95 protein-coding genes and 5 pseudogenes (2 of these 100 cut by a window edge) are annotated in these 113,907 nt (G+C 69.8%); 52 read left to right on the top strand and 48 right to left on the bottom strand.

Annotated features, from left to right (window positions below):
• Together mltG and ACZ7LU_RS19950 are read right to left on the bottom strand one after the other, a co-directional pair.
• A protein-coding gene (gene mltG, locus ACZ7LU_RS19955; protein WP_398306891.1) for an endolytic transglycosylase MltG crosses the window boundary here: on the bottom strand, positions 1-45 show its 5' portion. The gene continues 768 nt to the left of window position 1, outside the view; the window shows 45 of its 813 coding nt (coding positions 1-45); its start codon is at positions 43-45; its stop codon lies beyond the left edge, outside the window.
• Between the two features lie 43 nt (positions 46-88).
• Positions 89-1,897, bottom strand: a complete 1,809-nt coding sequence (locus tag ACZ7LU_RS19950; protein ID WP_471917451.1) for an ABC transporter ATP-binding protein — start codon at positions 1,895-1,897, stop codon at positions 89-91.
• A gap of 94 nt (positions 1,898-1,991) precedes the next feature.
• Here ACZ7LU_RS19950 and ACZ7LU_RS19945 point away from each other — a divergent pair, with 94 nt between their 5' ends.
• From ACZ7LU_RS19945 to ACZ7LU_RS19935, 3 genes are all read left to right on the top strand, one after another.
• Complete coding sequence (locus ACZ7LU_RS19945; protein WP_468558569.1) at positions 1,992-2,435, top strand: MarR family winged helix-turn-helix transcriptional regulator; 444 nt, start codon at positions 1,992-1,994, stop codon at positions 2,433-2,435.
• A gap of 34 nt (positions 2,436-2,469) precedes the next feature.
• Positions 2,470-5,394 carry an FAD-binding and (Fe-S)-binding domain-containing protein gene (locus tag ACZ7LU_RS19940; protein ID WP_471917450.1) on the top strand — a complete coding sequence of 975 codons (2,925 nt, stop codon included), beginning with the start codon at positions 2,470-2,472 and terminating at the stop codon, positions 5,392-5,394.
• A 144-nt stretch (positions 5,395-5,538) separates the two neighbouring features.
• Complete coding sequence (locus ACZ7LU_RS19935; protein WP_471917449.1) at positions 5,539-7,020, top strand: Gfo/Idh/MocA family protein; 1,482 nt, start codon at positions 5,539-5,541, stop codon at positions 7,018-7,020.
• A 69-nt stretch (positions 7,021-7,089) separates the two neighbouring features.
• Here ACZ7LU_RS19935 and ACZ7LU_RS19930 read toward each other — a convergent pair whose 3' ends face one another.
• Positions 7,090-8,703, bottom strand: a complete 1,614-nt coding sequence (locus ACZ7LU_RS19930; protein ID WP_471917448.1) for a peptide-N4-asparagine amidase — start codon at positions 8,701-8,703, stop codon at positions 7,090-7,092.
• Positions 8,704-8,804: 101 nt separating this feature from the next.
• Positions 8,805-9,563: a L,D-transpeptidase family protein gene (locus ACZ7LU_RS19925; protein ID WP_471917447.1), complete on the bottom strand. Its 759-nt coding sequence runs from the start codon at positions 9,561-9,563 to the stop codon at positions 8,805-8,807.
• A gap of 202 nt (positions 9,564-9,765) precedes the next feature.
• Between ACZ7LU_RS19925 and ACZ7LU_RS19920 the strand changes: the two genes are divergently transcribed.
• The 4 genes from ACZ7LU_RS19920 to ACZ7LU_RS19905 all read left to right on the top strand — a co-directional run bounded on the left by ACZ7LU_RS19920 (position 9,766) and on the right by ACZ7LU_RS19905 (position 17,152).
• Positions 9,766-11,631: an ABC transporter transmembrane domain-containing protein gene (locus ACZ7LU_RS19920; RefSeq protein ID WP_471917446.1), complete on the top strand. Its 1,866-nt coding sequence runs from the start codon at positions 9,766-9,768 to the stop codon at positions 11,629-11,631.
• Positions 11,628-13,409: an ABC transporter ATP-binding protein gene (locus tag ACZ7LU_RS19915; protein WP_468314430.1), complete on the top strand. Its 1,782-nt coding sequence runs from the start codon at positions 11,628-11,630 to the stop codon at positions 13,407-13,409. Before ACZ7LU_RS19920 ends, ACZ7LU_RS19915 begins: the two co-directional genes overlap by 4 nt.
• Positions 13,410-13,538: 129 nt before the next feature.
• On the top strand, positions 13,539-15,347 hold the full coding sequence (locus ACZ7LU_RS19910) for an ABC transporter ATP-binding protein (RefSeq protein WP_471917445.1): 1,809 nt from the start codon (positions 13,539-13,541) through the stop codon (positions 15,345-15,347).
• Positions 15,344-17,152, top strand: a complete 1,809-nt coding sequence (locus ACZ7LU_RS19905; RefSeq protein ID WP_471917444.1) for an ABC transporter ATP-binding protein — start codon at positions 15,344-15,346, stop codon at positions 17,150-17,152. Before ACZ7LU_RS19910 ends, ACZ7LU_RS19905 begins: the two co-directional genes overlap by 4 nt.
• Before the next feature lie 65 nt (positions 17,153-17,217).
• On the opposite strand, the gene ACZ7LU_RS19900 is transcribed toward ACZ7LU_RS19905, so the two are convergent.
• Complete coding sequence (locus ACZ7LU_RS19900; protein WP_468089028.1) at positions 17,218-18,012, bottom strand: metal-dependent hydrolase; 795 nt, start codon at positions 18,010-18,012, stop codon at positions 17,218-17,220.
• Positions 18,013-18,073: 61 nt separating this feature from the next.
• Between ACZ7LU_RS19900 and ACZ7LU_RS19895 the strand changes: the two genes are divergently transcribed.
• From ACZ7LU_RS19895 to ACZ7LU_RS19880, 4 genes are all read left to right on the top strand, one after another.
• Entirely contained in the window at positions 18,074-20,647 is a 2,574-nt protein-coding gene (locus ACZ7LU_RS19895) for a DEAD/DEAH box helicase (protein WP_468314421.1), read from the top strand.
• A gap of 46 nt (positions 20,648-20,693) precedes the next feature.
• Positions 20,694-21,596, top strand: a complete 903-nt coding sequence (locus tag ACZ7LU_RS19890) for an acyl-CoA thioesterase (RefSeq protein ID WP_471917443.1) — start codon at positions 20,694-20,696, stop codon at positions 21,594-21,596.
• 28 nt (positions 21,597-21,624) lie between these two features.
• Positions 21,625-22,815, top strand: a complete 1,191-nt coding sequence (locus ACZ7LU_RS19885; RefSeq protein WP_471917442.1) for a winged helix DNA-binding domain-containing protein — start codon at positions 21,625-21,627, stop codon at positions 22,813-22,815.
• 107 nt (positions 22,816-22,922) lie between these two features.
• Complete coding sequence (locus tag ACZ7LU_RS19880) at positions 22,923-23,435, top strand: tetratricopeptide repeat protein (protein ID WP_471114531.1); 513 nt, start codon at positions 22,923-22,925, stop codon at positions 23,433-23,435.
• Positions 23,436-23,483: 48 nt separating this feature from the next.
• On the opposite strand, the gene ACZ7LU_RS19875 is transcribed toward ACZ7LU_RS19880, so the two are convergent.
• Together ACZ7LU_RS19875 and ACZ7LU_RS19870 are read right to left on the bottom strand one after the other, a co-directional pair.
• Complete coding sequence (locus ACZ7LU_RS19875; RefSeq protein ID WP_471917441.1) at positions 23,484-24,419, bottom strand: DUF6397 family protein; 936 nt, start codon at positions 24,417-24,419, stop codon at positions 23,484-23,486.
• A gap of 112 nt (positions 24,420-24,531) precedes the next feature.
• Entirely contained in the window at positions 24,532-24,945 is a 414-nt protein-coding gene (locus ACZ7LU_RS19870) for a roadblock/LC7 domain-containing protein (protein WP_468558591.1), read from the bottom strand.
• 92 nt (positions 24,946-25,037) lie between these two features.
• Here ACZ7LU_RS19870 and ACZ7LU_RS19865 point away from each other — a divergent pair, with 92 nt between their 5' ends.
• Positions 25,038-25,466 (top strand): PPOX class F420-dependent oxidoreductase, encoded by a 429-nt coding sequence (locus tag ACZ7LU_RS19865; protein WP_468558593.1) that lies wholly within the window; start codon positions 25,038-25,040, stop codon positions 25,464-25,466.
• A gap of 70 nt (positions 25,467-25,536) precedes the next feature.
• Here the strand turns inward: ACZ7LU_RS19865 and ACZ7LU_RS19860 are convergent, their stop codons facing one another.
• The 5 genes from ACZ7LU_RS19860 to ACZ7LU_RS19840 are packed head-to-tail and all read right to left on the bottom strand — an operon-like array spanning position 25,537 to position 30,421.
• A complete protein-coding gene (locus tag ACZ7LU_RS19860; RefSeq protein WP_468089041.1) occupies positions 25,537-26,142 on the bottom strand; it encodes a GTP-binding protein in 606 nt (201 codons plus the stop codon).
• Complete coding sequence (locus ACZ7LU_RS19855) at positions 26,123-26,536, bottom strand: DUF742 domain-containing protein (RefSeq protein WP_468558595.1); 414 nt, start codon at positions 26,534-26,536, stop codon at positions 26,123-26,125. The genes ACZ7LU_RS19860 and ACZ7LU_RS19855 overlap by 20 nt, the downstream gene beginning before the upstream one ends.
• 18 nt (positions 26,537-26,554) lie before the next feature.
• Entirely contained in the window at positions 26,555-26,989 is a 435-nt protein-coding gene (locus ACZ7LU_RS19850) for a roadblock/LC7 domain-containing protein (protein WP_468089045.1), read from the bottom strand.
• On the bottom strand, positions 26,986-29,592 hold the full coding sequence (locus ACZ7LU_RS19845; RefSeq protein ID WP_471917440.1) for a sensor histidine kinase: 2,607 nt from the start codon (positions 29,590-29,592) through the stop codon (positions 26,986-26,988). The genes ACZ7LU_RS19850 and ACZ7LU_RS19845 overlap by 4 nt, the downstream gene beginning before the upstream one ends.
• Before the next feature lie 55 nt (positions 29,593-29,647).
• Entirely contained in the window at positions 29,648-30,421 is a 774-nt protein-coding gene (locus ACZ7LU_RS19840; RefSeq protein WP_471917439.1) for an MHYT domain-containing protein, read from the bottom strand.
• A gap of 152 nt (positions 30,422-30,573) precedes the next feature.
• Here ACZ7LU_RS19840 and ACZ7LU_RS19835 point away from each other — a divergent pair, with 152 nt between their 5' ends.
• Entirely contained in the window at positions 30,574-31,173 is a 600-nt protein-coding gene (locus ACZ7LU_RS19835) for a class I SAM-dependent methyltransferase (RefSeq protein ID WP_468558603.1), read from the top strand.
• 28 nt (positions 31,174-31,201) lie between these two features.
• On the opposite strand, the gene ACZ7LU_RS19830 is transcribed toward ACZ7LU_RS19835, so the two are convergent.
• Complete coding sequence (locus tag ACZ7LU_RS19830) at positions 31,202-31,960, bottom strand: alpha/beta fold hydrolase (RefSeq protein ID WP_471146024.1); 759 nt, start codon at positions 31,958-31,960, stop codon at positions 31,202-31,204.
• A 136-nt stretch (positions 31,961-32,096) separates the two neighbouring features.
• Between ACZ7LU_RS19830 and ACZ7LU_RS19825 the strand changes: the two genes are divergently transcribed.
• Positions 32,097-32,630, top strand: coding sequence for a PadR family transcriptional regulator (locus ACZ7LU_RS19825; RefSeq protein WP_468558607.1), 534 nt, complete (start codon positions 32,097-32,099; stop codon positions 32,628-32,630).
• On the opposite strand, the gene ACZ7LU_RS19820 is transcribed toward ACZ7LU_RS19825, so the two are convergent.
• On the bottom strand, positions 32,607-33,512 hold the full coding sequence (locus ACZ7LU_RS19820; protein WP_468558609.1) for an oxygenase MpaB family protein: 906 nt from the start codon (positions 33,510-33,512) through the stop codon (positions 32,607-32,609). The genes ACZ7LU_RS19825 and ACZ7LU_RS19820 overlap by 24 nt on opposite strands.
• Before the next feature lie 100 nt (positions 33,513-33,612).
• Between ACZ7LU_RS19820 and ACZ7LU_RS19815 the strand changes: the two genes are divergently transcribed.
• Both ACZ7LU_RS19815 and ACZ7LU_RS19810 read left to right on the top strand, forming a co-directional pair.
• Positions 33,613-33,918 (top strand): hypothetical protein, encoded by a 306-nt coding sequence (locus ACZ7LU_RS19815; protein ID WP_468558611.1) that lies wholly within the window; start codon positions 33,613-33,615, stop codon positions 33,916-33,918.
• Positions 33,919-34,047: 129 nt separating this feature from the next.
• The gene (locus ACZ7LU_RS19810; RefSeq protein WP_468558613.1) at positions 34,048-34,869 is read left to right on the top strand and encodes a hypothetical protein; all 822 of its coding nucleotides are present in this window, start codon (positions 34,048-34,050) and stop codon (positions 34,867-34,869) included.
• Between the two features lie 39 nt (positions 34,870-34,908).
• Here ACZ7LU_RS19810 and ACZ7LU_RS19805 read toward each other — a convergent pair whose 3' ends face one another.
• Both ACZ7LU_RS19805 and ACZ7LU_RS19800 read right to left on the bottom strand, forming a co-directional pair.
• On the bottom strand, positions 34,909-35,091 hold the full coding sequence (locus tag ACZ7LU_RS19805; protein ID WP_398306949.1) for a hypothetical protein: 183 nt from the start codon (positions 35,089-35,091) through the stop codon (positions 34,909-34,911).
• Positions 35,092-35,269: 178 nt separating this feature from the next.
• Positions 35,270-36,322: a fatty acid desaturase family protein gene (locus ACZ7LU_RS19800; protein WP_471917438.1), complete on the bottom strand. Its 1,053-nt coding sequence runs from the start codon at positions 36,320-36,322 to the stop codon at positions 35,270-35,272.
• 234 nt (positions 36,323-36,556) lie between these two features.
• On the opposite strand from ACZ7LU_RS19800, the gene ACZ7LU_RS19795 reads away from it, so the two are divergent.
• The 3 genes from ACZ7LU_RS19795 (at position 36,557) to ACZ7LU_RS19785 (ending at position 42,242) form a co-directional block, all read left to right on the top strand.
• The gene (locus ACZ7LU_RS19795) at positions 36,557-39,436 is read left to right on the top strand and encodes a DEAD/DEAH box helicase (RefSeq protein ID WP_471917437.1); all 2,880 of its coding nucleotides are present in this window, start codon (positions 36,557-36,559) and stop codon (positions 39,434-39,436) included.
• On the top strand, positions 39,433-40,755 hold the full coding sequence (locus ACZ7LU_RS19790) for an SWIM zinc finger family protein (RefSeq protein WP_471917436.1): 1,323 nt from the start codon (positions 39,433-39,435) through the stop codon (positions 40,753-40,755). Before ACZ7LU_RS19795 ends, ACZ7LU_RS19790 begins: the two co-directional genes overlap by 4 nt.
• A gap of 134 nt (positions 40,756-40,889) precedes the next feature.
• The gene (locus ACZ7LU_RS19785; protein WP_471917435.1) at positions 40,890-42,242 is read left to right on the top strand and encodes an esterase-like activity of phytase family protein; all 1,353 of its coding nucleotides are present in this window, start codon (positions 40,890-40,892) and stop codon (positions 42,240-42,242) included.
• 20 nt (positions 42,243-42,262) lie between these two features.
• On the opposite strand, the gene ACZ7LU_RS19780 is transcribed toward ACZ7LU_RS19785, so the two are convergent.
• Both ACZ7LU_RS19780 and xylA read right to left on the bottom strand, forming a co-directional pair.
• Entirely contained in the window at positions 42,263-42,586 is a 324-nt protein-coding gene (locus ACZ7LU_RS19780) for a hypothetical protein (RefSeq protein WP_471917434.1), read from the bottom strand.
• Positions 42,587-42,844: 258 nt separating this feature from the next.
• The gene (gene xylA / locus ACZ7LU_RS19775) at positions 42,845-44,011 is read right to left on the bottom strand and encodes a xylose isomerase (RefSeq protein ID WP_471917433.1); all 1,167 of its coding nucleotides are present in this window, start codon (positions 44,009-44,011) and stop codon (positions 42,845-42,847) included.
• A 124-nt stretch (positions 44,012-44,135) separates the two neighbouring features.
• Between xylA and xylB the strand changes: the two genes are divergently transcribed.
• The 6 genes from xylB (at position 44,136) to adh (ending at position 52,049) form a co-directional block, all read left to right on the top strand.
• On the top strand, positions 44,136-45,590 hold the full coding sequence (xylB, locus tag ACZ7LU_RS19770) for a xylulokinase (protein ID WP_471917432.1): 1,455 nt from the start codon (positions 44,136-44,138) through the stop codon (positions 45,588-45,590).
• 14 nt (positions 45,591-45,604) lie between these two features.
• Complete coding sequence (locus ACZ7LU_RS19765) at positions 45,605-46,831, top strand: ROK family protein (protein ID WP_471917431.1); 1,227 nt, start codon at positions 45,605-45,607, stop codon at positions 46,829-46,831.
• Positions 46,832-47,135: 304 nt separating this feature from the next.
• Positions 47,136-48,206: an acetamidase/formamidase family protein gene (locus ACZ7LU_RS19760; protein ID WP_471146047.1), complete on the top strand. Its 1,071-nt coding sequence runs from the start codon at positions 47,136-47,138 to the stop codon at positions 48,204-48,206.
• Positions 48,207-48,350: 144 nt separating this feature from the next.
• Positions 48,351-48,950 (top strand): N-acetylmuramoyl-L-alanine amidase, encoded by a 600-nt coding sequence (locus ACZ7LU_RS19755; RefSeq protein WP_471917430.1) that lies wholly within the window; start codon positions 48,351-48,353, stop codon positions 48,948-48,950.
• Positions 48,951-49,024: 74 nt separating this feature from the next.
• Positions 49,025-50,311 (top strand): GAF domain-containing protein, encoded by a 1,287-nt coding sequence (locus ACZ7LU_RS19750; RefSeq protein WP_471917429.1) that lies wholly within the window; start codon positions 49,025-49,027, stop codon positions 50,309-50,311.
• Between the two features lie 214 nt (positions 50,312-50,525).
• On the top strand, positions 50,526-52,049 hold the full coding sequence (gene adh / locus ACZ7LU_RS19745) for an aldehyde dehydrogenase (protein WP_471917428.1): 1,524 nt from the start codon (positions 50,526-50,528) through the stop codon (positions 52,047-52,049).
• 279 nt (positions 52,050-52,328) lie between these two features.
• On the opposite strand, the gene ACZ7LU_RS19740 is transcribed toward adh, so the two are convergent.
• The 3 genes from ACZ7LU_RS19740 to ACZ7LU_RS19730 form a co-directional block, all read right to left on the bottom strand.
• The gene (locus ACZ7LU_RS19740) at positions 52,329-52,457 is read right to left on the bottom strand and encodes a hypothetical protein (RefSeq protein WP_471917427.1); all 129 of its coding nucleotides are present in this window, start codon (positions 52,455-52,457) and stop codon (positions 52,329-52,331) included.
• Between the two features lie 438 nt (positions 52,458-52,895).
• Entirely contained in the window at positions 52,896-53,351 is a 456-nt protein-coding gene (locus tag ACZ7LU_RS19735; protein ID WP_471917426.1) for an ISL3 family transposase, read from the bottom strand.
• Positions 53,352-53,689: 338 nt separating this feature from the next.
• Entirely contained in the window at positions 53,690-54,238 is a 549-nt protein-coding gene (locus ACZ7LU_RS19730; protein WP_471917425.1) for a hypothetical protein, read from the bottom strand.
• A 425-nt stretch (positions 54,239-54,663) separates the two neighbouring features.
• On the opposite strand from ACZ7LU_RS19730, the gene ACZ7LU_RS19725 reads away from it, so the two are divergent.
• The 4 genes and pseudogenes from ACZ7LU_RS19725 to ACZ7LU_RS19710 form a co-directional block, all read left to right on the top strand.
• Positions 54,664-55,017, top strand: a complete 354-nt coding sequence (locus tag ACZ7LU_RS19725; protein ID WP_471917766.1) for a transposase — start codon at positions 54,664-54,666, stop codon at positions 55,015-55,017.
• Positions 55,018-55,281: 264 nt separating this feature from the next.
• The gene (locus ACZ7LU_RS19720; RefSeq protein WP_471917424.1) at positions 55,282-55,422 is read left to right on the top strand and encodes a hypothetical protein; all 141 of its coding nucleotides are present in this window, start codon (positions 55,282-55,284) and stop codon (positions 55,420-55,422) included.
• A gap of 409 nt (positions 55,423-55,831) precedes the next feature.
• Positions 55,832-56,221, top strand: a complete 390-nt coding sequence (locus tag ACZ7LU_RS19715) for a hypothetical protein (RefSeq protein WP_471917423.1) — start codon at positions 55,832-55,834, stop codon at positions 56,219-56,221.
• Between the two features lie 333 nt (positions 56,222-56,554).
• Positions 56,555-56,851, top strand: a pseudogene (locus ACZ7LU_RS19710) (MarR family transcriptional regulator); the annotation flags it as partial.
• A 148-nt stretch (positions 56,852-56,999) separates the two neighbouring features.
• Here the strand turns inward: ACZ7LU_RS19710 and ACZ7LU_RS19705 are convergent.
• From ACZ7LU_RS19705 to ACZ7LU_RS19695, 3 genes are all read right to left on the bottom strand, one after another.
• On the bottom strand, positions 57,000-57,803 hold the full coding sequence (locus ACZ7LU_RS19705) for an NAD-dependent epimerase/dehydratase family protein (RefSeq protein WP_471917422.1): 804 nt from the start codon (positions 57,801-57,803) through the stop codon (positions 57,000-57,002).
• Positions 57,804-57,970: 167 nt separating this feature from the next.
• Complete coding sequence (locus ACZ7LU_RS19700) at positions 57,971-58,258, bottom strand: hypothetical protein (RefSeq protein WP_471917421.1); 288 nt, start codon at positions 58,256-58,258, stop codon at positions 57,971-57,973.
• A 185-nt stretch (positions 58,259-58,443) separates the two neighbouring features.
• Entirely contained in the window at positions 58,444-58,806 is a 363-nt protein-coding gene (locus ACZ7LU_RS19695) for a helix-turn-helix transcriptional regulator (RefSeq protein WP_468318328.1), read from the bottom strand.
• Between the two features lie 108 nt (positions 58,807-58,914).
• Between ACZ7LU_RS19695 and ACZ7LU_RS19690 the strand changes: the two genes are divergently transcribed.
• The 3 genes from ACZ7LU_RS19690 (at position 58,915) to ACZ7LU_RS19680 (ending at position 60,638) form a co-directional block, all read left to right on the top strand.
• Positions 58,915-59,319, top strand: coding sequence for an STAS domain-containing protein (locus tag ACZ7LU_RS19690; protein WP_471917420.1), 405 nt, complete (start codon positions 58,915-58,917; stop codon positions 59,317-59,319).
• A 223-nt stretch (positions 59,320-59,542) separates the two neighbouring features.
• Entirely contained in the window at positions 59,543-60,244 is a 702-nt protein-coding gene (locus ACZ7LU_RS19685) for a hypothetical protein (RefSeq protein WP_471917419.1), read from the top strand.
• A gap of 82 nt (positions 60,245-60,326) precedes the next feature.
• Positions 60,327-60,638 carry a hypothetical protein gene (locus tag ACZ7LU_RS19680; protein ID WP_471917418.1) on the top strand — a complete coding sequence of 104 codons (312 nt, stop codon included), beginning with the start codon at positions 60,327-60,329 and terminating at the stop codon, positions 60,636-60,638.
• On the opposite strand, the gene ACZ7LU_RS19675 is transcribed toward ACZ7LU_RS19680, so the two are convergent.
• Entirely contained in the window at positions 60,600-63,269 is a 2,670-nt protein-coding gene (locus tag ACZ7LU_RS19675; RefSeq protein WP_471917417.1) for an AAA family ATPase, read from the bottom strand. The genes ACZ7LU_RS19680 and ACZ7LU_RS19675 overlap by 39 nt on opposite strands.
• 245 nt (positions 63,270-63,514) lie before the next feature.
• Between ACZ7LU_RS19675 and ACZ7LU_RS19670 the strand changes: the two genes are divergently transcribed.
• Together ACZ7LU_RS19670 and ACZ7LU_RS19665 are read left to right on the top strand one after the other, a co-directional pair.
• Positions 63,515-64,837, top strand: coding sequence for an MFS transporter (locus ACZ7LU_RS19670; RefSeq protein ID WP_471917416.1), 1,323 nt, complete (start codon positions 63,515-63,517; stop codon positions 64,835-64,837).
• 2 nt (positions 64,838-64,839) lie between these two features.
• Positions 64,840-66,237 (top strand): carotenoid oxygenase family protein, encoded by a 1,398-nt coding sequence (locus tag ACZ7LU_RS19665; RefSeq protein ID WP_471917415.1) that lies wholly within the window; start codon positions 64,840-64,842, stop codon positions 66,235-66,237.
• A gap of 108 nt (positions 66,238-66,345) precedes the next feature.
• Here ACZ7LU_RS19665 and ACZ7LU_RS19660 read toward each other — a convergent pair whose 3' ends face one another.
• Both ACZ7LU_RS19660 and ACZ7LU_RS19655 read right to left on the bottom strand, forming a co-directional pair.
• Positions 66,346-66,576, bottom strand: coding sequence for a hypothetical protein (locus ACZ7LU_RS19660; protein ID WP_471917414.1), 231 nt, complete (start codon positions 66,574-66,576; stop codon positions 66,346-66,348).
• A gap of 417 nt (positions 66,577-66,993) precedes the next feature.
• The gene (locus ACZ7LU_RS19655; protein WP_471917413.1) at positions 66,994-67,734 is read right to left on the bottom strand and encodes a MerR family transcriptional regulator; all 741 of its coding nucleotides are present in this window, start codon (positions 67,732-67,734) and stop codon (positions 66,994-66,996) included.
• A gap of 488 nt (positions 67,735-68,222) precedes the next feature.
• Between ACZ7LU_RS19655 and ACZ7LU_RS19650 the strand changes: the two are divergent.
• Positions 68,223-68,375: pseudogene (locus ACZ7LU_RS19650) on the top strand (TetR-like C-terminal domain-containing protein); the annotation flags it as partial.
• 217 nt (positions 68,376-68,592) lie between these two features.
• On the opposite strand, the gene ACZ7LU_RS19645 reads toward ACZ7LU_RS19650, so the two are convergent.
• Entirely contained in the window at positions 68,593-69,180 is a 588-nt protein-coding gene (locus tag ACZ7LU_RS19645; RefSeq protein ID WP_468318352.1) for a TetR/AcrR family transcriptional regulator, read from the bottom strand.
• A 129-nt stretch (positions 69,181-69,309) separates the two neighbouring features.
• Here ACZ7LU_RS19645 and ACZ7LU_RS19640 point away from each other — a divergent pair, with 129 nt between their 5' ends.
• The 6 genes from ACZ7LU_RS19640 (at position 69,310) to ACZ7LU_RS19615 (ending at position 76,855) form a co-directional block, all read left to right on the top strand.
• Entirely contained in the window at positions 69,310-69,957 is a 648-nt protein-coding gene (locus tag ACZ7LU_RS19640; RefSeq protein ID WP_471917412.1) for a hypothetical protein, read from the top strand.
• A 113-nt stretch (positions 69,958-70,070) separates the two neighbouring features.
• Positions 70,071-71,681, top strand: coding sequence for an alpha/beta hydrolase (locus tag ACZ7LU_RS19635; RefSeq protein ID WP_471917411.1), 1,611 nt, complete (start codon positions 70,071-70,073; stop codon positions 71,679-71,681).
• A gap of 766 nt (positions 71,682-72,447) precedes the next feature.
• Positions 72,448-73,098 carry a GOLPH3/VPS74 family protein gene (locus tag ACZ7LU_RS19630; protein WP_471917410.1) on the top strand — a complete coding sequence of 217 codons (651 nt, stop codon included), beginning with the start codon at positions 72,448-72,450 and terminating at the stop codon, positions 73,096-73,098.
• 81 nt (positions 73,099-73,179) lie between these two features.
• Positions 73,180-73,914 (top strand): DUF3159 domain-containing protein, encoded by a 735-nt coding sequence (locus ACZ7LU_RS19625; RefSeq protein WP_471917409.1) that lies wholly within the window; start codon positions 73,180-73,182, stop codon positions 73,912-73,914.
• A 39-nt stretch (positions 73,915-73,953) separates the two neighbouring features.
• Positions 73,954-75,225, top strand: a complete 1,272-nt coding sequence (locus ACZ7LU_RS19620) for a phthiocerol/phthiodiolone dimycocerosyl transferase family protein (protein WP_471917408.1) — start codon at positions 73,954-73,956, stop codon at positions 75,223-75,225.
• Positions 75,226-75,403: 178 nt separating this feature from the next.
• The gene (locus ACZ7LU_RS19615) at positions 75,404-76,855 is read left to right on the top strand and encodes an FAD-binding oxidoreductase (RefSeq protein WP_471917407.1); all 1,452 of its coding nucleotides are present in this window, start codon (positions 75,404-75,406) and stop codon (positions 76,853-76,855) included.
• Positions 76,856-77,796: 941 nt separating this feature from the next.
• Here ACZ7LU_RS19615 and ACZ7LU_RS19610 read toward each other — a convergent pair.
• The gene (locus tag ACZ7LU_RS19610; protein WP_471917406.1) at positions 77,797-78,099 is read right to left on the bottom strand and encodes a hypothetical protein; all 303 of its coding nucleotides are present in this window, start codon (positions 78,097-78,099) and stop codon (positions 77,797-77,799) included.
• Between the two features lie 221 nt (positions 78,100-78,320).
• On the opposite strand from ACZ7LU_RS19610, the gene ACZ7LU_RS19605 reads away from it, so the two are divergent.
• Together ACZ7LU_RS19605 and ACZ7LU_RS19600 are read left to right on the top strand one after the other, a co-directional pair.
• On the top strand, positions 78,321-78,965 hold the full coding sequence (locus ACZ7LU_RS19605) for a hypothetical protein (RefSeq protein ID WP_471917405.1): 645 nt from the start codon (positions 78,321-78,323) through the stop codon (positions 78,963-78,965).
• A complete protein-coding gene (locus ACZ7LU_RS19600; protein WP_471917404.1) occupies positions 78,949-79,122 on the top strand; it encodes a hypothetical protein in 174 nt (57 codons plus the stop codon). Before ACZ7LU_RS19605 ends, ACZ7LU_RS19600 begins: the two co-directional genes overlap by 17 nt.
• 561 nt (positions 79,123-79,683) lie before the next feature.
• On the opposite strand, the gene ACZ7LU_RS19595 is transcribed toward ACZ7LU_RS19600, so the two are convergent.
• Positions 79,684-79,938: a helix-turn-helix domain-containing protein gene (locus ACZ7LU_RS19595; protein WP_471917403.1), complete on the bottom strand. Its 255-nt coding sequence runs from the start codon at positions 79,936-79,938 to the stop codon at positions 79,684-79,686.
• Entirely contained in the window at positions 79,938-81,062 is a 1,125-nt protein-coding gene (locus ACZ7LU_RS19590) for a DUF2975 domain-containing protein (RefSeq protein WP_471917402.1), read from the bottom strand. The genes ACZ7LU_RS19595 and ACZ7LU_RS19590 overlap by 1 nt, the downstream gene beginning before the upstream one ends.
• A gap of 585 nt (positions 81,063-81,647) precedes the next feature.
• Here ACZ7LU_RS19590 and ACZ7LU_RS19585 point away from each other — a divergent pair.
• Complete coding sequence (locus ACZ7LU_RS19585; RefSeq protein ID WP_471917401.1) at positions 81,648-82,382, top strand: hypothetical protein; 735 nt, start codon at positions 81,648-81,650, stop codon at positions 82,380-82,382.
• 39 nt (positions 82,383-82,421) lie between these two features.
• Positions 82,422-83,192 carry a transposase gene (locus ACZ7LU_RS19580; RefSeq protein ID WP_471917400.1) on the top strand — a complete coding sequence of 257 codons (771 nt, stop codon included), beginning with the start codon at positions 82,422-82,424 and terminating at the stop codon, positions 83,190-83,192.
• An 88-nt stretch (positions 83,193-83,280) separates the two neighbouring features.
• Here the strand turns inward: ACZ7LU_RS19580 and ACZ7LU_RS19575 are convergent, their stop codons facing one another.
• From ACZ7LU_RS19575 to ACZ7LU_RS19565, 3 genes and pseudogenes are all read right to left on the bottom strand, one after another.
• Complete coding sequence (locus ACZ7LU_RS19575; protein WP_471917399.1) at positions 83,281-83,763, bottom strand: hypothetical protein; 483 nt, start codon at positions 83,761-83,763, stop codon at positions 83,281-83,283.
• 288 nt (positions 83,764-84,051) lie between these two features.
• Complete coding sequence (locus ACZ7LU_RS19570; RefSeq protein ID WP_398307037.1) at positions 84,052-84,594, bottom strand: hypothetical protein; 543 nt, start codon at positions 84,592-84,594, stop codon at positions 84,052-84,054.
• Between the two features lie 11 nt (positions 84,595-84,605).
• Positions 84,606-84,908: pseudogene (locus tag ACZ7LU_RS19565) on the bottom strand (transposase); the annotation flags it as partial.
• 159 nt (positions 84,909-85,067) lie between these two features.
• Between ACZ7LU_RS19565 and ACZ7LU_RS19560 the strand changes: the two are divergent.
• A pseudogene (locus ACZ7LU_RS19560) lies at positions 85,068-85,319 on the top strand (transposase family protein); the annotation flags it as partial.
• A 60-nt stretch (positions 85,320-85,379) separates the two neighbouring features.
• Here the strand turns inward: ACZ7LU_RS19560 and ACZ7LU_RS19555 are convergent.
• The 7 genes and pseudogenes from ACZ7LU_RS19555 to ACZ7LU_RS19525 form a co-directional block, all read right to left on the bottom strand.
• Positions 85,380-86,045, bottom strand: a complete 666-nt coding sequence (locus tag ACZ7LU_RS19555) for a hypothetical protein (RefSeq protein ID WP_471917398.1) — start codon at positions 86,043-86,045, stop codon at positions 85,380-85,382.
• 447 nt (positions 86,046-86,492) lie between these two features.
• Positions 86,493-87,443 carry an RNA-binding protein gene (locus ACZ7LU_RS19550; protein ID WP_471917397.1) on the bottom strand — a complete coding sequence of 317 codons (951 nt, stop codon included), beginning with the start codon at positions 87,441-87,443 and terminating at the stop codon, positions 86,493-86,495.
• A gap of 92 nt (positions 87,444-87,535) precedes the next feature.
• A pseudogene (locus ACZ7LU_RS19545) lies at positions 87,536-87,766 on the bottom strand (IS701 family transposase); the annotation flags it as partial.
• A 17-nt stretch (positions 87,767-87,783) separates the two neighbouring features.
• Positions 87,784-89,121 (bottom strand): sulfate adenylyltransferase subunit 1, encoded by a 1,338-nt coding sequence (locus ACZ7LU_RS19540; RefSeq protein WP_471917396.1) that lies wholly within the window; start codon positions 89,119-89,121, stop codon positions 87,784-87,786.
• Between the two features lie 2 nt (positions 89,122-89,123).
• Complete coding sequence (gene cysD, locus ACZ7LU_RS19535; RefSeq protein ID WP_471917765.1) at positions 89,124-90,056, bottom strand: sulfate adenylyltransferase subunit CysD; 933 nt, start codon at positions 90,054-90,056, stop codon at positions 89,124-89,126.
• A 2-nt stretch (positions 90,057-90,058) separates the two neighbouring features.
• Positions 90,059-90,604 carry an adenylyl-sulfate kinase gene (gene cysC, locus ACZ7LU_RS19530; protein WP_471917395.1) on the bottom strand — a complete coding sequence of 182 codons (546 nt, stop codon included), beginning with the start codon at positions 90,602-90,604 and terminating at the stop codon, positions 90,059-90,061.
• A 4-nt stretch (positions 90,605-90,608) separates the two neighbouring features.
• A complete protein-coding gene (locus ACZ7LU_RS19525) occupies positions 90,609-93,731 on the bottom strand; it encodes a non-ribosomal peptide synthetase (RefSeq protein WP_471917394.1) in 3,123 nt (1,040 codons plus the stop codon).
• 341 nt (positions 93,732-94,072) lie between these two features.
• On the opposite strand from ACZ7LU_RS19525, the gene ACZ7LU_RS19520 reads away from it, so the two are divergent.
• On the top strand, positions 94,073-95,242 hold the full coding sequence (locus tag ACZ7LU_RS19520; RefSeq protein ID WP_471917393.1) for an argininosuccinate synthase domain-containing protein: 1,170 nt from the start codon (positions 94,073-94,075) through the stop codon (positions 95,240-95,242).
• Between the two features lie 94 nt (positions 95,243-95,336).
• Here the strand turns inward: ACZ7LU_RS19520 and ACZ7LU_RS19515 are convergent, their stop codons facing one another.
• The 7 genes from ACZ7LU_RS19515 to ACZ7LU_RS19485 are packed head-to-tail and all read right to left on the bottom strand — an operon-like array spanning position 95,337 to position 107,867.
• On the bottom strand, positions 95,337-96,320 hold the full coding sequence (locus ACZ7LU_RS19515; protein WP_471917392.1) for an aldo/keto reductase: 984 nt from the start codon (positions 96,318-96,320) through the stop codon (positions 95,337-95,339).
• 47 nt (positions 96,321-96,367) lie between these two features.
• Positions 96,368-97,972, bottom strand: coding sequence for a condensation domain-containing protein (locus tag ACZ7LU_RS19510; protein ID WP_471917391.1), 1,605 nt, complete (start codon positions 97,970-97,972; stop codon positions 96,368-96,370).
• Positions 97,969-101,157 carry an amino acid adenylation domain-containing protein gene (locus ACZ7LU_RS19505; protein WP_471917390.1) on the bottom strand — a complete coding sequence of 1,063 codons (3,189 nt, stop codon included), beginning with the start codon at positions 101,155-101,157 and terminating at the stop codon, positions 97,969-97,971. Before ACZ7LU_RS19505 ends, ACZ7LU_RS19510 begins: the two co-directional genes overlap by 4 nt.
• A complete protein-coding gene (locus ACZ7LU_RS19500) occupies positions 101,154-101,963 on the bottom strand; it encodes a thioesterase II family protein (RefSeq protein ID WP_471917389.1) in 810 nt (269 codons plus the stop codon). Before ACZ7LU_RS19500 ends, ACZ7LU_RS19505 begins: the two co-directional genes overlap by 4 nt.
• Positions 101,960-102,220, bottom strand: coding sequence for an MbtH family protein (locus ACZ7LU_RS19495; protein ID WP_468089163.1), 261 nt, complete (start codon positions 102,218-102,220; stop codon positions 101,960-101,962). The genes ACZ7LU_RS19500 and ACZ7LU_RS19495 overlap by 4 nt, the downstream gene beginning before the upstream one ends.
• 47 nt (positions 102,221-102,267) lie before the next feature.
• Positions 102,268-104,478 (bottom strand): acyl-CoA dehydrogenase family protein, encoded by a 2,211-nt coding sequence (locus ACZ7LU_RS19490; RefSeq protein ID WP_471917388.1) that lies wholly within the window; start codon positions 104,476-104,478, stop codon positions 102,268-102,270.
• Positions 104,479-104,519: 41 nt separating this feature from the next.
• Positions 104,520-107,867 carry a non-ribosomal peptide synthetase gene (locus tag ACZ7LU_RS19485; RefSeq protein ID WP_471917387.1) on the bottom strand — a complete coding sequence of 1,116 codons (3,348 nt, stop codon included), beginning with the start codon at positions 107,865-107,867 and terminating at the stop codon, positions 104,520-104,522.
• A 255-nt stretch (positions 107,868-108,122) separates the two neighbouring features.
• Between ACZ7LU_RS19485 and ACZ7LU_RS19480 the strand changes: the two genes are divergently transcribed.
• The 5 genes from ACZ7LU_RS19480 to ACZ7LU_RS19460 form a co-directional block, all read left to right on the top strand.
• The gene (locus tag ACZ7LU_RS19480) at positions 108,123-108,887 is read left to right on the top strand and encodes a sulfotransferase-like domain-containing protein (protein WP_471917386.1); all 765 of its coding nucleotides are present in this window, start codon (positions 108,123-108,125) and stop codon (positions 108,885-108,887) included.
• Positions 108,888-108,962: 75 nt separating this feature from the next.
• Positions 108,963-109,901, top strand: coding sequence for a thioesterase domain-containing protein (locus ACZ7LU_RS19475; protein WP_471917385.1), 939 nt, complete (start codon positions 108,963-108,965; stop codon positions 109,899-109,901).
• A complete protein-coding gene (locus ACZ7LU_RS19470; RefSeq protein WP_471917384.1) occupies positions 109,898-110,683 on the top strand; it encodes a class I SAM-dependent methyltransferase in 786 nt (261 codons plus the stop codon). Before ACZ7LU_RS19475 ends, ACZ7LU_RS19470 begins: the two co-directional genes overlap by 4 nt.
• A gap of 32 nt (positions 110,684-110,715) precedes the next feature.
• Positions 110,716-112,647: an amino acid adenylation domain-containing protein gene (locus tag ACZ7LU_RS19465; protein WP_471917383.1), complete on the top strand. Its 1,932-nt coding sequence runs from the start codon at positions 110,716-110,718 to the stop codon at positions 112,645-112,647.
• Positions 112,644-113,907, top strand: the 5' portion of a protein-coding gene (locus tag ACZ7LU_RS19460) for an MFS transporter (protein ID WP_471917382.1). It continues 74 nt past the right edge of the window; the window shows 1,264 of its 1,338 coding nt (coding positions 1-1,264); it begins with the start codon at positions 112,644-112,646; the stop codon falls past the right edge of the window. Before ACZ7LU_RS19465 ends, ACZ7LU_RS19460 begins: the two co-directional genes overlap by 4 nt.

Below are 113,907 nucleotides of genomic sequence, written 5' to 3'. Positions count from 1 at the left end.
GCGCGTCAGTTGAGTCGTGCCCCGTCTCGGAGTCTTGGTCTGCATGCGGGCACGGTAACCCGCAAATGCTCATATTCCTGGCATATCTTCACGTCACCGGCTCCAGTTGGGCGTCTCTGCGAACGAGGGCGGCGTAACGTCCGTCGCGCTCCATGAGCTCCTCGTGGGTGCCGCGCTCCGCGGTGCGGCCGGCGTCCAGGACCACGATCTGGTCGGCGCCGCGGACGGTGGAGAGGCGGTGGGCGATGGTGAGGGTGGTCCGGCCCGCGGACAGCGCGTCGATGGCCTCCTGCACGGCTCGCTCCGTGCGGGTGTCCAGGGCGCTGGTCGCTTCGTCGAGGATGAGGACCGGCGGGTCCCGCAGGATGGTGCGGGCGATGGCCAGGCGCTGCTTCTCACCGCCGGAGAAGCGGTGGCCGCGCTCGCCGACGACCGTGTCGTACCCGTCAGGGAGGGATGCGATGTGGTCGTGGATCTGGGCGGCGCGGGCAGCGGTCGCAAGCTCCTCGTCGGTGGCGTCGGGCTTGGCGAAGCGGAGGTTGTCCGCGACCGAGGCGTGGAAGAGATACGTCTCCTGGGAGACCACGCCGACGGCACGCGCGAGGGTGTCGAAGTCGAGGTCGCGCACGTCGATCCCGTCGAGGGTGACGCGGCCGGCCGTGACGTCGTAGAGCCTGGGCACCAGATGGCTCAGGGTCGACTTGCCGGAGCCGGTGGGGCCGACCACGGCGAGGCTGCCGCCCGCGGGTATGACGAGGTCGATGTCCTGGAGGGTGGGGCCCGACTTCTCGTCGTAACGGAACTCGACCTTCTCGAAGCGGACCTCGCCCTTGATCTCGTCGAGGTGCACGGGCTTCTCCGGCTCGGTGATGTCGACGGGCAGGTCCAGGTACTCGAAGATGCGCTGGAAGAGCGCGAGCGAGGTCTGGATCTGCACGCCGGTCGAGAGGAGGCTCACGGTCGGGCGGAACAGGCCCTGCTGCAGCGAGACGAAGGCGACGAGCGTGCCGAGCGAGACGGTCGGGCCGCCGGTCCGGAAGGCGATGCCCGCGGTCCAGTAGATGACGGCGGGCATGGCGGCCATGACGATCGAGATGACGGCCATGCGCCAGCGGCCCGCCATGTTCGACCGGATCTCCAGGTCGACCAGGCGCTCGGACTCCTCGGCGAAGGACTTGGTGAGGGAGTCGGCCCGTCCCATGGTGCGACCGAGGACGATGCCGCTCACGGAGAGCGACTCGGTGACCGTCGCGGCCATCGCGGCCATCTGCTTCTGGCGCTGCGTGGCGATCTTCTTGCGCTCACGGCCGACGCGGCGGCTGATCCACACGAAGACTGGGAGCAGCAGGAGCGAGACCACCGTGAGCCGCCAGTCGAGGGCGAGCATGGCGACGACGGTCGCGATGACACTCGTGAGGTTCGAGACGAGGGACGTGGCGGTGGAGGTGACCGTCGCCTGCATGCCGCCGATGTCGTTGGCGATCCGGGACTGGACCTCGCCCGTGCGGGTGCGGGTGAAGAAGGCGAGGGACATGCTCTGCAGCCGGCCGTAGACCGCGGTGCGCAGGTCGTGCATGACGCGCTGGCCGACGGATGTGCTGATCAGGGTCTGCAGGACGCCGAAGACGCTCGTGACGACCGCGCTGAGGATCATGCCGAGTGCGAGCAGGCTCAGAAGGCCCGTGCGCCCCTGCGGCAGGGCGGTGTCGAGGATCTCCTTGAGCAGGAAGGGGGTCGCCACCGAGACGAGCGACGCGGCGCAGACCAGCAGGCCCACGAGCGCGAGGCGGCCTCGGTAGGGCCGGAAGAGGCGGAGGATGCGGCGCATCTGGCGGGGCTGCGGCTCCTCGCCGGGGGCGGGGGGCTGCGGCGTCCAGGTGGGTTCGTCGTGACGCATGGGCTCCTTCGGGATTTCGGACGACGATGACTCAGGGAGCATAGCTCACTGTTACCTATACTCACAATGCACAAGGTCCTGGTAATGTTCCCGCATGAACACCCCGGACCCCGACGGCCTGCTCGCCGAACAGTTGCTGCGGCTGACCCGCAGGCTGCAGCGGATCCAGAAGCGCCATCTGGTGCCGATCGGCATCACACCCGCGCAGTCCCGCCTGCTGCGCACCCTCGCGCATTACGAGACCCCGCCCCGCATGGCCGACCTCGCCGAGCGCCTCGAAGTCGTGCCGCGCGCCGTGACCACCCTGGTCGACGCACTGGAAGCCGCTGATCTCGTGCGACGCGCACCCGACCCCACCAACCGCCGGGTGATCCGGATCGAGCTCACCGACGCCGGGCTGAAGGCCCTCGGTGAGCTGCGCGGCGCGCGCCGCGCCGCCGCGGAGGACATCCTGGCTCCACTGGACACCGAGCAGCGCGCCCAGCTGGGCATCCTGCTGAACGCACTGTTCGACGTGCCGGACGTCCGCCGCTGCTGACACCGTCCGCCGCCGCAACCGTCGAGGAGAGCTCATGCCACTGCTGGAGCCCGAGCCGGACACCCTGCGCCCCGGCCCCGCGTCGCGCACGGAGGGCCCGTCGCACGACCGCGTGCCGGACCGACGGCGCGGCGGCACCCCTGAGCCGCTGCGCTCCGAACTGACCGCGCTGCTCGGTGCGGACAAGGTCCTGACGAAGATCTCCGACCTCGTGCGGTACGCGTCGGACGCCAGCCCGTACCGCTTCGTGCCGCAGGTCGTGGTCGTCCCCGAGGACATCGACGACGTGTCGGCCGTCCTGTCGTACGCGCACGGCAAGGGCCGCGAAGTCGTCTTCCGCGCGGCGGGCACGTCGCTGAACGGCCAGGCGCAGGGCGAGGACATCCTCGTCGACGTGCGCAAGCACTGGTCGGGCGTCGAGGTGCTCGGCGAAGGCGAGCGCGCCCGCATCGGCCCCGGCACGACGATCGTGCGCGCCAACACCACCCTGTCCCGGTACGGCAGGGTGCTCGGCCCCGACCCGGCGAGCGCGATCGCCTGCACCGTCGGCGGCGTCGTGGCGAACAACGCGTCGGGCATGACCGCGGGCACCACCCGCAATGCGTACCGCACAGTCGCCTCACTGACCTTCGTCCTCCCCTCCGGCACGGTCGTGGACACGGCCGAGCCGGACGCCGACGAGCACCTGGCGCACGCGGAACCGGAGCTGTGCGAAGGCCTGCTGGCCATCAAGCGGGAGATCGAGGCGGACGCCGAGCTGGTGGCCCGCATCCGCGCCAAGTACGAGATCAAGAACACCAATGGGTACCGCCTGGACGCCTTCCTCGACGGCGCGACGCCCGTGGAGATCCTGCGCGGCCTGATGGTCGGCTCCGAGGGCACCTTCGGCTTCATCTCCGAGGTCGTCTTCGACACGCTGCCTTTGGAGCGGCACACGACGACCGCTCTGCTGTTCTTCCCCTCGCTGCCCGCGGCCGCCGCGGCGGTGCCGTTGTTCACTGCCGCGGGCGCGCTCGCCGTCGAGCTGATGGACGGCAACACCTTGCGCGCGTCGGTCAGCGTCCAGGGCGTGCCAGCCGACTGGACCGGCCTCCCGAAGTCCACGGCCGCCCTCCTGGTGGAGTTCCGCGCCCCGGACGAGGCCGCACAGGAGGCGTACGAGGCGGCGGCCGCCCAGGTCCTCGAAGGACTCGAACTGGTCGCACCCGTCCCATCGGTGACGAACACCTTCACCCGTGACGCGAAGACGATCGGCGGCTACTGGAAGGCGCGCAAGGCGTTCGTCACCGCTGTCGGCGGCTCCCGCCCTTCGGGTACGACACTCATCACCGAGGACTTCGCGGTTCCGCCGGGTCGGCTCGCCGAGGCCTGCGAAGCGCTGCTCGACCTCCAGACGCGGCACGGCTTCGACACCGCCGTCGCGGGCCACGCGGCACACGGCAACCTCCACTTCCTGCTCGCCTTCGACGCGGCGATCCCCGCCGACGTGGAGCGCTACGCCGCGTTCATGGACGAGTTCTGCCGCCTGACGGTGGAGCGTTTCGACGGCTCCCTGAAGGCCGAGCACGCCACAGGACGCAACATCGCGCCCTTCCTGGAGCTCGAATGGGGGCCGAAGGCGACCGAGTTGATGTGGCGCACGAAGCAGGTCATCGACCCGGACGGCGTCCTCGCGCCCCGCATCGTCCTCGACCGTGATCCGAAGGCTCATCTGCGCGGCCTGAAGACCATCCCCAAGGTGGAGCCGATCGCCGACCCATGCATCGAGTGCGGCTTCTGTGAACCGGCCTGCCCCAGCGAGGACTTGACCACGACACCGCGCCAGCGCATCGTGCTCCGCCGCGAGATGATGCGCCAGCCCGCGGGCTCCCCCGTCGAGGACGGCCTCGTCGAGGCGTACGGCTACGACGCCGTGGACACCTGCGCGGGCGACTCGACCTGCCGGATCGCCTGCCCCGTCGGTATCGACACGGGGGCCCTGATGAAGGACTTCCGTCATGCGCGGCACTCGCCCCGCGAGGAGAAGGCGGCCGCCCTCGCCGCGAGGAACTTCAAGGCCGTCGAGGCGTCCGCGCGGCTGGCGGTGGCCGCCGCCGACAGGATCGGCGACCGGCTGCTGACCGCGGTGACCCGCACCGCCCGCAAGGCTGTGCGTCCGGACCTGGTCCCCGAGTGGCTGCCGCAGATCCCCGGCGCCGCCGCACGCAGACTGCCGCGCACCCGACGCGTCGGCGCCTCGGCCGTCTACTACCCGGCGTGCGTCAACCGCATCTTCGGCGGGCCGGGCGACCGCTCCTTGGCGGAGGCCGTTGTCGCCGTCTCCACGCGCGCGGGGAAGCCGGTTTGGATTCCGGACGATGTCGCGGGGACGTGCTGCGCGACGATCTGGCACTCCAAGGGGTACGACGCCGGGAACAGGGTCATGGCCAATCGCATCGTCGAGGCGGCCTGGGGCTGGACGGCCGGCGGCCGCCTGCCGCTGATCGTCGACGCCTCGTCCTGCACGCTCGGCATCGCGCACGAGGTCGTGCCGTATCTGACCGCCGACAACCGCGAGCTGCACCGGGAGCTGACGGTCGTCGACTCGATCGTCTGGGCCGCCGACGAGCTCCTCCCCCACCTGACGGTGCACCGCACGGTCGGCTCCGCGGTGCTGCACCCCACCTGTTCCATGCAGCACCTCGGCGACGAGCCACAGCTCCGGGCCGTCGCCGAGGCCTGCGCGGACGAGGTGGTCGTCCCGGACGACGCGGGATGCTGCGCCTTCGCGGGCGACCGCGGCATGCTCCACAAGGAGCTCACGGAATCGGCCACGCGCAAGGAGGCAGCGGAGGTCACGTCCCGCGCCTTCGACGCGCACCTCTCGGCGAACCGCATGTGCGAGGTGGGCATGGACCACGCGACGGGCCGCGGCTACTACTCCGTACTCCTTGAGTTGGAGCGCGCGACACGTCCCTGACCGGTATTCCGCGTACCCCCTGATGCTCCTTCGATAAATCCAACTCTTCGGTCCCTCCAGTCTCTTGCGCCCCGGCCGGGCCGCCACCAGGGTGGCTTCCGCCCCAGTGGTAGAGACCAGCCGACATTCAGCTACGGAGGTCCGATGCACGACGAGAACGCCACCCCGGCCCCTGACGGCACCACCCCCGACGACGGCACCCGGAGCGCGGCGGGAGACGGCCACTCCCGGCGCACGGTGCTCCGCACGGCGGGCCTCGCCGGTGCGGGACTCGGAGTCGGCGCCTTCGCCGGCGGCACGGCACACGCCGACACCCCTGCCGCCGCGGCCGCGGCGGCCCCGGCGTCGGACACAGGGACGGCCGAGGCTCCCGCCCGCAAGGGCGACACCATGATCGGCGTGCCGTTCGAGCGGCGCTCCACGGTGCGGGTCGGGATCATCGGACTCGGCAACCGCGGCGGCAGCATGATCGACCTGTTCCTCGCGATACCGGGCGTGCGCGTGGTCGCACTCTGCGACCCGGTCAAGGACAAGACCGCGGCCGCCGCGAAGAAGGTCACGGCCGCGGGCCAGCCCGCCCCCGCGACGTACACCAAGGGCGAGCACGACTACGAGAACCTGTGCAAGCGCGGCGACATCGACTTCGTGTACGTGGCGACGCCCTGGGAACTCCACTTCGCCATGGCCAAGTCGGCGATGGTCAACGGCAAGCACGTCGGTGTGGAGTGTCCGATCGCGATGCGCCTCGACGAGCTGTGGGAGCTCGTCGACCTGTCCGAGCGCACCCGCAGACACTGCATGCAGCTGGAGAACTGCTGTTACGGCAAGAACGAGATGCGCGTCCTGCGCATGGCGCACGCGGGCAAGTTCGGTGAGCTGCTGCACGGGGCGGGCGCCTACAACCACGACCTGCGCGGTCTGATGTTCGACCCCGACTACTACGAGGGGCCGTGGCGGCGCCTGTGGCACACCCGGCTGCGCGGCGACCTCTACCCCAACCACGGCTTCGGCCCGGTCGCCAACTACATGGACGTCAACCGCGGCGACCGCGTCACGCACATCTCCAGCTTCGGCACGCCTGCCCTCGGCCTGGCCGAGTACCGCAAGGCGCACATGCCCCCGGGTGACCCGAGCTGGAAGGAGACGTACATCGAGAGCGACCGCACGATCAGTCTCGTCCAGACGGCGAAGGGGCGGGTGATCCGCCTGGAGCACGACGTCAGCACCCCGCACCCCTACTCCCGCATCAACAGCCTCGGCGGCACGAAGGGCGTCTTCGAGGACTACCCCGCCCGCATCTACATCGAGCCGGATCACACGGACGATCAGTGGGCCGACTTCTCCAAGTACGCCGACTTCGACCACTGGCTGTGGAAGGAGCACTCCAACCCGCCCGGCGGCCACGGCGGCATGGACTACATCATGATCTTCCGGCTGATGCAGACGATGCAGCTCGGCCTGGTGCCGGACTTCGACGTGTACGACGCCGCGACATGGACGGCACCCGTGCCGCTCAGCCATCTGTCGATCAAGGCGAAGGGCGCACCGCAGGCGATCCCGGACTTCACCCGCGGGCTGTGGAGGAAGGCCCGGCCGGGAATGGACTCGGAGAAGCCGAAGGCGTAAGGGCCCGGGCGGGCTCGGTGGCGGGTTCAAGCCACCGAGCCCGCCCTCGGGCCTCGGCGTCCTCGCCGGTCAGCAGCGCCGGCGGTCCTCCGTCAGGGTTCCCTGGACGGTGGACAGGGTCCGGTCGTAGCAGCCCGTGTCGCCGACCAGGCGGTAGCGCTCGCGCGAGGTGCCCACGGCGTGCCGTTGGTCGCGCGGGACGTTGGCGGTGTACGTCGCGTCGCCGTCGTAACGGTCGTCCAGCACCGACCAGCCGGTGCGCCGGCCGCCGCGTTCCGTGACGCTCTCGGCGCGGTCCCCGAGGGAGATCTCGGTCCGCAGCCGGTCGCCGGCCCCGAGCGTCGTGGTGCCGTCCATGGTGTACGTCCGGTCGGTGCGCGCGGCGCGATGGCCCGTCGTGACCGTCTCGCGGTCGGTCCACGTGGCCTTGAGCGCGTCCGTCGACTCGCCATCGGTCCAGCGGTGGACGGACGTGTTCGCGAGGGTGCGCGTCACGGTCGTCGAGACGCGGCCGTGCGAAGTGTTCACGTACCCCGAGACGCTCAGCCGGTGGCCGCCCTCCGTGTCGAGCCGGTGCGCCTCGTCACCCGAACCGGGCGTGTAAGTCGACTTGTTGGCGAGGTCGCCCTCCTTGTGGCGGGTCAGGCTGCCCGTGACGCGGTCGCTCTTCTCGTCCTGCCAGACCAGTACGTTGACCGGTGTGCTCCAGCCGGTCTGTGCCTCGGGTACGCCGGCGACGGAGACCTCCACCCGGTGCGGACGGCCGTCGTTGAGGGTGCCCGCGAAGGGGGTCAGGTCGTACTCGATCGGCTTGATGTCGAAGGCGCGCGGCCCTGGGATCACGTACCAGAGAAAGGGGTTGGACCAGCCGCCGGTCCACACGGTCGGGAACGGCGCGGCGATGCCCGCCAGCCGGCCGTCGACCTTGACCTGCACCTCGCGGTAGGGGCCCTTGTCGGCCTTGCAGGAGTAGGGCGCGGCGTCGGGCACGGTCAGGTACCAGTACTCCTCGCAGCCTCCGCCTGAGCCCGTGGCGTACACCTCGGCGACGATGCGTTCGCTGTTGCGCGGGGTGGTGAGGGTGGTGCCGGTGGCTCCATCCCCGAGGGGGATGATCCGGTCCGGCGTCTCGCGGGCGGCGGTATTCGCCTTCCGCTGCTGGTAGAAGGTCAGCTTGACCTTGACGTCGATGATGCCGGTGTAGGTGTCGTTGACGACGTTCCCGATGAGCATCTCGACCTGTTGGGCGCGGGCCAGGGTGTCGCTGTACCGCGTGACGTCCTTCTCGACGGACCAGGTGATGCCGTCGACCGACGGCTGCGGAGTCGACGTACGGAAGACTTCGACGCCGCCGATCCGGAGATAGCCGAGACGGTCGTACTGACGCCCCTTGACCTTTCCGTCGAGCCGCAGGACCACCTTGCCCCAGTCGCCCTTGCCGCACTTCTCCGGAGGGGCGTAGTCACCCTTGTACGGCGTGAAGTCCTTGAACTGCGCTTCGGCGATCGTCACTTCACAGGACTTGGTGGACGGTTTCGGCACGGGTGGCGCGGCGGTGATCGGGTCGTGCCAGTCGTTCCCGAACTCCGGTGGGGGCGTGGCGGCCGCGGCCGGGCCGGCGCCGAGGAGGGTGCTCGCCGCGAGGGCCGCTCCGGCGAGCATGGACATGACACGTCTTCTCATGGGGGCTTTCTATGGGGCGGTCGCCGATCACCGCAATGGTGCGGCCTCTCTCCCCGGCCTCCGGGGCGCCCTGCCGGGGCGCCCTGTCTTCCGCGTCGTGCTCAGGCCCGTAGGTTCGCCCTGTCACCCATCACCACGACCGGGTGCTGCTTCGGGTCGAGCGTGCGCAGCAGGTACTTCATGCCCGCCTTGGACAGGCTCACGCAGCCCGACGTACCGCTGCCGTGGTCCATGTGCAGCCAGATGCTGCCGCCCTTCGCCTGTCCCTGCGGCCGTGTCGGGTCGTTCGGCGGGGTGCCCTTGGCGCGGTTGTAGTCGATGGCGATGACGTAGTCGAAGTCGTGCCAGTGCGTCTTGGGCCAGTAGTGCGGGGCCTGCATGGACACCGACTCCGTGTAAGGGAACTTGGCCCCCGGGTCCGCGAGGACGCCGCCCGCGTCGGTGAGCGTGAACACGCCCACCGGGCTGCGCTTGTCGTTCTCACGGTGGTTGGTGGTCCACCCCTTCTTGCCATTGTGCGCGGGCCAGCTGCGGGCCTTCTCCCAGGTGGTGTCCTTGCTGCCCGACTTCGTGTAGAGCACGACGGTCGACTTCGCCGAGTCCTCACCGTCGCCGTAGACAGCCACGACCTGACGGGAGTTCCGAGGAACCTCTGACTGCAGACGGTCGCCGACGTCCGGAATGCGCCGGGGGTCGTCGGCCCCGGCCCGGTCACTCTGGCCGTGTCCCGCATTCTTGCCGTGCTCCCCGCCGGCGTCGCCCTTCCGCGAACCGTCGTCGTTCCCACTCGCGCAGGACGTCAGAAGAACACCGCAGGCCGCTGCCGCGACCACCACTCGCACCCCACCGGCTATTCGCATCCGTCCATGGTCGCACCCGCTCCGCACTCCCCCTGTCCACCGCCACGACGCACGCCGGGACCGGGCCGATTCTTTACCCCAGGGCGGAAAACCGTTTGCTTCCGACCACCGCGCGAGGCGAACCTTTCACGGTTTGTAACCGCCGTCCGCTCCTTCGAACTCCTCGTCGGAGCGACGCCGCCGCACCTAGTCCTGGGACGTCATGCAGATTCGCGACCTTCCGTTTCCCGACCCCGGTGTCCCCGACGTCCGGTCGGGGCCGCGCTTCCTGCTGTGGCTGGGCCGCAACCAGCTCGGCGGGCAGCTCAAGTCTCTCGCCTGGGGCCTGCTGCACTTCAGCTCCATCGCGGGCCTGCCCTACATGGTCGGCGTCGCCGTCGAGGCCGTGCTCGACCGCTCCGGCGGCCGGCTCGCCCTGGCGGGCGCGTTGATCGGCCTGCTCGGCATCGGCATCGCGGTGGGCGACACCATGCTGCATCGCACCGCGGTCACCAACTGGATCACGGCCGCGGCGCGCGTGCAGCAGCTGCTCGCCCGGAAGACCGCCGCGCTCGGCTCCGCGCTGACCCGTCGTGTCGCCGCCGGTGAGGTCGTAGCCGTCTCCACCGGTGACGTCGAGAAGATCGGATGGTTCGTGGAGGCGCTGTCGCGGTTCGCGGCGGCCGCGCTCACCGTCGTCCTGGTCTGCGTCGGTCTCGTCGTCTACCAGCCCGCCCTCGGTGTCGTCGTCGCTGTCGGCATCCCGGTGCTCGCGATGGCCGTGCTGCCGCTGCTGCCCCGCGCCACGCGCCGGGCGGACTTCCAGCGCGAGAAGGCGGGGCGGGCCACGGAACTGGCGTCGGACACCGTCGCCGGGCTGCGGGTGCTGCGCGGCATCGGCGGCGAGGAACTCTTCCTCGACCGCTACCGCCGCGCCTCGCAGGAGGTCCGCTCCGCCGCGGTGCGCAGTGCCCGGATGTGGGCCGTCATCTCGGCGATCCAGATCCTGATGCCGGGGCTGCTGCTGATCGCGGTCGTCTGGCACGGCGTGCACCTCGCCCGCGAGGGCCGCGTCACGGTGGGCGAACTCGTCACCGTCTACAGCGCCATCATGATGCTCAACTACCCGCTGCGGCACTTCGAGGAGATCGCCATGGCGTACTCCTTCTCCCGGCCCTCCGCGAAGCGAGCGGCCCGGGTTCTCGCCCTGCAGCGGACGGCGCCGAAGGGTACGGACTCCACGGATGCGGAGTCTTCGGCGGGAGACCCGCCTGCGCCTTCCGGTGACCTGTACGACCCCGCGACGGGCCTGCTCGCCCCGGCGGGTCGCCTGACCGCCGTGGTGTGCGGCGACCCGGACGAGGCGGGACGGCTCGCCGAACGGCTCGGCGGACACCCCGCCTTCGACGACGCCGCGGGCCTGCCGTCCGTGCGTCTCGGAGACGTACCGCTGGACGACCTGCCGCTGGACACAGCCCGCACCGCCGTCCTCGTCCAGGACAAGGATCCCGTCCTGCTCTCCGGAACTCTTCGCGCCCTCCTCGACGTACCGGCGTCGGGCGCGGTCAGCCCCGAGGAGGCGCTGGCCGCGGCGCAGTGCTCCGACGTCCTGGACGCGCTCGCGCAGGCGTCGGTGGACGACGACCCCATGGCCGCCCACCTCACGGAACGTGGCCGCTCCCTCTCCGGAGGCCAGCGCCAACGCCTCGCTCTGGCCCGTTCACTGGTCACCGACCCCGAGGCACTGGTGCTCGACGAGCCGACGTCCGCCGTGGACTCGCACACCGAAGCCCGGGTCGCCGACGGCATCCGGCAACTGCGCCGGGGGCGCACCACCGTGGTGCTCACCTCGTCACCGCTGCTCCTCGACCGAGCCGAGCGTGTCGTCTTCCTGGCGGACGGCGAGGTCGCGGCTGTGGGCGCCCACCGCGAACTGGTGCACAGCGAACCGCGATACCGCGCGGTCGTGACCCGCGAGACCGACACCGAACGCACCGAACACACCGAACGCACGGACCGCGTCGCCGCGGAGGCCCTGACCGGCTCCTCGGACGCCCTGGCGAATTTCGACATCGAGGAGACGGCATGATCGGCCTGGCGCCCCCGGCATACGATCCGGCGGCCCCCACGACGGCGGAGACCCTGCCCGTCGGCTCGGCCACGACCGTGCGCGACTACGTCCGCGAACTGTTCCGGCGCCATCGCCGGTCCTTCCTCCTGCTCATCCTGGTGAACACGCTCGCCGTCATCGCCTCGATGGTCGGCCCTTACCTCCTCGGCGGCTTGGTCGAGAAGGTCTCGGACGACACACGGGACCTGCACCTCGAACTCACCATCGGGCTGTTCACGGCGGCCCTCCTCGTGCAGGCCTTCTTCGTGCGCGAGGTGCGGCTGCGCGGTGCGATGCTCGGCGAACGGATGCTGGCGGATCTGCGGGAGGACTTCCTCGTGCGCTCCGTCGGGCTGCCGCCCGGCGTCCTGGAGCGGGCCGGTACCGGCGACCTGCTGTCGCGCATCACCACGGACATCGACCGGCTGGCCAATGCCATGCGTGAGGCCGTGCCGCAGCTCGCCATCGGCGTGGTGTGGGTGGTGCTGCTGCTCGGCGGGCTCGTCGTCACCGCACCGCCGCTGGCACCCGCCGTGCTCGTCGCCGTGCCCCTTCTCGTCGTGGGCTGCCGCTGGTACTTCAAGCGGGCTCCCGCCGCCTACCGTTCGGAGGCCGCCGGATACGCCGCCGTGGCCGCCGCCCTCACCGAGACCGTCGACGCGGGACGCACGGTGGAGGCCCACCGCCTCGGCCGTCGCCGCGTCGAACTGTCGGAGCGCCGCATCGCGGAATGGACCGCTTGGGAGCGGTACACCCTCTACCTGCGGTCGGTCCTCTTCCCGGTGATCAACCTCACCCACACGACCGTGCTCTGCTCGACGCTGATGATCGGCGGAGTCTTCGTCCTCCAGGGCTGGATCGGCGTCGGCCAGCTGACCACCGGGGTCCTGATCGCGCAGATGCTGGTCGACCCGCTGGGGATCATCCTGCGCTGGTACGACGAACTCCAGGTCGCCCAGGTGTCGCTGGCCCGGCTCGTCGGCGTGCGCGACATCGAGCCGGACGCGGGCGACTCCTCCGTGACTCCGGAGGGACGACATGTCCTCGCCGACGACGTCCACTTCGGCTACCGCGCGGGCGTCGACGTGCTCCGCGAGGTGTCTCTCGCCGTCGAACCCGGCTCGCGTGTCGCGCTGGTCGGCCCGTCGGGCGCGGGCAAGTCGACCTTGGGCAGGCTTCTCGCCGGGATCTACGGACCGCGCACCGGTCATGTCACCCTGGGCGGCGCCGCGCTGTCTGACATGCCCGCGGAGGCGGTGCGCGCCCATGTGGCGCTGGTCAACCAGGAACACCACGTCTTCGTGGGCTCTCTGCGCGACAACCTCCTCCTCGCCAGAACCGGAGCGCGGGACGCCGAGTTGTGGGCTGCCCTCGGCGCGGTCGACGCGGCCGACTGGGCGCGTGGCCTCGACGAGGGTCTGGACACCGAGGTCGGCTCGGGCGGGTTCGCGCTGACGCCCGCACAGGCGCAGCAGATCGCCCTGGCCCGACTGGTCCTCGCCGACCCGCACACGCTGGTCCTCGACGAGGCCACCTCGCTCCTCGACCCGCGTGCGGCACGGCACTTGGAGCGCTCCCTCGCCCGCGTCCTGGACGGCCGCACGGTCGTGGCGATCGCCCATCGACTGCACACCGCACATGACGCCGACGTCATCGCGGTGGTCGAGAGCGGCCGGATCAGCGAACTCGGCAGCCACGACCAGCTGGTGGCGGCGGACGGTGCGTACGCGGCACTGTGGCGGTCCTGGCACGGGTAGGAAGGGCCGGGTGTGCGGGGAGGCGGGCTCGCTGAGCACGGGTAGGCAGGACCAGGCGTGCGGGGAGGCGGGCTCGCCGAGCACAGGGGGCCCTATTGGCCTTCGGAAGAGGGTAGTTAGGGTTCGTGGATGGCTGCATCGTCCACGGAACCCGACGTCCCCGATCGGCGCGGGCCCGCCCGCTACCTGTGGTGGGTGACCGTCAGCCAGCCTCGCCGGGTGGCCGCCGGAGCCGTGTTGGGCAGCGCGTGGATGGTCTGCCTGACGCTTCCCCCGTACGTCCTGTCGCGCGCCATCGACGAGGGCCTGCGGGCGGGTGACCGGTCCGCCCTGGTGGGCTGGTGCGCGGCCCTGTTCGGCATCGGCGTCCTGAACGCCTGGCTGGCGATCATGCGGCATCGCACGATGACCCGGATCCGGCTCGACGCCTACTTTCGTACCGTGCGAGTCGTGGTCGACCACGCGACCCGGCTCGGCGCCGCGCTGCCCCGCCGCGTCTCGGCCGGTGAGGTCGTCACGATCGGCCACTCCGACGTGGGTGTGATCAGCCAGACCCTGACCGTGACCGGGCCGGGCGTGGGCTCGGTGATCGCCTACTTCGTGGTGGCCGCGCTGTTGCTGTCCGTCTCCACGTTGCTCGCTGTGGTGGTGCTGGTCGGCGTGCCTCTGCTCGCCGTGCTGATCGGGCCGTTCCTCAGCCGGTTGCAAGGGGCGGAGACTGCCTACCGGGAGCGCCAGGGCGCACTCGCCGCGACCCTCGGGGACCTCGCGGGCGGACTCCGTGTCCTCAACGGCCTCGGGGGCAAAGAGGTGTTCGCGGCCCGCTACCGCGCGGGCTCCCGCCAACTGCGGGACGAGGGCTACCGGGTCGGGTCGAGCATGAGCTGGATCCAGGCCTTCGGTCTCGGGCTGCCCACCCTGTTCCTGGCCGCTGTGACATGGCTCGCCGCACGCATGGCCGCTCAGGGCACCATCACCGTTGGCGAGTTGGTGGCCATCTACGGCTACGTCGCCGTGCTCGTGGTGCCGGTGACGTTCTTCATCGAGGGCAGCTACGACATCGGCCGGGGCCTCGTCGCCGCGCGTCGGGTCGTCGACTTCCTGAACTTGGAGCCGCAGGGCTGGGAGAACGAGAACCGGGCGAACTCGGAGGAGGCTGCGGTCCCTGGCCCCGCGACACCATCCGTGCTGCGCGACCCCTCGTCCGGCGTCGAGGTCGCCCCCGGACTCCTCACCGCGCTCGTCAGCGCTCGCGCGTCCGACGGCACGGAGATCGTCGACCGGCTCGGCCGGTTCGCTCCCTCCTCCGTCACATGGGGTCCGGTCCGCCTCGACGCCGTCGCGCTGGACGAGGTGCGGGCCCGGGTCCTGGTGGCGGACAACGAAGCGGACCTCTTCGCCGGTACCTTGCGTGCCGCCGTTTCCGGCCGATGGGATCCGGACGAGGACGCCATCGCCCGCGCGGTCGAGGCGGCCATGGCCGGCGACATCGTCCTCGGCCTCCCGGACGGGCTCGATGCCCTCCTCGACGCACAGGGCCGCAACCTCTCCGGCGGCCAACGTCAGCGCGTCCGCCTGGCGCGGGCCCTCCTCGCCGACCCCGAGGTGCTCCTGGCGGTCGAACCCACGTCGGCGGTCGACGCCCACACCGAGGCGAACATGGCGTCCCGTCTCCGCACCGCCCGCGACGGTCGCACGACCCTCGTCACCAGCACGTCTCCCCTCGTCCTCGACCAAGCCGACGTCGTGTACCACCTGGTGGACGGCCGCGTCGCCGCCGTCGGCCGCCACGCCGACCTGCTGGCAGGCCATCCGGGCTACCGACGCCTGGTGTCGCGCGGGGCTGAAGAGGGCGACGAGGCGGAGGAGCAGCACACGCCACAGGGACAGAAGCGCTCCCGACCTCCCGCCGAGCCGACTCATGAGGCCCTCCGATGACGCCGCCCCGCCGCGAGGACGTGGCCGATCCCGCGCCCGGACACCTGCCCGTGGCCGACCGCCGCCAAGTCCGAGATGCCGCCCTCCGGCTCATCCGGCAGGACACCGGCGCCTTCATCACGATGATCGTCTTCAATGCCCTTGCCGCGGCGGCGGGGCTCGTCGGCCCTTGGCTCCTCGGGCGCATCATCAATACGGTCCGGGCAGGCGGAGGCGTCGACACCGTCGACCGCCTCGCCCTCGGCATCCTTGTCGGCGCCGTCGCCCAGCTCCTTCTGGCGCGCCACGCCCGCTACCTCGCCCATCGCTTCGGCGAACGGACCCTCGGCCGCATTCGTGAGCAGTTCGTCGACCGGGCCCTCGCCCTGCCGGCCTCCGTCGTGGAGCGGGCCGGAGCAGGCGATCTGACGGCCCGCGGCACCACCGACGTCGCGACCGCCGGGCAGATGCTGCGCGACACCGGGCCGGATGTCTTCGTGGCGGCCGTGCAGGCGCTGTTCATCCTCGGCGCGGTCTTTCTGCTGGACCCACTGCTCGGTGTCTGCGGTGTGGTCGGCCTCACCGGCATCTGGTTCGCCACCCGCTGGTACCTGCGCCGTGCGCACTCCGCCTACCTCGAGCAGGGAACCGCCCACTCCGCGCTGGCCGAGGTCCTCGCGGCCACGGCCTCCGGGGCCCGCACCGTCGAGGCCCTGCGTCTGCGCGAGCGTCGTGTCGCGGACAGTGAGGCGGAGATCGGACGGTGTGTCGCCGCCCACGACCGGACACTGTTCCTGCGCAGCGTCCTCTTCCCCTCCATCGACATTTCGTACGCCGTCCCGGTCGTCGCCGTGCTGCTCCTCGGCGGGATCCTGCACGACCAGGGCTCCGTGAGCCTGGGCACGGTGGTCGCTTCGGCCCTCTATCTCCAGCAGCTCTCCCAGCCGCTGGACACGATCCTGCAGCAGGTGGAACAGCTGCAGAGCAGCGGCGCCTCCTTCGCCCGGGTCGAGGGCCTGGCCGCTGCCCCGACGGGCCCGCCCGGCGCCACCCCTCCCCTCCTCCCCCACGGCGGCACCCCTGAGGACGACCGCATCGAGGTCACCGGCGTGCGCTTCGCCTACAGCGGCACCGCCGACGTCCTGCGCGGCGTCGACCTCTCCGTACATCCTGGCGAGCGCCTCGCCATCGTCGGGCCGTCGGGAGCGGGGAAGAGCACTCTGAGCCGACTCCTGGCAGGGATCGACGCACCGGTCGAGGGCACGGTGACCGTCGGCGGCGTACCGATCGCCGACCTGCCGCCCGACCGGCTGCGCCGTCAGGTCGTCCTCGTCACCCAGGAGCACCACGTCTTCCTCGGCACTCTCCGGGACAACCTCGTCATCGCGGCGGAGTCCGCCACGGACGTCGAGCTGAAAGCCGCCCTCACCGCGGTGGGTGCGGACTGGTCCGACGGCCTGCCGGACGGCCTGGACACCGAGCTGGGCCCCGGCGGCCATCGCCTGCACGGAGCGCAGGCCCAGCAGCTGGCCCTGGCCCGCGTCGTGCTCGCCGATCCGCACACACTGATCCTGGACGAAGCCACCGCGCTCCTGGACCCGACGACGGCGCGGCACACGGAACGGGCCCTCGCCGCCGTCCTCCGCGGGCGCACCGTCATCGCCATCGCCCACCGGCTGCAGACGGCCCACGACGCGGACCGCGTGGCGGTCATGGAGGACGGCCGGGTGACCGAGCTCGGCACCCACGACGACCTCGTGACGGCCGACGGCGCCTACGCCGCGCTCTGGCACTCCTGGCACGGGGAGCACCGGCGCACGACCTGAGCCGGGAGCGACGTGGGCATCGGCCTCGGTATCGGCTCGGCCACGCTTCGGATGAGAGGTATTCCTCAGATGAAGTTGAGCGCCGCTGCGCCGCCCACTCCCCCGAGCAGCATGAACACCGGCATCAGCACCTTGAGCTCGATCCAGCTCCCGGCCCGGAACCGCATCGCCTTCGGCGGCCCGATCGGATACCAGCGCTTGCGGCCGATCGGGATGGGCCACAGGATCGGGCACCCGGAGACGGTCAGCGCGTCCCCGATGTCGTGCACCAGCGCGCCGAGCACGATCGGCAGCCCCAGCCACAGGTACTCCTGGCCGGGTGCGGTGAACATCCAGTCGGAGCCGTTGCCCGGCTTGTCCAGGACGCCGGCGAGGATCCAGGCGCTCGTCGCGGCGAGCAGCCACACCAGGACATCGCTGCTCGACCCGCGGGCGGCCCGCCAGAGCAGGCCTTCGATGGCGAGCACCATATGGACGAAGAGGATGCCGAGCACCGCCCAGCGACCGCCGAAGATCGCCAGGGCCGACGCGCCCGCTCCTATCAGCACCGCCCACAGCCAGGTGTGCGTGAGCGTGCGGTGCCCGCCCGAGCGCCGCGGGTCTCCCTGCTTGCGGGTCGCCTTGTAGACGGCGTACGAGAGTTTGTCGACGATCTCGCACAGCCCCCGTGAGAGCGGTCCGAAGGCTCGCGAGATGGTCGCCGACTTGTGGTCGAGGTCGGGCGCGAGCGCCGCTCCGGCGCAGATCAGCGCTCCTACGAGGAGGACCGGCCAGGGCATCGTGTGCCCCGCGGCCGCTGCCGCGGCACCGACCCCGAGCCAGGCCGCCGCCCCCGACAGTGAGTGTGCCGGTCCCATCATTGGTGTTGCCCGCCCCATTTCCATTGTTCTGACGCCCCGTTGGCGACACAGCGTAGCGTTCGTGATCTTCGTGGATACCTCCGGTTCCGTGATCGGGCAGGAAGGAAGGCAAGATGGGGGTGTGACCCTTATCGATCAGCTGCCGCCGGACGCCGACCCAGATGCCCTCTTCGAAGCCTTCTCGTCGTGGGCCGAGGACCAGGGCATCACCCTCTACCCGGCCCAGGAGGAGGCACTGATCGAGGTGGTCTCCGGGGCGAACGTGATCTTGTCCACGCCGACCGGCTCCGGCAAGAGCCTGGTCGCCGCGGGCGCCCACTTCACGGCTCTGGCCCAGGACAAGGTCACCTTCTACACGGCGCCGATCAAGGCTCTGGTGTCGGAGAAGTTCTTCGACCTGTGCAAGCTCTTCGGCACCGAGAACGTCGGCATGCTGACCGGCGACGCGTCGGTCAACGCCGACGCTCCCGTCATCTGCTGCACGGCCGAGGTCCTCGCCTCGATCGCGCTGCGTGACGGCAAGCACGCCGATATCGGCCAGGTCGTGATGGACGAGTTCCACTTCTACGCCGAGCCGGACCGCGGCTGGGCCTGGCAGATCCCGCTGCTCGAACTTCCGCAGGCGCAGTTCATCCTCATGTCGGCGACGCTCGGCGACGTCTCCATGTTCGAGAAGGACCTGACGCGCCGCACGGGCCGGCCCACCTCGGTCGTCCGGTCCGCGACACGACCGGTGCCGCTGTCGTACGAGTACCGTCTGACGCCGATCACCGAGACGCTCACCGAGCTCCTGGAGACCAAGCAGGCGCCGGTCTACATCGTCCACTTCACCCAGGCCCAGGCGGTCGAGCGCGCACAGTCGCTGATGAGCATCAACATGTGCACGCGTGAGGAGAAGGACAAGATCGCCGACCTGATCGGCAACTTCCGCTTCACCACCAAGTTCGGCCGCAACCTCTCGCGTTACGTGCGCCATGGGATCGGCGTGCACCACGCCGGTATGCTGCCCAAGTACCGCCGTCTGGTGGAGAAGCTCGCGCAGGCAGGCCTCCTCAAGGTCATCTGCGGCACCGACACCCTCGGGGTCGGCGTCAATGTGCCGATCCGCACCGTGCTGTTCACCGCCCTCACGAAGTACGACGGCACGCGTGTCCGCACGCTGCGCGCGCGGGAGTTCCATCAGATCGCCGGGCGCGCCGGCCGTGCGGGCTTCGACACGGCGGGGCTCGTGGTCGCCCAGGCGCCCGAGCACGTCATCGAGAACGAGAAGGCGCTCGCCAAGGCCGGCGACGACGCGAAGAAGCGCCGCAAGGTGGTCCGCAAGAAGGCACCCGAGGGCTTCGTCGCCTGGTCCGAGAGCACCTTCGAGAAGCTCATCGCCTCGGAGCCCGAGCCGCTGACCTCCCGGTTCCGGGTCACGCACACCATGCTGCTCTCCGTGATCGCCCGGCCCGGCAACGCCTTCGAGGCGATGCGGCACCTCCTCGAGGACAACCACGAGCCGCGCAAGCAGCAGCTGCGGCACATTCGCCGGACCATCGCGATCTACCGCTCCCTCCTCGCCGGCGGCGTCGTGGAGAAGCTCGACGAGCCGGACGCGACGGGCCGCATCGTGCGTCTGACCGTCGACCTGCAGCAGGACTTCGCGCTCAACCAGCCCCTGTCCACCTTCGCCCTCGCCGCCTTCGAAGTCCTCGACCCCGAGTCCCCTTCGTACGCCCTGGACATGGTGTCCGTCGTCGAGTCCACTCTCGACGATCCGCGGCAGATCCTCGCGGCTCAGCAGAACAAGGCGCGGGGCGAGGCCGTGGCGCTGATGAAGGCGGACGGCGTCGAGTACGAGGAGCGGATGGAGCGGCTCCAGGACATCACGTACCCGAAGCCTCTGGAGGAGCTGCTCTTCCACGCGTACAACACGTACCGCACGAGTCACCCGTGGGTCGGCGATCATCCGCTGTCCCCGAAGTCCGTTGTCCGCGACATGTACGAGCGGGCGCTGTCCTTCACGGAATTCACGTCCTTCTACGAACTCGCTCGCACCGAGGGCATCGTCCTGCGCTACCTCGCGAGCGCGTACAAGGCTCTGGAACACACCATCCCGGACGACTTGAAGTCTGAGGACCTGGAGGACCTGATCGCCTGGCTCGGCGAGATGGTGCGCCAGGTCGACTCCAGCCTCCTCGACGAGTGGGAGCAGCTGGCCAACCCCGAGGTCATGACGGCGGAGGAGGCACAGGAGAAGGCCGACGAGGTCAAGCCGGTCACGGCCAACGCCCGCGCCTTCCGCGTCTTGGTCCGCAACGCGCTGTTCCGCAGGGTCGAGCTGGCCGCCCTCGACCACGTCGAGGAGCTGGGCGAGCTGGACGCCGAGTCCGGGTGGGACGCGGACGCGTGGGGTGAGGCCATGGACAAGTACTGGGACGAGTACGAAGATCTCGGCACCGGCCCGGATGCCCGCGGGCCCAAGCTGTTGCTCATCGAGGAGGATCCTGAGCACGGTCTGTGGCGCGTCCGGCAGACGTTCGCCGACCCGAACGGCGACCATGACTGGGGCATCAGCGCGGAGGTCGATCTCGCGGCTTCCGACGAGGAGGGCCGCGCCGTCGTCAGGGTCACAGACGTCGGCCAGCTCTGAGAGCCCCGAGGATCCGTGTGCCCCGGACAGGAGTCGAGGAACTGTCATGAACAATCCCGCCGACCGGCTGGTCGACCTGCTGGACCTCGAGCAGATCGAGGTCAACATCTTCCGGGGCCGCAGCCCGAACGAGTCCTTGCAGCGGGTCTTTGGCGGGCAGGTCGCCGGACAGGCCCTGGTGGCGGCGGGCCGGACCACCGAGGGCGACCGCCCGGTGCACTCGCTGCACGCGTACTTCCTGCGCCCTGGGCGCCCGGGCGTGCCCATCGTGTACCAGGTCGAACGGGTCAGGGACGGGCGCTCCTTCACCACGCGCCGCGTCACTGCCGTCCAGCAGGGCCGCACCATCTTCAACCTCACCGCCTCCTTCCATCAGCCTGAACAGGGCGCCTTCGAACACCAGCTGCCGCCGCGCCTGGACGCCCCCGAACCGGAGTCGTTGCCGACGGTCGCCGAAGAGATCAGGGAGCACCTCGGCGCACTCCCCGAGCAGTTGGAACGCATGGCCCGGCGCCAGCCCTTCGACATCCGCTATGTCGACCGGCTGCGCTGGACCGCCGAGGAGACCAAGGGCGCCGAGCCGCGCAGCGCGGTGTGGATGCGCGCTGTCGGCCCGCTGGGCGACGACCCGCTCGTACACACCTGCGCGCTCACCTACGCGAGCGACATGACGCTCCTCGACGCCGTCCGCATCCCCGTGGAGCCCCTGTGGGGCCCCCGCGGCTTCGACATGGCGTCGCTGGACCACGCCATGTGGTTCCACCGGCCCTTCCGTGCCGACGAGTGGTTCCTCTACGACCAGGAGTCCCCCATCGCGACGGGGGGCCGCGGTCTCGCCCGGGGCCGTATCTACGACCGGGAGGGCCACCTCCTGGTATCGGTGGTGCAGGAAGGGCTGTTCCGCCCGTACGGGGAGCGCCACATGGACGGTCCGGCAGCCGGCGCGTAATCGGTGAAGGGCCTGGAGGGGAGGCACGGTGCGACGGGTTGACGCGGTGGAGCGGCGGGCGAGGCTGGCGCTGCGCCATCGGCTGACGGTGGACACCAGGACGGACGATCCGGTCGAGGTGGCACGGTCTCTGCTGGCCCTGCACGGCACCGACCCGTCGTCGGTGTACGTCGGCGCCTGGGCCCGCATGCGGGACGGTCAGGTGGCGGACGTGGAGCGCGCGCTGTATGAGGACCGCTCGCTGATCCGCCTGATGGGCATGCGGCGCACGGTTTTCGTGACGTCCCTCGACGTGGCACCCGTACTGCAGGCCGCCTGCTCGCGGGCGGTCGCCGCGCGGGAGCGCCGCCTTCTTCTGGGGATGCTGGCCGAGTCCGGCGTCGTTGACGACGCGGCCGGGGTGGAGGCGTGGCTGGCGCAGACGGAAGAGGTGGCGCTGCGCGCGCTCAAGGAGCGGGGCGAGGCGACCGCCGCCGAGCTCGCGAGCGACGACCCACGGCTGGCCACCGAGCTGGTCATGGCGCGTGGCAAGAGCTACGAGGGGCGGCAGAAGCTGGCCAGCCGACTCCTTCTGCTGCTGGCCGCCAAGGGACATGTGGTGCGTGGCAGACCGCGTGGCACATGGACTTCCCATCAGTACCGCTGGGCGTCGTTGACGGACTGGTTTCCCGGTGGCCTCGCCGACTGGGACACCCGCGAGGCCGAGACGGAGCTCGCCCGGCGCTGGCTCCGGACGTTCGGTCCGGCCACCGCGGATGATCTGCGGTGGTGGGCCGGGTGGACCAAGACCCAGACCAAGCGGGCCTTGACCGAACTGCGCCCCGTCGAGGTCGACTTGGACGGACTGCACGGGTTGTTGCTCCCCGATGACCTGGAGGAGACCTCCAGGCCGGAGCCGTGGGCGGCTCTGCTGCCGGCGCTCGACTCCACTCCGATGGGCTGGCAGCACCGCGGTTGGTTCCTGGGCGAGTACGGCCCGCGTCTCTTCGACAGGAACGGCAACATCGGCCCGTCTGTGTGGTGGGACGGCCGCATCGTCGGTGGATGGGCCCAGGACAGCAGTGGCGAGATCGTGTGCCGGTTCCTCGAGGATGTCGGTGCAGACGCGCAGAGCGCGGTGCGAGCCGAAGCGGAGCGCCTCGCGACGCGCCTGGGCGGTGTGCGCCTCACTGCTCGTACCCGGGGGCGTACGTGGCTGGAGGAGGAACTGGCCGCTTGACGGCCGCAGGGCGGGCAAGGCGGGCACGGGGCGGGGTACGAAAGGCATCTCTGCCTCCGTTCGGGATAGATTCCGGGTTCGGACGCGAGCACGAAGGGGACGGGGCGTTGAGCGGAAATCCGAGTGAGGACAGGGATCGGCTGCTGGCGGAGGCCGTACGGCTCCGCGAGGGGGGCCGGCCCGAGGAGGCCAGGGAGCGACTCGTCGCCCTTGCGGCAGAATTCCCGCACGATGTGGAGGTCGCGTACCAGACGGCTTGGGTCCACGACACGCTCGGTCTCGAGGCGGAAGCGGTGCCGTACTACGAGCGCGCTCTCAAGGGAACGGGTCTGTCGAACGACGATCGCCGCGGAGCTCTTCTGGGGCTGGGCAGTACCTACCGGATTCTGGGGCGCTACGAGGAAGCCGTGGCCACACTCGGCCAAGGGGCGGCCGAGTTCCCGGATGACGGCGGTCTCAAGACGTTCCTCGCCATGGCCCTGTACAACACCGGCCGGACCCACGACGCGATGCAGATGCTTCTGACGCTCCTCGTCGCCACGAGCAAGGACCCTGACATCGCGGGCTATCGCCCTGCCATCGAGGAGTACGCCAAGGACTTGGACGCGACGATGCAGTGACGCCGACGAGCATCCCGGCCCCGAATCCGAGGTCGCGGCTTCGGCGGTCTACGTCCTCCTGCGGCGCAACCACTTCATCAAGCCTCGCGTCTCCTGCACCGAAGGCTCGGCCGAGACGTCCGTCGGCGGCTCCAACTCCGGTGCAGAGGGGTCTGTTTCAGGAGAGGGCTCGGGAGCGGGCCGTGGCGTCGGTCGAGGCGCCGGGCGCTCTGCGCGGGCCTGGACGAGGCCGATCAGCAGGCTGGAGCGCAGCCACCGGATCTCATCGGGGTCGTCCGCGGTCGTGATGGTCTCCACGATTCGCACCGCGGGCGACTCCGGTCCGCCCTGGGTGCGGGGCACGGGCTTGAGCCGACTGAGATACGCGCGTTCATAGGGGTCCCTGACGATCTCCGCGATCTGCACCGGATCGAGCAGCGAGGCCATCGCGGCGGCGCGTTCCCATGCGTCTTCGGCATGGCGCAGCAGGGATTCCGCGTACCGCCCTCGCCAGTTGCGTGCCCGCAGATCCTGCCCGTCTTCGAGGCGCCCTCGAATCGTCTCCGGCATGCGCCCCTTGAGAAGCACGGCATTGATCTCGGACTCGGCGAAATGCCGCAGCTCTTCGGCGAGATAGAGCCAGACAACCGCCCTGTAACGATTCAGGTAAAACTTTACGGGCGTCAGAACGCCCGCGCGTGCCAGACGGGTGAAGCGGGCCGTGGTGATCTGCATGAGCTCCGCGCCCTCGGTGGTGCCCACGGCTCTGACGCTCTCTCGCAGCGCCTCGGGGAAGCCCTCGCACCCGCGCACGCGCTCGATCTCCTCGTGGGTGACGCGGCGCCGGCCGCCCGGTACGTCCGCGACGGTACGGATGCGCCCCAGCATCACGGCCAGGTCGAATTCGCCCCGCTTCAGCCCCAGGTCTTTCGCTGCCCAGCTCGGCGTGACCGTCGGTCGAGTGGCCGTCGTGCTGGTGGATTGCGTGATGGTGTCACCGGTCATGGTGGATCCCCCGTGAGATGTGCTTGCTTGCTCTCGGGAAAAACCGTAGCCCGATCACCACGATCCTCGCTGGGCCTGTGGATAACTCTTGGCGTGGCAGCGTCAGTGCAGGTCAGAGGTCCACGACTGGCGCGCGTTCGGGTTTCCGTGCGTCCACGGCCAGGTGCTCCCCGACGCGGTTCACGAGCAGTGTCATCTCGTAGGCGACCTGTCCGATGTCGGCCTCCGCGGAACTCAGAACGCACAGGCAGCTGCCGTCGCCCGCGGCCGTGACGAAGAGGACCGCGTCGTCGAACTCGATCATCGTCTGGCGCACGTTGCCGGCGTGGAAGTGGCGTCCTGATCCCTTGGCGAGGCTGTGCAGTCCGGATGAGACCGCGGCGAGATGTTCCGCGTCCTCCCGCTTGAGGTCCGTGCTCGCGCCGGTCACCAGGCCGTCGTCGGACAGCACCAGCGCGTGCCGTACGTGTTCCATCCGCTGGGTCAGGTCGTCCAGCAGCCAGCCGAGCCCCATGCTCTGCCCCATGTTCCCGTCTCCCCGTGTCCGCTCCCCCTGGCTGGAGGATCTGACCTGCCAGCCTTCACCACGCCCGGCCCCCCGGCAAGCATGATGGGGACATGGCACAGAAGATGACCGACGACCAGTGGCGGGCCTTCGTCTCGCACGGCACCCGAACCGGCAAGCTCTCGACCGTCAGGGCGGACGGCAGCCCGCACATCGCGCCGATCTGGTTCCTGCTCGACGGCGACGACCTGGTGTTCAACACGGGTAAGGAAACCGTGAAGGGGCGGAACCTCGCGCGGGACGGGCGTGTGGCCCTGTGCGTCGACGACGATCAGCCGCCGTTCGCATTCGTCGTGCTGCAGGGGCGCGCGGAACTCAGCGAAGACATCGATCAACTCCAGCACTGGGCAGCCCGCATCGGCGCGCGCTACATGGGCGAGGACCGCGCCGAGGAGTTCGGCAAGCGCAATGGCGTCCCCGGGGAACTCCTGGTCCGCGTGCGGATCGACAAGGTGCTCGCGCACTCCGGGGTCGCCGACTGACGGCACACGTGGAATCTGCGACCGACGGCACAGGCCGGATCCAAAACGGGCTGGCAGTGGACGCGGCATCTCAGCCCACGGAGTCGAGCAGCCGGGCGCTATGAACCCGCCCGGCATACTCGACCAGCCGTATCAGCACCTCCTTCCCCGAATCGCGATCCCGGGCGTCGCACAGCACCACAGGGGTCCCGCGGTCGAGGTCCAGGGCCCGTGACACTTCGAGCGCCCCGTACGTACGCGCGTCCGTGAAGCAGTTGACTGCCACGACGAACGGGATGCGTCGGTGCTCGAAGTAGTCCACGGCGGGGAAGCAGTCCTCGAGCCGCCGGGTGTCCGCGAGGACCACGGCGCCGAGGGCACCTTGTGACAACTCGTCCCACAGGAACCAGAAGCGGTCCTGGCCCGGGGTGCCGAACAAGTACAGCGAAAGGCCCGATCGGATGGTGATGCGCCCGAAGTCCATGGCCACGGTCGTCGTGGTCTTCCGGTCGACCCCCTCGGTGTCGTCCACCGACTGACCCGCCTCACTCAACAGCTCTTCGGTGCGCAGCGGACGGATCTCGCTGACAGCGCCCACCAAGGTGGTCTTGCCCACCCCGAAGCCGCCCGCGACCAGAATCTTCAACGCCATGGCAGAGGTCTCGGCGCCCGTGGCGTCAGAGTGCTCGGAGCCCATCGATCACCTCTCGGAGGATCTTTTCGTCGGGAAGCTGTGCGGGCGGGACAGGCCGACTGATCTTCACGCGGCCGGCCTCCAACAGGTCGCCCAGGAGCACGCGGACCACACCCACGGGCAGGTCCGCGCCGGCGGCGAGCTCGGCGACGGACTGCGTCTCGGAGCGACACAGTTCGATGAGCGCCCGGTGTTCGGGCCCGAGCCCGGAGGTGTCGTCATGCTCCGGAGTGGTGTCGTCGAGCGTCACGAGGGCGATCAGGTCGAAGCGGACGCCCCGCGGTCCCGGCCTGGTCCGTCCGCCCGTCATCGCATAGGGCCGTACAAGAGGGCCGGCTTCGTTGTCGTACCACTGGCTGCCCGGCTGGCCCGGGGTGGCGCTCATGTCCTCGGTCATGGGTACCGGCCGCCCTCGTCATCCGAGGGTCGGTGGCTGCTCGGCGAAGCGCGCCGGGGTGTAGAGGTGCTCGCCCACCCGTTTGACCATGCGCGCCATCTCGTACGCCACGAGGCCGATATCGGCCGTCACAGTAGTGAGAACGGCGAGGCAGGATCCGTCCCCGGCAGCGGCCACGAACAGGAAGGCATCGTCCATCTCCACCATCGTCTGGCGTACTCCACCGGCTCCGAAGTGCCGACCCGCCCCCTTGGCGAGGCTGTGGAACCCCGAGGCCACCGCAGCGAGGTGTTCGGCGTCCTCGCGGGTGAGAGCGGTCGACGCGCCGACCGGGAGCCCGTCGGTGGACAGCACCACCGCGTGCCGCACCTCACCCACGCGCAGCACCAAGTCGTCCAACAGCCAGCCGAGCTCGCCGGTCCGACCGGTGGGGATGCTCTGGTCCTGGATCATGCGCGATCTCCTTCGCTGCTGTCACTGCCCGGTACGGCTCCCGGCGTGCCGATGCCCGGGAGTCGGCCGCCCCCGCGTGCCCAGCCGTCGCGGTAGGCGGTCATACGGTCGCGTACCTGCTCCGCACTGCGCTCGTCCTGAGCTCCGGCGCCCTCTGTCGTGGCGCCACCGTCAGTGGGGCGCTCCCTGAGTTGAGGGGCGAGGCTCGCTTGGCGTACGCGACGCGGCAGTTCCTCCGAGCAGTCCTGTGGACCGGCGTCAGCAGCATCAAGAGCGTCGACGCTGTCGGGACGCGATTCCGGGGTGTCGCGAGCGTCTCGTCCTTGGTGCAGCCGGAGCGTGGAGACGCCGGGCGGGTGCGGCGCCTCGGCCGCTGCGGCCAGCGCAGGACGTGGGGCCGACGCCGGAACGGAGTTGTTGTTCATGTGGTGTCGTGGTGCTCGCTGCACGCCTGCGTGCTCCTTGTCCAACGCGGCTCTGCGCGCCACCGGGGCGGGCTCAGCGGTGTGCTGCTCCGTGCTTCCCACCGTGCCGCTGTCCAGAAGTGCGGTGGGCAGCAGTACGACGGCGGTGGTCCCCCCGTAGGGGGACGTGCGCAGATGCACTTTGATGGCGTGGTGGGCAGCGAGCCTGCTGACCACGAAGAGACCGAGTTGGTCGCTGTCGAACAGATCGAGTGCTTCCGACTGCTCGATACGACGGTTGGCCTCCGCGAGCGTCTCCTTGCCCATGCCGAGCCCTCGGTCCTCGATCTCCAGGGCATAGCCGTTGCCGACTGGTTCGCCGCTGACCCGCACCTTGGTGTGGGGCGGCGAGAACTGAGCGGCGTTCTCGACCAGTTCGGCAAGGAGATGGGTGAGGTCGGCCACCGCCGTTCCGAGGACCGACGCGGCGGGGAGTTGTCGTACCTCCACGCGCGCGTAGTCCTCGACTTCGGAGACTGCCGCGCGCACCACGTTGGTCAGGGAGACGGGTTTGCGCCAGGCCCGGCCGGGTGCGGCTCCGGAGAGGATGATGAGGCTCTCTGCGTGGCGCCTCATCCTGGTCGTCAGGTGGTCGAGCCGGAAGAGGTCGCTGAGCTCGTTGGGATCGTCGGACCTGCGCTCCATGCTGTCGAGGAGGCTGAGCTGGCGATGGACGAGGACCTGGGTCCTACGGGCCAGATTGACGAACACCCCGGAGATGCCGCTGGCCAGCTCCGCGCGTTCGATCGCCGCGCGCAGGGCCGCTCGATGGACGGTGCCGAGCGCTTCGGACACCTGCCCGGTCTCGTCCTCCGCCGGTGGCCCAGGGGGCGCCTCGGCACGGATGTCGATCTCCTCGCCGGCCCGCAGCCGTCGCATGGCCAGCGGGAGTTTGCGGCGCGCGATCTCCAGAGCGCCGTTACGGAGGCTCACGAGTTCGACGACGAGACCTCGCCCGATGCGTACGGAGATGACGAGTGAGGCGCAGACGGCGACCAGCCCGAGGAGTACGGCGGCTCCTGCCGGGGTGAGCACCCCGTGGGCGAGCGGGTCCGTGCGGTCAGCGGCGCTACGATCCGCTCCCTCCTTGATGGCCTGGAGCTCGTCCCGCACGACCGCATAGGCGTTGTCCCAGGCTCCTGCCGGCGCCGCGGCGAGTGCCTTGCGGCCTGGTTCGGCCACGAGGACCTTGTCCTCGACGGCGCGTACGTCTCCGTACGCCTTGCTCTGTTCAAGTCCGCGCCAGGCGGCCCGCTCGGGACCGCGCAGGTCCGCTGCCGCTGTTTCGGTCAGGGTGCGGCGGGTGTCGACGGCCCCGGTGAACAGCCGCAGCCGTGCGCCGTCCAGGGCGCCGTCCAGCCGGGCCGCGGCCAGCATGGTGTTCTCGCGGGCCAGCATTTCGCCCGCCCTCGTGAACTCGAGCAGCACGCGCGCGTGGGAGCCGTGTTCGGCATCCTGCATCCCGGAGAGGGCACCACCCACCGCGAACGCCTGGGAGATCGTCTTCGTGTACTGGCCGTACGTCGCGTCCCAGCCCGTGCGTCGGTCCAGCACCTCGGCGCGCAGGGAGCGCAGCTCCTCGGCACTGGTGACGAACGTTTCGAGCCGGTCGGCCACGCCATCAGGGAGTCCCGCGCCGTCGGCGACGGTCCGGTGGTCGCCGAGGCGCAGCTCGGCCACGGCGCGGTCGGTCCGTGTCGCCTGCCTTTCGAGTGCGGCGCCGCGGTCGGCGCCGGGCTCGACCGCGTAGCGAACGGCGGCCACGCGCTCGGCCTGGAGCGCGGCCACGGCGGCCTCGACCGGGGACCGTACGTCGGCATCCGCACGTTGGGCCTGTCGTAAGCGGGCCACATCTTGCGCGGTGGTGACGGTCGCGTATCCCCACAGGGCGAGCAGTGAGACGACGGGCACCATCAGGAGGCACACGATCTTGGCGCGCACGGTGCGCGGCCTTACTCGCCACCATGCCGCGCCCGTGGGTGCCCGGTATGTCGATGCATCGACGAACTCGTCGTCTCCGCCGGGTGGTTCGACGGCGGGCCGGCCCGCGTGGGCGCGACGTCCGCGCGCCGGGTGCTGTTCCGGAGGCGGCGGCGTCGTGGTCGCGGCCGGTTCGGGGGTGCTTCGCGGGGTGTCCATGGCCTCCTCGCTCGGGTGGTCGGTGTGTGTCGCCCGTTCGGCGCGGGAGGCGCCTCTAGGGGGCGACGCCGTCCACCGGTCGCTGAGCCGACATCGACGCCGCACGCTCGCCGGTGGTCGGGGACAGCGCGACGAATGCCGATGTCAGGAAGAGGTAGGAGCCGAGGCCGACGGCGAGGGGAAAGATGAACTGCATGGTCGTGGCGCCGGGCAGCGCGGCTTCGGAGGGCACCACCCGGACTCTGACAGCCAGCATCCCGGTGTAATGCATGCTGGTCACCGCCCCTCCCATGACCAGCGACGCCACCGCAACGGCGAGCGGGGACTTGATGTTGAGGCCGGCCCACAGGGCGGCGGTCGCGGCGACGACTGCGATGACCACGGAGAGCCCGACCAGCACGAGGTCGTACTCCACGTCGCCGTGCAGGCGCAGCGCCGCCATACCCAGGTAGTGCATGCTCGCGACACCGAGCCCTGTGGTGAGCCCGCCCAGCGCCAGCGCGCGCCCACGGTCACGGCCGTAGCCCACGACGAAGACACCGGCCCCCACGACGGCCATCGCTACGAGAAGGCTCAGGAAGGTCAGCGGCACGTTGTAGTGGATCTCGGTGCCGGTGACTCCGAAGCCGAGCATGGCGACGAAATGCATCGTCCAGATGCCGGTGCCGAGAGCGGAGGCGGCGGTGATGAGCCAGTTCCGGCGCGAGCGGCCCGAGGCGCCCAGCGCGCGGACGGTGCAGCGCAGCCCGAGGGCGGCACCGATGCAGGCCATCGCGTACGACAGCACGGGGGTCAGCCAGCCGAAGGTGGCGTGGTCCAGGTGTCCCATGGCCCCGGGACGCTAGTGCGACCAGGGGCGCACAACGGGGGCGCAGTTCGAAAGCTGGCGGAAGATGACAGAGAGACGATGCTGAACGATCGCGTCACGCTCGAACGAGTGCACCCAACGCGCGTGCGACCTTTTGCGGGATCATGGGTCGCATGAGCGACGACCACACGCAGGTCCAGGAATTCTTCACCGCCCGTGCCGCCGACTGGGACACCCGCTTCCCCGATGACGGGCCCGCCTATCGAGCCGCCGTCGCCGAGCTGTCGCTCGCTCCGGGCTCCGCCGTGCTCGACGCCGGGTGCGGGACGGGGCGGGCGCTGCCCGCGCTCAGGGACGCTGTAGGGCCTTCGGGTGTGGTGCTCGGCGCCGATCTGACTCCCGCCATGCTGGAGGCCGCGACACGCGCGGGCAGGGACCATGACGGACGGCTTCTGCTCGCCGACGTGGCGCGGCTGCCGCTGCGTGCACGGTCGCTCGATGCCGTGTTCGGCGCCGGGCTGATCGCACATCTCCCGGATCCCGCAGAGAACCTGAAGGAGTTGTGGCGGGTGGTGCGCCCTAGTGGACTGCTGGCGCTCTTCCACCCCATCGGCAGGACGGCGCTCGCTGCACGGCAGGGACGACAGATCACTCCGGACGACCTGCGGGCAGAGGCCAACCTCCGCCCGCTGCTCGCCCGTTCCGGATGGCTCATGACCTCGTACGTCGACGAGGACACGCGCTTCCTCGCCCTGGCGGTACGCCAGGACTGAGCGTGGGCCGTCCGGTCTCGGCAAGCGGTCAGAGGCGTCCGGCGATCGCCGCCGCGAACGCGTCCGCGTTGTCGAACATGATGTTGTGGCCTGCTTCGGGCACCGTCACCACGCGCACTCCGGAGGCTGTCAGTTCGTCGTGCCCTGGGAGTTCACCACTCGTGGCGCCCTGCAAGTAGACGCGGTCGATGGTCAGTCCCATGAGCATCCGGCGCATCGTGGGCCGGGTGCCCGTGACCAGGCCGGTGGCGCTCCGGTGCAGTGCCAGGGGGTCCGCGAGACGCATCGTGGCTGCCCATGTGGTGCCGATGTTCCCGAGCACGCGCGCGTAGCCACCGCCGCTGACGAAGGCCTCCTCCGAGTACGCGGCGATGCCGCTGCTGCCTGCGGTGGTGGGAGGGTTCGGGTCGAGGTTGGCCTCCGTGAGGACCAGCCTCGTCACCAGGTCGGGGCGTCGGCAGGCGAGGACGATGGCGACGGATCCGCCCATGCTGTGCGCGACGATCTCCGCGCCGACCACATGGGCCTCGTCCAAAGCCGCGGCCAGCGCGTCGGCGTGGTCCTCCAGGCTGTACCCGAAGTCAGCGGGACGGTCGCTGAGGCCGTGCCCGGGGAGATCCACGAACAACGAGCGGCGGCCGGCCAGTTCGGGCCTGGCGGCTATGTGTGCGTGGTAGACCGTCGAAGCCGCACCGAGTCCGTGCACGTACACCCGTGTCGGCTCGGCCCCGCCCACCTCGGTCCATCGCACACGGCTGCCCCGAGCATCGAACCGCGCTTCCTTCATCGCCGCACCCCGTATCCCTCGCCCTGCCGTCCGCTCCCTCTCGTGATCAGCGGACTCCGGAGACGATACATCGGTGCCGAGGTATCTCGCATCAGATGTACAGCTGCCATGGAATAAGTGCGGCAGAATGCGGGCCATGCTCGAACTGGCCATCCTCGGATTCCTCTACGACGCCGCCCTGCACGGCTACGAGCTGCGCAAGCGCATCTCGGCGCTGACCGGGCATGTGCGCCCTGTCGCGGAGAGCACGCTGTATCCCGCCATCAAACGACTGGAGAAGGCAGGGCTGCTCGCCAGGGAGACGCAGCCCGGCACCGGGGCGGCACCTCGCCACGTCCTGAGTCTCACGCCGACCGGCAGGCAGGAGCTGCGCACGCGGCTCGCGGAGCCGGCTCGGGGAGACATCACCGACGAGAACCGCTGGTTCACGCTGCTCGCGTTCCTTCGCCACCTGGACGACGAAACGGCGCAAGCGGCGGTGCTCCGGCGACGGCTGGCCTTCCTTGAGGAACCCGCCAGCTTCTTCTACGACGGTGAGCGCCCCCTGTGTGCGGAGGAGCTCGACGACCCCTTCCGACGCGGCATCCTCACGATCGCCCGCGCCACCAGCCAGGCCGAACTCGCCTGGCTCCGCGCGACCTTGACCTCACTCGACGGGAGTGGTCGCTGATCTGTCCTTGTGCGGCACCGGGCACCCGCGCACACCCGGCACGGGGAACGAACCCAGCTCGGCGACCTCGTAGCCGTCGGGGTATCCCTTGATCTCCCGGTTCTGCCGCGCGTAATGCGGTGCCCTGCGCGGCGGCATGAGGCGCACTGCGCGTCCGCGAAGCCGCACCGCGCCCCGGACCACGGAGCGGGTGACCGCACCCGGTTGTTCATACCGGAACGCTCGCAGCAAGGGCTCGTCGAGCAGTGCGAGGGTCGCGTTGCGCAACAGAGGCGCCAGGGGTCGTGGATACCAGGAAGCCATCAGGTCCAGGGTCGCGTCGGAGACCCCACGCGCCCCTGCGTCCCAGCCGAAGTGGGCCTCTTCGTAGGCATTGAGGCAGTCTTCGAACTCTTCGAAGGAGCCCGGGATCTCCTTGATGCCCATGTGCCGGCCGAGAGTGCGGTAGTACGCGGCAGCCGCGACCATCTCGTGACGCGAGAGCCTGCGCCAGCCATAGGCGTCGATCCACCGCTTCGGCACCACCACGAAGGTGCACAGCACGTAGCGCATGTCGTCGTTGCTGATGTCGTAGCTGCGGTGCATCTGGTTGATGCGCCGGATGGCGGTACGGCCCTTGTCACCGGCGAAACCGTGCTCCACGACGGTGTCGAGAAGAAGAGCCGTGTCGTCGTATCTCTTCTGCGTACGGTCTGTCAGTTCCGCCGTCTGTGCCAGCAGACGGCCGATACTGGGGACTGCGTAGGTGCGATAGAGCGCCAGTTCCAGTGCGCGCGTATGGTCCCAAGGGAATTCGAACGTCGTGGTGAGCCGGTAGATCTCGAGGAAGTCCCGCTCCGGGTCGAGTCGCCGGATCTGCTCGAGCCGCTCGAAACGCTTCACCGCGTGATCCTCCTTCTCGCACCGGAACAACAACTCTACGTTGGCCAAAGACGGATGAGGGTTCAATGGTGGTAGCCGCACCTGGGGGAAGGTGGACCACATGTTTGAGGGACTCCGCAAGTTCTGGCGATCCAACAAGCCCGCGCGGGACGAGGGCGAGGCCGCTCACGACCGGGGCCAGAACAAGCGCCCGCACAACATCTTCGAGGCAGCCGCCGTCTATGTGGCGGCGTGCGCCGAGGACGATCAGGCCGAGATGGACGAGGCCACCGGGTGGGTCTCTCCGGAGGCACTGTCATTCGGTGTCAACGAGCTCGCGTGTCGCGCTGTCATCGCCCTCGCACGCGAGCGGGACGAGTCACCGCGGGACGTGGCCCGGTCCCTCCTGGGGCTGCCCGCTGCCTGAGCCCGCGAGCGCACCGACCCGGTCGCATGAGGCGATCCGTCGGCGATTTTCCTGCTCATCGACCCCTCGACGATCTCTGGGGCGAGTGGTTAGGGTGCGCCGACGGATGAAGCGATCGGGGAGGCTGGCATGGCCGGGACGGACGACGCTGTCGACGCCGCCGACGACGCGCTGTACGTGCTGACGGCGGTGCTCTTGACACCCGCGAAGTTCCCCAGCGTACTGGGCGACGACTATCCGGAGGCGTGCGCGGCGCTCGGCCTCGCGCCGCTCGCCGCCGGATACGGGCTGGTGCTCGGCCAGGACGGTGAAGGCGCGCGCTGGACGGTCGTCGTCGACGATGTGTCGCTGGTGGCCGTGGCGATCGCCTCCTGGGACTGCGGTATGGAGTACGAGCTGTCCCCCGAAGAGCACACGGTGGTCGCCGCGCTGCCCGGATGGCCTCTGGCGGTCGCCGTGGCCGCTCCCGGCGTCCCCGCCCCGCACGATCCGGAGCCTGGTCCCGAGGACGCCGGCCGCCCACCACTCGCGCCGCCCCCGTCCGACACCTGGGGCCCGGCACAACGACGGCTGGGTGCCGACGAGATAGCACTGCAGTGGGCGGACTGGCGGGCACAGATCGACGACGAGGAATTCACCACGGACGGGACTGCGGTGGAGTCTCCGGAGGACGCGGACGCTCCTCTGACCAGCGTCCGTCGCGTCCTGGCGGAAGCTCGTGCGTATGTGGACACTCCGCCCCCGTTGGGGCGGGTGCGGTCGTCCTTCGCCTCGGGAGACGCGCGCACCCTGCGGGCCGACGGTCCTGGCTGGTCCATGGTCGCCAGGACCGACGACATCGCGTTCGTGCTGCTGGACGAGGAGCCGGGAGAGGTGATGCCGGTGGGCCGTGGACCAGAGCTTCCCGCACTGCTGGAGGCCCTCGACAAGATGGCGGTGCGCCCTTCCTGAGCAGGAGCGACAGAACTCACTGCTGCACCATGCAGACGCCTAGTGACCGATCTCCTTGCGTGTGACACGGCGCAGCCTGCGCCGCTGACCGGAGTCGAGCGTCAGATAGGCCGCTGCGGGGACTCCCAGCACGATCAGGAGCGCGGCCCACCATGGCAACCAGAACAGCAGAATGATTCCGGCTGCCGCACCTCCTGCGGCGATCTTCGCCTTCTTCGACATGTGCGTCGCCTCCTTCGCGGCTTGTGCCGCTCTCTGCCTTGGAAAACGGGATCGGGGGGTCCCACGGTTCCTGGCCGTGACCCTGAGACATCCCTGAGCCTTGTCCCCTACTGGTCCCTGACGTGCTCGCCGCCTCCAGGGCTACTCGATGTCCCGTGCCCCTACTCGATCTCCCGGCCTACTCGACCCGGAGGGGCTCACCGACTTCGTACATGTGGCGCAGCACCTGGCGGTAGGAGTCGACGAATCCGGCCTCCGCGTAGGACATCCCCATGGCGGCACAGTGGGCGCGTACGACAGGTTGGGCGGCTCTGAGATGAGGGCGCGGCATGCTCGGGAACAGGTGGTGCTCGATCTGGTAGTTGAGTCCGCCGAGGAACCAGTCCGTCACAAGGCCGCCGCGCACGTTGCGCGAGGTGAGCACCTGACGCCGCAGATGACCCCATCGCTCGCCGTCCGGGTCGGGCATTTCCATGCCCTTGTGGTTGGGTGCGAAGGCGAGCCCGAGGTGCAGGCCGAACAACGCCTGGTGAAGCGCCGCGAAAGCGAGCGCGTGGCCGAGGGGCATGGCCGCGAGCAACAGCGTCACGTAGCCGACGAGATGGGCCACCAGCAGAAGGCCTTCCACCACTCGCTCGCGCCGGTCCTGCCGCCGCAGGTCCTGGAAGCCATAGATCTTCATGGCGACTCCCTGGAGGAGCGTCAGCGGGAAGAAGAGCCAGGCCTGATTGCGGGTGAGCCAACGCCGGAAGCCCAGACGGACCTTGGCCTGCCTGCTGGTCCACACGAGGACGTTCGCGGCGACGTCGGGGTCCTTGTCGACATGGTTGGGGTTGGCGTGGTGTCTGTTGTGCTTGTCGTTCCACCAGGCCGAGCTCATCCCCAGCAGGAGGTTGCCGTGCACCAGGCCGATGGCGCGGCTGACGGACCGGTTTCCGGTTATCTGCGAATGGCCCGCATCATGACCGATGAACGCCGTCCGAGCGCACAGGACGGAGAGCACGGGGGCAAGCAGCAACACCCACCACGAGGTGCCGAGCAAGAACATCCCGGCCCCCACCGCCGCCAGCGAGAGGGCGTTGATTGCGATGGTCCGCGCGTACCAACCTGTACGGCGGTCCAAGAGCCCCTGTTCCTTGACCGTACGCAGGAGGGGCGCGAAATCACTACCGGCGGACTGTCTGCCGGTGTTGGCTGGGGAGCGTTCCGCGACTGCGGCGGCCTGGGGCATGGTGGTCTCCGTCTGCTGATGAGGGGCTGACCTCAAAAAACGTACGGATCAGTGACCTTCGGCAACCATGACGGCACCACCCGTCTTGAACCGGGGGCCAGCCCCGGACGACAGTGGGGCTGGCTACACCATGTGACTGGGATCACCATGCAGGTGCGCCCGTGAAACTCACACCTTGCTGTACTCTCGGGCGCTCCGGCCGCAGTAGTCAAATTTGAGGAATGCGTTATCGCTGTGCACAGGTTCCCCGTCGTGTCCCCTGCCGAACTCTCCGAACTGTCACGCTGTTCCGCCCTTTTCGTGCCCTCCGACCCGCCACGCGACGGTCGCGTCGCCTTCTGGCACAGCGACGGCACCGAGCCACCGGACACAGCTGCCGGTGCCTACGAAGAACTGGCCCTCGCGGTACCGGGGGACGACGGAATCGATCTTGCCACCGTGGCCGCGGTACTCCTCCCTGTCCGCGCCGCGCTGCCGGTCCTCACACGCGCGCGTGCCGCGACGGGAACACACCCGACGGCCGCATTCTGGGGGACGGCCGGAGTGCTGGCCCTGCAACTGGCGGCTCGTGGACTTCTGCTGCCGGGGCTGACCGCCACTGACCACGACGCATGGCGCACCGGACCGCTGAGCGCCGAGGACCTGCAGCGGCTGCGTGAGCTCTCCGCGGCGATGCCACCGGCCGCCCACGCGCGCCCGCTGGACGACAGCCTGCCGCTGCGACTGCCCGAGCCCGAGAAGTTGCTGCGTCAGTTCCTCGACGCCGTGGCCGACACGCTTCCGCGCTCCCCCGCTGCGGCTCTGGCGTCGGGTGGAACCGTCTTCGCCGCATCAGAGCCCCAGCACGTGCCCGAGCAGCGCGCCTGGGCCCTCGATGTGGCGGCCGGTCACGACGCCGGCGTGCGGATCTCACTGCGCGTGGAGATCCCGGGCCTCGCCTCCGTAGCGGAGGACGGCACGCGGCTGCCGTTCCGCGCCGTGCTGCAATTGCACAGTGTCAGCGACCCCTCGCTCGTCGCGGACGCCGCTGAAGTTTGGGCCGGGTCCGGGGCTTCGGGACAAGCCTTCGGACCGCGTGCACGCATGGACGCCCTTCTCGCGTTGCGTCGCGCCACGCGCGCGTGGCCTCCTCTTGCCCCGCTGCTCTCGGCCACGGTGCCGGACGCGATCGAGCTGGCCGACGAGGACGTCACCGCGCTTCTGGGCGAAGGCGCCCGGGCCCTGGCTGTCGCGGGCGTTGACGTGCACTGGCCGAAGGAACTGGCGCGCAGCCTCACCGCGCGCGTGGTCATCGGCCCGGATGATGACGGGCAGGACGACGGCCGGAAGGGCCCGCACAAACTCGCCTCGGATACGCCGTCCTTCCTCTCCGCCGACGCCCTGCTCGCCTTCAACTGGCGCTTCGCGCTGGGTGATCAGCAGCTGACACGGGCGGAACTGGACCACCTCGCGGAGGCCAACCGTCCGGTAGTGCGCCTGCGCGACCAATGGGTGCTGGTCGATCCCGAAGAGGCCCGCCGCGCCCGCGACCGCCAGGATCACAAGGTCACCCCGATCGATGCCCTCAGTGCCGCACTGACCGGCACGGCCGAAGTCGAGGGTCGACGTGTCGACGTACAGCCGACGGGATGGCTCGCCACCCTGCGCGAGCGACTCGCGGACCCCGAGGGCATGGAGCCCGTCGGGCAACCCGAGGCGCTTGCCGCCGAGTTGCGGGATTACCAGCTGCGCGGCCTGAACTGGCTGGCACGGATGACTTCGCTGGGGCTCGGCGGCTGTCTCGCCGACGACATGGGCCTCGGCAAGACGATCACGTTGATCTCGTTGCATCTGCACCGCCAGACCCAGGAGGAGACTGCGGGCCCCACGCTGGTGGTCTGCCCGACGTCGCTGATGGGCAACTGGCAGCGCGAGGTCGAGAAGTTCGCGCCCGGCACGCGGGTACGCCGCTTCCATGGCGCCCAGCGCAGCCTGGAGGGCCTGACGGACGGCGAGTTCGTCCTCACCACCTACGGCACGATGCGACTCGACACAGAGAGCCTCCGGCAGACCTCTTGGGGCATGGTCGTCGCCGACGAGGCGCAGCACGTCAAGAACCCGTACTCGGCCACCGCCAAGCAGCTGCGCACCATCGGGGCACGCGCGCGTGTAGCACTCACCGGCACTCCCGTGGAGAACAACCTCTCCGAGCTGTGGGCCATTCTCGACTGGACCACTCCCGGCCTCCTCGGCAGGCTCGGCACCTTCCGGACGCGGTACGCACAGGCCGTGGAGGGCGGTGCGGATCCCGGCGCCGCCGAGCGGCTCGGGCAGCTCGTGCGTCCCTTCCTGTTGCGTCGGCGCAAGTCGGATCCGGGGATCGCGCCCGAGCTGCCGCCGAAGACGGAGACCGATCGTGCCGTCTCGCTCAGTGCGGAACAAGCGGGTCTCTACGAAGCAGTGGTGCGGGAGACGCTTGCGGAGATCTCCGGTGCCGACGGAATGGCGCGCAGAGGGCTGGTCGTCAAGCTCCTCACCGGGCTCAAGCAGATCTGCAACCACCCCGCCCAGTACCTCAAGGAGGACAAGCCGAGGATCCCCGGCCGCTCCGGAAAGCTGGAGCTGCTGGACGAGTTGCTCGACACGATCCTCGCCGAGGACGCGAGCGTGCTCATCTTCACGCAGTACGTGCAGATGGCGCGACTCATCGAGCAGCATCTGTCGGCCCGCGGGGTCCCCTCTCAGTTCCTGCACGGCGGTACGCCGGTAGCGGCGCGAGAGGCCATGGTGCAACGCTTCCAGGACGGCGAGGTCCCGGTGTTCCTGCTGTCTCTTAAGGCGGCGGGAACGGGCTTGAACCTGACGCGTGCCGAACACGTGGTGCACTACGACCGCTGGTGGAACCCGGCAGTCGAGGCGCAGGCCACTGACCGCGCGTACCGCATCGGGCAGACGCAGCCGGTGCAGGTGCACCGGCTGATCGCAGAGGGAACGATCGAGGACCGCATCGCCGACATGCTGCTGCGCAAGCGGGAGTTGGCCGATGCCGTCCTCGGGTCGGGCGAGGCGGCTCTCACCGAGCTGACCGACGCCGAACTGTCAGACCTGGTGGAGCTGCGAGGGGGCGCGCGATGAGTGACATCCATGACGAGATGTACGGGGCCGTGGACGACGACACTCCTGGGGGTACGCAGACGGACGAGCGTACGTTCGCGGCGCTGCCGCCCGCCCATGGACGCGGCTTCGCGCAGAGCTGGTGGGGACAGGCCTGGCTGAAGGCTCTCGAGGACACGGCGCTCGACTCCCAGCAGCTCAAGACGGGGCGCAGGCTCGCTCGGGCCGGCGCGGTGGGCGCGGTGTCGGTGCGGCCCGGCCGGATTACGGCAGTTGTCATGGACCCCGACGGCACACCGCATCGTTCCGACGTCCTCCTGCAGGAACTGAGCTCGGAGGAGTGGGACCGCTTCCTGGCCATGACCATCGAGCGGGCCGGGCACATCGCAGCGCTCCTGGACCGCGAGATGCCACCGCACCTGGTGGAGGACGCCGCGGCGGCGGGTGTCGAGCTGCTGCCGGGAATCGGCGATCTGGAGCCCGAGTGCGACTGCGACGCGTGGGATCACTGCGGGCACACGGCCGCACTCTGCTACCAGATGGCGCGCCTGCTCGACGAGGACCCTTTCGTGCTGCTGCTGATGCGGGGGCGCGGGGAGCGGATACTCCTCGACGAGCTACAGGTGCGCAGTGTCGCCGGGGCTGATCCCCAGGAGTCTCGGGAGGGGACTCAGGATGCCGCCCCAGAGGGCGTCAGTGCCGCGGAGGCGTACGAGGACGGTGCCATCCTCCCGCCGCTGCCTGCCCTGCCTCCGCTGCCCGCAGAGCCGGGCCTGCCGCCGACGCTCGACACGGAGGCGGAGCCCGCGCCGGGACTCGATGTGCCGGCAGTCGGGTTTCTGGCCTCGCAGGCGGCCAACGAGGCGTACCGCCTGCTGGCCGACGCGCTCGCCCCAGGCCACGAAAGCTCTGCTGTCGAGGCCGAGTTGACTGTTTTGGAAGATGCCGTGCGTCTGGCAGCCGCTCAGCCCTGTGCCGCGATCGAAGCGCGGCTAGCGGCGGCATCCGAACGCAGCCGGGACGGCCTGGCACTCGCCGTGCGGGCCTGGAGGTACGGCGGTCGCGCCGCGCTCCGCGTACTCGAAGAGGAATGGACGCCTCAGGACGAGGCACTGGCACGCGCGCGTGCCGCACTGGACGCGGCCTGGGACGAGGACGAACGGCCTCGGCTCCGCGCGGCCCACAACCGCTGGACCGTGGTCGGCACGAACGCGCAGCTGCGCCATGGGCGTGACGGTCGCTGGTGGCCGTACCGGAAGGAGGGAGGCCGGTGGACCCCCGTGGGACCGGCGGCCCATGACCCGGCGACAGCGCTGGCCATGGTCGGCGGCGGGGAGTAGCGCCGGCACGGATTCCGCCCCTCGCGGGAGGCGCCGTCGGCGCGTCTCCCGCTGTTCACCCGGTGGCCCCCTCGGGTTCGTGGCGGCGGCGAAGTCTGGCCGCTGTCACCGAATCCGTGCCCCAGGAGGCCCCGATGTCCCCGCACGCAGCCCGTAAGGGGCGTGTCCGCCGCTCCATAGCCGCCGGTATACCGCTCGCCGTGATCGCCGCTCTCACAGCGGCCGGCACCGCGACGGGCCGGCAGACGGGCGGCGGGCACGGTGAGCCGAGGATCACCCAAGCCGCCACGCTCGGGGACATCTCTCTCGGCGCCTTCAGCAACGCGCTGCTTCCCGGAACGGTGAAGAACGATCGCGGTGTCGATCTCGGCGGCATCGGCAGCGATCTCTATCCGGCGGGTCGCAAGGGCGAGTTCTGGACGGTGACCGACCGGGGGCCCAACGGCCAGATCAAGGTGGACGGAAAGAAGCGCCGCACCTTCCCGGTCCCCGGCTTCGACCCGGCGATCGTGAAGATCCGGGTGCGGGAGGACAAGGTCAAGGTCGTCTCCGCAAGGCCGCTCACGACTTCCTCCGGAAAGCCCGTCACAGGCCTGCCCAACCAAGAAGGGCGTGACGAGGCCCCGTACACGTATGACGCGAAGGTCCCCGCCTCGTACGACCCGAACGGTCTGGACACGGAAGGCATCGTGCGGGCCCCGGACGGCACTTTCTGGTTGGTCGACGAGTACGCTCCTTCGCTGATCCATGTCTCCGCGCGCGGGAAGGCCATCAAGCGCTACGTCCCCCAGGGGCTGAAGCTGCGCGGCGCCGACTACCCGGTGGCCGAGGCGCTGCCGGGTGTGCTGCTCCACCGGAAGACGAACCGCGGCTTCGAAGGCCTTACCCGACTCCCCGGCGGTGACCTCGTGATGGCCGTGCAGAGCCCGCTGGCCCTCCCGGACGAGGACGCGGGTGACGACTCGCGCACGACGCGGCTGCTGCGCTTCTCTCCGAAGAAGCAGAAGGTCACCGCCGAGTACGCCTACCGGTTCGACGCCGTGGGCATCGTGGACCCCGGTGAGGACGACACCTCCGAGCTGAAGATCTCCTCCGTAGTCGCCATCGGGCGCGACCGGCTCCTCGTCCAAGAGCGGACCGACAAGGCGGCGAGGCTGCAGGTGGTCACGCTGGACCGCAGGTCGGACATCCTCGGCGACAAGTGGGACAAGGCCACGACCAGCCCCTCCTTGGAACAGCTCGACGATCCCGTTGCCTCCGGAGTGCCCGTCCTCCGCAAGCGTCTGGTGGTCGACCTCAGGACCGTCGACGGCGTGCCCGGCAAGATCGAGGGCGTCGCGAGGGTGGACAGCCGCACCCTGGCACTGATCAACGACAACGACTTCGGGATGAGCGACGGGCCCGAGGCCTTCGACAAGCACGGGCGACTGGTCGACAGCGGTGTGGAGACCACGGTGACGTACGTCCGGCTACCGGAAAAGTACTGACTCTTCGGAGCGACGTTCGGTCAGGGCTGTGGCTTGGTGTACGGGACTTGGCCATCCGCGGGCGGGGAGGGCTGGAGGGGGTCCAGGTCGCTCGGGAAGTCGGTGGGCAGCGAAGGGAAGTCCGTGGGAAGCGACGGCATGTCGGTGGGCAGTGACGGGACCTCGCTGGGCAGACCGGTGGGCAGCTCGGTCGGAATCTGCGACGGAATGCTGAGCGATGGCGTGGGTTCCGGTGTGGTGTCCTTGCTGGTCTCGGCGGGCTCCTTCTTGCCGTCGCTGTCGTCGCCCGTGGTCACGAGGACGACAGCGATGACGGCTCCCACCGCCACGATGATCGCCAGCAAGACGAACAGCCCGTTACGCCGCCCTGAGGGCCCGCCAGGGGGCGGGGCCGACGGCCAGCCCCCGCTGCCGGGAGGCGGCCCGTACCCACCGCCCGGTGGTGGTCCGAACCCGCCCCCGCCCGGTGGTGGACCACTGGGCGGGGGCGGAGGGGGCTGCGGAGGTACGGGCGGCACGGCCATACCATCAAGAGTCGCCTCGAACCGGTGACAAGGCGACCCCCGTGCACCAGCTGACGGAGCGTCGGCTCCCGAGCGCACTCAGCTCCGGGCCGCCAGAAGGTGGTCCATGGCCAGTTGGTCGAGCCGTTCGAAAGCCATTCCGCGCGCTGCGGCCGCCTCCACGTCGAACGCCTCGAAAGCGTCCCTGTCGGCGAGCAGGCCGGACAATCCGTCCTCGGCGGTGGGGGTCGCCAGTTCGTCCAGACGTGCGGCGCGCAGCGCCTCGCGCACCTCGGGGTCGGCCCGGAACGCGGCCGCCCGCTCCCGCAGGATCAGGTAGTTGCGCATGCACCCCGCAGCCGACGCCCACACCCCTTCGGAGTCCTCCGTGCGCGGCGGCTTGAAGTCGAAGTGCCGAGGGCCGTCGTAACCGCCCCTCTCCAGGAGGTCGACCAGCCAGAACGCGCTCCGCAGATCCCCCGCGCCGAACCGCAGATCCTGGTCGTACTTGATGCCCGTCTGACCGTTGAGGTCGATGTGGAAAAGCTTACCCGCCCACATCGCCTGGGCGATGGAGTGCGGGAAGTTCAGACCCGCCATCTGCTCGTGGCCCACTTCGGGGTTGACGCCGAACATTTCGGGCCGTTCCAGGCGCTCGATGAAAGCGAGGGCGTGGCCGACGGTGGGCAGCAAGATGTCGCCGCGAGGCTCGTTCGGCTTCGGCTCGATCGCGAACCGCAGGTCGTAGCCCTGCACGGTCACGTACTCGGCGAGGAGGTCGAAAGCCTCCTTCATGCGGTCCAGCGCATTGCCCACGTCCTTCGCCGCGCCGGACTCGGCGCCCTCCCTGCCTCCCCACGCGACGTAGGTGCGCGCGCCCAGTTCGGCCGCGAGGTCGATGTTGCGGATCGTCTTCCGCAGCGCGTAGCGGCGTACGTCGCGATCATTGGCGGTGAAGGCGCCGTCCTTGAAGACGGGGTGTGTGAAGAGGTTCGTGGTGGCCATCGGCACGACGAGACCCGTCGCATCCAGCGCCTGCCGGAAGCGCTTGATGTGGCCCTCCCGTTCAGATGCGGATGATCCGAAGGGGATCAGGTCGTCGTCGTGGAACGTCACTCCGTAGGCACCCAGTTCAGCAAGGTGCCGCACCGAGTCGGCCGGGTCGAGCGGGGTCCTGGTGGCGTCCCCGAACGGGTCCCTGCCCTGCCAGCCGACGGTCCACAGACCGAAGCTGAACTTGTCCTCAGGAGTGGGCTGGTAGTTCATGTGCGGCTCCCTCACCTATTTCGTCATGGCCCTTTACAAATTAGTATCCGAGGGCGCCGCTGGGAAGGTCGTGGAAGAAAACTCCGGTGCGCACCCGGAGACAACCGCAGGAACGGAGACCGTCATGTCATCAGCGCCCTCAGCCCAGGGGCCCCTCGTGGTCGGCGTGGACAGTTCCACGCAGTCCACGAAGGTCCTGGTCGTCGATGCGGCCACCGGCCGGGTCGTCGCGAGCGGCCAGGCTCCGCACCGCGTGAGTACGGGCGAACATCGCGAAAGCGATCCCCAGGAGTGGTGGGACGCTCTGTGCGCGGCTCTCGAACAGTGCGGTCGAGCTGCCCGGGAAGCCACCGCGGTGTCCATCGGCGGCCAGCAGCACGGGCTGGTCACACTCGACAAGGAGGGCAGGCCGGTGCGGCCGGCTCTGCTCTGGAACGACGTGCGGTCGGCGCCGCAGGCCCGGAGCCTCATCGAGCGTCTCGGCGGCCCCAAGGTGTGGGCCGACCGGGTCGGCAGCGTCCCAGGGCCTTCCTTCACCGTGACGAAGTGGGCCTGGCTCGCCGAGCACGAGCCCGCCGCGGCCCGCGCCACAGCCGCGGTGCGCCTGCCCCACGACTACCTCACGGAACGCCTCACCGGTCTCGGCACCACCGACCGCGGCGACGTCTCCGGAACAGGATGGTGGGCGTCGGGAGCGGAGCAGTACGACGAGGACATCCTCGACATGGTCGGCCTCGATCCGGCTCTGCTGCCCCGTGTCGCACGCCCTGGTGAGGTCGTCGGAACAGTGCGGGACGGCGACGAACTGCCCTTTTCCAGGGGCACACTGGTCGCCCCCGGCACCGGCGACAACGCGGCGGCCGCCCTGGGACTCGGCCTGCGCCCTGGTACGCCGGTGCTGAGCCTCGGCACCTCTGGCACCGTGTACGCCGTCTCACAGCGCCGTCCCGCGGATCCGACCGGCATCGTCGCGGGCTTCGCCGACGCACGCGGCGCGTGGCTGCCACTGGCCTGCACCCTCAACTGCACGCAGGCCGTCGACCGGGTGGCCACGCTGCTCAACCTGGAGCGCGAGGCCGTGGAACCGGGCGGCTCGGTCACGCTTCTGCCCTACTTGGACGGCGAGCGTACGCCGAACCTGCCCCACTCCTCCGGAGTACTGCACGGCCTGCGGCACGACACGTCACCCGGGCAGTTGCTCCAGGCGGCGTACGACGGGGCCGTGCACTCGCTGCTCGGCGCGCTCGACCTGGTCCTGGACCCCGACGCCGACCGGTCGTCCCCGCTGCTGCTCATCGGAGGGGGTGCACGCGGCACCGCCTGGCAGGAAACCGTACAGCGCCTCTCCGGACGTCCCGTTCAGGTCCCGCAGGCCCGGGAGCTCGTCGCGCTCGGCGCCGCGGCACAGGCGGCGGGCTTGCTGACCGGTGAGGACCCCAGCGCGATCGCGCGGCGCTGGGGCACGGCCCAAGGACCCGTGCTCGACCCCGTGGAGCGGGACGAGGCGACGCTCGCCCGGATCTCCGGGGTACTCTCCGACGCGGCGCCGCTCCTGGACAGGGCGCCCCACGGGGAGTGAGGACTGACCGAGGCATGACCGCACCGCTGCACGACGAGCGCCGGGGTACGTCCGGCGCGCGGCTGCCCGACACCCAGCAGGCGATGCGTCGTCGCAACCTGTCCCGGGTGATGCACACCGTGGCCGCCCACGGCCCCCTGTCTCGTGCCGCCGTCGCCTCCCGCATCGGGCTGACCCGGGCCGCCGTCTCCACGCTGGTGGACGAGTTGATCCGTTCCGGGCTTCTGGACGAGCTGGGCCCCGAACGGCCGAGTCGGGTGGGCCGTCCAGGGTCCGCCCTCGCGGTCAGTGCTCAGGGGCCCGTCGGCATCGGCGCCGAGGTGGGAGTCGACCACCTCGCGGCGTGCGCGGTCGATCTGCGCGGGGAGGTCCGCGCACGCGCTGTGCGACGGGCCGCGAACCGCGGACGCTCGCCCGTGCCGGTGCTGGAGGAGCTTGCCATCCTGGTGGAGCGGGTGAGCGCGGAGGCCCGCCGGTCGGGTCTGTCCCCCGCGGGCCTCGCGGTGGCCGTGCCCGGGCTCGTCGCCCGCGACAGCCGGACGGTCGTGCGCGCCCCCAATCTGGGCTGGCACGACATCGACCTGGGCCGGCTTCTCCCCTCAGAGCTGCCGCTGACAGTGGACAACGAAGCCAACTTCGGCGCCCTCGCCGAGTTGTGGCTCGGCGAGGCATCGCCCCAGGACTTCCTCCACGTCTCGGCCGAGATCGGCATCGGCGCCGCACTCGTCGTCGACGGACGGCTGCTTCTCGGAACACGGGGGTATGCGGGTGAGTTGGGGCATGTGCCCGTGCACCCCGACGGGCCGACCTGCCCTTGCGGAGGCCGCGGCTGTCTGGAGCAGTACGCGGGAGAGGAGGCCGTTCTGCGTGCGGCAGGCCTTGGCCCCGGTGAGGAACGCGGTGAACTCCTGGCCGACCGCGCAGCCGCGGGCGACGAGACAGTACGGCGAGCGCTCCACGGCGCCGGAACAGCCCTGGGCATCGCCCTCACCGGCGCGGTCAACCTGCTGGATCCGCAGGCTGTGGTGCTGGGTGGCGCGCTGTCGCGCCTCGCGCCGTGGCTGCTGCCCGCTCTCGAGCAGGAACTGGTGGAACGCACTGCCGGCCGGGCCTGCGGAGTCACGGTTTCCGCGCTCGGACCGGACGGCCCGTTGCTGGGAGCAGCGCACTCGGTGGCGCGGGCGGTGCTGGACGATCCGGCGGGCGTGAGCGTCAGTGCTGGCGTGGGCGGGCAGGCGTAAGGCGGTAGGGGGCGGGCGGGGCCGTGAGGGCGCAGCCGTAGGCGGTGCGCACCCTTGAGCGGGGCCCAGAGCCTTGGGGGCCGCGGAGCCATTGAGGCTAGAGGGGTTGCCGTTTGCAGCCTCGCTCATCCAGCATCGCTCCCCCGATTCCCCCGAACGGGTGGCCGAGATATCCACAATCACGCCGCTTTGCACAGATCCAAGCAGCGCCCTTCCGCCCCAACCTCTGAGCGCCGTAACGTAATTCAGGCACGGCCCACCGGCCGGACCGACGGCCCACCGGCCGGAGTGGAGCGACACGGCGATGAATGACTTCAAGATCCTGACCGTCCGACCCGAACCCGACCAGTACGCGTGGACGTTCGGCGGCGCCCCGCCCCTTGCGCGCATCACCCCGGGCACCGTCCTCGACCTGTTCACCGAGGACTGCTTCGCCGGCAACGTGCGCTCGGAGAAGGACCTCGTCTCCGAAGTCTGCGAGTTCCCGTTCCTCAACCCCCAGACCGGCCCCTTCCACGTGGAGGGCGCGGAGCCCGGCGACACCGTAGCCGTCCACTTCGTGTCGATCGAGCCGGCCCGCGACTGGGCGGCCTCCACGACGGTCCCGCTGTTCGGTGCCCTCACGTCCACCCACTCCACCGCTTCGCTCCAAGCGCCCCTGCCCGAGGCAGTGTGGATCTGGCACCTCGATCGGGCCCGACGTACCGCGCAGTTCAGCGCGCGGGACAGCGACTTCCAGATCGAGCTGCCCATGGATCCCATGCATGGCACGGTCGGTGTCGCGCCGGCGAATCTGGAAGTGCGCTCGGCGCTCGTGCCCGACGCGCACGGCGGCAACATGGATACGCCCGAGATGCGCGCCGGGGTCACCTGCTATCTGGGGGTGAACGTCGACGGCGCGCTGCTGAGTCTCGGTGACGGACACGCGCGGCAGGGAGAGGGAGAGACGTGCGGCGTGGCCGTCGAGTGTGCCATGAACACCGTGGTGATCGTAGATCTCCTCAAGGGAGTGAGTACGCCCTGGCCGCGGCTTGAGTCGGACACGCACATCATCTCGACCGGGTCGGCGCGGCCGTTGGAGGACGCGTTCCGAATATCCCAGCTCGATTTGGTGCAGTGGCTGGTCCGTGATTACGGATTCAGCGAACTGGACGCGTACCAGTTCGCGACGCAGACCGTCGAATCCCCGCTGGCCAACGTCTGCGACACGAACTACACGTGCGTGGCCAAGATCCGCAAGGAGTGGCTGCCCGCACGCGAGACGCACCGCGGCCTGCACGCGCGACTGCGCCAGATATCCGCTGCGCTACCACGGTCCGCCTCTCTCCCGCTCTCCGCTCCACGATCACGCGGGTCGGACCACCGTCCCTCCTGAGAACCAGCGCCTTTCGACAGGGCGACCGCTCCCGTCCGGAGACCGGCGCTGCGCCTCTCAGCCGCAGTCGAGCTCACCACCGCGATGAGCTCCTCAAGTACAGCGCCAGTCAAGCCGTTCCCCCCACCGAGAGGCAGGTCAGTCATGGATCGATTGAGACGCTCCCCGAGCAGACGCCGTCTGCTGCAAGGCGCATTCGCCGCAGCCGTACCCGCCGCGCTCCTGCCCGCCACCCGCGCCACTGCCGGAGACCGCGCGGTCGACTACCCCCTGGCCGAGTGGGTGCCGGCCAGCACCTCCAACTACACGGCGTCCAACCGCCCCAGCAGCTACCCCATCGACTACGTGGTCATCCATGTCACGCAGGAGACGTACGCGGACACACTCGCCATCTTCCAGAACCCCGCGAAGAAGGTCTCGGCCCACTACGTGGTGCGGTCCACGGACGGCCACATCGCCCAGTGCGTCCGCGAACGCAACATCGGCTGGCACGCGGGGAACTGGACCTACAACACCCGCAGCATCGGTATCGAGCACGAAGGGTGGGTCGACAAACCCGAGTACTTCACCAACGCGATGTACGAACGGTCCGCGGCGCTGACTGCCGCCATCTGTGCGAAGTACGCCATCCCGAAGGACCGTGAACACATCATCGGTCACCATGAGGTGCCCGGTTCGGACCACACGGATCCCGGGCCGCATTGGGACTGGACGCGCTATCTCCGCCTCGTCAACTTCGCCTGAGTCAGCGCGTCCTTGTCGGCTTCCGTCTCCGGGGCGACGATGGCAGCACCGCATCGCCGTCCCGGGAGGCCGAGTTGACCGATCCATGGGTGGCCCTGGAGCCGGGCACCGACCCCGTCGAGCGGGTGCGGGTGGTGGGCCGGGCCCATGAAAGGTTCACTGACGTGGGGGCGATCTCCCGTCCGGTGCGTTCGGTGGTCGCCGAGTCGTGGCAGAGGTCGGCCAGGGCGCGGGTGAGTCCGGAGGCCACCGGTGCCGCGGTGGAACTGACCGACGGCGATCTCGGGGCGTACCGGGCGGAGCATCCGTTGGCGAGGGTGATGCCGCTGTTCCGCGAGTTGATGGGCAGCTTCGCGACGGACGGGGAGCATCTTCTCGCCGTGTGCGACGCACAGGGCAGGTTGTTGTGGGTCGAGGGCCACGCGGTGACGCGACAGCAGGCGGGGCGGATGAACTTCGTGCCGGGCGCGCGGTGGGCGGAGTCCGCCATGGGGACGAACGCGCCGGGGACGGCGGTCGCCGTGGACCGGCCGGTGCAGGTCTTCGCCACCGAGCACTTCATGCGGCGCGTGCAGCCGTGGACGTGTGCGGCGGCTCCCGTACACGATCCGCGGACGGGGCGGCTGATCGGCGCGGTCGACATCACCGGCGGTGACGGGCTCGCGCACCCACACAGTCTCGCCTTCGTGCAGGCGGTCGCGCGGGCCGCCGAGTCCCACCTGGCGTTGCTGGCTCCGCCGACGGGAGCAGGCGAGAGGATGGAACTGGCCGCTCTGGGCCGAGACGAGGCGCTGCTGCTCACGGGCGGCCGCAAGGTGCGGCTGAGTCGGCGGCACAGCGAGATCGTCGTGCTGCTGGCCCGCCATCCGGAGGGGCTGGCGGGGGACGAGTTGCTGTATGCGTTGTACGAGGACGAGTCGGTGCCGCAGGTGACGTTGCGGGCCGAGATGGCTCGGCTGCGACGGGTACTCGGAAGCGAGTTGTTGCGGTCGCGGCCGTATCGGCTAGCGGTGCCTGTCGAGTGCGATGTCGACACGGTCGAGCGTCGTCTGGGTGCGGGGGCGGTTACGGCGGCCGTGGCCGCGTATGCCGGTCCGTTGCTGCCGCAGTCGCAGGCCCCCGCTCTCGTCCGGCTCCGCCGCAGGCTCGCTGACCAGTTGCGGGCGGCGCTCGTCGACCGCAACGACCCCGATCTGCTCGCGGACTGGGCGCACGCTCCTTGGGGCGAGGATGACCTGACGGTGTGGAGGGCGCTGGCCGCGCTGCGTCCGACGGCGCCGGTTCTGGCCCGCTTGAGGGAGATCGACGCCGAGTTGGCGTCGAGCGGATGCGGATTCGAGGGCGTGGGGGCCACCGGTTAGCCCCGAGGCCTCAACGATTAACGCAGGGCCCCCTCGTTCCCCACGCCCACCCTCACGCCTCACGCCTCACGCCTCACGCCTCACGCCTCACGCCTCACGCCAGCGTGGGGAACGTACGACGAAAGGTTCGCAACGTCGATGCAACGTCCGTGCTTCTAGCCTCCGGGCGAGAGCTGCCCAACGGCGGGCAGCCTGCCACGGGAGGCCAGCCAAGATGACCCGTTACGCAGCGCCCGGCACCGAGGGTGCGATCGTCTCCTACCAGTCGCGCTACGACCACTTCATCGGCGGCGAGTACGTGGCGCCGGCCCGTGGCCAGTACTTCGAGAACCCGAGCCCGGTCAACGGCCGGACCTTCACCGAGATCGCCCGGGGCACCGCGGAGGATGTCGAGCGAGCACTGGACGCGGCGCATGCGGCGGCGCCCGCGTGGGGTCGCACTTCGGTCACCGCGCGCGCGGACGTGTTGTTGAAGATCGCCGACCGGATGGAGGCCAACCTCGAACAGCTCGCGGTAGCCGAGAGCTGGGAGAACGGCAAACCGATCCGCGAGACGCTGGCCGCTGACATTCCGCTCGCCATCGACCACTTCCGTTATTTCGCGGGTGTCATCCGTGCGCAGGAGGGGTCGCTGAGCGAAATCGACGAGGACACCATCGCGTACCACTTCCACGAGCCGCTCGGTGTCGTCGCGCAGATCATTCCGTGGAACTTCCCGATCCTCATGGCCACGTGGAAACTGGCGCCGGCGCTCGCTGCCGGGAACGCCGTCGTCCTGAAACCCGCCGAACAGACCCCGGCCTCCATCCACTACTGGATGAGCCTGGTCGCCGATCTGCTGCCGCCGGGGGTCATCAACATCGTCAACGGATTCGGGGCCGAGGCGGGCAAGCCGCTGGCGTCCAGTCCGCGCGTCGCCAAGGTCGCGTTCACCGGGGAGACCACCACGGGGCGGCTGATCATGCAGTACGCCTCGGAGAACATCAAGCCGGTGACGTTGGAGCTGGGCGGCAAGTCGCCGAACATCTTCTTCGACGACGTGTGGGCGGCCAACGACGACTTCAGGGACAAGGCGCTCGAAGGCTTCACGATGTTCGCCCTCAATCAGGGTGAGGTGTGCACCTGCCCGTCGCGGGCGTTGGTGCAGCGCGGTCACTACAGCGAGTTCTTGGAGGCGGCGATCGCGCGCACCGAGCAGATCAAGGCCGGGCATCCCCTCGACACCGACACCATGATCGGAGCGCAGGCTTCCAATGACCAGCTGGAGAAGATCCTCTCCTACCTGGACATCGGCCAGCAGGAGGGCGCCAAGGTCCTGACGGGCGGCCAGCGCGTTGAATACGACGGCGAGTTGGCCGGGGGCTACTACGTCCAGCCGACGATCTTCGAGGGCGACAACCGCATGCGGATCTTCCAGGAGGAGATCTTCGGGCCGGTCGTCTCGGTCGCTTCGTTCAACGACTTCGACGACGCCATCAAGATCGCGAACGACACCCTGTACGGCTTGGGGGCGGGAGTGTGGACGCGTGACATCAACACGGCGTACCGCGCGGGCCGTGCGATCCAGGCGGGTCGCGTCTGGACGAACTGTTACCACGCATATCCGGCGCACGCGGCGTTCGGCGGTTACAAGCAGTCCGGCATCGGCCGCGAAACCCACAAGATGATGTTGGAGCACTACCAGCAGACGAAGAACCTCCTCGTGTCGTATTCGCCGAAGAAGCTCGGCTTCTTCTAGATGCATGAAAAAGGCGCCTGAACTGGGCTTTTACCCGTCAGGCGCCTTTCACCCGACCCACTCAGAGCAGGCGCCGGTTTGTGCCACACGAGTCCCGGTGAAGCTGGTCGCCAGCACATTGCCGAGGCGGTGAGGTGCTGACAGCAGCAGCTGTCCTCACGAAGCGAGGAGAACTCGCTTACGCAGCAGCGAGAAGCCAGCGCGGCCAAACATCTGGCGCTTGAGCATTTTGATCCGGTTGACATGACCTTCGACAACGTTCGAGCTCCTAGGCAGGGTCTATCCGGCAATGACGGCGTCGCGGTCGCGGTCGATGCCGGCGGCCAGGGGGTGGAGGCTGGGCAGGTCGTCCTGCCGGACGGCGTCGAGCCAGTCGGGCAGGCGCTCACCCTGGCGCTCGGTGAGCATGGTCGCGAAGGAGCGGACGTGCTGGTGAGGGCGTCGAGTTCGGAACAGTGTGTCCGAACGGCCTTGGGCTGAAGTTGCTCGGTCTCGGTGAGGGTATCCGGACGGCGAAGAATCCAACCCGCGACGGTCCGAGGCGAGGGCGGCCGGGCAGACACCGGCTGCGCCGAGGTGCGCTTGGCGTGTAGGTGGGCGCGAACGCGCTGGTAGCTGCCCTTGTAGCCGAGTGGCACGATCTCCTCCCACAGCTTCCAGGCGTTGCTGCCCCCCCCGCCGCTCCAGCGGTCGTCCAGATAGGGCTTGTAGTCGTCGAGGACGGAGGCCGGTTCTGCCACTGACCGGTGAACAGCTCCTCCGGCGTCGCGGCGTCCGCGAGCTGCTTGACGGTGCGGTAGGTCATCCCGAGCTGCCGCTGCACCGACCGTCGGCTGTGTCCCGCCGTCAGCGGTGCGTGGACGGCGGCATGCCGGGCCCGGGTCCGATCGGCGAATCGGTGCCCGCGCGGCCAAGGAGAACCGGGCGAGTCCGCTGCGGGACGGTTTCGGGTTCGGGAGCGGGTGCGGGAACCGTGGGGACCAGCGCGCGGAGGCAGCGACGATGCTGGGCGACGCTCCGCTCGGCGGCCTCGCTGAGGTTGTGCCAGAGATGCCACCGGTCTGCGACCTGGAGGGCCTGCGGTGCACCGGCGGTGGCGCCCTCGGCGAAGAACGGCGCCCGGTCCCGGCCCACGGCCTCGACGCTGGGCCGATCGGCGAGCCAGGCCGCCAGGCTCGATGTCTCCCGGTCGGGCAGCAGGTCGACAGGGCGGCGGGTCTCGACGTCGACGAGAACGGTGCCGTAGTGGCGGCCCGTGCGGGTGGCGTACTCGTCAACGCCCACCACACGCGGGTTGGGCACTTCCGGCTCGGGAAGGGCGTCGGCCAGGCGCAGGACAGTGCTCCGGCTGACGCAGACCCCGAGTGCCGAGCTCAGCGGGGGCCAGCACGGCCCACCAGGGCGAGACCGACCGTGGCCAGCGTCGCGCGCAGCCGCTCGGTTCGCTGACCGTGCCGACGGGTCAAGCCGGGTATCTGCTCGACGAAAGTGCGGCGGGTGCATTCCGAGTTCCGGCAGGCGAACCGGCGGACCCTCAGCTGAAGAACAACGCTTCGTCCGGCGCTGGACACATCAGCGTGAAACCGCAGGTAGGAACACCAGCACAACGAGCGACCCGGTGAACCTAGGTGGTCACAGCACTAGGCAGCCGTGCCGAGAGCCCCCCGCATCGCATCCCGCAGAGACCCAATAGCTCGGCGAAGCGCCGCCTGGACTGGGGACTGGGTGCCGCATTCTTCGCCGCTGATAAGCGCGTCCCGCAGGTCCCGCAGCTTGTGCTGGGCGTCTTCGGTGACACGGACCACAGAATCCGGCGCAGTGACATAGATCCGGTAGGCCAGCTCGTAGGTGCCACCTTCACGGAAAGCGTCGCGGACCTGACGCGCCCGCTCGTCGGGGCCTAGGTCAGGTAGTCGACGAAGGTCCTTGAGGTGGGTACGTGTGCGCTCTAGAGCAGCCAGGTAGTCCCCGTACAACTGCCGCTGGATCTCCCCCTGGCGAGTGTCCTCTTCCCGGCGCCAGCGCACCCGGTCGGCGAGCAGTGTGGAGCCGACGCCGACGACGGCGCCAAGTCCCGTACCGACAAGCGTTTCCCACCCCACTCGGCTACCGTACAGCTCGCGACGCAACGGTGAGTGTGTGTGCTGGTCGAGCGTGCCCGATGGGACGATCAGGTCGTTGGTGGCCATGTGAGTACTCGGCCGTGGATCGTGGACGATGCCTAGGGGGAGCTGGTCGAGCCGTAGCTACCGTCCTGGCCGGACAGGCCGCCGGGGCCGAAGCCGGGGACGACGGTTGTGTCTGCGGGGCACCTTGTCCGCCCTATACCAGGGCATCGCCTAGCAGCTTCTGCCGCTGGAGCTGGGGTTCGGCTCCAGACAGACCTGCTGGCGACGTGTGGACCGCTGGCAACAGACGGACGGGGCTTCGGGCAGTGCACCGGATCCTGCTCGCCGAGCTGCACGCGGCCGGCGAACACGACTGGTCCTGCGCGTGCGTGGAAGGCTCCCATATTCGCGCGAAAGAGGGGGCGCCGCAGCCGGTCCGTCGCCGGTCGATCGACACAAGGCGGGCAGCAAGCATCACCTGATCTGCGAACGGCCGCGGCACCCCGCTGCACGTCATCACCACCGCCGCGAATGGCAACGACGTCACCCAGCCCCTGGCCCTGATCGACGGGACCCCGCCGGTGACAGGACGCCCCGGACGTCTCCGTCGGCGCACCGATGCCGTGCTCGGTGACCAGGCGTACGACTCGCGGGCCCTTCACCGCGAACTGAGACGGCGCCGGATCCTGCCGGTGATCTCCCGCAAGGGCTCCCCGAACATCAAGGGCCTGGGCAAGCTCCGCTACGTGGTCGAGCAGAGCTGGCTTTGCGCTCCTAACATCAGTGCAAACGCCTCGCCGCCCGATGGAAACGGCGGCTCGAACTCCGCGACGCCTTCCTGTCGTTGGCTTGCAGCTTGATCCGCTGGCGACGCCTCAAGAAGGCCAGCTCGTGATCCTGTTCGAGCTCCCGATGACGCGCCAGGCGACCCTCGTCAGGCGCTTCGCGCGGTCGACGGTTTCCTGATAGTCGCGGTCGTGGTCCCAGTCCCGGTCCATAGGCGCCCCGGCAGGAACCTACAGGTACCGCTTATCCACAGGAACACACGTTCCCTGGAGGTCAGCTCACCGTGCTGCTCCTACGATTACGAGGGGGACAGGGCGAAGAGGGTGGAGTTCGCGCGCATGGCCGACGAGGCGCTGGCCACGATGCCGGACGAAGTCCGTGAGGAGGCGCTCGCGCTCATCGGCTTCGTAGCCGCGGAGCGCGAGCACGGCGACGGTCCCACGACCGAGGCCGACGCCGTACTGCGGGGGCGGTGCTGATTCGCGTACTTGGCTGTCGGTGGCTTGCTCGTAGTGTTGCCGCGGGGCAGGCTGGTTCATAGCGCGCCCGCATGGCAAGGGGAGCGACTGGCGGTTTGGCAGCCGCATTGCTTGGGGCGGCTTGGGGGGACGGATGGAACCTACGCGGACGCTGGAAAGCGCGATACAGAAGGCAAGATGGCACGCTCAGCGTGAGCGCCCCTGCCTGCTAAGCATCATTTTCGCCCAGCCAGGTACTCTGCCGGTTGATGCTCTCAGCCACAACATTGACTACTTCAACCTGCGTTCAGGCAATCAATGGGATTTGCATTTCGCGGGCTACACCACTGACGTGAGGGCGGCCGGGCGAGTTCCGGTGAGAGCGGACGGAGGGCGTAGGTGGTGCTTCGTCGCGAGGGACTTCTTGGAGATGCATCAACAGATCGCCTATAAGCACAAGTTCGTTGGCGATTTGCCACTGCTTAACGGGCGTCGCGAGCCTTGGCGTTACAGCGGGCAACCCGAGATTGTCAGCCTCTGGGTTTTTCCGGACGGGCCGCTCTGGAGCTCGCTGGTGTCGATCCCCCTGGCCGGAGATCTGGAGAGGAGTCTCGGCGAAATCGTCGAGATCTACTCTGATTGGAGAACTGATGAGCTCCCGCACGAATGGATCCCGGGAAACCGTAGGCCTGTAGCTCATGAAGTCTTCCACACGGATAAGTTGGTGAAGCTTGTTGGGTGGGGCTGTGTGGTCGCTGCTACAGCCCTGATCGGGCTCGTGGTTACCGCGGTTGCAGGCCTTTTAAGGCTTCCCTGGTAGTGAGGACGGCGTCACGCTGCCGTACAGCGCCTGCTCTCTGCCCAGATCTTCCCGCACCCCGTGCAGTGCACGATCGGAGCCGTCCTTCGCTACCGTGGATGCCGATCTTCCCCCCGCATTTCGCGCACGGCCGTTCCAGGGGGCGGCGCTGCGCGGCGATGTCGAGGGCCCGCTCCACCCGCCCGGCCGCGCCGGCCGTGCCGGCCTCGGCGGTCCCTATCAGCTCCCGCTGAAGCACGGTCAGCCGCCGGAACCGGCCGGGTCGGCCCTCGATACGGGCCAATAGCCACAACGCCGTGTATAGGACCGGGCGGCGGCGGCCGGTCCGCCTCCAATGGCACGGGGATGACGCTGCCCGAGCTGAGAAGGGCCATGATCTCCTACATTCGACCCGAGGACGATCTGGCGGCGGAGGCCGAGGTGCTCCTGGAACGCGGCTGGCTGGCCCGGGACGCCGAGGACCGGCTATGGCTCACCGAGGATGGTGAACAGGCCCGCGTCGACCTCGCGCGCAACGCGCCAGCGATCCGCGCCGCCCTCCGCGAGGGCATTGACGACGCGGACTACGTCACCACAGTGAGAGTGCTTCAGCGGCTGATCCGCCGCAACGCGGGCGGAACAGTCGCCTGACAGACCAACGGCCCGGGTGGGCGCCCGGGCCCAGTCAGTGGCGGCAGGTCAGGCTGCGTGCGATCTCTGAAAATCCCCGCCCCTGCTTGTCGTTCCTCGGTCGAACGTGCTGCGAGCACGAGTCTCGGCGATGGATGTGAGCGGAGCGTTAGGGCCGAAGGTGCTTGAGGGTGAATTCAGGCAGGGCGTAGGGGCCGGCCTGGGGGGAGGCCGGGTCGGCCGGGAAGCCCGTCGGGGCAATGCCTGCCGCATGGAGTTCGGCGTTGTCGACGGGGGTGTAGGGCAGTTCCGCCGGGTCGGGGAGCTCCCAGAAACGACGGGTATTGGCGGAGACGGCGTACACGGTGGCGAAGGGGGTGGAGGGTGGTGCGGTCAGAGCGGCCCGGATGAAGCCGACGGCGTCGCGCGGACTCAGCCATGTCGCCAGGTGCCGGGATTCAGTGGGCAGATGCTCGAAGCTGCCGATGCGCAGGCAGACGACGGACAGACCGAACTTGTCGGCATACAGCCGCCCGAGCGCCTCGACGGCGGCTTTACTCACCCCGTAGAGCCCGTCAGGGCGTACCGGTTCCTGGGGGCTGGTGAGGTGCGTGGCTGGGTAGAAGCCGGTCACACGGTTGCTGCTGGCCAGCACCACCCGCTCGATTCCTGTGCGCCGCGCGGCCTCCAAGACGTGGTGGGTGCCGAGCACGTTGGCTTCGAGCAGGTCGGGGAGGGGCGCCTCGTCGGGTATGCCTCCCAGGTGGAGCACACGGTCGGCTCCCGTGAGGGCATGTTCCACAGCAGCGGCGTCCCGCAGATCCACAGTGCGTACGTCCTCGTTCTCGGCCTCCTGGCGCAGCGGCACCCGGTCGAGCAGGATCAACCGCTCCGCCTCGCTTCGCAGAGCCTCCCGCGCCACGGAACCGATGGTGCCCGCCGCCCCCGTTACCGCCACTGTTCCCAGACTCACTACGCCTCCCCTAGTCGACAACTCACGCATCTTCGCGCCTGTTGATCCACTCAGCAAGGAGGGATGTGAGGAACTGAGAGGGGAGGTTCAGGGGCCTCTTGAGCGAGAGATGGGGATTTTCAGGGAGCGCCAACAACGACCCTACAGACGCTACGGATACTGGAGACTCATGGATTCCGGTGCCCCACGCGAACTGATGCAGCGAACTGATACCTCGAGACGACACCCTCCAGATGATCGGCGCGCTCAACAGCCTCCAGGCCAAACTCGTCGCCGCCGAGAAGTACCAACTGCTGCACGACACCAGCCGTGTACCGGCCGCGCCGCCCTACGCCGAACTGCTCCAGCATGCCGCCGACGCGCAGGCCCTTCCCCGCGACGTCGACCAGATGACTGCCGAATTCGCACGGAGCACCCACAGCACAAGCTACGTCGGCAGCAGGGTTCTCGCCCACCTCGACTTCCGCCCTCCTCGGGCACGCACCGCGCTTAGCGCAACGTCCAGGAAGTCACTGCCGTTCGGCCGATGCCGCTCGCCCGGTGCGGCCAGGGCCCGCAGGAAGCCTTCCGCGCCGCCGCGACGTCCTTCGCGCCTAGCGGGGGCAGGCGTTGCGGGCGCGCTTGCCGCTTCGGTGCTCCGTTAGCAGATGGCGTCGGCGTGCACCGGGTGCCGGTCGGGGTTGGCGGGCTTTCCGGTGCGTTCGCTTTCGTCCTGCACGAGCAGGGAGAGCAGCGCGGCGACGGGGAGTCCGGCTTCGGCGGGGTGGCGCAGCACCTTGTCCGGATCGATGCGGTAGGTGTTCGTCCGCCCTTCGCGGGTGTGGGACAGGTACCCGTCCTGCTTCAGGTCGGAGATGATCCGCGCCACTGCCCGCTCGGTGAGCCGGCAGTGGGCGGCTATCTCGCGGATGCGGATGTTCGGGTTGTCGGCGATGGCTGCCAGCACGCGCGCGTGGCTGGTGATGAACGTCCATCCGGTGTGGGACTCAGGTACTGCGGCCATGCCGGCATTTTAGACGAAGGAACTTGCCGGAAGCTCGATACATGACATAGTTTTCAGGTAATTGCCGACGTGTTCCCGTTGAGGGAGAACCGCAGAAGGAGTCCGAAGGTGCCTTGGGACGAGGTCGCCATGCCGAAGCCGACGCGCAGCGCCGGCGGGGCATCGGTGGTGCAACAGCCCGCCGCGTGTGCCGTGCACGGACCGATGGTGCGGGAGTACGAGTGCCGTGGGGCCCGGGTCATCGCCGCCCATGGCGAGTACGACCTGAGCTCGATCACGCCTCTGGCACAAGCGCTGGAAGCCGCGGCGAGGCAGTACCCGAAGGTGATCCTGGACGCCTCAGGCGTCACCTTCGCCGACTCGACACTCCTGAATCTGCTGATCCTCACCCATCGCCGGGGCAGTCTCCGTGTCGTGGCGCCCTCGCCGCCGGTGCGACGGATCTGCGAGATCACCGGCCTCGACAGCATCCTGCAGATCCGGGAAACAGTGGAGGAAGCAGCCCTCTCATGACGGCCGCTGTCCCCGATCGCGCCGGACAGGGACACATGCCAAGTCGGAGACAACGCACCGCTCACGAGCTGGGGAGCAGGCGACCTGAGAGGCGTTTTCATCCGCTAGGCGCCTGACGCGGCCCAACCCGGTCATCATCCAACTCACTCTCTACCGGCCCCGCAGACTGATCCGCGCGCTGGCCACGGTCGGCACTCTCGCCGGTCGTCGGCCCACGCTGCTGTTGTACGCGCTGCTCCTGGCCTGCGGCGTCTTTCTGACCGCCACCCATTTCCCGGACGTGGCCCGGTCACTGCTGGACCCGTCACCGGGCATGTGGTGGCACGTCCTGCTCGCCATGATCGTGATGAACGTCTGCCCTGCGTTCTTCTGCGACGTCTCCTCCAGTTGGCGTCTGTCACGCGGTGCCCGCGCCGTCGTCGCCCTGGCCGGCGTCACGGTCAACGCCGGCCCCGCCTCGCTCGCCGCTCTCGCCGCAGCCGTCGACCTGGTGGGGCAGTCCGAGTTCTGGTGGCGGCTGGTCCTGGCCAACCTCATCACCCTGGCCCTCAATTTGGTGCCGTTCCTCAAGCTCGACGGCTACCTGCTCCTGCTGGCCGTCGTCGACGAGCCCTTCGTGCGGCCGCGCGCCATGGCCGACGCGCGCTCCTGGCTGGGTCGGCACATCTGGCGCCGCAGCCCGCAGCCCCGCCAGTTCCACCGCCGATGGAGCATCCCGTACGGCCTGATGGCCATGCTCTGCCCCGCCCTGCTGGTCACCTGCATGCTGCTCGCCCTGGCGCCGCTGCTCTTCGACTTCGGCTGGCCGGGGGCCGTCATCTGGACACTCGCTGCCCTGCTCGCCCTGGCACGCCTGGCAGACGGAATCCTCCGCGTGGCCAGGCCAGGCCCGCGACCCCACCCCTCGCCGCAGAACGACGAGTGACAGGACATCGACCAGCGCCACTGCCAGAGCACGTGTCAGCGTCGCGGTCCTCGTCGGTCCAGTGCCGGAACCGGGAGCGCTGGTGCCCCTTCCGTTTCTCCACGGCCGCTGGCAGAGCGGCGACCGTCTGCTTCAGCGTCATCGGGAGCGCGACCAGGTCAACGTCAGCGTCGGCTGCCGAAGTTGGAGACACCATGGTGAGGGGCAGGGCGAGATCGCGCCCAGGCCGGTGGCGGATCCCGCGCTCGTCGCGCTGGTGTCCGAGGCCTATCGGGCCAAGTACGGGCTGCGGTGGCCGGGGCCGGTCGAGTCCGTGAACGGCGACGAGGGCGCGGCCGCGGCCACCACCCTGTGGCTAACCGATGCCGGGAAGCCCGCGCAGCTGCCTGCGTGAGGTGAGCCCGAGCTTGCGGAAGATGTTGCGCAGGTGCGCGTCGACCGTCCGGGGGCTGAGGAAGAGCGTGGCGGCAACCTCCTTGGAGGTGGCGCCCTCGGCCACCAGGCGTGCGATGTGCGTCTCCTGCAACGTCAGCTGGTCCGACGCCTGTGCGGTACGGCTGCGTGCCTGCTCGCCGGTGGCGCGCAGTTCCCCGGCGGCACGCTCGGCGAACGACTCGATGCCGAGGTCGGTCAGCGGCTCGTGCGCGCTGCGCAGTGCGGCGCGGGCGTCCCGCCGCCGGCCCTGGCGGCGCAGCCATTCCCCGTACAGCAGGTGGGCCCTCGCCCGGTAGACGGTCAGGGTGCTGTCCTGCAGGAGGTCGATCGCCTCCCGGTAGGCGTTCTCGTCATCGGTCACCAGGGCGCGGGCGTAGGCCTCCACGCCCAGCCCCCAGGCGTGCCCGCCGGCTCGGGTGCGCTCCTGGAGGTCCGACAGCGCTGCCGCTGCGGGCCCGCGCCGGCCGCAGCGCACGGCCGCCTCGATCAGCTCCGGCAGGGCGAGGCCTGCGGTGCCGACGGCCCCGTTCTCGACCGCCCGCCGGGCCGCCTCCAGCGCGGCGGCGTAGTCGCCCAGGCCGTTGCAGAGCACGGCCGTCGCCCACTGCACGCTCAGGCTCATCCGCTGGTCCACGGACGCGAACAGGTCGAGGGCCTCCGGGCGCCGGCCGCGCAGCGCGGCCAGGTGGAGGCGCGGGTAGACGAGGGGCGCGGCGCCGGTGGCGTCGGCGATGGCCTCCTCCTCCGAGATCAGCTCCGTCGCGGCGCCGAGATCGCCGGTGTGCGCGGTCGTGGTGGCCTGCATGGCCAGTCCGGCGGGCAGCGCGTGGAACGAGCCGGAGCGGCGGCCGGCCGCGGCGGCCCGGGCGGCAATGCCATGCATGGCGTCGAAGTTCCAGAACTCGGCGGCCAGCAGGTAGCCCAGCGACGGTCGTGCGGCCCAGACCTCGTCGTCGGGTTCGCCGACGACGGGCCCGAGGATCTCTCCCGCCGCCCGGTGCCCCTCCCCCACCAAGGCGATCACACCGGCGAGGAGTCCGGTGGTGCTGGTCGAGGGCCCGTCCGGCAGCGGGGCGTTCCTCGCGGCCTCCGCCACTTGGTCGAGGCCGCCGAGGAGGATGCCCATCTCGACGGCGTCCAGGTAGCACTCCCGTGACCGGTCGGGGTCGACGGTCGCCAGCCGCGCGGCGGCACGCAGGAGGTGGGCGGTGGGGCCCTCGTCGCCGCGGCGGCGGGCGAACGACAGCTTTCCGCGCAGCAGGTCGGCCTCGGCGGCCGTCGCGGGATCCTCGCCGGTCACCGTGGTCAGCAGGTCGGCCGCCGCGTCGAACTCGCCGGCCGCCAGCTTGGCCCGGCCGGCGGCCAGGGCCCGTTCGGCCCGCAGGACCGGACCGGCCGTGAGGGCGGCCGCACGTTCGAGGAAGGCCGCCGCCGCTGCGACACCGCCTCGTTCCTGGGCGCGGGTTGCCGAGGCCTCGAGCGCCGCGGCGACCTCCTCGTCGGGTCCGGCGGCGGCCTGGGCGCGGTGCCAGGCCCGCCGGTCGGGGTCGGCGAGCGGATCGGTCGCGGCGGCCAGCGCCTCGTGCGCCCGGCGCCGGTCCTCCGGCGCGGCGGCCCGGTAGGCGGCGGAGCGGGCGAGGGGGTGGCTGAAGCGGATCCGGGTACCGAACTCGACCAGCGGCACCGAACCGGCGGCGGCGGACGCGTCGATGCCCAGCAGCTCGGCCGCACGCCACAGCAGGCCAGGGTCCCCGATCGGGTCGGCGGCGGCGACGGTCACCAGCAACCGCGCGGACAGTTCGAGGAGCTCCAGCCGGGTCCGGAAGCTCTGCTCGATGACGGCGGGCACCGAGTCGGGCTGCGCGAATCCGCCCGCCATCCCGGCGAGCCCGGCCGTCCTGGGCAGCTCCACCAGGGCGAGGGGGTTGCCGCGCGCCTCGGCCAGGATCCGGTCGCGCACCCGCTCGTCCAGGGGGGCGGGCAGCGCCGCGTCCAGCAGCGCCCGGGCGTCCGCCTCGCCGAGGCCGCGGAGGTGGTGAGCGGGGAGCCCGGCCAGTTCGGGCAGGCTGCTCGTTTCGCGGGCGGCGAAGACGAGGGCGACCGGCTCGGCCGCGACACGGCGGGCCAGGAAGGCCAGCGCCTTGGCGGAGGCCCGGTCCAGCCACTGTGCGTCGTCGATGACGCACAGGAGCGGGCGTTCCGCCGCGGTTTCCGTGAGCAGGCCCAGGGAACCGACGCCGACCAGGAAAGGGTCGGCTGGACCGGACTCGAGACCGAAGGCGCCCCGGAGCGCGGTGCGGTGGGGGCCGGGCAGGGCTGCCAGCCCGTCGGTGACCGGTGCGAGCAGCTGGTGCAGCGCGGCGAACGGCAGCTCCATCTCGAACTCCGCGCCGGACGCCCCCAGCGTACGGAACCCGCTCGCGCTGCGGCGCAGATGCTCCAGCAGCGCGCTCTTGCCGATGCCCGGCTCACCACGCAGGACCAGGGCGCCTCCCCGCCCCTGGCGTGCCTCGTCGAGCAGCGCGCCGAGCCGGCGAATCTCGTCCTGGCGGCCGAGCGGTACATCGGTGTCCGTGTTCGTTGCGGGCATGATCGACAACCTATGCGGTCGTACGCCGAGGGGGAATCGGGAGACGAGCCGTTCCGCTCCTGCCGCCGAGCCCGGGTACGGAGGAGTGCCCCCCAGGCACCGCGCCCTCGCCCATGCCCCCGCCCTCGCCCATGTCCATGCCCATGTCCATGCCCACGGCGGCTGCCTACGGGATCGTGATCCGGCCTACGTATAGGTGATGACCACCGACGCGAACGACCCGCTCCGGTCGCGAAGCTGGGGCCATGAAACGCACCGCACCGCTACCGGCCGGCACCGGCCCGGCACCGCGGACCGTCACCAGCCGGACACCGCTGGCGGTCCTGGCCACCGCCCAGTTCCTGGTCGTCCTGAGCGCCTCGATCGTGAACGTCGCCCTCCCGGACATCCGGAGCGGGCTCGGTCTGTCGGAGACGGGCCAGGCCTGGACGGTCAACGCCTACGTCCTCTCCTTCGGCGCGCTGCTGCTGGCCGGCGGGCGAGCGGGGGACGTCCACGGGCTCCGCCGGGTGTTCCTCACCGGCACCGCCCTGTTCGCCCTCTCCTCCCTCGGAGCCGCCCTGGCGCCCTCGGCAGCTGTGCTGATCGCCTCCCGGGCGGTGCAGGGGATCGGCGCCGCGCTGTTGGCTCCCACCTCCCTGGCCCTTGTCCTGACCCTCTATCCGGGCGGCAGGGCACGTAGCACCGCGCTCGGCGTGTGGGGGGCCGTCTCCGGGGCGGGCGGAGCGGTCGGCGTCCTGCTCGGCGGAGTGCTCACCGGGCTGTACGGGTGGCGTGCGGTGTTCGCGGTCATGGTGCCACTCGCCCTGGCCGTGCTGGTGGCGACACGGATGCTCGTCCGAGCCGACCGGCCGCGCGGCGGAAGCCTGGACGCACCCGGCGCGATCACGGTGACGGCGGGTCTGGTCGCCCTCACCTACGGCCTGTCGGGCCCCTGGCCGATCGCCCTGGCCGGACTGGCACTGCTCGGGGTGTTCGCTGCCCTTCAGCGCCGGGCTCCCGCACCCCTGGTGCCGGCCCGCATGAAGGCGGTGGCGCTGCCCGGTGTCCTGATGGCCCTGCTCGGTGCGGTCTGGCTCGGCCTCTTCTACTTCCTCCCCCTCTACCAGCAGCGCGTCCTCGGGTACTCGCCCCTGGAGGCGGGGCTGACCCAACTCCCCCTCGCCCTCATGACCAGCCTGTCCTCGTGGGCCACCGGCAGGCTCTCCGGCCGGCGGGTGCTGCCCCTGGGCCTGCTGGTCCTCGCGGCCGGACTGGCCTGGCTGTCGCGGACACCGGCCGACGGCGGGTTCCCCGCGGACCTGCTCGGCCCGACCCTCCTGATCGGCACCGGGCTCGGAGTGGCCTTCGTACGGCTCACCGCACTGTCCTCGGCGGGCGTCGCCGCTTCGGACAACGGCCTGGCCGGCGGCCTGGTCAACGCCACCCGGCAGATCGGCGGTGCCGTCGGTCTGTCCTTCCTGACCCTGCTCCCCTCCTACGGCGCGGCCTTCCTCGCCTGCGCCGCCCTGACCCTCGTGATCTCCCTCCTCTCCGCCCTCACGGCGCAGCCCATGCGAAAGGCCTGACCATGACCACGTCCCTCCCCACGACTACGACTACGACTACGACCACGACCACGACCACGACCACGGACCTCGACAAGCCGTACATCACCGGCCACTTCACCCCCGTAACCGACGAGATCACCGGACATGACCTGAAGGTGCGCGGCGCCCTTCCGCCCGAACTGAACGGCCGGTACTTCCGCAACGGCCACAACCCCAAGCCGGGCATCACCCCCAGCCACTGGTTCAGGGGCGAAGGAATGATCCACGGCATTCGCCTCAGGGACGGCCGCGCCGAGTGGTACCGCAACCGCTGGGTGCGCACCCCCTTCCTGGACGGAGTGCCGTTCACCGGAACCGAACTCGCCGTCAGCGCCGCGGCCACCAACATCATCTTCCACGGCGGCCGCTACCTGGCCCTCCAAGAGGCCAACCTGCCCTACGAGGTCAGCGCGGAGCTGGACACGATCGGCGTCCACGACTTCGGAGGGAAGCTCACCGGTGCGATGACCGCGCACCCCAAGGAGGACCCGGTCACCGGCGAGTTGCACCTCTTCGGCTACGGCCCCTTCCCGCCCCACCTGACCTACTACGTGGCCGACGCCTCCGGCGCCGTCATCCGCTCGCAGGTCGTCGAAGGCGCCGGCCCCTCCCTCATGCACGACTTCGCCCTCACCCGCGAATACGTCGTCTTCATCGACTCACCCGTCGTCTTCGACCATGCGGAACACTCCGGCATCCCCTACCGCTGGCACGACGACGTCCCGCTGCGCCTCGGCGTGGTGCCGCGCGCCGGGGGGCCGGCCCGCTGGTTCGAGGTGCCCGACCAGGCGGCCCTGCTCCACGTGGCCAACGCCTACACCGACGCACGCGGTCGGATCGTCCTCGAAGCGCCCGGCTTCGACCGGTCGGCCTGGGAGAGTTCCTGGAAGTGGTGGGTCGGCGCCCCCGGGTTCGGCAGCAGCCCGGCCACCGGGTCCACGTTCCGGCGGTGGGTCATCGACCCGGCCACCGGCACGGTCACCTCCGAGCCCCTCAACGGCCTGGTCACCGAGTTCCCGTCGATCAACGACGCCCGTACCGGCAGCGCCTACCGCTACAGCTACGCGATCGCCTTCCCCGGGGCGGGGCTCTCCGGCTACCACACCGTCAAGTTCGACACCCGAACCGGCCGGGAGCGGCTGCTGGCGCACGGCGAGGGCCGGATGCCGGGCGAGGCCGTCTTCGCCCCCGCCGCGGGCGGCACCGCGGAGGACGACGGCTACCTGCTCACCATTGTCAGCGACCTCGCCGCAGACACCTCCGAGCTGCTCGTCCTGGACGCGGGCGACCTCAGCACGGTGGCCGCTGTCGAACTCCCGCGCCGGGTGCCCGCGGGCATCCACGGCCACTGGATCCCCGACACCGAGCAGCCCGTCTGAGCCCGTTGTCCGGTCCCACATCCGACCCTATGGCGAGGTGAACCTCGATGTGGGCGCCCGCCTCAACCTCGCCGCGGCCTCCGTGCCGGGCCCTCGGGTCCCGGCCGGTCAGGCGGCGCGATCCACCACGATTTGCAGGTTGTTTGAGTAGAAGCTGACGAGCCATTCGACGGCGGCGTCGACGTACTCGGGCTCGTCGTACATCTCGTAGTGGCCGACGCCGTCGATGACCAACAGGTCGACCGGGTTGGGTGCCAGCTTCCAGAGCTGCATGCCGGACTCGTAGGAGCCTGTCTTGATGGGCGGGGTCGAACGCGAGCGCCGCGATACCGCGGACAACGAGGCGGGATGCGTAGTTCGTGCCGATCTACTCCTTCACGCTACTGCCAGGTGTGGAGAGCACCACGGCGCGCACCGGCGCCGCGTCGTCGATGCTGTCGGGTAGCACGAGCATCCTGCACAGCTTCGCGCTCGACGGTGTCAGCACTGACCTGCTGAGGACCATCCGCACGTCTGGCGTAAACAGGGTGGCCATGACCGCGAGTGGTGCTGGAGGAGCTCACGGTCCAGCACCCAGCCCCGTACCGCGAGCTCCACGAGAAGGCTCGTGCCGCCCTGCGAAGCCCTCAAAAACGCCGCGCCGTGGCCCCAGGAGAGCTTTATGACTGGCCTCAACTACCGCGGAACTCAGGCGTCGCGTCCGGCGGCTGGCGGCTGGTGGCTGGTGGCTGGTGGCTGGTGGAGCTATCGGGGCGGTCAACGTGGGTCGTCCGGATTGTTCAGGAGCTCGTGGAGACGGTTCATCACGTCTATCTGGGCCGGATTGTAGAGATCGTCAATGGCTGTGCCGATGGTGCGAGCAGTGTGCTGTCGGCCGCGCGGGGCGTCCGAGGCAAGGTCGCGCAGCCCGGGATGTTCGTCCCGGAGACCGCGGACGTAAGGCACGAGACGCTCAGCGAGGCTCTGCCGCGCCGGCTCGTCCGCATCGGCGGGAAGCTCGTCGAGTTCGCGCGCCACCGGCTGTGGCTTCTGATGGAGCAAGTCCGCGTAGGCGTCCATCCCACGCGGGCCAAGGACCGTACCGAGGACGGTGACGAAGGAGCGGTCCGGGTCAGGGAGTTCGGCTGTCTCGTCCACGGAGGCGAATCGGAGGGGGAGATCGCTAGCGGCCGTTCTGCGCATGAGGGCACCGACCTCGGCGCGGGCGTGTTGCAGTCGTTCGATGGTGGCGGCCAGCTCATCGTCGAGAACCTGCAGATCACGCGGGTCCGGGTCGGCATCCGGGCCGTCACACATCTCGGCGATCTGGGAGAGGGAGAAGCCCAGAGCGGCGAGGCGCTTGATCCGGAGGATTCGAACGAGATGGCTGACGCCGTACTGCTTGTATCCGTTGGAGCGGCGTTCCGGCTCATCAAGCAGGCCGATGTCGTGGTAATGCCGCACGGCCCGGAGAGTGATGCCGGCCAGCTCCGCCATCTCCCGGGTGCTCCACGCCATGATCGATATCTCCTTCACCGTCCGTTGCCGCTGGGGCGATCGCGTCGTGGGCCCATGTGGTCGAAGTGTCGCGCGATTGCGGTAGCCGGGTCCAGTACGACTGCTCATGGTGTGACTTCTCGCCCACAGGTGCAGGAAGTTTGCCGGCCGGCTCCATCAGCAACCCCAACTACCCCCGTGGAACTCCTCGTTCGACATCCCTACCCGCAGTCGTCGCAGAACGAGCTTCGGCTCTCTTGAACCCGCGCCCCTCGCCAGGTGTGAGGTGTCGCAGTTCAGAAAGCGCGGCCGGGGCCGCATCAAGGCCAGGCCGGGGGCCGCATCAAGGCCAGGCCGGGGGCCGGATGCGTTGGTGTCCTGGAGTTCGCCTGCGTCGAGATGCGCGTGGGCAACGCCCTCGGGGCGCAGCACACCCCTCCCGCTTTCTCGTCTTCGGCGGGCGCGCGTCTCGACCGTCTCGCTGCGCCCGGCGGCGGTGGCCGGGCGTGCGGGCAAGGACGGACGCTCTGACGGGGTTCGCGAATGCCTATCGGGACTACGCCCGGGAGCACCCCGGGCGGTACGAAGCAGCCCAGTACCGGCTCGACCCGCAAACCACCGCGGCCAGCGCAGACGACGAACAGGCCGCGCCGCTCCGATCAACGCCGTGTTCATCGACGCCCTGTTCATCGGCGCACTGCCCCTGCCGGGTCGGCTGCCCGGCCGGCACCTGGGCCAGGCCGCGGCGCACGCAGTCGGCCTGCTCGCGCTGGTCGCCGGGCATGATGTGGAACCCGCCGCCCGCGTCCGCCGGTCCTGTTCCGGGTGCATCAGGCGGAGACGGAAAGGACCTTCGTCGCCGCGGCGGAGTCGTGCAGGTCAGCCGGAGCCGGTCCCGAGGACGTGGTCGACAGCGGCTTTGAGGGTCTCGGTCTCGGCGAGGAGGACGGATTCGCGGGTAGGCAGGGCCCGTTCGACAGAGAGCCCGTTGAGAACGGTGAGAAGGAATCTGACGTTGCGGGTGTGGTCTCCCGGGGGCAGTGCGCCTTCCTCGGCGAGCACGGTCAGCCAGTGTTCGACACGGTGCTCCGCCTCTCGCTCATGGCCGAGGTATGCGGCGCGTACCTGCTCGGTCGGCTCGGGCTCGATGAAGGTCCGATAGATCGTGCCCCACGCGGTTCGTGCGTCTTCGCTTGTGCCGAGCGGCGCGAGAACCTGCCGCAGGCAGTTGAGCAGCCGTTCGCGGGGCGGCAGTGTCTGGTCCCGGATCGGGTCGCCGGGCAGGACGTGTTCGTAGATCCGCGCGAGCAAGCTGTCCTGCAGGGCGCGCTGAGTGGGGAAGTGGAACCTCAGCGAGCCAGTGCTCACTCCCGCACGCGCGGCGACCGCGCGCACGCTCAGCTTCGCCGTCATGTCCTCGGCGATCATCTCTGCAGCGGCCTGGAGGATCTTCTCGCGTGTTTCCATGCCCGCTCTCCTTCGACTTCTCCCTAACCCCGCCACTCTACTAGCACGCCGTACTAGTACAGTGTGCTAGCGTTTCTATAACACGCTGTACTAGTGATGTAGCGGGTGATGTGCGGAGGGGGACGGACCATGGCCTGGAAGCAGTGGGCGGCATCGAAGCGCCTCGAGCCGGGCGACGGCAGGGAACTGCAGCGGTTCCGCTGGTGGCAGCTCCCCCTGCGCTCCCTGTTCTGGCTACGGCTGCCCGGCGCCGGTGGGCACGCCCGCCTGCACGCCGTCGACGTACGGCACTGGGCCCGGTTGGACAACGGCAGGATCCGGGCGCATCTGTTCCTGGACGGCAGGCACGTGGCCGCTTCTAAATTGCCCGCGGTCTTCCCTGTCGACGGGGGTGTCATCGAGGTGGCGATGAGCAGCTACGGCATCAAGCGCTGCCACTACCGCCCCTTGGGCGGACAGCCGCGTCAGCTCACGCCCGACCCCGCCTCGGCGGAGGGACGGCGGGTGCGCTTCGGTGCCCGCCATCCGGGGCTGAGCCGGACGATCGGCATCGGATCGGTGTTGCTGCTTGCCATCGGTGTGGGCCTGAACCTGTTGCAGCTCGCTGAACCTGTCTCTCAGATCCCTCCCGTCACACAGCGGGTCGGAACATTCGAATCGCCGCTGCACCTGCCGATCTGGCTGAACCTCGCACTGGGGGTCGGGGCCGTTCTGGCGAGCATGGAGCGCGCGCTCCGCCTGCGCCATGCCTTTCTGCTCGACACGGCCGGTCACTGATCCCTCGAAACGAGGAAGGCACGACCACGTCAGCCCTTGTCGGCTGGCTTCATGCCCGACCGGCGAGGCCCGGTCGCACGGAATGACACGAGCACGGTGGAAGGAAGATCATCATGATCCAGTCGAGGTCAAGGCCCGCCGCCCGGTACGGGGTGGCGTTCACCGCGGCCGTCATGGTCCTGACCGGGTGTTCGCCCGGCGCCTCGGGGCCGCGCAGCACGTCCGCGGTGAGTACGTCGGCCGCCGCCCCGTCCCCGGGTCCGCTCACGTGGAGCTCGTGCGGAAAGAAGCTCGACTGCGCCACGATCAAGGTGCCGCAGGAATACACCGAGCCCGATGGCGCGCAAATCCCCCTCGCGGTCATACGGCACCGGGCCACTGATCCCGACCACCGCATCGGCAGCCTGATCTTCAACCCGGGCGGGCCCGGGGTTCCCGCGACCGAAACACTGCGTAATCTGCCCAAGTCGGCTGGTACTCCTGGCGCTTTCTCGCCCGCGGTGCTCGCCAGGTTCGATGTCATCGCGGTGGACCCGCGCGGCGTCGGCGGCTCGCGGGCCGTTCGCTGCCTGACCGACAAGCAGCGAGCCGACGCCGCCGGCACCGCCTTCGACCCGGCCGTCCCCGGAGGCAAACCCCTGCCGCGGCTGCTGACCGATGCCGCCGCGTTCACCGACGGCTGCGTCAAACACCAGAGCAAGGAGTTCCTGGCCAGCCTGTCCACCGACAACGTGGCCCGCGACATCGACCAGGTTCGCGCCGCACTCGGCGAGGAAAGGATCACGTACTACGGCCTGTCCTACGGCACCGTGGTCGGCCCGATGTACGCCACCCTGTTCCCTCACCGCGTCCGCCAGATGGTGCTCGACGCGCCCATCGACACCAACCAGTGGTTCGGCAACTCCCTCACCTTCCTCAACGACGTCGCCGTGGCAAGCGAACGGACGCTCAACGCCTGGTTCAAGACCTGCCGCACCGAAGGGACCACAGTGTGCCCGTTCGGAGCGGGAGACCCCCAGGCGGCGTTCGACGAACTGATCGACACGCTGGAAGCGAAGCCACTGAAGATCGCACCCGCCAAGGGCGCCACCCTGGGAGGTCAACTCGACGGCGCCATGGCCCTCGAGGCCACCCGGGCCCTGGCCGGCGACCAGAACACCTGGCCGTTGCTGACCTCGGCGCTGCTGGCCGCCCAGGACGGCAACGGCACGCCCCTGCACACCCTTTGGAGCAGCGTCACCGTATCCCCCTTTCCTGTTCCTACCGCGATGTTCGAAGCCCACACGGCGGTGCGCTGCGCCGACTGGCAGACCCCGGCCGGCATCGTCGCGCACAAGGCCGCGGCCACCAAGGCCGTCACCGAGGCCAAGCGGATCGGGACCCGGGGCGCCTACTCCGCCCTGAACTGCGCTCGGTGGCCCGCACCGAACAAGGACCGTGTCACCAAGCCGCTCACAGGCGCCGGCGCACCGTCGGTACTGGTGGTCGCAGGCCGGCTGGACCCCGTCACCCCCCACCACTGGGCCGAGAACATGACCCGAATCCTGGACTCTGCGGTCCTGCTCACGCGTGAAGGAGTCGGACACGGCTCCTACGGCACCAACTCATGCGTCAACAGCGCGGTTGACGCCGCCCTCATCCACGGCACCCACCCCGCCGACGGCACCGTATGCAAGACGGACATGCCCGCCACCACCCGCCCTCTCGTCGCTGCGAACCGTTGAGTCACAGCCACGACCGGGCGTCCGCTAGTTGCGACAGTGGCACGGCCGACATGTTGGACCGCATTACTCAGCAGCGCCGCCGGGGGGAAGGAACGTCACCTTCGTCCGGCTGGACACCAAAACCCCGACTGTTGCAACGGAATTGCGGGAACCGGCCCACGCGAAGCCGGGAAATGCGAATTCCGACTGCATGCGCCAGCACCGCGGCACCGTCGACATGACGGACACGGAATGGGCGGTTGTACGGCCATTGCCAGATGCCGGACATCCGTTACCTGTGGCTTGAACACGGGCTGGTCTCGGAACTCCACGAAGGGACCGTCAACGCGCAGCCGGTGCGGGCCTCCGCGTCCGCGCCGGCTGACTCGACCGAACACCCTCGCCCCCCGCCCTCATCAATCAAGCAGAAATCAATGGATCACGCTTGGTTGAGATATGGATTCTAAAGTAGGACATAAGTGCATCTGCATGGTGAAACGTCCATTTTGGGGGGCGAAACAGAAGTGTGCCGTAACGTCACCAGTTTCACGCCTGGGACCCGAGGTAGTAGTCACGCAGGAAAGAAAAGCAGCAGCAGAGAATTCACTCACTGACCTACGTGACCGCGGCGGACGTCCAGCCTTCCGCATCTTCCATTCACGTAAAGGCACTTGGGGGAACTCCGGGACAGGGGGTGAGGGGAAAATCAACCTGCTGCCGCGTACCACCTCTTTCCATGGCGAACAATCTCCCCATCTTTCAGCGACTGACCTATAGGGAAACCACCGTGTCCACGACTCTCGCTCAGAAGCTGTACTTGCTCTGCTACACCGTCAAGAAAGAGAAGTTCCAGCTCGACAACATCCAGGGTCGCGGCCAGTTGCTGCGGGCCGGGGCGATGATCGAGCTGGCCCGCGACGGTCTGCTGGACGCCTCCGGCGGGAAGGTGTGGCGGCTCCCCGGCAGCCCGCCTGAGAACCCGTTCACCGCCGCAGTCTGGTGCGACCTGCCTGAGGACAAGCCCAAGGGCTGGCTCAAGTTCCTGCACGACAAGGCCGACAAAGCCGAGACCCCGGTTCGCGACCAGTTGCTCGCCTCCGGGGATGTCACCGTCACGCGTGAGAAGAGGCTGGGGGTCATACCCACCGACCGGGTCACCGTGGTGCACCCGGATCTGGTGCACGCCCTCCAGGAGCAAGTGCGCGCGACTGTCTACGACGGGCCTCCCGCCGAGGACCTGACGGACGAGCTGGCCATGGCTGTCCTGGCCGTGGAGCTGGAGCTGACCTCGGTGTGGAGCAAGGAAGACCGCCGCATCCACAAGTCCGACCTCAAGGCGCATGCGGCGCGGTTCGACGCCTTTGTCCCCGGACTGCGCAAGGCGCTGCGCGATTCCTATCTCGCGAGCCGGGCCGTGGGAGGCGGCTGGAGCGCCTGAACCGCAGTGCCGCCGCGACGAGACACGCCCCAGGAACGCCAAATGCCCAGCCCCTGACGAGAACGTGACGAGGAGTCATCGATGTGCCATCCCGAAGGCCGGCACGGCCGGACCCCGACCAGCGGCAGGAGTTCCAGGAGTACGCCGCCTCCCGCCTCACGGCCGCCCTTGCTCGAGTCCCTGGGCGGCACGCCGGGATTCGTCTACTCGACCGTCCCGGTCGTGGTGTTCGTAATCGCTCTCGCCGTACTGTCCACGCAGGCGGCCGTGGTCGCAGCCGTCGTCACCGGTGCGGTGCTCACTGCGACTCGGCTGGTGCGCGGCGAACGTCTCCTCGCGGCCTCCGGCAGCCTGACCGGCGTTCTGGTCGCGGCAGGCATCGTCGCGCTCACCGGTTCCGCCAAGGACTTCTTCCTGCTGGGCATCTGGGTGGCGTTCGCCGGTTTCCTCGCCACCTTCGGCTCGGTCCTCTGCCGCCGCCCCCTGACCGGCGTGGCGTGGAACCTTCTGCACGGGGGCGCGTACGCCTGGCGCGAGGACCGTCAGGTTCTGCGGGCACACGACATCGCCACCCTCGCTGCGGCACTCGTCCTCGGAGCCCGGTTCATGGTCAAGCAGTGGCTCTACGTTCACGACGCCACCGGCTGGCTCGCCTTCGCGAAGATCGCCATGGGCACTCCCCTGACTGTGGTGGCCGCGCTGGTCGTCGCCTGGGCCTTCCGCAAAACGTCGAAGCGCCTGGAGGACAACCGGCCAGCCGGGACGAGCACCCAGCACGAGGCCGAACTCCCGCCTCACCAGCGCGCGTTCAGGTAGCACCCCTGTCACTCACAGCATCAGAGAAAGGACCCCTGGATGTCGATCCGTCATGCGCACGCGGAGACGGTGAGGGAGCTCGGAGCCTTCGAACGGGCCATCGACCTCTACATGCACCGAAACCCCGTCCAGTTCTCGCTCGTCGCCGAGATCGACCGGAAGGTCTCCGAGCAGACTCTGGTGCGGGCGCTGCGGGGTGTGCAGGCACGCCACCCACTGCTTCGCGTCTCGGTGGACCGCCGAGCTCCCCAGGCCCGATACCGGTGGACAGAACGTCCGGTCGGGATCGAGACGGCAGCTGAGGGAACTCCCTGGCAGGCGGTGGTCGCTGCTGAGCAGACGCGTCCCATCGCGCCGGAGCCCGGCCCGCTGATGCGGACCGTACTGGTTCCCGCGGAGGCCGGCAGCGTCATCGTGCTGACCTTCGCCCACCAGATCACCGACGGGACCGGCGGCATGCGGGTGGTGGCGGACCTTGTCGCCGCTCTCGACGGCCGCGAGGAGGGCGACGAGTCGGCCGCGGAGGGGGACGAGTCGGCCGCGGAGGGGGACGTGCCGCCCTCCCAGGAGGCTCTCCTGCGAGCTCTCGACGCCGCGACGCTCCCCATAGGCCCGCCCCGGGACGAGCCGACGGACGCTCCCGGCGAGCTGACACAGTTCTCGGGACGGGCACCGCACGTGTCCGCCTTGGCTTTGCAACGCGCTCTGACCGCACGGCTCGCGAGCCGTTGCCGCGCCGAGGGCGTGTCCGTGCACGCAGCGCTGTGCGCTGCCGCCTGCACTGTCTTCCACCGAGCGGGCCGTGCCCGGGTGAGGGTGCTGAGCCCGATCGACCTGCGTCGTGCCGCGGGTCTGCCCGACGCTGTCGCCAACCGGTTCGCGGGAGCACGGACGGCGAGCGAAGTGTCCCAGGCCGGGGATTTCTGGAAACTGGCCCGGCACCATCACCAGGCTCTGGAACACCAGCGCGCACCGCAGGTACTCAAGACCGGGTCCGAGGCGCTGGATCAGCAACCGCCGACCACCCCCGAAGAAGCCGAAGCGATGATGACCGCGGCCACGGCCGCCGACATCCAGATCACCAATCTCGGATTGGTGAAGGCCCCGGCACACAGCCGCACCCGTCTCACCGCCCTGTGGGGACCGGCGCAGACCACCCAACTGCGCGGTGAGCACGTCCTGGGCGTCGCCACCCTCGGAGGACACCTGCGCATGACAGAGCTGACCCACGACCCCGTGGCCGTTCTGCTGCCCGACATGGCAGCCGTGCTGGCCCAGCAGTGCGACGAACCCGACTCCTCGTCCTCCTGATCCGTTCAGGACACCGAGCTCCATCCCATCCCCGATGATTCGCCGGCCGTACGGCGACGTGGAACGCCCCTCCCGCTGAACCGGGGCAGAGCACTACGAACTTTGCTGACCGCCCGGTCTCTGAATCCACGATGCGCCCTCGACGGCTGTACCGGACGAACTACACACAGGAGTGACCATGCAGTCCCCCACCGACACCGATGCCCGCGACGCCGTCAGCACTGCCTTTCTGGCTGAGCTGCGGTCCCACATAGCGGCGGGCCGGGTGCTCGCCAGCGGGCCCGACTACACAAGCGCATCCGCGTTGTTCAACGCAGCGGTCGATGCCCGCCCTTCTGTCGTCGTGCGGTGCGCGACCACCGCTGACGTGCAGGCCGCAGTACGCGCGTCGCGCAATCACGGAGTGCCACTCTCCGTACGTGGCGGAGGCCACGACTTCTGGGGCCGGGCGTTCCGCCCCGGTGGACTCGTTGTCGATCTCACCGACATGCGGGAAGTTCAGGTCGACACCACCCACCGCTTCGCAACGGTGGGCGGCGGGGCGCTCTCGTCCGACGTCGTCTCGGCCGCCGAGCGGGTGGGCCTGACTGCCGTCACCGGAACGGCGGGATCCGTCGGAATGGTCGGCCTCACGCTCGGCGGTGGATACGGCCCCTTGCTCGGACAGTTCGGGCTCGCAGCGGACAACCTGCTCGGCGCCGAGGTCGTGCTGGCCGATGGTTCACGCGTGTACACCGACGCCGAGAATCACCCGGACCTTTTCTGGGCGCTGCGCGGTGGCGGCGGCAACTTCGGTGTCGTGACCTCGGCTCGGATACGGTTGCACCCCGTGCCGACGGTGGTGTCGGGGACCATCCTGTACCCGATCGCCCAGAGCGCCGGCGTTCTCGCCGACCTCGGAGAAATACTTCAGGGCTGTCCGGACGAGCTGACAGTGGACGTCGGATTTCTTCCTGGCCCGGACGGCGAACCGACGGTGTATGCCGCGCCGACCTGGTCGGGGGACCTCGAGGTGGGGAACGCCGAGAGCGGGCCGGTGCGTGCCCTGGCCCGACTCGGTACACCTGTGCTCGCCGAAGTGGGGCCTGTCGCCCGATCCGCGACGTTGGCCGCGACGGACGCCATGTTCCCACCCGGGCGAATGGGCGCGATCCGCACGCGGACCGTCCAGAGCGTCTCCGCCTCCATCGCGACCGTCCTGGACCAAGCCGCCCAGGAGTTCACCTCACCGTTCTCCGCGATCGTGTGGCATCAGTTCCATGGCGCCGCCACGCGTCCTCCTATCGGTTCGACCGCATTCGGCCGACGCGAACCGCACCTGATGGTCGAGCTGATCTCCATGTGGGAGGGCAGTGGCGGCAAGGACGACGCAGGCAGTGGCGCCAGTGGCGACGGCAGGTCACCGCACCTGCGCTGGCTGGAAGAGCTTCACGCGGCGCTCGAGCCTTTCTCCCTCCCGGGCGGCTACGTGAACTTCCTGGGGCCGGAGACTCCCGACCAGGTTGCCAACTCCTACGGGCCGAACACCGAACGCTTGCTCGCCATAAAGTCGGCGGTCGACCCGGACTTCGTCTTCGCTGCCACACCGCTCCCCGTCGGGACCGCCGACGCCGGTTCCATGCCTCTGTGAGGCGAAAGCGACGTCGCCACTCCGACCACCGGAGGCACCCTTACCGGCCACACCGCCGCACCGCCTGCCTCACCCCGGTCTGGCTCCTCCAACTCCCGGCCTCCGAGCTAGGCAGGGCCGGGACGGGCACTCGCATCACTAGTACGCAGGTGCAGCAGCCGCCTTGCCGAGATCGTGGCCCGGCGTAACGCCACCGCCGGCCGGATCAGCCTCGCCCGGCTCCTCGCCTCCTCCCCCGCCCACCCTCGCGGCACAACGGGTCGGCTACGCAGCGGACCGCTCTCCTGACCGTGATGTCGCCTCGTCCAGGAGGGCGGCCCGCTGGCACGGGTGACGTACGGGGATCAGGACGGGTCACCGTACTGGAGGCCGTGTCCGTTGGTGCCGATGTAGACGCGGCCGTAGGTGTCGGGGTGGGGTCGCCGGTGACGACGCTCTGTTGGTGCCCCCCTTCACCGCCTCCTGAAGGTGAGCCCCCCTCCCCCTCCCCGCTGGACGCGCGACTGGACGGGGCGTCCCAGTCACCCTCGTCTACTTCAACCCCACAGCTTCCGGGTGAACTCCTGCGGCCACTCCACCCGCTCACGGTGCGGGCTGCGAGGCGAGCACGGGGAGTTCGGGCCGGCCTGGCACTTCGGGCGAGTGACCTCCTCCGTATGCCAAGCACGCGCCGCCGAGCCTGCGGTCTCCTGCTTTTTCCCTCTCCCCTGCGCGGCCGAGGAGGCCGGGCTTTTTGGCCTCGGCAGGCAGCGGGTCCTGGTGCTGCCGTCCGCCGCGGATGTCCTTCCGCTTCTCGCCGGGGCCAATGCGGTCGTCTGCGGTCCCAGGCATCAGCGACGGCGTCACCGACCCCGGGCTGGGAGAGGGCCGCGAGGTCGGCGGCTGGCACGCCATCGTCCGCCTGCGCACCGACGACTGTCTGCCCCCGCCCTGGGGTCAGCTCACCTCACCAAGGTCTTGATCTTCGCTCCCCGGACAGCGCCGCGGAGAACATTGCCCAAGCCCTCGCCGAACACCGGACCGACCTCACCACCTGGCTCACCAAAGTCACCCAGGCCCGCACGGAACAGGCCAAGCAACTGCGCCGTCGCACCCCCAACGTCTCCGTTCTGGACACCCTCAACGAAATCGACGCCCTGAACAACACAGCCGTACCAGAAGCCGAGCGCGGCGGATCCGGACTGACCGGCTACCTGAGCCTGACCTCGGGCGCCTTCCTCAACCACACCGTCCTGGACCAACACCAGCTACGCCGCAACCTCACCGGCGCCAGCATGAGCCAAGACTCAGCCGAAACCGCCGTCAAGGTACATAGCCAAGCCGCGATGTCCCACTGGGGCCCCACTGATCCCAGTTGGCGTCCCATACGAATCGAAGGCCCCGTTACAGCACTCCTCGAGAACGCGCGGCGGGGCCCGTGAGGCCCTGGGCGACGCAGCCTGACAACGTCGTCGACAATCACCCCATGGATGTCACCGAGCTGCTCGAATCGGCTTCCCTTGTGGTCCCGGAAGAGATCGCTACCGAAAACGACGTCACAGTGCGAGCCGTCTGGGACTACCTCGCCCACGACGAATGGGAGATCGCCCTGAGCCTGCTGGAGGCGTTCGGGGACGGGCATCCACTGCCCTTGTCGTTTTGGGAGCAGCTGGCTGAGGCCGCTGAGCAACTCCGTCTTGAGCGGAGCGCAGCTTGGTGCCGCTGGCGGTGTTCTGAGATTCGAAACGGGATGGTACGGGCGGATCTCACACTTCGTTCAGCCGCAGAAGCGCGACGCAGGACACCGATCGTCGGCCACGGGGTTTTGCGGCCCATGTGGGACATCGGGAACCTCTCACCCGCTGGGGGTGCTTCGGTGAGCATTGCCGGGCTCTGGGTCGAGGACATGCCCTTTCTGGAGCCCGGCGGCCGGGCCACCGTTCGCCTCGTGCCTCTCACGCCGTCTCACTGGAAACACGTCGAAACCGGCCAAGAGATCAGCATGCATGAGGACCGCACCGTGGCCGGCACCGCAGTCGTGCTGGAGGTTGATCTTCCTGCCACCACCATGCCCACGAGAGGTCGTGGCCGCGGTGCCGGGTGGAGGGTGGCTGGTGCACTGGAAGGATGAGGGGCCAGGGGGAACGCCGCTGACGGAACAGGTACTGGCCCGGCTCATCACCTCGCAGGGGCGAGCAACAGCCGTCACGGTCGATGCCCAGGGGCATGTTGAGGATGCCGATGGCGACGACACCTTCATCCCGCCGGGCGAGGGCCCGGTGTCCTGATCGGAGCTGGTCAGGCCACATCGCTTCCGCCGGCCGGGCGTGCCGTACACGACGTTGTCCTCGCCGCACCAGCCGCACTCGAACTCGAAGTTCTTCCTGCCTCCCTCGGTTCGTGTCTCCCCCTGCCGGCAGATCCGGATCCCCCGAGCGGCCCCCGGGACAGGATGCCTGCTGCACCACGGGGCGAAACGAGTCGTTCGCCGAGCGGAAGTTCTCCGGATGGGGCAGCGGCATCCACTGACCTGGCAGCGCCACGGCGGCCGGGTCCCCACGGGCCGGAATCCGGCCTCCACCGGCCCGGGTAGGTGATCGGCATGGTTCAAAGACGGGCTCCGAGAACCGCATCGCAGTGCCGGTCGAGGCTGGCACGCAGGCTCTGCTTCTCATCGCCGGCGGACGGCACATGCTTGATCACGCGCGGAACGTAGCAGCATCGTCTGACAATGGTCGATGCAGTAAGCGGCAGGTGCCCCGTGGGTCATCGGTCATCGGCCATCACCTAACGACACGAACGAGGTCCGGGGGCAAGCTGAGCACGATGATCAGCATGTTGTGCAGCCCTCATCCGGGCCGTTGGGGGGCATGGTCCGGATGATGGCTGAGCAGGTCCCCCGGCTGGCAGTCCAGTACCTGGCAGATACGGGTGAGGGTGGTGAAGCGGATGGCTTTGGCCCGGCCGTTCTTGAGGATGGAGAGATTGGCGATGGTCACGCCGACGCGGTCCGCCAGTTCGGTCAGGGTCAGCCCTCGCTCTGCGAGGAGGCGATCGAGGTGCACTTCGATCGCGTGGCCGTCCGGTGACTGTTCATCCGTCATCAAATGGTGGCCTCGACGTCTTCGCGCATCACGACACCCGCGCGCACGATCCGGGCGAAGGTGAACAGACCCAGGGCCGTGAAGATGGAGAGGAACGGGACGTCCCACACGTTGCCGAGGGCATCGGCCATGTCCTCCTCTACGAATGTCGCCAACAGTTCCACCTTGGCGATGGCCTGCGCGACTGCGGTGATCAGGCTGCCGGCCAGCAACCACCAACCCAGCACCCGCAGCCGGGAAGCGGTGCGCGCGGTGTAGACCCCGTCGCGGGCCGCTCCCCTGAGCAGCCTGTTGAGCAGCAGCAGCCCGCCGAACATCAAGATGAACGACGGCAGGTCATGAAGGACCTCAAGAGCCTGCTGACCGCGAGAGGGATCCGATGTGCAGTACTCAGGGGATGTGTTGACGGTGACCCCCTCTCGTGCACCGAACATCGCGTCGGTGTCGGATGAGCTGCCTGATATCCCGTCCGCAGTAAGGCATACGTCGCCTCCGATGGAGGCGACATGGACGCCGCCGACGAACAGGCTCATGATGAAGCCCGCCACGACCAGGCCGAGCACCACGCGAAGGACCAGGGACACGGCGCTGAAGAGGGGCTCGAGCAACTTGCGGTCATCGACCATGACTACCATCCCGTTGAGCTTGTTATCGAAAAACGATGTTATCGAATAACGATACGTTTGGCACTCGCCGAAGACAAAGCCGGAGACTTCGTGCTCGCTGCCTGACCGGCCAACCCCGTGTCGATAGCAGGGAATTTGGGTAGATTCTGGCTGGCTGAGGACGTAGTGGGCGCCGTTGCTGCGGGGAGGAGGAAGCCAGTGAACGGGGGCATACCACCGCTGCGGGACCGGAACCTCGCCATGGGTTTCATCGTCGTCATGTACTTGCTGATCGGAGGCACGTTGGCTGCCTTTGTCGGTGCGGGTGTCTGGCGCAGCGAGGTGGGGGCAGGTGTGACAGCTCTCATGGGTGGGGTTCTGGGAGGGGCATTCGCCGTGTGGCGTATCCGACGTACCACCGAGAACGAGCGCGTGGACGACGGCGGCCGTTAGCCCGTCGAGCCGCGTCTGGTTGCGCGGTAACCGACTCACGGGGATCGGGCCGAGGGTCTGCATCATGCCGGGTCCGGAAGGCGTGGCAGCCTGGGAGGAGAACAGCGGCGGGTCCTCCGGGATGGCGTCGCGCGCCAGGCCCTGGCTTGCCGTAGGCGGTGATGATGCCGCTGCCGGCGACGCCGGTGGAGGCGTTGGGCTGATCGCTCCGCCACCTCAGAACGGGCGCACGGCCGCTCTTCCCATCGACTCGCATCCCTGAACAACGACGAGCGTGCAGTACTCGAACACATCCTGTCGGCGGAGTCTCGGCGCCTCGCAACTGCGGGTCAACTGGACCGCACCGAGGCGACCGCCGCCTGGGGGCCCAATGCCGTGAGCGTAGACTTGCGGGGCCGGGAACCTTGCGAACCTGAAGTTCGCCTGGGTCACCGGAGAGATGCCCACGTCTCTCCCGGCCGTCGCGGACGGCCAGCTGAGCTGGCCGCCCTGATGGCTGTGCCCGCCCGCCCTCAGCACCTACGGCCCCGCGACGGGCGAGATCGCCACGTAAGACACCGTCCTAAGGGCTGTCCCGCAATGACTCGGGAGCTCGTGGCCCTGTCTTTCTGCAGGTTGGCAGCGAGGCTGTGGGAACAGTTGAATGCCCTCGTGACGGACTGGACGCAGGTGGTCGATGCTCACGGGGCGGTTGGGCGAGTGCCGCTGCTCCTGGATCAGGTGGAGCGAGAGGAAGCACCGGAGGCGTGGGACGAGCTGTGGGACCGTCTCTGCCTCCACGGGGAGACGGTCTCCGCTGCGAGCTTCGCAGCTCTCCCGCGCTTGGCAGCTCTAGCTGCCGCATGTGCCGAGGCACTCGAATTGGCCAGTGCCATCGTGCGTGGCACGTTGCGGCACCCCGACGGCGAAGCTCTGCTCGCGGGTTGTCCGAACGAGGTCACTCGGTTGCGGAAACTCGTGGACCAGAGGCTTCGGACGCGTCCGGCCGACTACAACCGGCTCTTCGGTGACCTGCTTGCCCTTGCAGGTCAGTTCCACTGGAGCGCCTCCTTGGGAGACTTCGCCGACGACTTCTATGCCGTGTCCTGCCCCGGCTGCGAAGCGGAGGTGGCCATCGCCGTCGGCGACTACGGCTGTTACGCGGCCATTCGAGACTGGGATCAGGGCGACATCGAGCAGCGGTCGCTGCGGCCCGCCCCGGCCGAGGAGCTTCGCGACCCGGGCCGATGGATGCACGCCACAGCCGACCGGGACGGGCAACAGCGGCTCGCCGAGGGGATCAGATACGTCTTTGGCCGGGCAGAGTGTCCGGCTTGCGCCAGTGTGTTCAACATTGCGGAAGCGCACACGGCCGCGAGCCTTCCTCCAGCCCTTGAAACGTACTGAACAGGGAGAGGCCCCCCGGCCACTTGCGATGATCTTGAAATGGCTGGCGTCATCACGGCTTCGGACCCCGCGTGGATATCCCCGTTCAGCGGGATGAGCCCGAGGCAATTCGGCAAGCTGATCACCGCGCTCCGGCGCGAGGGCGCCGACCCGGTTCGCAGGGGCCGGCCATGGAGCCTGCCGCTGGAGGACCGGGTGCTGCTGGTGGCCGCCTACTGGCGCACCAACCTCACCCTGCGCCAACTGGCACCGCTGTTCGGGGTGTCCAAGTCCGCGGCCGACCGCATCATCGACCACCTCGGACCAGCGCTCGCACCCCAGCAGCGCAAACGGTTCCGCACGGACACCGTCCTGATCGTGGACGGCACCCTGGTCCCCACCCGCGACCACAGCATCGCCGAGCAGTCCAAGAACTACCGGTACTCCACCAATCACCAGGTCGTCATCGACGCCGACACTCGGCTCGTCGTCGCCGTCGGCCGACCGCTGCCCGGCAACCGCAACGACTGCAAGGCATGGGAGCTGTCCGGCGCCAAGGCCGCCGTCGGTCGCGCCACGGTGATCGCCGACGGCGGCTACAGGGGCACCGGCCTGGTCATCCCGCACCGCCGCGCACCCGGCCAGGCTGGCCTTCCAGCCTGGAAAGAGGAGCACAACCGTTCACACCGCAGGGTCCGCGCACGCATCGAGCACGCCTTCGCTCGCATGAAGACCTGGAAGATCCTTCGCGACTGCCGCCTCAAAGGTGACGGCGTCCACCACGCCATGCTCGGCATCGCCCGCCTCCACAACCTAACTCTCGCTGGGTGACCGGGGAACGACGCTGGTCACCCAGCATGCCGCAGATCATTTACGGGACAACGGTTAGGCACTTGTGCCGACTTCGGCGACGGGGTTTTCAGGTATCGGCACAGTACGCCTTTCCGGCATCGACTCCGATGGCGTCCCCGCAGAGCACGATCCGCCAGTCCAGCTCAAGCGTGTACTGACCCGGGTACCCGTCAACTACGTAGTCGAGTCGCACCCCATCAAGCAGCCCACCGCGCTGATCAACCTTGACGACGAAGAGAAGCTCGGTGAATCCGTGTTCGTACCTCGGACTTCCGCAAGGCCGATCGATACGTACAGGTGCACGCATCGGCGCGAATACCCCGTCCAGTTCCTGGGCCGGATCGCCAGCTACGAAGTCAGGGGGCTCACCCACTGCTGACACGAGCACGCTCGAATCTTCGTACACTTCACGCACCATTAGATCCACGTCGACTGGCCGAACAGGCGTTTCGTAGCGTACTCGCTTGATGGTGACTGCACTGTCGCCCTTCACGCACAGCAGGTAGGAACCAAACGTTCCCACCCATGGGTGGCTGCTCGGTTCGCTCATGACCGCGAAACCACCTGCATTCTGTGCACTCAGAATCCCTACAGCAGACCGAGGTGTGTCCGCCGCAGTTGTGAAGAGAACAAGCGCTCCTCCGCAGGCAGTTGCTGCGATGCGGAGTACCGGACGGATGGTCCGACAACGACGTGACAGTGACGCGGATTGGCGGACCATCCGGAACATCGAACCGCTCCCTGATCGCTATTGGCGGATACCTCGACAGGTCGTGCACGACGGTTTACCGACGCCTCGCTCGCGCGACGCCTTAGACGTCGTTTCCTTTGGCCAGCCCTATCGGCGCCTCAGCAGGCGAGCCTGCTCTGCCTTCAGGTGAGTGAATCCCTCTCGGGCATACGCTCCGAGTTCCTCGCCCGGGAACGCCACCACTGAGAAGTGCTTGTCGTAGTTGCCCTGCGCCCAGCGAGCTGCCGTGATCTCGTAGCCCGATACATGTGCGCACAGTTGGAGCAAGAGCGGCGGCATTTCTGACTCTCGCAGGAGGTCTGTGTGCTTGAGGACGAGGTCGCGCATGGCTCGGATGTTCGGGATGAAAACGGTGGTGGCCCACAGGCGCCACTCGGCGACTTCCTCCTCGGTGGGCGGAGTCTCGTGCGCGAACGGCGATATGCCGTCGGGGCGAGCATGTCGCTCCATGAAGGTGCTGTAGGTGCGGCTATTGGATTCTGTGAGGGCGAAGAGAGGCCCGTACAAGTCGCTGAGCTGGCGGTTCAGGCGGGAGAGACGTTCTTGGCGTTGGGATAGTCGAAGGCTGTTGAGATAGGCGGCGACGTAGCCCAGGAGCGCCAGACCGACCGTGACGGCTGCTGCGATCATGGAGGGCGATACTAGTGAACGGCGGGCCCATGGGGCAGTCGGCGGAAGCAGATGATCATCGCTGTGATACCGACGAAGGCCAGGAAGTGTTCGGGCTTGCGTTCGTGGCGACGGTGCAGGCGTCGGCAGCCTGCCAGCCAGGACACGGTTCGCTCCACGACCCAGCGGTGTCGGCCCAGCCGCTGTGAGGACTCGACGCCTTTGCGGGCGATGCGGGGTGTAATGCCGCGTTCGCGGAGCCATCGGCGCAGGTGGTCGTAGTCGTAGCCCTTGTCGCCGTGGAGTTTGGCCGGCCGCCTTCTACGAGGCCCGCGGCGTGACCGGGTGGGCGGAATGCCGCGGACCAACTCAGGCGCCAGTAAGCCCTTTTCAAGTTGGCGACGCTGAAGACGTGTTGGGCGGGCTGACTAAACGAAGAAGCTCCTGGTAGACGGTGTCACAACCACGATCCACCGTGCTGCCAGGAGCTTCGAGTGCTTGCGTACCCGTCGGCGATCGACCTGTGTGTGGTGACACCTACGCCCGGCTCGACCCACGACCTGACGGCAGCCCGACGCCACGGAATCGTCGACGCGCTCGCGGCCGAGGGGCTCAAGTGCTGGGCAGACAAGGCGTACCAAGGTGCCGGACATCCCGTCCGCGTGCCGTTCCCAGGCTGCCGGCTCAAGCGGTGGAGGCGACGCCACAACACCAACCACGCAAAGATCCGCTGCATAGGCGAGCAAGCCATGGCCAGGCCAACCCGAACGCTCAGCGGCGGGACCGATGAGCTTGGCCTTCGGGGGTCAGGTGCCGCCCAGGCCCCACGCATCGAGTCCGTCGTAGATATGGGCCCTGAGGCAGTAGGGGGCGTCAAAGCCCGAGGCTTCGCCGCGGTAGACGGCGATCAGGGAGTCCTTGCCCCGCCACCAGGTGTCAGCAAGTCCCTGGACTTCAGGTACTGGCTCGAATCCGTCGAGGTCCAGCTCCTCAACGGCGCCGCCCTTGATCTTCGTGATCGTCTCGGCCCAGTAACCCGCATGGCCGGCCAGAGCCAGGGCTTCCACCCAGCCCGCTGTGCTGGCGTGCAGCGGTGTCCAGTGGTCGGCGTCGATCCCGAACTCGCCTCCCGGCCCGATCATGAACCCATAGGCCATCGAGACGCGACAGCCGCCTGCCGAGAACCGCCATCCGCTCCCGGCCGAGCTTTCGGGCACATCGGCTTCCAGAACCCGCGGGCCGCCCTCGTACTCGGGGGCCGGGGGCAGGGCCAGACCGCCCCAGAGCTCTTGAAAGGTGACAGCCCGGTCGATCTCGGCATCCGGAATCCCTTGCTCGAGCCATACCTCCCGATGGAGCGTGAGGTCGCGGTGTGGAACACGCAGCCCGTGCCCCTCGACGAAGTCGCGGGCTCGTCGGCTCAGGCCTTCAGGCGCCTGAGGGGTCAGTGGCGATCGAGTGTCCGCCGTCATCACTTCTGCCTTTCGCAGGGAGAGGTTGATTCGGCCGGGCGCGGCGGTGCGGACGGCTGGGGAGCGCGGGCCCGACCGACGGGGTCGCCGCCGGCGCCGCCGGTGAGCCAGGAACCGTCACCCAGGGGCACCGGCTCGTACAGGTTGCTCACCTCGACGGTGAACTCGCCGCTGAGGGTGCCCGTGCGTACGTCGACCAGGTGGTAACGGAACCACTCTTCCTCGTCCTGACTCTCACCGCCCAGGGTGACGATTGCCGTGTCCTCGGTCAGGTGGGCAGCGGTCCGACCACGGGTACGTCACGAACTCTGGCGAATGAGGAATCATCCGCTGAGGCTAACGCCCAGGCCAGGCTGCACAGGAGCAGGGCGGTGGGCGCCCGGGGATGACTGAGCGCGATATCTGGCCTGGCAGGTGCCTGCTGGCTCGCCGGGCGCGCGTACATGGTCACCACCGGGCGCGCAGTACGCCGTCGCTGTCCGGGAGGGCAGCACGGAGCAGCGGGTGGTGTTCGGCGAGGGACAGGGGCAGGGCGCATGCGGCTCGGGCGTCGGCCACGTGGGCGCTGAGTTCCTGGTGGTCGGTGTCGTCGACGATCGCGTGCCTGATCGTGCCGTCCTGTGCCTCCCAGACGAACTCGACGGATTCCTCCTGGGGCAATGCGGCGAGTACGGCGCCGACGTCCGGGGACAGATCGGGCCAGACGGTCAGCAAGGCGCGCGGGCCGAGACCGGCGCGCACTGTGTCGAGGTTTTCCGGCGTGATTCGGTGCCAGCGTGCGGCGTTGCGCACGCAGCTTTCCTCGAGGAGCAGCGCATGCCGTGACGCCAGCGCGGTGTGCACGCGTATCCAGAAGTGCTCGTCGGCCGGCTCCGTCACTTCCGCTTCGTCGGGCTCGGCCGCATAGGGGGAGGCCGTAAGCGGTTCCGGGAAGAGGCCGAGTTCGCGCGTACGGGCCACGGCGTCCGCACAGGGCCGGTCGGTGCCCACGTACACATACTGATCCCACCCGACATGTACGGTGAACGAATCCCCCACCTCCAGTCGGCACCAGGCGCCTTGGTCGCGGAGCATGGCCCGGACCAGTTCCAGGGCGACTGGAAGAGAGACCTCGGCCCCGTCGTGGTAGCCGGTGAGGTCGGGCGGGAAGAGCCCGCCGAGGCCGTGCCCCGCAACTGAGGGCTCCCCGCCGAAGTGGGCGAAGCCCGTGACCGCAGGGTCGCGGATCTCCAGCCGGTCGATGCCCGAGCCGTCCGCGAAGGCGGCCACCGCCGCCAGGTACGCCGCTTCGACAGGCCCGTGGTCGCTGATCGTGTCCTCGGTGCCGGTGTAGTGACCGTACTCGTCGCGGTCGGCGGGGTCGTATTTGGTGATCCGGTGGACGAAGGCCGGCGGCACGCTACTCCTCGGACGGGGCGGAAGGAGTGCCCAGGGTAGATCCTGGCCCCGATTCTCCGACCAGGGGGGATGCAGCCCTGTGACTGAGCACGCTATCTGGCCCGAATGGACAACCCTGATGCTCGGAATTGCCCCGCAGCTGACACGGAATCCGGGTCGCCGCCAGGTTCGGATGACAGCCTAGGTACCGATGCCGGCTCGCTGAGCATGGCGAGGGTGATGTGCCGATATCGGCCAGGGTAGCGGTAGACCTCGTACTCGCCCAGGCCACACTCGCTCTTCGCGGCCCGGAAGCACCCCTCGATCGCCCACCGGCTGCCGGCCGGAACACGGCCCTCGGTCACGCGGTGCGCATTCCTGCGGCGAGGGTGGTGCCGTCGGCAGGGTCGATCAGGAGGAAGGATCCGGTGCGCCGGGAGTCCGCGTAGGAGTCCAGGGCGATCGGTTCGGCGGTGCGGACTCTGACTCGGCCGATGTCGTTGGCGACGAGCCGGCCCGGGGCGGGGTGCTGGGAGAGGTCCTCCAGGGTGAGCCGCGACGGGATGTCCTTGACGATGGCCTTGACGGTGCGGGTGGTGTGCTTGAGCAGGACGCGCTGGCCGACCGTGAGCGGGGTGTCGGCGACGTGGCAGACCGTGGCCTCGATGTCCTGGCCGAGGGCGGGGATGCCATCGGAGGGCACCAGGAGGTCACCGCGGGAGACGTCGATGTCGTCTTCGAGAAGGATGGTGACCGACTGAGGTGACCGCGCGACGTCGACGGAGGTGCCGAGCAGGTCGATGCCCTTGACGGTGGAGGTCCGTCCGGAGGGCAGGACGGTCACGGACTCGCCGACGCGGAAGGTGCCGACGGCGATCTGGCCCGCGTAGCCGCGGTAATCGGGGTGTTCGGCGGTCTGCGGGCGGATGACGTACTGCACGGGGAAGCGGGCCCGGCAGCCGTCCGGGTCGTGACCGACCGCAACGGTCTCCAGGTGCTCGAGCACCGTCGGGCCGCAGTACCAGTCCATGTGCGCGGAAGGGTCGACCACGTTGTCGCCCGCGAGGGCAGAGACGGGGATGGAGGTGACCTCGGGTATCCCGAGCTCGGCGGCGTACGCGGTGAACTCCTCGGCGATCTTCGCGAAGACGGGCTCGGCGTATTCGACCAAGTCCATCTTGTTCACGGCGAGGACCACGTGCGGGACGCGCAGCAGGGCCGCGACGGCGGCGTGGCGGCGGGTCTGCTCGACCACTCCGTTGCGGGCGTCGACCAGAATCACGGTCAGGTCGGCCGTGGAGGCGCCGGTGACCATGTTGCGCGTGTACTGCACGTGCCCGGGGGTGTCGGCCAGGATGAACCGGCGCCGGGCCGTGGCGAAGTAGCGGTAGGCCACATCGATGGTGATGCCCTGTTCCCGCTCGGCCCGCAGGCCGTCGGTCAGGAGGGCCAGGTCGGGTTCGGCGGCGCCGCGGCTGCGCGAGGCCCGCTCGACGGCCTCCAACTGGTCGGTCAGGATCGACTTGGAGTCGTACAGCAGCCGCCCCACCAAGGTCGACTTGCCGTCGTCGACCGAACCGGCCGTGGCGAGGCGGAGGGTTCCGGCGGCGGTATCGGCGCCGGCGTCCGTGCTGGTGTCGGTCCCGATGCCGGTCCCAATGTCGGTTCCGGGCACGGCACTTGTGCTGGTGATCGTCATGGTTAGAAGTACCCCTCGCGCTTGCGGTCTTCCATCGCGGCCTCGGACATCTTGTCGTCGGCGCGGGTGGCGCCCCGTTCGGTCAGCCGGGACGCCGCGATCTCGGCGATGACCTGCTCCAGGCCCGTCGCGTCGGAGTCGACGGCGCCCGTGCAGGACATGTCGCCCACCGTGCGGTAGCGCACCTGGCGCCTCTCGACCGTCTCGCCCTCCTTGGGGCCGGCCCACTCCCCGGCGGTCAGCCACATCCCCGAGCGCTGGAACACGTCCCGCTCGTGCGCGAAGTAGATCCGCGGCAGCTCGATCTTCTCGCGGGCGATGTACTGCCACACGTCCAGCTCGGTCCAGTTGGACAGCGGGAAGACGCGGACGTGCTCACCGGGGGCGTGGCGGCCGTTGTAGAGCTGCCACAGCTCGGGGCGCTGGCGGCGCGGGTCCCACTGCGAGAACTCGTCGCGCAGCGAGAACACCCGCTCCTTGGCCCGGGCCTTCTCCTCGTCGCGGCGCCCGCCGCCGAAGACCGCGTCGAACCTCTCGCTCTGGATCTTCTCGGTGAGCGGCACGGTCTGCAGCGGGTTGCGGGTGCCGTCGGGGCGCTCGCGCAGCTTGCCCGCGTCGATGTACTCCTGCACCGACGCCACGTGCAGCCGCAGCCCGTGCTCGGCCACCACCCGGTCGCGGTACTCGATGACCTCGGGGAAGTTGTGCCCGGTGTCCACGTGCAGCAGCGAGAAGGGGATTGCCGCCGGGGCGAACGCCTTCAGCGCCAGGTGCAGCATGACGATGGAGTCCTTGCCGCCAGAAAAGAGGATCACCGGCCGCTCGAACTCACCCGCCACCTCCCGGAAGATGTGCACCGCCTCGGACTCCAGGGCATCCAAATGGGTAAGTACGTACGGGCTTTCGGTCACGTGTGGCAGCGAAGGCACGCTGATCGTCACGCCAGACCCCTTTCGACGAGCAGCGCGTACAGCGCGGCTGCGGACTCCTGCACGGTCTGGTCCTGCGACTCGATGCGCAGGTCGGGCGACTCGGGCGCCTCGTACGGGTCGTCGACCCCGGTCAGGCCGGAGATCTCGCCCTTCGCCTGCTTGGCGTACAGACCCTTCACATCGCGTACGGAGCACACCTCGACCGGCGTCGCGACATGCACCTCGACGTAGGCGGTCTCGCCCGCCTGGTGGCGCTTGCGCACCGCCTCGCGGCTGTCCGCGAACGGCGCGATCACCGGCACAAGCGCCAATACGCCGTTGCGGGCGAGGAGTTCGGCGACGAAGCCGATGCGCTGCACGTTGGTGTGCCGGTCCTCCCGGCTGAAGCCGAGGCCCGCCGAGAGGAACTCCCGGATCTCGTCGCCGTCGAGCACCTCCACCCGGCGGCCCTCCGCACGCAGGCGGCCCGCCAGTTCGTACGCGATGGTCGTCTTGCCGGCGCTGGGCAGGCCGGTGAGCCACACCGTCCCGCCATCGTCGGTAGTGAGCATGCGGCTACCAGCCGATCGACTGGTAGAAGGCGGCGTACCGCCGGAACACGTCGCGTCCGACGGGCGGCCACGCCAGGCCGGCCTCGGTGGCCAGCCGCTCGGCCCGCTCCCTGCCCACCGCCGCCGGGTCCTGGCGGAAGAGTCCCGCGAGGCTCTCCTTCACCCGCAGTCCCCCGTCGCCGTCGGTGCCCGCGTCGTCCTCGGGCGGCGGCAGCAGCGCGAGGACCCGTACGAGGTCGCTGTTGTCCGGCGATGCGGCGGACTGCCGCCGCACCTCTTCCCAGAACACCGGGTACGCCACTTCGGTGAGGAGGAAGATTTCCTGGAACACGGCCATCAGCGCGTCGAAACCCACGGCGTGGGGCTGTACCTCGTGCAGCCACCCGCGCTCGCCCCGGCAGGCGGCGGCGACCACCAGCGCGCTGACGTGGTCCACCGGCGTGTAGTCGGTGACGATGGGGCTGGAGAACCACATCCCCGTCTGCAGGCAGGCCTTGACGAGCAGGTCGTGCAGTCCCGAGCGGCTGGGGACACCGGTCACGGAGTGGGGGGTGACCTCGCCGAAGCGGTGGACGGTGACGGGCAGGCCTCGCTCGGCGGCCTCGGCGAGCAGCCGTTCGGCGACCCACTTCGACTGGCTGTAGCCGTCGGCGGGCACCACGTCGGCGGGCACGGGGCCCTCGGGGATGAACCCGACGCCGTCCTCCCCGGTGGTGAACACTCCCAGGGTCGAGACGAAGTGCAGTTGCTTGGCGCGGTGGGTGGTGGCGAAGCGGAGGATCTCCACGGTGCCGTGGACGTTGGCGCCGCGGTGGGCGTGGTAGCCGCGGGCGAGGTTGACCATCGCGCCGTTGTGGACGACCGTGTCGACGCGCTCGGCCAAGGTGGTGAACTCCGCCTGGTCCAGACCGAGTCGAGGCAGACGCAGGTCTCCCGGCACCGCCTCGATCCGGCCCGCGTACGTCTCGTCCCAGAGGCGGTACTCGCGCAGGTTCGCGACGACCCGCCGCCGGGCGTCCGTCGCGTCGTCCGCCCGTACCAGGCAGTGCACGACCGCCTCCGTGCCGACCAGCAGGTCGTGCAGCAGTTGACCGCCGACGAAGCCGGTGGCGCCGGTCAGCAGCACGTCGCACGGGGACGCGGGCCCGGTGACGACGGACGGCGGGACGATGTCCTTCGGCAACACCGCGTCGGCGTCGAGGAGTTCCCGGAGCTCGCGGGCCGCGGCCTCGTCGGCGGCGCCGTCCGGGGCCGGCTGGTGGGCGTCGTGTCCGGTCAGGAGGGCGACCTGCTGATCGACGGTCGGGCGCTCGTACACGTCCCGCACCGACACTCGCGTCCCGAACCGTTCGCTCAGGGCCACGGCGAGGCGCTGAGCACCGAGCGAGTCACCGCCCAGTTCGAAGAAGTCGGCGCCAGGGTCGACCTGTCCGACAGGCAGGAAGCCCAGCCAGGTGGCGCGGACCACGACCTCGACGGATTCCGGGGCGTGCTCCGCCCCCGCCGGTCCGCCGGTGACGGTCGGCTCCGGCAGGTCGGTCTGGTCCGTGGCGTGGCCGGACTGGGCCAGCTGTTTGAGTGCCTTGCGGTCGGCCTTGCCGTTGGGGGTGAGCGGCATGGCGTCCAGGACGACGAAGCGGCGCGGTGTCAGCGCGGGCGGCAGGCTCGCGGCGGCGTGCTCCCTGAGCCGGGCGGTGCCGAGTTCGGCGGAACGCACGGTCACGAAGGCGACGAGTGCCCGGCTGTCACCCTCCTCGTGCACGATCACCTTCGCCTCCCGCACCAGCGGGTGGCTCAGCAGCCCCGCCTCGACCTCCGACAGCTCGATGCGCACGCCACCGATCTTGACCTGGTGGTCGAGGCGCCCGACGAACTGCAGGAGCCCGTCCGGCCGCCGGTAGCCGAGGTCACCCGTGCGGTACAGCCGGTCGCCGGGGATCTCGGGGAAGGGGTTGGGCACGAAGACGGCCGCGGTCTTGCGGGGGTCCTTCACATACCCGAGGCCGAGACACTCGCCGCCGATCCAGATCTCGCCGGTCTCCCCGCTCTCCACGAGTTCCGCGCGGTCGTTCACGATCACCGCGTAGGTGTTGTCGATGGGGCGGCCGATCGGCATGGGGTCGCGGTCCGCGTCGCTCACCGTGTGGAAGACGCTGCCGATCGACGCCTCGGTCGGGCCGTAGGTGTTGATGATGTCGACGTCCGGGAGATAGGACCGGAAGGTGCGGACGGCGTCCGCGGTCATCTCCTCGCCGCCGATGAGCAGCCGGCGCAGGGAGCCGAGGCGGTGGATCAGGCCGGGCTCCGTGGTGAGCAGCTCCACCAGCGTGTTGAAGATCGAGGGCACGAAGTCGGTGGTGGTGACGGCGTGCCGGTGGATGACGTCCACGGTCGCCTCGAGGTCGAGGATGCCCGAGCGCTCGGGTATCACGACCTGGCTTCCCGTGGTGAGGGGCCACAGCAACTGCCAGAGCGACGAGTCGAATTGGTGCCTGCTGTTCTGCAGCACGACCTCGTCCACCTGGCTGCTGAGCCTGCGGCTCATGTAGGCGAAGCGGTTGAGCAGGCCCCGGTGCACGTTGAGCGTGCACTTGGGCAGGCCGGTGGAGCCGGAGGTGTAGAAGCCGTAAACGATGTCGTTCAGGGTGGCCGAGGGCATGGGCGGTGGCGCTGCGTCGCGCGCCGGTTCCGTGGGCCGCACCGGCAGTACGGGGACGGCGAGCGGGAGTCGGCGGCTGCCCTCCGAGGTCAGCACCACCTTGGCGTCGAGCGTCTCGATCATCCGGACGAGGCGGTCCACGGGGCCCGAGTCGTCGACCGGGACGAACGGTGCCGCGAGCTTCATCGCCGCGATCATCGCGAGGGGCAGCTCCGCTCCCCCGTCGACGACGAGCGGGACGAAGTCGCCGCGTCCGACGCCGAGTTCGGTGAGCTGCCGGGCGAGGGCGTTGGCCCGCTCGTCGAGGTCCCGGTAGGAGAGCGTCAGCGAACCGTGGGTGACGGCGGGCGCCTGCGGCGTCGCGGCCGCCCTGGCCTCGAAGAGCTGCAGGACGGTGCGGTCTCCCGGATCGTCGGCGGATGGCTCCGCAACGTCACTACGCGACCCGACTCGATACCGCTCGGACATACCGGACGCCCCCTTGACGGGCCGCTTCGTGGGCGGCCTACTGTGCCCCGACTGTTCGGACTTGTTTCGACTGAACCGAAAGTTCCGAACCGGGAAAACGAATCGTGATTCCCCGAATATTCCGGAACAAGGTAAGGCCGCCGCAAGGAGTCGCGGTACCGCTACGTGATTACCACGTCCGTAAGCATCGCAATTACAGATGTGACTCCTTCGGCGACCTGACCGTCGCAGGTGGAGTGAGCGTTGACGCAGCGAGAACGGGGATACTGATGTCACGGACCGGTCCGTCACGGAATTCGGTACCCACAATGTCGACGCACGGCCCCGGGGGTAATACGCAGATGGATTTGAAACAACTCAAGGGCCTGCGCGTGGGCCTGTTCACCTCGGGCGGGCTTTCCAGCACCGCCGTCGCCGCGTGGCTCGCGGAAAATGATGTTGACGTGACCTGCTACGTCGCCGACATCGGCCAGCAGGCGCCGCTGCCCGCGGGGGAACTCGCCGCGCGCCTCTCCCAGTACGGACTGAAGTCCCAGGTCGTCGACCTGCGTGCCGAGATGGCCGGCACCGCGCTCGACCTCGTGACGTACCAGGCGACCTACGAGGGCGGTTACTGGAACACCACCGGCGCCTCGCGCGCGGTCCTGGTCGGCGGGCTCGGCCCGGTCCTGCGCGCCGACGGGTGTGACGTACTGGCCCACGGCTGCGTGGGCGGCGGCAACGACCAGGCCAGGTTCGCCCGTTACGCGGCACGCTTCACGCCCGACCTCACGGTGTTCACGCCGTGGACCAGGGCCTGGATGCTGGAGCGGTTCCCGACCCGCGCGGACATGAGCACGTACCTGTCCGGCCTGGGTTACGCCAAGGAGCTCACGGACTGGGTGGCGTACTCGGTCGACGGTGGACTCGCCGGCTTCTCGCACGAGAGCGACGCGCTGGAGTCGCTGACCACCGCGCCCGCGTCGGTGGAGCCGCTGATGACGGTGTGGCCGCAGGACGCGGCCGCCGAACCCGAGACGTTCACCGTCCGCTTCGAGGGCGGACGTCCCGTCGCGGTGGACGGCACCGCGGTCACCCCGCTCGAAGCGATGGAGCGGGCCAACGCCCTCGGCGGCCGGCACGGGATATCGCTGCGCACCGTGGTCGAGAACCGGGTGAACGGGACCAAGTGCCGTGGCGTGTACGAGGCGCCGGGCCTCGACGTCCTCGGCCCCTGCCTCGACGCGCTGTACCAGGCATGCCTGGACAAGCCCTCGGCGGCGCTGCTGCGTCAGCTGTCCGCCACGCTCGGCACCGCCGTGTACGAGGGGCGCTTCCACGACGCGTCCGGACGGGCGGCGGCGGGCGGCGTCGACCTTCTCGCGGCCGGCGTCAGCGGCACCGTGGAGGCGACGCTGTACCGGGGGAACGTCCAGGTCCAGCGGTTGCTCGACCTCACGGACGCGCCCGGGACGGCGCGCCAGACGCGGTTCACGCACGGCGGCCACCACTGGATCACGCAGGCGGGCTAGCACCTCGCCTGCCGGACCGCCCGAAAAGCCGGGGGCGGGGAGTTCAACTCCCCGCCCCCGGCTTTCTTCGGCCGGCCCTACCGGGACCGGGCCGTCACTGCGACCAGGCCGTCGGCGTACGGTCCCAGCGATGCCTGCGCAGCTCCGCGTACAGCTCCGCCGACAGCGGCTCCGCCCCGCTCACCCCGAGGTTCGCCGCGACGTGGCGGACGCTGCGCATGCCCGGGATCACGGTGCTCACCGCGGGGTGCTGCAGGATGAAGCGCAGCGCCAGCTCGGGCATGGTCATGTCCGCGGGCACGACCTTCTTGAGCGCGTCCGCGCGGTCGACGCTCGCGTGCAGGTTCTCCGGCACGAAGTACGAGCTGCGCCAGTCGTCCTCGGGCCAGGTCGTGTCGTGGGTGAGGGTGCCGGTCAGGGTGCCCTCGTCGAAGGGGACCCGCGCGATGACGGCGATGTCCCGCTCCTGGCAGGCGGCGAACAGCTCGTCCTCCGGCGCCTGGTCGAAGATGTTGTAGATCACCTGGACCGAGTCGACGAGCCCGGTGTCGAGCGTCTTGAGGACGTTGGTCGGCTCCCAGCGGTTGACGCTGATGCCCACGCCCTTGACGACTCCCTCGTCCTTCAGCCGGCGGACGGGATCCTGCCAGCTCCGGTCGTCGGCCCAGCTGTCCTCCCACACATGGAACTGCAGCAGGTCGATCGATTCCGTGCCGAGCCCATCGAGGCTCTTGCGGGTGTATTCGAGGATGTGGTCCTCGGGAAATACATCGGCGAGCCTGGAGTCCCGCGTCGAGGGCCACTTGCGGTCCTTCGGCGGAATCTTCGTGGCGATGTAGAGCTGTTCTTCCGGGTGCCGCTCAAGGAGCTTTCCGAGCAATTCCTCACTGTGGCCGCGCCCGTAAATCCAGGCGGTGTCGAAGAAGTTGCAGCCGCCCCGGATGCTCTCCTCCAGGGCCTCCTGGCCCGTGGCGTCGTCGGCGCCGGACCAGCCGCCTTCGCCTCCGGCTATTCCCCACATTCCATAGCCGACTTCGCTGACCTGCCACCCGAGCCTGCCGAAGCGTCGGTACTCCACGATCGAACCTCGTTTCCGCTTGTCACTGATTCACTGCCGCATTGCTGTCAGTCCGCCCGGCGCACGATGGCGGACAGGGCCCGCACCATCGAATCGCCGATCCTCGGCGCGAGCGTCCCGGACACCTGTGCGGGGTCCACCCGGATGCTCAGCTCGTAGGTCTTCCGCTGCGGGAGCCGGTTCACCTCGACGAGCACCGGGAAGTTCGTGCGGTCGGCGAAGCTCCACCGGTCGGTGCTGATGCGGCGCAGGGAGTCGACCTTGTCGAAGACGTGGAAGTCCGTGTAATTGAACATCGCCTCGAAGGGAGCGTGCCCCAGGTCCTTCTGGATCCGGGCCAACGGGTAGCCGCGGTGGGCGAGGTGCTCGCGCTCCGCGTCGAACGCCGCCTGGACCAGCTCCGGCCGGCTGCCGTGCTCCAGCCGTACGCGCACCGGCAGCACGTTGAGGAACACACCGAGCACCAGGTCCGCCCCCTCCGACTCGGGGCGGCCGTTCCCGCACAGCCCGGTCACCACGTCCTCGGTCCCGCAGAGCTCACCCATCGTCCACAGGTGCGCGGCCAGGAAGACGCTCTTGGCCGGGACTCCCACAGCGGCCGAGAACTCCTGCACCCGCGCGGCGAGCTCGTCGGGCAACTCCTGGACCACCTCGGCGACTTCGGGCTCCTCCGCAAGGGAGGGCGCCGGAAGGGCCAGCGGCCGCATGCCCTTCAGGAGCTCGCCCCAGTACGTACGGGACGCCGCGTTCCGGGTGGCGCGCTGCTCGGCCGCCACGAAGTCGCGGTAGCGCACCTGCGGCATCGCCTCGAGTCCCGGGCCGTCGTACCCGAGCCGCCGCTCGTACTCGATCAGCACCTCGGTGGCGAGGCGGGCGAAGCTCCAGCCGTCGAGGAGGATGTGATGCACCGACAGGGAGAGGTGGAAGGAGTCCTGGGAGAGGACACCCACGTGGATGCGGAGCAGCGGGGCCTTCGTCTCGTCGAAGGCGGTCGCGGACTCCCTGTGCCACCAGTCGTCCAGGGCCTTCTGCTGCTCCTCGTCGGTGAGTCCGCTCAGATCCTGGGTCTCCAGGGGGACCGTGGCCGTGCCGTGGACCAGTTGCAGGGGCTCGCGGAACTCGGCGAGCTCGAAGGAGGTGCGGAGCATCTCGTGCCGGTCGACGAGCGCCGCCACGGCGTCCCGCAGAGCCGCCTCGTCCCACGGGCCGCTCACGCGCACCCGGGTCAGGTCGTGGTAGAGCGCCGGGTCGTCGCTGAGTTCGCAGTGGTACAGGATGCCCAGCTGGAGCGAGGAGAGCGGGTAGGCGGCCACCACGCCCGCGGGCACGAGCTCCGGGTCGAGGTCGGCGAGCGTCGTCGTGAGCGCGGCAGCCGTCGGGGGCTGCTCCGCCGCGGGCTCGTCGCCGACACCCGCCGCTTCGCGGGCGAGTTCACCGAGCGTGGGGTGGAGGAACACCTCTTCCACGCTGATGTCGAGGCCCGCCGCGCGGGCCTCCGCCACCAGCCGGATAGCCGTGATCGAGTCCCCGCCGAGGGAGAAGAAGTTGTCGTCCGCCGCGATGGAGTCACGCCCCAGCACCTGCGACCACACCCCGCGCAGCCGCTCGAGCCCCTCCCCCGCCGGCATCCCCCGCGCACCTGTTTCCGTCATGTCCTCGCCCCTCCCCTTGCGTCGCACAGGACCGCATCCGGCCGTGCGACTGCCTCTGAAATCACCGCTGTCCAGCGGTCGAGCAGGTCCTCCACCGTGCCGCGCGCGAAGAGGTCGGTGCTGTACTCGACGGTGGCCACCATCTCCCCGGCCACTTCCTCGATCTCCAGCGTCAGATCGAACTTCGCGCTGCCGTTGTGCAGCGGCACCGGCGTCGCCCGCACTCCCGCGAGGCGGGCCTCCGGGCGGCGCGGCCCCTGGTAGGCGAGGGCCGCCTGGACGAGCGGCGGCACGGACAGCACCCGTTCCGTGACGAGTTCCTGCACCAGCCGGTCGAAGGGGACGTACTCGTGCTCGATCGCGTCGAGCACCTGCCCGTGCGCGAGGCGCAGCGCGTCGCGGAAGGACCGGGTGCCCCGGAAGTCGAGCCGCAGGACGACCGTGTTCACGAAGAACCCGAGGACGTCCTCGAAGTCCGGCCCCGGCCGTCCCGCCGCGGGCGAGCCGATCAACAGGTCGTCCTGCCCGCAGAGTTCGCGCAGCACGGCGCCGAACGCGGTCAGGACCACGCAGTACGGGGTGGTCCCCTCCTCGCGCGCGAGCCGGGTGACCGCGGCGAGGAGACCGGCCGGGGTGTTCCGCGACAGGCGGTGGCCCCGGTAGCTCATGGCCTTGGGCCGTGGGTGGTCGGCCGGGAGCCCCAGCACCGTGGGTGCGCCGCTCAGCCGTTCCACCACGTGCTTGACGAGGGCGTCCGCCGAGGCGGAGCCGTCCAGGTCCTGCTGCGTACGGATGAAGTCGCGGTATCCGGTGGAGGCTTCCCGCCACGGCGGTGCCTCGCCGGCCAGCCGCGCCGCGTAGGCCGCCGCCAGGTCCCGGTCGAAGACGTCGCTGCTCACGCCGTCCGAGACGATGTGGTGGGTGACCACGACGAGCAGGTGGTCGTCGGGCGCCACCCGGATGAGCGCGGTGCGCAGCAGGGGGGCGCTCGCCAGGTCGAACGGCTGCCGCGCGAGCTGCTCGGCCCGTACGAGCGGGGCCGCCGCGCCGTGTTCGCCCGCGCTCAGGTCGATGACCGGCAAGGACACCGTCACGTCCCGCGCGATCTCGGCCGTCAGGCGGCCGTCCCGGAAGTGGAAGGAGGTCCGCAGGCGCTCGTGGCGCTCGACGACGTCCCCCAGGGCGAGCCGGAGAGCGGCGACGTCGAGGGGGCCGGACAGCCGCAGCGCGCTCGGCACGTTGTACGCGGTGCCGGCCGCCGGCCTGAACTGCCCGAGGACCCACAGGCGTTGCTCGCCGGGCGAGACCGCGTCCTCAGGGGCGGTCTCCCGCACCGGGGACGGTACGGGGACGCCGCCGCGGACCAGGGCGGCGAGGTCCTCGACCGTGCCGGCCGCCAGGAACTCGCGTGCGGTCACGTGCGTCCCGTACTCCTGCGCGATCCGGCCGAGGACCCTGGCCATGTGCAGGGAATCGCCGCCGAGCCCGATGAACTCGTCGGTCCGTCCCACGCGGGGCACGCCGAGCACCTCGCTCCACAGCGCCGCGAGGCGTTCCTCGTCCGGCCCCACCGGGCGGACGTAAGGGCTGTGGCGCTCCTCCGGCTCGGGCGCGGGCAGGGCCTTGCGGTCCAGCTTGCCCTGGACGGTGACCGGCAGGGCGGGCAGGGCGACGTACGCCGAGGGGATCGCGTAGTCGGGCAGGGACCGGGCGGCGCGTGCGCGCAGCCGCCGCGGATCGGCGTCCCCGACGATGTAGGCGACGAGTTGGGTCTGCCCTGATCGCGCGGTCATGGCCACCACGGCGCACTCCCGTACCAGGGGGTCCTGTGCGAGTGCCGCTTCCGCCTCCGCCGGCTCGACGCGGTGGCCGCGGATCTTGACCTGGTGGTCGTCGCGGCCCAGGAACTCGATCGCGCCGTCCGCGTCCCGGCGCGCCAAGTCGCCCGTGCGGTACAGGCGGCCGCCGGCGTTCCCGGCGAACGGGTCCGGTACGAAGCGCCGGGCGGTGAGGTCGGGCCTGCCCTGATAGCCGCGCGCCACCGCGCGGCCGCCGATGTACAGCTCACCGGTCTCACCGGGAGGGCAGGGCACCATCGCGTGGTCGAGGACGTACGCCTCGACGCCGTCGAGTGCGGTGCCGATGGGCAGCGTGCTGCCGCCGGGGAGCGGGGCGTGGTCCGGATACACCGCGGCGGTGGCCGTGATCGTGGTCTCGGTGAGCCCGTAGGCGTTGATCACCGGTACGGCGCTGTGCCTGCGCCAGGCCGCCAGGGTGCGGGTGTGCGTGGTGTCGCTGCCGACGACGAGGAGCCGCAGGCTCCCCGGCAGGGGGCGCGGTGTCCGATCGAGGTCGGCGCACCACTGGGCCCAGTACGGCGTCGGGAGGTTGGCGACCGTCACCCGGTGCGTACGGAGGAAGCCCTCCATCGCGGCGGGGGGCAGCGCGGTGTCGTCCAGGACGACGAGGGTGCCGCCCGCGGCCAGCGTCGGGTAGACCTCCTCGCCGAGTACGTCGAACCCGGGATTCGTGAACTGGAGCACGCGGTCCGTCCGGGACAGCCCGAAGAGCGTACGGATGGCCCGCGCGTGGTTCGCGAGGGAGCGGTGCTCGACGGCCACGGGCTTGGGCAGGCCGGTGGAGCCGGAGGTGTGGATGAGATAGGCGAGGCGCCGCGGGTCGTCGCGTACGGCGCCGTCCACATCGGCGCCCGCGCTGTCCCGGGGCGCGCCGTCCACATCGGCGCCCGCGCTGTCCCGGGGCGCGGCATTCACGTCGAGCACGGGCAGGTCCCCGGCGACGGCCACGGTGTCGGCGTCCGGCACGCGCTTGCCGTCAGTGAGCAGCAGCCGCGCCCCGGCGGACCGCAGCAGATACCGGGTGCGGTCCGCGGGGAGCCCGGGGTCGAGCGGCAGGTAGGCGGCTCCTGCCTTGGCGGCGGCCAGCAGCGCCGTGACGAGTTCCGGGCCGCGCGGCATCCGGACGGCGACCACCGGCTCCCCGGCGGGAGTCCGGTCCACCGCGTGGGCGCACCGCGTGCGCAGCTGCCGGGCCAGCGCGTCGGCGCGCTCGTCCAGTTGCCGGTAACTCACCGAGACGGCGCCGTGGACCACGGCAACGGCGTCCGGCGCTGCGGTGGCCTGGGCCTCGAAGAGCTGGTGGACCAGCGGTTCCGCGTACGTCACTGGGTGTGCTCGCTCCATCGTCCGTCCGACTGCCGCGTTCCGTCGGCCGCGTACTGCCCGACCAGGTCGCGTACGCGGCCGAAGACCTGCCGCGCGTGCTCCGCGTGCAGGTAGAAGTGGTCGCCAGGGAAGGAGAGCTGCTGGAACTCTCCGGTGGTGTACTCCTGCCAGCCCCGGACGTCCGCGGCGGTGACGGAGGCGTCGTCGACGCCCGACATGACGGTGACGGGGGCGCCGATCCGCGTCCGGGCGCGCGGCCGGTAGCTCTCGCCGATCGCCAGGTCCGCGCGCATCACCGGCAGGATCAGGGGCAGCAGCTCCGGATCGGCGAGCACTTCCTCCTTGCTGCCGCCCAGCGCGCGCATCGCGGCGACCAGCGTCTCGTCGGGGACGTCGGAGCGCATCGAGGTGGTGCGGGACGGCACGGAGGGGGCCGGGGCGCCGGACACGATGAGGTGGGCGGGCCGGATGCCGTACGTCAGCTCCAGCTCCACCGCCACCTCGAACGCCACCAGGGCGCCCATGCTGTGGCCGAAGAGGACCAGCGGAAGGTCCATGAACGTCTGGAGCCGGGCGGCTATGTCGTGCGCCAGGGGCTCGCACCGGGTGTGTGCCGGTTCCGTGAACCGCCCGGCGCGTCCCGGGTACTGCACGGCGCGCAGCTCCAGGTTCGGGCCCGCCCACGTCGACCACTGCTGGTAGGCGCTGGCCGCTCCCCCGGCGTGCGGGAACGCGATCAGGCGGGCCCGGGCCCGCGGCAGCCGCTCGCCGGAGAACCACCGGTCCACCGTGGTGTCCGTGGTCATCGGGGCAGCGCCGGCGAGGGCGCGGAGGCGCCGGCCGCCATGTCCTGGCGCAGGCTCAGCGGCCGCAGGTCGGTCCAGACCTCGGCGATGTGCTCCAGGCACCGCGCCTCCGGCCCGCTGACCCCCATGTCGCGCCAGCCCGCGGGGACTTCGCGGCCAAGGGGCCAGATGGAGAACTGCTCCTCGTCGTTGGCGACCACGCGGTACTGGAGCTCGCTCTCCTGTTCCGCGGCCTCGGGCTGTTCGGTTGCGGCCATGGACGTCTCCTCGGTTCTCGGTCGTGTGCTGGTTCGGTGGTGCTCGGTCATGGCGTGCCGGTGGGGGCGGTCAGCAGCTCCAGGTCGTTCCCGCCGGACAGCCGCAGCCGTCCCGCCTCGCGGAACAGCCCGGCGGGCGCCCCCATGCGGACGGTCTCCGTGCGGGCCAGTCGGTAGTGGCGCTGCACCGGCAGCTCGGAGGTCAGACCGCGCACCCCGCACACGTGCACTGCGGTCGCCGTGACCTCGGCCGCCGTCTCCGCGGCCAGCGCCAGCGCGTCCAGCGCGGCGCGTGCGGCGGGCCGGTCCTCGTCCGCGAGCTCTCCCGCCCTGAGCACCGCCAGGCGCACCGTCTCCACACGGGTCGCCGCGCGCGCCAGTGCGAAGGAGACGCCCTGGAAGTCGTGGAGCACGGCGCCGAACTGCTCGCGGCGCAGCGTGTGCGCGCGGGCCGCGGCGTGCGCGCCCTCGGCCAGGCCGAGCAGGTAGGCGGCCTGCCGGATGCGGGCGCGGGCCGTGAGCTCCGTCCACTGCGCCGGTGACGGCCGGCCCAGGACGTGATCGTGCGGGACGAACACGTCGCCGTGTGCGCCCGGGCCGTCCGTGGGGAGCAGGGCCGCGACCACTCCGTCCGCGGTCTCCAGGAAGAGCAGCCGGTGTGTGGTGTCCGGCTCGTGCGAGTCCTCGGCGGCCTTGAGCGAGACGTTCCAGCCTCCGTCGGCCGGATGCGCCGCGAGGGGCTGCCCAGCTCCGAACGAGTCGGCGGACACGGTGAGTTCACCCGAACTCAAGCCGTTCAGCACGGCCTCGTGGGCGCCGTCGGCGGCGCAGAGCCCCGCCACGTCGGCGGTGAGTGCCGTGGCGCGGTAGGGGCCGCCCAGGGCGGCGCGGCCGAGTTCCTCGCACACCACCAGGGAGCCGGGCAGCCCCAGTCCGAGTCCGCCCGCCTCCGCGGGCACCTCGAAGCCGGGCGCACCGATCTCGGCGAGCGCGGGCCAGCTCGGGCAGGACGCGCCGTCCACCGCCGGGGCGCCGTGGACGGCATCGGTCCCGATGTCGCGTGCCGCAACGGATGCGAAGCGGGTGCGGATCGCCTGCCGCAGGTGGCGGGTCAGGGTGTCCTCGACCGCTTCCGTGGCGGCTCCCGTACCGCCGCCCTCACCCGCGGCGACGATCTGGAGCATCATCTCGGAGGTGCCGGCCGAGAAGGTCAGACCGGGCGCCTCCCGGTACGCGGCCTCGAGGGTCGAGGCCGCGGCCGCCGACAGGGAGGACGGGAGCGCGTTCGCCCACGCGGCCACCTCACGGGCCAGTTCGCTGGTGACGTACTTGGCCACGGCCGCGCTGGTGGTGTCGGCCTCGTCCAGCCCCTGGTCGAGCTGCTTGAGCACCCACCAGGTGTGCAGCCGCGCGGCCTCGACCTCGGCGCCGAAGCGGCCGCCGCGCTCCAGTTCCGCGGCTTCGAGGCCGCCGGCGACCACGGCCGCGTACCACGACTCGGCCTTGAGCGAGTAGTCGAGACCGGTGCGTTCCACGGCGAGCGCCTGGGTGAGCAGCTGCCACCCCTGGCCGACCTCGCCGACGACATCCTCGGCCGGCACCCGTACCTCGTCGAGCACGACCCGGTGGAACTGCTCGTCGGCGATTCCCGCGATGGTCTCCCGGCGCACGCCGGGAGCGTCCATGGCGACCATGAAGAGGGTGATGCCCTGGTAGCGCCCGTCGGGGGCGCCGGTCCGCGCGGCGCACAGGGCGACGTCGGTGATGTCGCTCTTGAGGTTGTACGCCTTCACGCCGCTGATCACGAAATGGTCGCCGTCGCGTACCGCCGTGGTGCGCAGCCCAGCCAGGTCGGACCCGGCCTCCGGCTCCGTGTACAGCACGCTCGCGAAGCTCCGGCCCTCGCCGACGGCGGGCAGGTGACGCGCCTTGAGCTGCTCGGATCCGGCGTGCAGCAGGAACATTCCGACGATCTGCACGGTGTTGACGTGCAGCGTGTCCGGCACGCCCGCGCGGGCCAGCTCCTCGGCGACGATCGAGGCCTCGGTCAGCGTGGCGCCCTGGCCCCCGTACTCTTCGGGCCAGTTGGCGGCCAGCAGGCGGCGCCGGCCGAGTGCCCGGTACAGCGGGCGGACATCCGGTTCCCGGCCGGTGTCGGCCAGGAGCCGGTCCAGCTCAGCTCGGATGTCCCCGGCGCCGAGCTCCTCGCGTACGCGGACGCGGAAGGCTTCCTGGTCCGGGGTGAAGCCGAAGTGCATGTCGCTGGTCTCTTCTCGTTCGTACGGTCCGTGTCACCGGGTCAGCTCTGCCTGTCCCCGGCGTCCTCGAGACGGGTCGCGTCCTCGTCCATGAGACGGGTCGCGTCCTCGTCGGACATCCCCTCGATCAGGGCGAGCAGGTCGTCGCTGCCGTCGGTCTGGGCGCGCAGCCGGTCGACGGTCTCCGCGAGGTGGGCGACCGTGGGCGAGCGGAAGAACTCCGCGAGGCCGACCCGTACCTGGAAGCGCTCGGAGAGCAGCGACATCAGCGACGCGGCCTGGAGGCTGTTGCCGCCGATCGCGAAGAAGTCGTCGTGCACGCCGACCCGCTCCTGCCGCAGAGCCTTGGCGAAGACCTCCTCGGCGAGGACGCGCTCGGTCTCCGTGCGGGGAAGGGCGCCGCCGGTCTCCCGTGCGGCGAGGTGGTCCGGGTCGGGGTCCGGCAGGGCCCGCTGGTCGACCTTGCCGCTGACCGTGAGCGGCAGCGCGTCCAGCGTGACGAAGAAGGACGGCACCATGTAGCCGGGCAGCCGGGCGGCCGCGTGGGTCCGCAGCTCGGCCGCTTCGACGGTGGCGCCCGAGGAGGCGGTGTAGGCCACCAGGTGCCGCTCGCCGTGCGGGTCCGCCCAGGGCACGACGGCCACCTGGCTGACGCCGGGGCAGGTGGCCAACGCGGCCTCCACGTCACCGAGTTCGATGCGCAGGCCGCGGATCTTCACCTGCTGGTCCTTGCGCCCGACGAAGACGAGGCTGCCGTCACGGCGCCTGCGCACCAGGTCACCGGTGTGGTAGAGGCGGCCGTCCGCGGTGCTGTCGAACGGGTCGGCGATCACCTTCTCGCGGGTCAGCTCGGGGGCTCCGAGATATCCGCGCGTCAGACCTTCGCCGCCCACGAGGAGTTCGCCGATCACGCCGTAGGGCACCGGCTCCAGGTGCTCGTCCAGGACGTGTGCCACGTGGTTGGCGATGGGCAGGCCGATCGGCGGGGAGGCGTCCCAGTGCCCGGGGCACTCGTGGACGACCATGGTGACCGTGCACTCCGTCGGCCCGTAGCCGTTGAAGAAGCGGTGGCCGTCCCGGTTCCAGCGGTTCACCAGCTCGCCGGAGAAGGCCTCGCCACCGACGAAGACGATGCGCAGATCGGGCAGGCGGTCGGGGTCGAGGAGGGCCAGGACCGCGGGCGGCAGATCGACGAGGGAGATGCGCTCCTTCTCCAGCAACTCCTGGAGCAGACCCACGTCCAGCCGCACGTCGTCCGGCACCAGGTGCAACTGCGCTCCGGTGAGCAGCGCGTTGAACGTCTCGCCGACGGAGACGTCGAAGTTCGCCGACGCGTAGCCCAGTACGCGGTCGTCGGGGGTGATGTCGAAGAGGTGCCGCGCGGCCTCGACGAAGCCGGCCACCGAATGGTGCTCGATGAGCACGCCCTTGGGGCGGCCGGTCGTGCCGGAGGTGTAGAGGACGTACGCGACATCCGATGGGGAGACCTCGTACGCCGGGTCGTCGCCGTCCTGAGCGGCCAGCTCGTCCGCGAGGCGCTCCAGGACGAGCACGTCGTGGCCGCCGGGCAGGCTCCCGGCACACTCCTCGTGGGCGAGCACGGCGACGGGCGCGGCATCGTCGAGGATGGTGGCCATTCGGGCCGCCGGGTAGCCGGGGTCGACCGGCACGTACGCGGCACCGGACTTGAGCACCGCGAGGACGCCCGCGATCAGGTCGGGCGTACGGCGCAGACACAGCGCCACCCGCTCACCGGGCGCCGCGCCGCGTGCCCGCACCACCCGGGCCAGCCGGTTCGCCCGCTCGTTGAGCTCGGCGTAGGTCAGCCGTTCCGTGCCGACGGCCAGGGCCACGGCGTGCGGGGTGGCCCGCACCCGTTCCTCGAACAGCGCGGGGACCGAGAGGTCGGGCACGGCGAGGGCGGGGCCGCGCCACCTCGTCACCATCTCCTCGCGGGCCGCCGGCGTGAGCAGCGGGGTCCTGGAGACCGTCAGGTCGGGGTCGGCGAGGACCGCGGTGAGGGCGTGCTCGTAGTGGGAGAGCAGCCCCTCGACGGTCTCGGCGTCGAGGAGGTCGGTGTTGAACTCGGCCTCCACGGCGCTGCCTTCGGGGCGCTCCGTGACGTTCCAGCTCAGGTCGAAGCGGGAGGTGCCGGCGTCGAGGTACTCCTGGCGGACGTCGAGGCCCGGCAGTCCGAGTCCCTTGTCGGCGGTGTTGTGGAAGGCGAACACGACCTGGAACAGCGGGGAACGCGACGGGTCGCGGCGGGGCCGCGCCACCTCCACGATCTTCTCGAAGGGCAGCTCGCCGTGCGCGAAGTCCTCGCGCACCAGGGCGCCGACGCGTTCGACGAGCTCGCGGAAGCTCGGGGCGCCCGACAGGTCGGCGCGCAGCGGCAGCATGTTGACGAAGAAGCCGATCAGCCGCTCGACCTCGACCTGGTCGCGGTTGGCCGTGGGCGTGCCGATGACGACGTCGTCCTGGCCGCTGTAGCGGTGCATGAGCAGCAGGAAGGCCGAGAGGTGGACCACGTAGGGGGTGACCCCGCAGGAGCGGGCGAGCCGCGCCACGGGGCCCGCGAGGTCCGGGGCGAGGACCCGGCGCAGGTAGGTGCCGTCGTACGTGGTCTCCGGGGGCCGGGCCCGGTCGGTGGGAAGTTCCAGGGTGGGGGCGCCGGTGAGCCGCTCGCGCCAGTACCCGGTCAGCTCTTCGTAGGTGTCACCGGTGAGGCGGCGCCGCTGCCAGTCCGCGTAGTCGCCGTACTGGACGGCGAGGGGGGCCAGGTCTTCGGCGGCGTAGGCGGCGGAGAGCTCGTCCGCGAAGACGCCGGCCGACCAGCCGTCGAAGACGACGTGGTGGACCACGAAGACGAAGAGGTGGTCGTCCTCGCCGAGGAGCGCCAGCTCCGCACGCCACAGGGGCGCTTCGGGCAGGTCGAAGGGGGTGCGCGCCAGCTCGGTGGCGAAGTTCCGGGCGGCCTCGGCGCCCTCCGGGGCGGCGGAGAGGTCCCGCACGGTGAGCGGCGCCCCGACCCGGGGGTCGTCCACGGGCAGCACGCGCTGCACCGGGCCGGAGTGCGTGTCGACCAGTGACGTGCGCAGGGTCTCGTGGCGGTCGACCACGGTCCGCAGCGCCCGGCGAAGGGCGGGGACGTCGAGGGCTCCCCTGATGCGGAAGCTGCTGGCGACGTTGTATGTGGCCCGGCCGGGTGCGAGCCGGTCGATGAACCAGAGGGTCTCCTGCGCATGGGACAGGGGCGCGGGCTCCTGTGTGTCCCTGGCAGTCAGTTCCTGGCTTCGCCGGCCCTCGGCTCCCGAGCGGAGCTGCGCGAGGAACTCTGCCCGGCGACTCTCGGGCAGTTTGGCCAGTCTCTTGACCAGCTCGCTCATGGCAGATCTCCATTCGGCCGGACTTCGGGTACCGATTCGGAACGATAAAGAGAGGATCCGGGGACTGTCCTCACCATCGGTGCTTGTTCCGGGTAAGCGTGACGCTTACCCCACTGTGGCTCAGCGATGAACGACCGCGTAAAGCCATTCACTATTCCGCGATCCGGCCCCTGGATTAGTCTGCTTGCTGGCCGCGGCTGCCCCATGAGCAGCGGCGGACCACGGTGACCGTGCCGTCAAGAAGAGGAGCCGGACATGAACGACTCGCTGCGCGGCGGAGGTTCGGGGGCGCAGGTCATCGCCTTGTGGAGTGCGCCCCGCTCCCGCTCGACCGCGTTCCTGCGCATGATGATGGGGCGGGACGACGTCCTGGCCCTGCACGAGCCCTTTTCCCGTCTCGCGGACTTCGGTTCCGCGGAGGTAGGAGACCGGGTGGTGCACTCCGAGGCCGAACTCATGGCCGCCATCGGGGATATGGGATCGAAATCGAGACTGTTCTTCAAGGACACCACCGATTTCCGTTACCCGGGCGTGCTCGGAGATCAGAAATTCCTGCGCGAGGTGTGCCACACCTTCATCATCCGGGACCCTGCCGAGGTCATCGCGTCGCACTACGCGCTCAATCCCGAACTGCGCCGCGAGGAGGTCGGGTTCGCCCGGCTCCAGGAGATCTACGTGGCGGTGGCCAAGGCTCAGGGAGCCGAGCCCGTCATAGTCGACTCCGACGACCTCATCGAACGGCCGGAGGCGACCGTCCGAGCGTACTGCGAGCGGGTCGGCCTTCCGTTCGACCCCACCACGCTCTCCTGGTCCCCCGGCATGCCCTCCGAGTGGCAGCTGACGGCGCGCTGGCACCAGGACGCCAGCGCCACCGACGGCTTCGTGAAGAGCACCAAGAAGTACGCGGACACGGTCGAGAGCAACCCGCTGCTCGCCGACTACCACCGGGAAGAACTCCCCTTCTACACCTACCTGTACGAGCGGCGCCTGCGGCCCGAGGAAGCGCTCACGCAGCCGTAGCAGCACACGAAAGGGAGCAGAGGAGCCGGGGCGAACGAAAGTGGATCAGTGACGCGAGACGGTAGTACGCCTTCCGTGGACGAGCGCATCAAGGCGCTGTCCCCGGCCCAGCGCGAGCTGTATCTGCGCATGCTCCGGGAGCGGGAGCAGGCCCGGCCGTCCGGCGCGGCCACCGCGCCGCCCGAGGCGGCCCCTTCGTCGGGCGGCGTGATCGTCCTGCGGGAGGGCGCGGCCGGGCGCACCGATCCGATCGTGCTCACCCACCCCATCGGTGGCGGGGTCTTCTGCTACGGGATGCTCGCCCGGCTCCTCGAAGGACCGCGTCCGGTCTGGGCGATCGCCGCCGACGAGATGCTCTCCGGAGAACACCCGCCGGCCGTACCGGAGTTGGCTCAGCACTATCTCGACCTGCTCGGCGAGCACGGGGTGGCGCACTCCGCGCTCCTGGGCGGCTGGTCCTTCGGTGGTTTGGTCGCGCACGAAATGGCGCGCCGCCACGCCGCCGCGACCGGGCGGACCGTTCCGGTCGCGCTCATCGACAGCGCGCCGTGGCCGGCCGCGACCGGCCCGTGGTCCCAGGCGGAGACGCTGCGGGCGTTCGTCGAGGACCTGCTCGGTTCGAGCGGCGCCGAGACCGACGGTGTGCCGCTGCCGGACTCCGTCTGGCACGCACCCGTGCCCGAGGCGTTGGAGCGCGCGGCCCGCGGGCTGGCGGATCAGGGGCTCGGCCTCGGCCTCGCCACCGCGGAACTCCGCAGCCGGTACGCGGTGTTCGCCCATGCCACCAGAGCCATGCAGCGGCACACGCCGGGCGCCCATCACGGGCAGGTGACGCTGTTCCACGCCGACGCATCGGACGTCCGTCCGGACATCTGGCAGCCCCTGTGCACGGGGGTTCCGCTGCGGCGGCATCCCCTCCCCGGCGACCACTTCAGTCTGCTGTCCGGGAAGACCGTGCACGACATCGCCCGCATTCTGCTGCACACCGTCAACGAAACTCAGGAGTACCGGTGACCGGGACCGAAGACGACTACCTCCACGAAGCCGAAATCTACGACGTTCTCTGGGCCGATCTGAACAGCTTCGATCTGCCCTTCCTGCTGACCCAGGCCAAGGAATTCGGCGGCCCGCTGCTCGAAATCGGCTGCGGCACGGGCCGCGTATTGCTGCCCTGCATGGCACACGTCGACCGCGTGGTGGGCGTTGACCGCTCCCCGTCGATGCTGGCCCAGGGCCGGGCCAATCTGTCGGAGTCCGGTGTGCCCGAGGAGCGGGTCGGTCTGGTCGAGGGCGACCTGCGCGATTTCGACCTCGGCGAGCGGTTCAACCTCGTCCTCGCCGGCGGTCAGACCATGTTCCACCTGGAAACCGACGAGGACTGGCTGGCGGCGCTTGCCACCATTCGCAGGCACATGCTGCCGGGGGCGCGTTTCGTCGCGGGAGTTCCGGTCTTCCAGGAAGCGGACTTCACCAATTACCACAATCGTCAGCTTTTCGTCGACGAGATCCGTCACCCGCGTACGGGCCACCGGATCGCCCTGTGGGACTACAGCACCTTCGACTTCGAGAAGCAGAGCATAACCCGTCGCCGGGTGAGCGAAATCCTCGACGAGCAGGGCCTCGTGCTGGAACGCCGCCACGACATCCGCAAGAACATCTACCGGTTCCCGCCGGAAATCCGCGCGTTGCTGGAGCAGGCGGGCTTCCGCATCGAGCACGAGTACGGGGATTACGAGCGCAGCCCTTACGCGCCGGAATCCGAGGACTTCGTCTGGGTCGCCACCGCTTCCGAGTGACCGACCCAACCGTCAGAAAAAGGGGAACAGCCGTGTTGAACGCGTCCGAGAATCCGGCAGGGCACAGCGCCACGGGCGTGTGCGGGGTGCTGGCGGAGGTGGTGGGCCGGTGGCCGGAGCGCACAGCGGTCTCCGACGGCGCGCAGTCGTTGTCGTACGCGGAGCTGGACCGCCGGTCGGAGGCGCTCGCCCGGCGGCTGCGGGCGGCGGGCGTGGGACGCGGCTCCCTGGTGGCGGTGTGTACGGACCGGGGTGTGGGCCTGATCGTCGCGCTCGTGGCGGTGCTGCGGACGGGCGCGGGCTACGTACCCCTGGACCCGGGCTATCCGAGTGAGCGGCTGCGGATGACGGTGGCGGACGCCGGGTGTGTGGCGGTCGCGGCTCCGGGGCGGCTCGCGGAGACGTTCGCCGGGGCCGGCGGCGTGTTCGTCGACCTCGACGTCACGGCCGCTCCCGATGACGGCACGGAGGACGCCGACGGCGGGTGGACGCGGGTATCGGCGCTGGACACCGCGTACGTCATCTACACCTCCGGTTCCACGGGCCGCCCCAAGGGAGTGGCGGTGAGCCACGACAACCTGCTGCGGCTCTTCTCCACGTCGAAGGACCTCTTCGGCTTCGACGAGACCGACGTGTGGTCGATGTTCCACTCGGCCGCGTTCGACTTCTCGGTGTGGGAGATCTACGGCGCGCTGCTGCACGGCGGCCGCGTCCACGTCGTGCCCTATGCCACCACCCGCGACCCGGACGCCATGTGGCGCCTGATCGGCGAGCAGCAGGTCACCATGCTGTCGCAGACACCCACCGCGTTCGCGCACCTGGCGCGCGCGGCGGCCCGCGCCGGCTACGGCCCCACGGGCCTGCGGCACATCGTCTTCGGCGGCGAGGCCCTCCAGCCCGCCCAACTCGCCGACTGGGCCGCGCACTACGGCACCGAAGCCCCCTTCCTGGTCAACATGTACGGCATCACCGAGACCACCGTGCACGTCACCCACCACCGCCTCACCCCGGCCGACCTCAGCGAACCCCGGCTGCACGGCACCCCCATCGGGACTCCTCTGCCGGACCTCACCGTCCACCTCCTGGACGAGCAGCTCCGCCCCGTCGCCGACGACGCGATCGCCGAGATGTACGTCTCCGGGCCGGGCGTCACCAAGGGCTACCTCAACCGCCCGGACCTGACCGCCAACCGCTTCCTGCCCGACCCTCACGTGCCCGGCGGGCGCCTCTACCGCACCGGCGACCTGGCCCACCGCACCCCCGACGGCCGGCTCCACCACCACGGCCGCAGCGACCACCAGATCAAGCTCCGCGGCTTCCGCATCGAGCCCGGCGAGATCGAGCGGACCCTCCTCGCGCACCCGGGCGTCCACGCCGCCGCGGTCACGCTCGACCGCGGCGACCCGACGCACCCGCAGCTCGCCGCGTACACAGTCCTGGCCCCGGACGTCCCGGCCACCTCGGTCACCCTCAAAGCCCTCCACGGCCACCTCGCACAGCACTTGCCGCCGCACATGGTCCCCGCCACGATCACCCCCCTCACAGCCCTCCCCGCAACGCCCAACGGCAAGCTCGACCCGACTCAACTCCCGCCACCGGCAAGAACATGGGACGATGCCGAGCCGGCCGACGAGCCGCGCGACGACATCGAGGGGGGCATCGCGGACACCTTCAGCCATGTGCTGTCCCGTCGGCGCGTCGGCATCCACGACGACTTCTTCGACATCGGTGGGGACTCGCTGCTCGCCATCCGCCTGATGGCAAGGGTGCGGCGTGACTTCGGTGTGCGACTGCAAGTCCGCGTACTCCTCGAAGGACCCACTGTCGCGCAGCTCGCGCAGGCCGTGACCGCGGAGCTGATGGCGGCGATGGACCCCGATCAGCTGGACGCCCTCCTGGCCGCGCAGGAAACAGAGCCGGACGGTTCGGCCGCGCAGGCACCCACTCACGAAAGGACGACATGAACAGTTCCGCAGACGGGCCGACACAACGACGAAAGGCCCGCAGGGGGGAACTGCGAGAACTGGTCGGTCATCGCGAGTTCAGACTTCTCTACATAGGCCAGACGAGCTCGATCATCGGCGACGCGATCGTGCCGGTCGCCCTCGCCTTCGCCGTCCTCGAGCTGACCGACTCCGCCACGGCCCTCGGCCTGGTGCTCGCCGCGCGGGTGATACCCACCGTGCTGCTGCTCCTGCTCGGGGGAGTCATCGCCGACCGCATGTCCCGCCGGCGCCTGATGCTCCTGTGCGACGCGGCCTGCTTCCTGTCGCAGCTGGCGCAGGGCGTCATGTTGCTCACGGGCACGGCCTCGCTGCCGACGATGGTCGCGCTGCAGTTCATCGCGGGTACCGCGGGAGCCTTCTTCCACCCGGCCGCCACGGGCCTGCTTCCCGAGGTCGTCAAGCCCGCGCAACTGCACAGGGCGAACGGGCTGATGGGGCTCAGTGAGAACACGGCGTACACCGTCGGCCCGGCCATCGCCGGTGTCCTGGTCGTGCTGTTCTCCCCCGGTGCCGCTCTGATCTTCGACGCGGCGACCTTCGCCGTCAGCGCGGCCGCGCTGTACCTCATCCGTCTCGCGCCCGCGTCCGCCACGGACCAGAAGGAGACGGAGAAGGCCTCGTCGATCATCAACGACCTCAAGCTGGGCTGGGGCGAGTTCAAGTCCCGGACGTGGCTGTGGACCATGGTGGCGTGGGCCGCCTCGTTCCACCTCCTCGTGCTCCCCGCCTGGCAGGTGTTCGGCCCCGCCCTGGCCCGTGACGACCTCGGTGGCGCGTCCTCCTGGGCGATCATCAGCGCGTGCACCGGGCTCGGTTCGATCCTGGGCGGCGTGATCGCGCTCCGCATGCGGCCGCGTTTCATCATGCGCGCGTCCTTCATACCGCTCGGTCTCTACGGTCTGCAGCTCCTGGCCATCGCACTGCTCGCGCCGGTTCCCGTGATCGCCGTCGCCGCGGTCATCAGCAACATCGGCCTCTCGATGTTCAACGTCTTCTCGCTGACCGCTATGCAGCAGAACGTCCCCATCGGCTCGCTGAGCAGGGTCAGTTCGTACGAGTGGCTGGGCAGCATCGGGCTGCTGCCCGTCGGGCAGGCCCTTGTCGGCCCCGCCGGCGGTCTGACGTCCACGACGACCGTACTCATTGTGGGAGCGATATGGATGTTCCTTACACCCGCACTGCTGTTCGTGGTCCGAGATGCCCGCAATCTGGAGGCGG

The sequence above is a fragment of the Streptomyces sp. NPDC039462 genome (assembly GCF_055639375.1).
Note: the sequence above shows the minus strand (reverse complement) of the source record. Positions and strands in the feature narration are given on the sequence as shown.

Excerpts from the sequence above, each read along its gene's own strand:
- ACZ7LU_RS19580 (WP_471917400.1), top strand. The coding sequence starts at position 82,422 with ATGGCTGGCGTCATCACGGCTTCGGACCCCGCGTGGATATCCCCGTTC.
- ACZ7LU_RS19605 (WP_471917405.1), top strand. The coding sequence starts at position 78,321 with ATGGATGTCACCGAGCTGCTCGAATCGGCTTCCCTTGTGGTCCCGGAA.
- ACZ7LU_RS19850 (WP_468089045.1), bottom strand. The coding sequence starts at position 26,989 with ATGATCCAGGACCAGAGCATCCCCACCGGTCGGACCGGCGAGCTCGGC.
- ACZ7LU_RS19645 (WP_468318352.1), bottom strand. The coding sequence starts at position 69,180 with ATGGAAACACGCGAGAAGATCCTCCAGGCCGCTGCAGAGATGATCGCC.
- ACZ7LU_RS19510 (WP_471917391.1), bottom strand. The coding sequence starts at position 97,972 with ATGACGGAAACAGGTGCGCGGGGGATGCCGGCGGGGGAGGGGCTCGAG.
- ACZ7LU_RS19755 (WP_471917430.1), top strand. The coding sequence starts at position 48,351 with ATGGATCGATTGAGACGCTCCCCGAGCAGACGCCGTCTGCTGCAAGGC.
- adh (WP_471917428.1), top strand. The coding sequence starts at position 50,526 with ATGACCCGTTACGCAGCGCCCGGCACCGAGGGTGCGATCGTCTCCTAC.
- ACZ7LU_RS19500 (WP_471917389.1), bottom strand. The coding sequence starts at position 101,963 with ATGACCACGGACACCACGGTGGACCGGTGGTTCTCCGGCGAGCGGCTG.
- ACZ7LU_RS19640 (WP_471917412.1), top strand. The coding sequence starts at position 69,310 with ATGGCCTGGAAGCAGTGGGCGGCATCGAAGCGCCTCGAGCCGGGCGAC.
- ACZ7LU_RS19480 (WP_471917386.1), top strand. The coding sequence starts at position 108,123 with ATGAACGACTCGCTGCGCGGCGGAGGTTCGGGGGCGCAGGTCATCGCC.
- ACZ7LU_RS19800 (WP_471917438.1), bottom strand. The coding sequence starts at position 36,322 with ATGCCCCAGGCCGCCGCAGTCGCGGAACGCTCCCCAGCCAACACCGGC.
- ACZ7LU_RS19655 (WP_471917413.1), bottom strand. The coding sequence starts at position 67,734 with ATGGCGTGGAGCACCCGGGAGATGGCGGAGCTGGCCGGCATCACTCTC.
- ACZ7LU_RS19890 (WP_471917443.1), top strand. The coding sequence starts at position 20,694 with ATGAACAATCCCGCCGACCGGCTGGTCGACCTGCTGGACCTCGAGCAG.
- ACZ7LU_RS19785 (WP_471917435.1), top strand. The coding sequence starts at position 40,890 with ATGTCCCCGCACGCAGCCCGTAAGGGGCGTGTCCGCCGCTCCATAGCC.
- ACZ7LU_RS19945 (WP_468558569.1), top strand. The coding sequence starts at position 1,992 with ATGAACACCCCGGACCCCGACGGCCTGCTCGCCGAACAGTTGCTGCGG.
- ACZ7LU_RS19485 (WP_471917387.1), bottom strand. The coding sequence starts at position 107,867 with ATGAGCGAGCTGGTCAAGAGACTGGCCAAACTGCCCGAGAGTCGCCGG.
- ACZ7LU_RS19910 (WP_471917445.1), top strand. The coding sequence starts at position 13,539 with ATGGCTGCATCGTCCACGGAACCCGACGTCCCCGATCGGCGCGGGCCC.
- ACZ7LU_RS19810 (WP_468558613.1), top strand. The coding sequence starts at position 34,048 with ATGGCCGGGACGGACGACGCTGTCGACGCCGCCGACGACGCGCTGTAC.
- ACZ7LU_RS19590 (WP_471917402.1), bottom strand. The coding sequence starts at position 81,062 with ATGATGCAGACCCTCGGCCCGATCCCCGTGAGTCGGTTACCGCGCAAC.
- xylB (WP_471917432.1), top strand. The coding sequence starts at position 44,136 with ATGTCATCAGCGCCCTCAGCCCAGGGGCCCCTCGTGGTCGGCGTGGAC.
- ACZ7LU_RS19540 (WP_471917396.1), bottom strand. The coding sequence starts at position 89,121 with ATGACGATCACCAGCACAAGTGCCGTGCCCGGAACCGACATTGGGACC.
- ACZ7LU_RS19520 (WP_471917393.1), top strand. The coding sequence starts at position 94,073 with ATGGATTTGAAACAACTCAAGGGCCTGCGCGTGGGCCTGTTCACCTCG.
- ACZ7LU_RS19870 (WP_468558591.1), bottom strand. The coding sequence starts at position 24,945 with ATGGGGCAGAGCATGGGGCTCGGCTGGCTGCTGGACGACCTGACCCAG.
- ACZ7LU_RS19835 (WP_468558603.1), top strand. The coding sequence starts at position 30,574 with ATGAGCGACGACCACACGCAGGTCCAGGAATTCTTCACCGCCCGTGCC.
- ACZ7LU_RS19635 (WP_471917411.1), top strand. The coding sequence starts at position 70,071 with ATGATCCAGTCGAGGTCAAGGCCCGCCGCCCGGTACGGGGTGGCGTTC.
- cysC (WP_471917395.1), bottom strand. The coding sequence starts at position 90,604 with ATGCTCACTACCGACGATGGCGGGACGGTGTGGCTCACCGGCCTGCCC.
- ACZ7LU_RS19815 (WP_468558611.1), top strand. The coding sequence starts at position 33,613 with ATGTTTGAGGGACTCCGCAAGTTCTGGCGATCCAACAAGCCCGCGCGG.
- ACZ7LU_RS19940 (WP_471917450.1), top strand. The coding sequence starts at position 2,470 with ATGCCACTGCTGGAGCCCGAGCCGGACACCCTGCGCCCCGGCCCCGCG.
- ACZ7LU_RS19525 (WP_471917394.1), bottom strand. The coding sequence starts at position 93,731 with ATGTCCGAGCGGTATCGAGTCGGGTCGCGTAGTGACGTTGCGGAGCCA.
- xylA (WP_471917433.1), bottom strand. The coding sequence starts at position 44,011 with ATGAACTACCAGCCCACTCCTGAGGACAAGTTCAGCTTCGGTCTGTGG.
- ACZ7LU_RS19830 (WP_471146024.1), bottom strand. The coding sequence starts at position 31,960 with ATGAAGGAAGCGCGGTTCGATGCTCGGGGCAGCCGTGTGCGATGGACC.
- ACZ7LU_RS19860 (WP_468089041.1), bottom strand. The coding sequence starts at position 26,142 with ATGGGCTCCGAGCACTCTGACGCCACGGGCGCCGAGACCTCTGCCATG.
- ACZ7LU_RS19555 (WP_471917398.1), bottom strand. The coding sequence starts at position 86,045 with ATGACGGCGGACACTCGATCGCCACTGACCCCTCAGGCGCCTGAAGGC.
- ACZ7LU_RS19715 (WP_471917423.1), top strand. The coding sequence starts at position 55,832 with ATGCATCAACAGATCGCCTATAAGCACAAGTTCGTTGGCGATTTGCCA.
- ACZ7LU_RS19670 (WP_471917416.1), top strand. The coding sequence starts at position 63,515 with ATGAAACGCACCGCACCGCTACCGGCCGGCACCGGCCCGGCACCGCGG.
- ACZ7LU_RS19845 (WP_471917440.1), bottom strand. The coding sequence starts at position 29,592 with ATGGACACCCCGCGAAGCACCCCCGAACCGGCCGCGACCACGACGCCG.
- ACZ7LU_RS19765 (WP_471917431.1), top strand. The coding sequence starts at position 45,605 with ATGACCGCACCGCTGCACGACGAGCGCCGGGGTACGTCCGGCGCGCGG.
- ACZ7LU_RS19790 (WP_471917436.1), top strand. The coding sequence starts at position 39,433 with ATGAGTGACATCCATGACGAGATGTACGGGGCCGTGGACGACGACACT.
- ACZ7LU_RS19730 (WP_471917425.1), bottom strand. The coding sequence starts at position 54,238 with ATGGCCACCAACGACCTGATCGTCCCATCGGGCACGCTCGACCAGCAC.
- ACZ7LU_RS19925 (WP_471917447.1), bottom strand. The coding sequence starts at position 9,563 with ATGCGAATAGCCGGTGGGGTGCGAGTGGTGGTCGCGGCAGCGGCCTGC.
- ACZ7LU_RS19720 (WP_471917424.1), top strand. The coding sequence starts at position 55,282 with ATGGCCGACGAGGCGCTGGCCACGATGCCGGACGAAGTCCGTGAGGAG.
- ACZ7LU_RS19905 (WP_471917444.1), top strand. The coding sequence starts at position 15,344 with ATGACGCCGCCCCGCCGCGAGGACGTGGCCGATCCCGCGCCCGGACAC.
- ACZ7LU_RS19935 (WP_471917449.1), top strand. The coding sequence starts at position 5,539 with ATGCACGACGAGAACGCCACCCCGGCCCCTGACGGCACCACCCCCGAC.
- ACZ7LU_RS19865 (WP_468558593.1), top strand. The coding sequence starts at position 25,038 with ATGGCACAGAAGATGACCGACGACCAGTGGCGGGCCTTCGTCTCGCAC.
- ACZ7LU_RS19595 (WP_471917403.1), bottom strand. The coding sequence starts at position 79,938 with ATGACGGATGAACAGTCACCGGACGGCCACGCGATCGAAGTGCACCTC.
- ACZ7LU_RS19855 (WP_468558595.1), bottom strand. The coding sequence starts at position 26,536 with ATGACCGAGGACATGAGCGCCACCCCGGGCCAGCCGGGCAGCCAGTGG.
- ACZ7LU_RS19875 (WP_471917441.1), bottom strand. The coding sequence starts at position 24,419 with ATGACCGGTGACACCATCACGCAATCCACCAGCACGACGGCCACTCGA.
- ACZ7LU_RS19575 (WP_471917399.1), bottom strand. The coding sequence starts at position 83,763 with ATGAGCGAACCGAGCAGCCACCCATGGGTGGGAACGTTTGGTTCCTAC.
- ACZ7LU_RS19625 (WP_471917409.1), top strand. The coding sequence starts at position 73,180 with ATGTGCCATCCCGAAGGCCGGCACGGCCGGACCCCGACCAGCGGCAGG.
- ACZ7LU_RS19825 (WP_468558607.1), top strand. The coding sequence starts at position 32,097 with ATGCTCGAACTGGCCATCCTCGGATTCCTCTACGACGCCGCCCTGCAC.
- ACZ7LU_RS19915 (WP_468314430.1), top strand. The coding sequence starts at position 11,628 with ATGATCGGCCTGGCGCCCCCGGCATACGATCCGGCGGCCCCCACGACG.
- ACZ7LU_RS19615 (WP_471917407.1), top strand. The coding sequence starts at position 75,404 with ATGCAGTCCCCCACCGACACCGATGCCCGCGACGCCGTCAGCACTGCC.
- ACZ7LU_RS19665 (WP_471917415.1), top strand. The coding sequence starts at position 64,840 with ATGACCACGTCCCTCCCCACGACTACGACTACGACTACGACCACGACC.
- ACZ7LU_RS19930 (WP_471917448.1), bottom strand. The coding sequence starts at position 8,703 with ATGAGAAGACGTGTCATGTCCATGCTCGCCGGAGCGGCCCTCGCGGCG.
- ACZ7LU_RS19920 (WP_471917446.1), top strand. The coding sequence starts at position 9,766 with ATGCAGATTCGCGACCTTCCGTTTCCCGACCCCGGTGTCCCCGACGTC.
- ACZ7LU_RS19490 (WP_471917388.1), bottom strand. The coding sequence starts at position 104,478 with ATGCACTTCGGCTTCACCCCGGACCAGGAAGCCTTCCGCGTCCGCGTA.
- ACZ7LU_RS19495 (WP_468089163.1), bottom strand. The coding sequence starts at position 102,220 with ATGGCCGCAACCGAACAGCCCGAGGCCGCGGAACAGGAGAGCGAGCTC.
- ACZ7LU_RS19570 (WP_398307037.1), bottom strand. The coding sequence starts at position 84,594 with ATGATCGCAGCAGCCGTCACGGTCGGTCTGGCGCTCCTGGGCTACGTC.
- ACZ7LU_RS19840 (WP_471917439.1), bottom strand. The coding sequence starts at position 30,421 with ATGGGACACCTGGACCACGCCACCTTCGGCTGGCTGACCCCCGTGCTG.
- ACZ7LU_RS19695 (WP_468318328.1), bottom strand. The coding sequence starts at position 58,806 with ATGGCCGCAGTACCTGAGTCCCACACCGGATGGACGTTCATCACCAGC.
- ACZ7LU_RS19675 (WP_471917417.1), bottom strand. The coding sequence starts at position 63,269 with ATGCCCGCAACGAACACGGACACCGATGTACCGCTCGGCCGCCAGGAC.
- ACZ7LU_RS19950 (WP_471917451.1), bottom strand. The coding sequence starts at position 1,897 with ATGCGTCACGACGAACCCACCTGGACGCCGCAGCCCCCCGCCCCCGGC.
- ACZ7LU_RS19900 (WP_468089028.1), bottom strand. The coding sequence starts at position 18,012 with ATGATGGGACCGGCACACTCACTGTCGGGGGCGGCGGCCTGGCTCGGG.
- ACZ7LU_RS19760 (WP_471146047.1), top strand. The coding sequence starts at position 47,136 with ATGAATGACTTCAAGATCCTGACCGTCCGACCCGAACCCGACCAGTAC.
- ACZ7LU_RS19620 (WP_471917408.1), top strand. The coding sequence starts at position 73,954 with ATGTCGATCCGTCATGCGCACGCGGAGACGGTGAGGGAGCTCGGAGCC.
- ACZ7LU_RS19805 (WP_398306949.1), bottom strand. The coding sequence starts at position 35,091 with ATGTCGAAGAAGGCGAAGATCGCCGCAGGAGGTGCGGCAGCCGGAATC.
- ACZ7LU_RS19740 (WP_471917427.1), bottom strand. The coding sequence starts at position 52,457 with ATGCTCACCGAGCGCCAGGGTGAGCGCCTGCCCGACTGGCTCGACGCC.